Source organism: Bacillus sp. NTK074B (assembly GCF_017303375.1).
Lineage (GTDB): Bacteria > Bacillota > Bacilli > Bacillales > Bacillaceae_B > Rossellomorea.
The window spans coordinates 517,940-633,282 of record NZ_JAFKOH010000001.1; the positions used below are offsets into that span (position 1 = coordinate 517,940).

Annotated in this window: 109 protein-coding genes, 2 tRNA genes, 1 other RNA gene and 3 other annotated features (2 of these 115 running past the window's edge); of the genes, 12 read left to right on the forward strand and 100 right to left on the reverse strand. The window is 44.0% G+C overall.

Annotated elements, in window-relative coordinates; translation table 11 throughout:
* The 5 genes from JI667_RS02795 to cymR all read right to left on the reverse strand — a co-directional run.
* Window positions 1–91 carry the 5' end (the start) of an ATP-dependent RecD-like DNA helicase gene (locus tag JI667_RS02795; protein WP_206850200.1) on the reverse strand. Its footprint begins 2,306 nt before the window's first position, so only the first 91 of its 2,397 coding nucleotides appear in the window; it begins with the start codon at window positions 89–91; the stop codon falls past the left edge of the window.
* A gap of 17 nt (window positions 92–108) precedes the next feature.
* The gene (locus JI667_RS02800; RefSeq protein ID WP_206850209.1) at window positions 109–780 is read right to left on the reverse strand and encodes a tetratricopeptide repeat protein; all 672 of its coding nucleotides are present in this window, start codon (window positions 778–780) and stop codon (window positions 109–111) included.
* A gap of 159 nt (window positions 781–939) precedes the next feature.
* Window positions 940–2,055, reverse strand: a complete 1,116-nt coding sequence (gene mnmA, locus JI667_RS02805) for a tRNA 2-thiouridine(34) synthase MnmA (RefSeq protein ID WP_206850211.1) — start codon at window positions 2,053–2,055, stop codon at window positions 940–942.
* A gap of 49 nt (window positions 2,056–2,104) precedes the next feature.
* Window positions 2,105–3,247 (reverse strand): cysteine desulfurase family protein, encoded by a 1,143-nt coding sequence (locus JI667_RS02810; protein ID WP_206850213.1) that lies wholly within the window; start codon window positions 3,245–3,247, stop codon window positions 2,105–2,107.
* Window positions 3,248–3,260: 13 nt separating this feature from the next.
* Window positions 3,261–3,680, reverse strand: a complete 420-nt coding sequence (gene cymR, locus JI667_RS02815) for a cysteine metabolism transcriptional regulator CymR (RefSeq protein WP_044339554.1) — start codon at window positions 3,678–3,680, stop codon at window positions 3,261–3,263.
* Between the two features lie 200 nt (window positions 3,681–3,880).
* Between cymR and JI667_RS02820 the strand changes: the two genes are divergently transcribed.
* Both JI667_RS02820 and JI667_RS02825 read left to right on the forward strand, forming a co-directional pair.
* Window positions 3,881–5,152: a replication-associated recombination protein A gene (locus JI667_RS02820; protein ID WP_206850529.1), complete on the forward strand. Its 1,272-nt coding sequence runs from the start codon at window positions 3,881–3,883 to the stop codon at window positions 5,150–5,152.
* Window positions 5,153–5,649: 497 nt separating this feature from the next.
* Entirely contained in the window at window positions 5,650–6,369 is a 720-nt protein-coding gene (locus JI667_RS02825; RefSeq protein ID WP_206850215.1) for a protein-glutamine gamma-glutamyltransferase, read from the forward strand.
* 68 nt (window positions 6,370–6,437) lie between these two features.
* Here the strand turns inward: JI667_RS02825 and JI667_RS02830 are convergent, their stop codons facing one another.
* The 10 genes from JI667_RS02830 to JI667_RS02875 all read right to left on the reverse strand — a co-directional run bounded on the left by JI667_RS02830 (window position 6,438) and on the right by JI667_RS02875 (window position 15,224).
* Window positions 6,438–7,388, reverse strand: coding sequence for an ABC transporter permease (locus tag JI667_RS02830; RefSeq protein ID WP_206850217.1), 951 nt, complete (start codon window positions 7,386–7,388; stop codon window positions 6,438–6,440).
* Complete coding sequence (locus JI667_RS02835) at window positions 7,381–8,298, reverse strand: ABC transporter ATP-binding protein (RefSeq protein WP_206850530.1); 918 nt, start codon at window positions 8,296–8,298, stop codon at window positions 7,381–7,383. The genes JI667_RS02830 and JI667_RS02835 overlap by 8 nt, the downstream gene beginning before the upstream one ends.
* Complete coding sequence (locus JI667_RS02840; RefSeq protein WP_206850218.1) at window positions 8,298–9,008, reverse strand: ABC transporter ATP-binding protein; 711 nt, start codon at window positions 9,006–9,008, stop codon at window positions 8,298–8,300. The genes JI667_RS02835 and JI667_RS02840 overlap by 1 nt, the downstream gene beginning before the upstream one ends.
* A 2-nt stretch (window positions 9,009–9,010) precedes the next feature.
* A complete protein-coding gene (locus JI667_RS02845; RefSeq protein ID WP_206850221.1) occupies window positions 9,011–9,385 on the reverse strand; it encodes a GntR family transcriptional regulator in 375 nt (124 codons plus the stop codon).
* A gap of 2 nt (window positions 9,386–9,387) precedes the next feature.
* Complete coding sequence (locus JI667_RS02850; RefSeq protein WP_206850223.1) at window positions 9,388–10,167, reverse strand: hypothetical protein; 780 nt, start codon at window positions 10,165–10,167, stop codon at window positions 9,388–9,390.
* A 215-nt stretch (window positions 10,168–10,382) separates the two neighbouring features.
* Entirely contained in the window at window positions 10,383–11,147 is a 765-nt protein-coding gene (locus JI667_RS02855) for a tRNA threonylcarbamoyladenosine dehydratase (RefSeq protein ID WP_206850225.1), read from the reverse strand.
* A gap of 200 nt (window positions 11,148–11,347) precedes the next feature.
* A non-coding RNA gene (ssrS, locus tag JI667_RS02860) (6S RNA) lies at window positions 11,348–11,537 on the reverse strand.
* 70 nt (window positions 11,538–11,607) lie between these two features.
* Window positions 11,608–13,374, reverse strand: coding sequence for an aspartate--tRNA ligase (gene aspS / locus JI667_RS02865; RefSeq protein WP_206850535.1), 1,767 nt, complete (start codon window positions 13,372–13,374; stop codon window positions 11,608–11,610).
* A 31-nt stretch (window positions 13,375–13,405) separates the two neighbouring features.
* Entirely contained in the window at window positions 13,406–14,680 is a 1,275-nt protein-coding gene (gene hisS / locus JI667_RS02870; RefSeq protein WP_206850226.1) for a histidine--tRNA ligase, read from the reverse strand.
* A gap of 69 nt (window positions 14,681–14,749) precedes the next feature.
* Window positions 14,750–14,980, reverse strand: a binding site (T-box leader).
* 67 nt (window positions 14,981–15,047) lie between these two features.
* Entirely contained in the window at window positions 15,048–15,224 is a 177-nt protein-coding gene (locus JI667_RS02875) for an RNA polymerase subunit sigma-70 (protein WP_098353229.1), read from the reverse strand.
* A 254-nt stretch (window positions 15,225–15,478) separates the two neighbouring features.
* Here JI667_RS02875 and JI667_RS02880 point away from each other — a divergent pair, with 254 nt between their 5' ends.
* Window positions 15,479–17,194: an SH3 domain-containing protein gene (locus JI667_RS02880; RefSeq protein ID WP_206850227.1), complete on the forward strand. Its 1,716-nt coding sequence runs from the start codon at window positions 15,479–15,481 to the stop codon at window positions 17,192–17,194.
* Window positions 17,195–17,255: 61 nt separating this feature from the next.
* Here the strand turns inward: JI667_RS02880 and dtd are convergent, their stop codons facing one another.
* From dtd to JI667_RS02920, 8 genes are all read right to left on the reverse strand, one after another.
* Window positions 17,256–17,699, reverse strand: coding sequence for a D-aminoacyl-tRNA deacylase (gene dtd / locus JI667_RS02885; RefSeq protein ID WP_206850229.1), 444 nt, complete (start codon window positions 17,697–17,699; stop codon window positions 17,256–17,258).
* A gap of 13 nt (window positions 17,700–17,712) precedes the next feature.
* The gene (locus JI667_RS02890) at window positions 17,713–19,902 is read right to left on the reverse strand and encodes a RelA/SpoT family protein (protein ID WP_206850231.1); all 2,190 of its coding nucleotides are present in this window, start codon (window positions 19,900–19,902) and stop codon (window positions 17,713–17,715) included.
* Window positions 19,903–20,377: 475 nt separating this feature from the next.
* Entirely contained in the window at window positions 20,378–20,890 is a 513-nt protein-coding gene (locus tag JI667_RS02895; protein WP_206850233.1) for an adenine phosphoribosyltransferase, read from the reverse strand.
* Window positions 20,881–23,244: a single-stranded-DNA-specific exonuclease RecJ gene (recJ, locus tag JI667_RS02900; RefSeq protein ID WP_206850235.1), complete on the reverse strand. Its 2,364-nt coding sequence runs from the start codon at window positions 23,242–23,244 to the stop codon at window positions 20,881–20,883. Before recJ ends, JI667_RS02895 begins: the two co-directional genes overlap by 10 nt.
* A gap of 284 nt (window positions 23,245–23,528) precedes the next feature.
* Window positions 23,529–23,864 (reverse strand): LapA family protein, encoded by a 336-nt coding sequence (locus tag JI667_RS02905; RefSeq protein WP_206850237.1) that lies wholly within the window; start codon window positions 23,862–23,864, stop codon window positions 23,529–23,531.
* A 14-nt stretch (window positions 23,865–23,878) separates the two neighbouring features.
* Window positions 23,879–24,805, reverse strand: coding sequence for a cation diffusion facilitator family transporter (locus JI667_RS02910; protein ID WP_206850239.1), 927 nt, complete (start codon window positions 24,803–24,805; stop codon window positions 23,879–23,881).
* A gap of 104 nt (window positions 24,806–24,909) precedes the next feature.
* Entirely contained in the window at window positions 24,910–27,174 is a 2,265-nt protein-coding gene (secDF, locus tag JI667_RS02915) for a protein translocase subunit SecDF (RefSeq protein WP_206850241.1), read from the reverse strand.
* Window positions 27,175–27,302: 128 nt separating this feature from the next.
* Window positions 27,303–27,623, reverse strand: coding sequence for a post-transcriptional regulator (locus JI667_RS02920; protein WP_206850242.1), 321 nt, complete (start codon window positions 27,621–27,623; stop codon window positions 27,303–27,305).
* A 125-nt stretch (window positions 27,624–27,748) separates the two neighbouring features.
* On the opposite strand from JI667_RS02920, the gene spoVB reads away from it, so the two are divergent.
* Entirely contained in the window at window positions 27,749–29,299 is a 1,551-nt protein-coding gene (gene spoVB / locus JI667_RS02925; RefSeq protein WP_206850246.1) for a stage V sporulation protein B, read from the forward strand.
* Between the two features lie 49 nt (window positions 29,300–29,348).
* Here the strand turns inward: spoVB and JI667_RS02930 are convergent, their stop codons facing one another.
* Together JI667_RS02930 and JI667_RS02935 are read right to left on the reverse strand one after the other, a co-directional pair.
* Window positions 29,349–30,020, reverse strand: coding sequence for a DUF421 domain-containing protein (locus tag JI667_RS02930; protein ID WP_206850247.1), 672 nt, complete (start codon window positions 30,018–30,020; stop codon window positions 29,349–29,351).
* A gap of 42 nt (window positions 30,021–30,062) precedes the next feature.
* Window positions 30,063–31,358, reverse strand: coding sequence for an ArsB/NhaD family transporter (locus tag JI667_RS02935; RefSeq protein WP_206850250.1), 1,296 nt, complete (start codon window positions 31,356–31,358; stop codon window positions 30,063–30,065).
* A 162-nt stretch (window positions 31,359–31,520) separates the two neighbouring features.
* Here JI667_RS02935 and JI667_RS02940 point away from each other — a divergent pair, with 162 nt between their 5' ends.
* Window positions 31,521–31,892: a TIGR04086 family membrane protein gene (locus JI667_RS02940; protein ID WP_206850252.1), complete on the forward strand. Its 372-nt coding sequence runs from the start codon at window positions 31,521–31,523 to the stop codon at window positions 31,890–31,892.
* A 58-nt stretch (window positions 31,893–31,950) separates the two neighbouring features.
* On the opposite strand, the gene yajC is transcribed toward JI667_RS02940, so the two are convergent.
* The 13 genes from yajC to nadB all read right to left on the reverse strand — a co-directional run bounded on the left by yajC (window position 31,951) and on the right by nadB (window position 44,287).
* The gene (gene yajC / locus JI667_RS02945; protein ID WP_206850269.1) at window positions 31,951–32,220 is read right to left on the reverse strand and encodes a preprotein translocase subunit YajC; all 270 of its coding nucleotides are present in this window, start codon (window positions 32,218–32,220) and stop codon (window positions 31,951–31,953) included.
* 41 nt (window positions 32,221–32,261) lie between these two features.
* Complete coding sequence (tgt, locus tag JI667_RS02950; protein WP_244668167.1) at window positions 32,262–33,401, reverse strand: tRNA guanosine(34) transglycosylase Tgt; 1,140 nt, start codon at window positions 33,399–33,401, stop codon at window positions 32,262–32,264.
* 52 nt (window positions 33,402–33,453) lie between these two features.
* Window positions 33,454–34,479 (reverse strand): tRNA preQ1(34) S-adenosylmethionine ribosyltransferase-isomerase QueA, encoded by a 1,026-nt coding sequence (gene queA / locus JI667_RS02955; RefSeq protein ID WP_206850540.1) that lies wholly within the window; start codon window positions 34,477–34,479, stop codon window positions 33,454–33,456.
* Between the two features lie 39 nt (window positions 34,480–34,518).
* Entirely contained in the window at window positions 34,519–34,725 is a 207-nt protein-coding gene (locus JI667_RS02960) for a DUF2905 domain-containing protein (RefSeq protein ID WP_206850279.1), read from the reverse strand.
* Window positions 34,722–35,723: a Holliday junction branch migration DNA helicase RuvB gene (gene ruvB / locus JI667_RS02965; protein WP_206850283.1), complete on the reverse strand. Its 1,002-nt coding sequence runs from the start codon at window positions 35,721–35,723 to the stop codon at window positions 34,722–34,724. The genes JI667_RS02960 and ruvB overlap by 4 nt, the downstream gene beginning before the upstream one ends.
* Window positions 35,724–35,747: 24 nt before the next feature.
* A complete protein-coding gene (gene ruvA, locus JI667_RS02970) occupies window positions 35,748–36,359 on the reverse strand; it encodes a Holliday junction branch migration protein RuvA (RefSeq protein ID WP_206850284.1) in 612 nt (203 codons plus the stop codon).
* A 211-nt stretch (window positions 36,360–36,570) separates the two neighbouring features.
* Window positions 36,571–37,119 (reverse strand): BofC C-terminal domain-containing protein, encoded by a 549-nt coding sequence (locus JI667_RS02975; RefSeq protein ID WP_206850286.1) that lies wholly within the window; start codon window positions 37,117–37,119, stop codon window positions 36,571–36,573.
* Between the two features lie 164 nt (window positions 37,120–37,283).
* Entirely contained in the window at window positions 37,284–38,021 is a 738-nt protein-coding gene (locus JI667_RS02980; protein WP_206850289.1) for a YhcN/YlaJ family sporulation lipoprotein, read from the reverse strand.
* Window positions 38,022–38,124: 103 nt separating this feature from the next.
* Window positions 38,125–38,994, reverse strand: a complete 870-nt coding sequence (locus tag JI667_RS02985) for a phosphotransferase (protein WP_206850303.1) — start codon at window positions 38,992–38,994, stop codon at window positions 38,125–38,127.
* 106 nt (window positions 38,995–39,100) lie between these two features.
* Window positions 39,101–40,615 (reverse strand): SafA/ExsA family spore coat assembly protein, encoded by a 1,515-nt coding sequence (gene safA / locus JI667_RS02990; RefSeq protein ID WP_368077875.1) that lies wholly within the window; start codon window positions 40,613–40,615, stop codon window positions 39,101–39,103.
* 159 nt (window positions 40,616–40,774) lie between these two features.
* Complete coding sequence (nadA, locus tag JI667_RS02995; RefSeq protein ID WP_206850315.1) at window positions 40,775–41,881, reverse strand: quinolinate synthase NadA; 1,107 nt, start codon at window positions 41,879–41,881, stop codon at window positions 40,775–40,777.
* Window positions 41,882–41,883: 2 nt separating this feature from the next.
* Window positions 41,884–42,729, reverse strand: coding sequence for a carboxylating nicotinate-nucleotide diphosphorylase (nadC, locus tag JI667_RS03000; RefSeq protein WP_206850317.1), 846 nt, complete (start codon window positions 42,727–42,729; stop codon window positions 41,884–41,886).
* Window positions 42,698–44,287 carry an L-aspartate oxidase gene (gene nadB / locus JI667_RS03005; protein WP_206850318.1) on the reverse strand — a complete coding sequence of 530 codons (1,590 nt, stop codon included), beginning with the start codon at window positions 44,285–44,287 and terminating at the stop codon, window positions 42,698–42,700. Before nadB ends, nadC begins: the two co-directional genes overlap by 32 nt.
* A gap of 120 nt (window positions 44,288–44,407) precedes the next feature.
* On the opposite strand from nadB, the gene JI667_RS03010 reads away from it, so the two are divergent.
* Together JI667_RS03010 and JI667_RS03015 are read left to right on the forward strand one after the other, a co-directional pair.
* Complete coding sequence (locus tag JI667_RS03010; RefSeq protein WP_206850319.1) at window positions 44,408–45,553, forward strand: IscS subfamily cysteine desulfurase; 1,146 nt, start codon at window positions 44,408–44,410, stop codon at window positions 45,551–45,553.
* A gap of 48 nt (window positions 45,554–45,601) precedes the next feature.
* Window positions 45,602–46,147, forward strand: a complete 546-nt coding sequence (locus tag JI667_RS03015; protein ID WP_206850321.1) for a transcription repressor NadR — start codon at window positions 45,602–45,604, stop codon at window positions 46,145–46,147.
* 56 nt (window positions 46,148–46,203) lie between these two features.
* Here JI667_RS03015 and pheA read toward each other — a convergent pair whose 3' ends face one another.
* From pheA to JI667_RS03165, 30 genes are all read right to left on the reverse strand, one after another.
* Complete coding sequence (gene pheA, locus JI667_RS03020; protein ID WP_206850322.1) at window positions 46,204–47,055, reverse strand: prephenate dehydratase; 852 nt, start codon at window positions 47,053–47,055, stop codon at window positions 46,204–46,206.
* A gap of 296 nt (window positions 47,056–47,351) precedes the next feature.
* Window positions 47,352–47,807 (reverse strand): ACT domain-containing protein, encoded by a 456-nt coding sequence (locus JI667_RS03025; protein ID WP_044339521.1) that lies wholly within the window; start codon window positions 47,805–47,807, stop codon window positions 47,352–47,354.
* Between the two features lie 135 nt (window positions 47,808–47,942).
* Entirely contained in the window at window positions 47,943–49,229 is a 1,287-nt protein-coding gene (gene obgE / locus JI667_RS03030; RefSeq protein WP_206850324.1) for a GTPase ObgE, read from the reverse strand.
* A 32-nt stretch (window positions 49,230–49,261) separates the two neighbouring features.
* Entirely contained in the window at window positions 49,262–49,795 is a 534-nt protein-coding gene (locus tag JI667_RS03035; RefSeq protein WP_206850326.1) for a Spo0B C-terminal domain-containing protein, read from the reverse strand.
* 256 nt (window positions 49,796–50,051) lie between these two features.
* Window positions 50,052–50,342: a 50S ribosomal protein L27 gene (gene rpmA / locus JI667_RS03040; RefSeq protein WP_044339518.1), complete on the reverse strand. Its 291-nt coding sequence runs from the start codon at window positions 50,340–50,342 to the stop codon at window positions 50,052–50,054.
* A gap of 12 nt (window positions 50,343–50,354) precedes the next feature.
* A complete protein-coding gene (locus JI667_RS03045; protein ID WP_206850329.1) occupies window positions 50,355–50,690 on the reverse strand; it encodes a ribosomal-processing cysteine protease Prp in 336 nt (111 codons plus the stop codon).
* A gap of 11 nt (window positions 50,691–50,701) precedes the next feature.
* Entirely contained in the window at window positions 50,702–51,010 is a 309-nt protein-coding gene (rplU, locus tag JI667_RS03050) for a 50S ribosomal protein L21 (RefSeq protein ID WP_034757222.1), read from the reverse strand.
* Window positions 51,011–51,022: 12 nt separating this feature from the next.
* Window positions 51,023–51,102, reverse strand: a sequence feature (ribosomal protein L21 leader region).
* 67 nt (window positions 51,103–51,169) lie between these two features.
* Window positions 51,170–52,603, reverse strand: coding sequence for an Rne/Rng family ribonuclease (locus JI667_RS03055; protein ID WP_244668185.1), 1,434 nt, complete (start codon window positions 52,601–52,603; stop codon window positions 51,170–51,172).
* A 105-nt stretch (window positions 52,604–52,708) separates the two neighbouring features.
* The gene (locus tag JI667_RS03060; protein ID WP_206850334.1) at window positions 52,709–53,575 is read right to left on the reverse strand and encodes a M50 family metallopeptidase; all 867 of its coding nucleotides are present in this window, start codon (window positions 53,573–53,575) and stop codon (window positions 52,709–52,711) included.
* Window positions 53,568–54,344 carry a peptidoglycan DD-metalloendopeptidase family protein gene (locus JI667_RS03065; protein WP_206850335.1) on the reverse strand — a complete coding sequence of 259 codons (777 nt, stop codon included), beginning with the start codon at window positions 54,342–54,344 and terminating at the stop codon, window positions 53,568–53,570. The genes JI667_RS03060 and JI667_RS03065 overlap by 8 nt, the downstream gene beginning before the upstream one ends.
* A gap of 233 nt (window positions 54,345–54,577) precedes the next feature.
* On the reverse strand, window positions 54,578–55,381 hold the full coding sequence (gene minD, locus JI667_RS03070) for a septum site-determining protein MinD (protein ID WP_206850337.1): 804 nt from the start codon (window positions 55,379–55,381) through the stop codon (window positions 54,578–54,580).
* A 1-nt stretch (window position 55,382) separates the two neighbouring features.
* Window positions 55,383–56,063, reverse strand: coding sequence for a septum site-determining protein MinC (gene minC / locus JI667_RS03075; RefSeq protein ID WP_206850339.1), 681 nt, complete (start codon window positions 56,061–56,063; stop codon window positions 55,383–55,385).
* 83 nt (window positions 56,064–56,146) lie between these two features.
* Window positions 56,147–56,668, reverse strand: coding sequence for a rod shape-determining protein MreD (gene mreD / locus JI667_RS03080; RefSeq protein ID WP_206850341.1), 522 nt, complete (start codon window positions 56,666–56,668; stop codon window positions 56,147–56,149).
* Window positions 56,665–57,543 (reverse strand): rod shape-determining protein MreC, encoded by an 879-nt coding sequence (gene mreC / locus JI667_RS03085; protein ID WP_206850342.1) that lies wholly within the window; start codon window positions 57,541–57,543, stop codon window positions 56,665–56,667. The genes mreD and mreC overlap by 4 nt, the downstream gene beginning before the upstream one ends.
* Before the next feature lie 163 nt (window positions 57,544–57,706).
* Entirely contained in the window at window positions 57,707–58,714 is a 1,008-nt protein-coding gene (locus JI667_RS03090) for a rod shape-determining protein (RefSeq protein ID WP_060670864.1), read from the reverse strand.
* A 257-nt stretch (window positions 58,715–58,971) separates the two neighbouring features.
* On the reverse strand, window positions 58,972–59,682 hold the full coding sequence (radC, locus tag JI667_RS03095) for a RadC family protein (RefSeq protein WP_280515456.1): 711 nt from the start codon (window positions 59,680–59,682) through the stop codon (window positions 58,972–58,974).
* A gap of 29 nt (window positions 59,683–59,711) precedes the next feature.
* Window positions 59,712–60,284, reverse strand: a complete 573-nt coding sequence (locus JI667_RS03100) for a Maf family protein (protein WP_206850344.1) — start codon at window positions 60,282–60,284, stop codon at window positions 59,712–59,714.
* A 167-nt stretch (window positions 60,285–60,451) separates the two neighbouring features.
* Entirely contained in the window at window positions 60,452–61,429 is a 978-nt protein-coding gene (locus JI667_RS03105) for a hypothetical protein (RefSeq protein WP_206850346.1), read from the reverse strand.
* A gap of 100 nt (window positions 61,430–61,529) precedes the next feature.
* Window positions 61,530–61,970: a type II secretion system protein gene (locus JI667_RS03110; protein ID WP_206850348.1), complete on the reverse strand. Its 441-nt coding sequence runs from the start codon at window positions 61,968–61,970 to the stop codon at window positions 61,530–61,532.
* 11 nt (window positions 61,971–61,981) lie between these two features.
* Entirely contained in the window at window positions 61,982–62,761 is a 780-nt protein-coding gene (locus JI667_RS03115) for a hypothetical protein (protein ID WP_206850350.1), read from the reverse strand.
* Window positions 62,758–63,381 (reverse strand): pilus assembly protein PilN, encoded by a 624-nt coding sequence (locus JI667_RS03120; protein ID WP_206850352.1) that lies wholly within the window; start codon window positions 63,379–63,381, stop codon window positions 62,758–62,760. Before JI667_RS03120 ends, JI667_RS03115 begins: the two co-directional genes overlap by 4 nt.
* A complete protein-coding gene (gene pilM, locus JI667_RS03125; RefSeq protein WP_206850353.1) occupies window positions 63,381–64,343 on the reverse strand; it encodes a type IV pilus biogenesis protein PilM in 963 nt (320 codons plus the stop codon). The genes JI667_RS03120 and pilM overlap by 1 nt, the downstream gene beginning before the upstream one ends.
* 15 nt (window positions 64,344–64,358) lie before the next feature.
* The gene (locus tag JI667_RS03130) at window positions 64,359–65,105 is read right to left on the reverse strand and encodes a prepilin peptidase (protein WP_206850355.1); all 747 of its coding nucleotides are present in this window, start codon (window positions 65,103–65,105) and stop codon (window positions 64,359–64,361) included.
* A 7-nt stretch (window positions 65,106–65,112) separates the two neighbouring features.
* Window positions 65,113–65,589: a prepilin-type N-terminal cleavage/methylation domain-containing protein gene (locus JI667_RS03135; RefSeq protein WP_206850357.1), complete on the reverse strand. Its 477-nt coding sequence runs from the start codon at window positions 65,587–65,589 to the stop codon at window positions 65,113–65,115.
* Window positions 65,590–65,699: 110 nt separating this feature from the next.
* Window positions 65,700–66,911, reverse strand: a complete 1,212-nt coding sequence (locus tag JI667_RS03140) for a type II secretion system F family protein (protein WP_206850359.1) — start codon at window positions 66,909–66,911, stop codon at window positions 65,700–65,702.
* Entirely contained in the window at window positions 66,912–67,955 is a 1,044-nt protein-coding gene (locus JI667_RS03145; protein ID WP_206850361.1) for a type IV pilus twitching motility protein PilT, read from the reverse strand. It lies immediately after the preceding gene.
* Window positions 67,956–67,964: 9 nt separating this feature from the next.
* Window positions 67,965–69,623 (reverse strand): GspE/PulE family protein, encoded by a 1,659-nt coding sequence (locus JI667_RS03150; RefSeq protein ID WP_206850369.1) that lies wholly within the window; start codon window positions 69,621–69,623, stop codon window positions 67,965–67,967.
* Between the two features lie 21 nt (window positions 69,624–69,644).
* Window positions 69,645–71,030, reverse strand: a complete 1,386-nt coding sequence (locus tag JI667_RS03155; protein WP_206850378.1) for a VanW family protein — start codon at window positions 71,028–71,030, stop codon at window positions 69,645–69,647.
* Window positions 71,031–71,055: 25 nt separating this feature from the next.
* On the reverse strand, window positions 71,056–71,784 hold the full coding sequence (locus tag JI667_RS03160) for a PRC-barrel domain-containing protein (protein ID WP_206850388.1): 729 nt from the start codon (window positions 71,782–71,784) through the stop codon (window positions 71,056–71,058).
* 23 nt (window positions 71,785–71,807) lie between these two features.
* Window positions 71,808–72,995, reverse strand: a complete 1,188-nt coding sequence (locus JI667_RS03165; protein WP_206850390.1) for a hypothetical protein — start codon at window positions 72,993–72,995, stop codon at window positions 71,808–71,810.
* Window positions 72,996–73,109: 114 nt separating this feature from the next.
* Here JI667_RS03165 and JI667_RS03170 point away from each other — a divergent pair, with 114 nt between their 5' ends.
* The 3 genes from JI667_RS03170 to JI667_RS03180 are packed head-to-tail and all read left to right on the forward strand — an operon-like array spanning window position 73,110 to window position 76,056.
* Window positions 73,110–73,640 carry a type IV pilus modification PilV family protein gene (locus JI667_RS03170; RefSeq protein WP_206850391.1) on the forward strand — a complete coding sequence of 177 codons (531 nt, stop codon included), beginning with the start codon at window positions 73,110–73,112 and terminating at the stop codon, window positions 73,638–73,640.
* Complete coding sequence (locus JI667_RS03175; RefSeq protein ID WP_206850393.1) at window positions 73,582–74,169, forward strand: PilW family protein; 588 nt, start codon at window positions 73,582–73,584, stop codon at window positions 74,167–74,169. Before JI667_RS03170 ends, JI667_RS03175 begins: the two co-directional genes overlap by 59 nt.
* 15 nt (window positions 74,170–74,184) lie before the next feature.
* Entirely contained in the window at window positions 74,185–76,056 is a 1,872-nt protein-coding gene (locus JI667_RS03180) for a hypothetical protein (RefSeq protein ID WP_206850395.1), read from the forward strand.
* Window positions 76,057–76,096: 40 nt separating this feature from the next.
* Here the strand turns inward: JI667_RS03180 and JI667_RS03185 are convergent, their stop codons facing one another.
* The 4 genes from JI667_RS03185 to JI667_RS03200 all read right to left on the reverse strand — a co-directional run bounded on the left by JI667_RS03185 (window position 76,097) and on the right by JI667_RS03200 (window position 85,029).
* Window positions 76,097–78,982 (reverse strand): vWA domain-containing protein, encoded by a 2,886-nt coding sequence (locus JI667_RS03185; protein ID WP_206850397.1) that lies wholly within the window; start codon window positions 78,980–78,982, stop codon window positions 76,097–76,099.
* A gap of 131 nt (window positions 78,983–79,113) precedes the next feature.
* Window positions 79,114–80,826, reverse strand: coding sequence for a diguanylate cyclase (locus JI667_RS03190; RefSeq protein WP_206850402.1), 1,713 nt, complete (start codon window positions 80,824–80,826; stop codon window positions 79,114–79,116).
* A gap of 108 nt (window positions 80,827–80,934) precedes the next feature.
* The gene (locus tag JI667_RS03195; protein WP_414635218.1) at window positions 80,935–82,257 is read right to left on the reverse strand and encodes a bifunctional folylpolyglutamate synthase/dihydrofolate synthase; all 1,323 of its coding nucleotides are present in this window, start codon (window positions 82,255–82,257) and stop codon (window positions 80,935–80,937) included.
* A gap of 120 nt (window positions 82,258–82,377) precedes the next feature.
* On the reverse strand, window positions 82,378–85,029 hold the full coding sequence (locus JI667_RS03200; RefSeq protein WP_206850405.1) for a valine--tRNA ligase: 2,652 nt from the start codon (window positions 85,027–85,029) through the stop codon (window positions 82,378–82,380).
* 65 nt (window positions 85,030–85,094) lie between these two features.
* Window positions 85,095–85,322, reverse strand: a binding site (T-box leader).
* Between the two features lie 164 nt (window positions 85,323–85,486).
* On the opposite strand from JI667_RS03200, the gene JI667_RS03205 reads away from it, so the two are divergent.
* Window positions 85,487–85,675, forward strand: a complete 189-nt coding sequence (locus JI667_RS03205; protein ID WP_034760497.1) for a hypothetical protein — start codon at window positions 85,487–85,489, stop codon at window positions 85,673–85,675.
* A gap of 37 nt (window positions 85,676–85,712) precedes the next feature.
* Here the strand turns inward: JI667_RS03205 and ysxE are convergent, their stop codons facing one another.
* The 8 genes from ysxE to hemA all read right to left on the reverse strand — a co-directional run bounded on the left by ysxE (window position 85,713) and on the right by hemA (window position 94,497).
* On the reverse strand, window positions 85,713–86,741 hold the full coding sequence (ysxE, locus tag JI667_RS03210) for a spore coat protein YsxE (RefSeq protein ID WP_206850407.1): 1,029 nt from the start codon (window positions 86,739–86,741) through the stop codon (window positions 85,713–85,715).
* A gap of 131 nt (window positions 86,742–86,872) precedes the next feature.
* Window positions 86,873–88,078 (reverse strand): stage VI sporulation protein D, encoded by a 1,206-nt coding sequence (spoVID, locus tag JI667_RS03215; protein ID WP_206850409.1) that lies wholly within the window; start codon window positions 88,076–88,078, stop codon window positions 86,873–86,875.
* A 134-nt stretch (window positions 88,079–88,212) separates the two neighbouring features.
* Window positions 88,213–89,505, reverse strand: coding sequence for a glutamate-1-semialdehyde 2,1-aminomutase (gene hemL / locus JI667_RS03220; protein ID WP_206850411.1), 1,293 nt, complete (start codon window positions 89,503–89,505; stop codon window positions 88,213–88,215).
* 56 nt (window positions 89,506–89,561) lie between these two features.
* Window positions 89,562–90,536, reverse strand: coding sequence for a porphobilinogen synthase (gene hemB / locus JI667_RS03225; protein ID WP_206850413.1), 975 nt, complete (start codon window positions 90,534–90,536; stop codon window positions 89,562–89,564).
* 27 nt (window positions 90,537–90,563) lie between these two features.
* Window positions 90,564–91,346: a uroporphyrinogen-III synthase gene (locus tag JI667_RS03230; RefSeq protein WP_206850414.1), complete on the reverse strand. Its 783-nt coding sequence runs from the start codon at window positions 91,344–91,346 to the stop codon at window positions 90,564–90,566.
* Window positions 91,346–92,278, reverse strand: coding sequence for a hydroxymethylbilane synthase (gene hemC / locus JI667_RS03235; protein ID WP_206850415.1), 933 nt, complete (start codon window positions 92,276–92,278; stop codon window positions 91,346–91,348). The genes JI667_RS03230 and hemC overlap by 1 nt, the downstream gene beginning before the upstream one ends.
* A 17-nt stretch (window positions 92,279–92,295) precedes the next feature.
* Window positions 92,296–93,129, reverse strand: coding sequence for a cytochrome C assembly family protein (locus JI667_RS03240; RefSeq protein ID WP_206850420.1), 834 nt, complete (start codon window positions 93,127–93,129; stop codon window positions 92,296–92,298).
* A 15-nt stretch (window positions 93,130–93,144) separates the two neighbouring features.
* Window positions 93,145–94,497, reverse strand: a complete 1,353-nt coding sequence (gene hemA / locus JI667_RS03245; protein ID WP_206850422.1) for a glutamyl-tRNA reductase — start codon at window positions 94,495–94,497, stop codon at window positions 93,145–93,147.
* Between the two features lie 391 nt (window positions 94,498–94,888).
* On the opposite strand from hemA, the gene JI667_RS03250 reads away from it, so the two are divergent.
* Complete coding sequence (locus JI667_RS03250) at window positions 94,889–95,374, forward strand: LiaI-LiaF-like domain-containing protein (protein ID WP_206850424.1); 486 nt, start codon at window positions 94,889–94,891, stop codon at window positions 95,372–95,374.
* 46 nt (window positions 95,375–95,420) lie between these two features.
* On the opposite strand, the gene JI667_RS03255 is transcribed toward JI667_RS03250, so the two are convergent.
* From JI667_RS03255 to JI667_RS03350, 20 genes are all read right to left on the reverse strand, one after another.
* Window positions 95,421–96,143 (reverse strand): amino acid ABC transporter ATP-binding protein, encoded by a 723-nt coding sequence (locus tag JI667_RS03255; protein ID WP_206850542.1) that lies wholly within the window; start codon window positions 96,141–96,143, stop codon window positions 95,421–95,423.
* A 34-nt stretch (window positions 96,144–96,177) separates the two neighbouring features.
* Entirely contained in the window at window positions 96,178–96,825 is a 648-nt protein-coding gene (locus JI667_RS03260; RefSeq protein WP_206850425.1) for an amino acid ABC transporter permease, read from the reverse strand.
* An 85-nt stretch (window positions 96,826–96,910) separates the two neighbouring features.
* A complete protein-coding gene (locus JI667_RS03265; RefSeq protein ID WP_206850426.1) occupies window positions 96,911–97,693 on the reverse strand; it encodes a transporter substrate-binding domain-containing protein in 783 nt (260 codons plus the stop codon).
* Window positions 97,694–98,025: 332 nt separating this feature from the next.
* Complete coding sequence (yihA, locus tag JI667_RS03270; protein WP_098354662.1) at window positions 98,026–98,610, reverse strand: ribosome biogenesis GTP-binding protein YihA/YsxC; 585 nt, start codon at window positions 98,608–98,610, stop codon at window positions 98,026–98,028.
* Window positions 98,607–100,931 carry an endopeptidase La gene (gene lon / locus JI667_RS03275; RefSeq protein WP_206850427.1) on the reverse strand — a complete coding sequence of 775 codons (2,325 nt, stop codon included), beginning with the start codon at window positions 100,929–100,931 and terminating at the stop codon, window positions 98,607–98,609. The genes yihA and lon overlap by 4 nt, the downstream gene beginning before the upstream one ends.
* Before the next feature lie 171 nt (window positions 100,932–101,102).
* Entirely contained in the window at window positions 101,103–102,761 is a 1,659-nt protein-coding gene (gene lonB, locus JI667_RS03280; protein ID WP_206850428.1) for an ATP-dependent protease LonB, read from the reverse strand.
* Window positions 102,762–103,128: 367 nt separating this feature from the next.
* Window positions 103,129–104,400: an ATP-dependent protease ATP-binding subunit ClpX gene (gene clpX / locus JI667_RS03285; protein WP_206850429.1), complete on the reverse strand. Its 1,272-nt coding sequence runs from the start codon at window positions 104,398–104,400 to the stop codon at window positions 103,129–103,131.
* A 636-nt stretch (window positions 104,401–105,036) separates the two neighbouring features.
* Window positions 105,037–106,323, reverse strand: coding sequence for a trigger factor (tig, locus tag JI667_RS03290; RefSeq protein ID WP_206850430.1), 1,287 nt, complete (start codon window positions 106,321–106,323; stop codon window positions 105,037–105,039).
* A 161-nt stretch (window positions 106,324–106,484) separates the two neighbouring features.
* The gene (locus JI667_RS03295) at window positions 106,485–107,483 is read right to left on the reverse strand and encodes a tetratricopeptide repeat protein (protein ID WP_206850432.1); all 999 of its coding nucleotides are present in this window, start codon (window positions 107,481–107,483) and stop codon (window positions 106,485–106,487) included.
* Window positions 107,484–107,592: 109 nt separating this feature from the next.
* Window positions 107,593–107,669, reverse strand: a tRNA-Arg gene (locus JI667_RS03300).
* Between the two features lie 119 nt (window positions 107,670–107,788).
* Window positions 107,789–107,865: transfer RNA gene (locus JI667_RS03305), tRNA-Arg, on the reverse strand.
* A gap of 166 nt (window positions 107,866–108,031) precedes the next feature.
* Entirely contained in the window at window positions 108,032–108,541 is a 510-nt protein-coding gene (locus JI667_RS03310; RefSeq protein WP_206850434.1) for a metallophosphoesterase family protein, read from the reverse strand.
* Between the two features lie 12 nt (window positions 108,542–108,553).
* Window positions 108,554–109,150 (reverse strand): XTP/dITP diphosphatase, encoded by a 597-nt coding sequence (locus JI667_RS03315; protein WP_206850441.1) that lies wholly within the window; start codon window positions 109,148–109,150, stop codon window positions 108,554–108,556.
* A gap of 14 nt (window positions 109,151–109,164) precedes the next feature.
* The gene (rph, locus tag JI667_RS03320; protein WP_206850442.1) at window positions 109,165–109,902 is read right to left on the reverse strand and encodes a ribonuclease PH; all 738 of its coding nucleotides are present in this window, start codon (window positions 109,900–109,902) and stop codon (window positions 109,165–109,167) included.
* Window positions 109,903–110,021: 119 nt separating this feature from the next.
* Complete coding sequence (locus JI667_RS03325; RefSeq protein WP_206850443.1) at window positions 110,022–111,098, reverse strand: GerMN domain-containing protein; 1,077 nt, start codon at window positions 111,096–111,098, stop codon at window positions 110,022–110,024.
* Between the two features lie 293 nt (window positions 111,099–111,391).
* Window positions 111,392–112,192: a glutamate racemase gene (racE, locus tag JI667_RS03330; protein ID WP_206850444.1), complete on the reverse strand. Its 801-nt coding sequence runs from the start codon at window positions 112,190–112,192 to the stop codon at window positions 111,392–111,394.
* 9 nt (window positions 112,193–112,201) lie between these two features.
* Window positions 112,202–112,663: a MarR family winged helix-turn-helix transcriptional regulator gene (locus JI667_RS03335; RefSeq protein ID WP_206850543.1), complete on the reverse strand. Its 462-nt coding sequence runs from the start codon at window positions 112,661–112,663 to the stop codon at window positions 112,202–112,204.
* Between the two features lie 263 nt (window positions 112,664–112,926).
* Complete coding sequence (locus JI667_RS03340; RefSeq protein ID WP_032087424.1) at window positions 112,927–113,151, reverse strand: helix-turn-helix domain-containing protein; 225 nt, start codon at window positions 113,149–113,151, stop codon at window positions 112,927–112,929.
* Between the two features lie 145 nt (window positions 113,152–113,296).
* Window positions 113,297–113,767, reverse strand: a complete 471-nt coding sequence (locus JI667_RS03345) for an acyl-CoA thioesterase (protein ID WP_206850445.1) — start codon at window positions 113,765–113,767, stop codon at window positions 113,297–113,299.
* Window positions 113,768–114,143: 376 nt separating this feature from the next.
* Window positions 114,144–115,343 carry the 3' portion of a bifunctional metallophosphatase/5'-nucleotidase gene (locus tag JI667_RS03350; RefSeq protein WP_206850446.1) on the reverse strand. Its footprint extends 417 nt past the window's final position, so 1,200 of the gene's 1,617 nt are visible here — the last part of the coding sequence; the start codon falls outside the window, past its right edge — the gene reads right to left on this strand; its stop codon occupies window positions 114,144–114,146.

Consider the following 115,343-nt stretch of genomic DNA (forward strand, 5'->3'; position numbering starts at 1 on the left):
TTTCTTCATTATGAAAAATGGTGACAAGATGCCTTCCTTTAATATAGATTTCTTCCTCACCAAACAGCTTTAAAGAATCTTGCTGGCTCAAGGCAGTGAACCCCCTAACTATTCACTTTGTTCATTTTGAAGCTTTTCGATCATCTTAATGCCATAGCCTGCTAGCATATGATCCGGTTGCACTTCGATTGCTTTATTGAAATACTTCAGTGCCGTGTCTGCATCATCCTTGTGACCTGCATAGGCAACCCCTAAGTTGTAGTAAGCATCTGCGTGCTCGGGATCAGCATCCACTACTGTGGTCAATTGATTGATCGCCTCTTCATATGCTTCCACTTTGGCAAGACAAAGTCCCAATTGGAAACGCGCCTCTACGTCTTCTTCATTCAGTTCCACACTTCGCTGTAAGTACGGCAGAGCCAGTCTCGGCTGTTCTAATTGAAACAGGCTGATTCCCAGCATAAAGTAGACGTCGGCATTCTCCATCCCTTTATTAATCGCCTTTTCGAATTGATCCTTTGCTTCGTCAAAATGATTCTCATTGAAATACAGATTACCAAGGGAGTAATAAGCAGCTCCTGCATTCTCATCGATGGAAATCGCACGTTCAAAAAACTTTTTCGCTTTTTCGTTGTCGCCAACCGACATTAGTACATTGCCAAAATTGATATATCCGACCGGATCCTTTGGGCTTTCTTCAATGGCTTCTGTAAATAGTTTTACCGCCTCTTCTACTTTACCTTCTTGCAATAACTCGATTCCTTTTAAATTCTTGTCCAATGTAAACACCTCTATATAGTCTATTAGTTATGTATATACTCCCACTTATCGTTACTAGTATAACATAAGGGACACTCCACAATGGAATACATCCATGATGAAAAAAAGGACTGGGAGATAAGAGATAGGGCATCTCTTCTTCTCAGTCCTTTTTTAGCATTAACCTACGTATGTCAGTTTCTTCTCATCTTTGAAGATCGTATCGATCGTTCCTCCACCCAGGCACTCATCACCGTTGTAGAAAACAACTGCCTGACCTGGTGTGACCGCTCGGATCGGTTCATCAAAAATAACTTTCACCTTACCGTCTTCAAGCGGCACCACCGTGACTTTATTGTCATCCTGACGATAACGGAATTTTGCCGTACAAGTAAATTCAGAAGGTTTATCCCCGTTCGTTGTCCAGTGAACATCCGTCGCAAGGATGGAATCTGAATACAGGGCAGGATGCTCAAAGCTTTGTCCAACGTAAAGGACGTTTCTTTCGAGGTCCTTCCCGATGGCAAACCACGGGTCACCTGCTCCCCCTATGCCAAGACCATGCCGTTGACCGATGGTATAGTACATGAGGCCGTCGTGCTTGCCAATTATTTTTCCATCTAACGTTTCCATCTTACCGGGTTGTGCCGGAAGATAATTACTCAAGAAATCTTTGAAATTACGTTCGCCAATGAAGCAAATGCCCGTACTGTCCTTCTTTGTGGCAGTAGCAAGACCGGCTTCCTTCGCGATTTCACGCACCTTTTTCTTGTCAATGCCCCCAAGCGGAAACATCACTTTCTCAAGCTGATCCTGCCCCAGCTGATTGAGGAAGTACGTTTGGTCCTTATTGTTATCGACCCCGCGCAGCATCTTGTACTCACCGTCGCGGTACTCAACCTGGGCATAGTGACCGGTTGCCAGATAGTCCGCACCTAATTTCAGTGCATGCTCAAGGAATGCCTTGAACTTGATTTCTTTGTTACACATCACATCCGGATTCGGTGTTCTTCCGGCTTTATATTCATCCAGGAAATAGGTGAACACTTTATCCCAGTATTGTTTCTCAAAATTCACAGCGTAGTAAGGAATCCCGATTTGGTTACAAACACGTATGACATCGTTGTAGTCTTCCGTTGCGGTGCATACTCCGTTTTCATCCGTATCATCCCAGTTTTTCATGAAAATCCCGATGACTTCATAGCCCTGCTCTTTTAGTAATAATGCCGCTACAGAAGAATCCACCCCGCCGGACATCCCAACGACCACTCTTGTATCCTTAGGTTCTTTTTTCACTAACGCCACCTCCTTGTTTCCATTCAATCGCCTGAATTAGACGACCATCTTATGTTGTCAATCTCTTCACGATGCTTGCCACTTCATGGGCCGCCCACTCAATCTGTTCCTCCGTATTCCCAAGACCAAAGCTGAAGCGGATGGAGTTCCTTGATTTCTCAGACTGTTTCCCATACATCGCCACAAGGACATGGGAAGGTTCTATAGATCCAGCCGTACAAGCGGAACCGCTTGAAACAGCGATACCTGACATATCTAAATTCATCAGCATGGATTCAACATCCGTACCGGGAAAGCTTAAGTTTAGCACATGGGGTAATCCATGCTCAAGGGATCCGTTCTCTTTGAATTCAACCCCTTCATCAGCCAATGTACCTTTTAATAGACCTTTTAGTCCAAATAGCAGGGCATGCTTCTTCTCAATTGAATTCCGGGCCAATTCCACTGCTTTACCCAGTCCGACGATGGCAGGGACGTTTTCAGTTCCTGCACGGCGCTTTCTTTCCTGTTCACCGCCGTATAACCCCGGCTTTAGATCCACACGTTTATGGGCATAAAGGAAACCGATCCCTTTAGGCCCGTTGATCTTATGCCCTGAAACGGATAGCAGGTCGACTCCAAGTTTTTTTACATCGATTTTAGTCAAACCGAAAGCTTGTACAGCATCCGTATGAAAGTAGGCCTGATGATCCTTTACTATCTCACCTATTTCCATAATAGGCTGAAGTGTTCCCACTTCATTATTCCCGAACATGATGGTTACCAGGATCGTATCGTCACGAAGCTCCTTTTGAAGGTCCTTAAGCCTTATCCTTCCTGAATGGTCCACCGGCAGATAAGTGACTTCAAACCCCTTCGATTCGAGAAATTCACACGCATGCAAAACTGCATGATGCTCGGTTTGTGCAGTAATGATGTGCTTCCCTTTTTCCATATTTGCTTCCGCGGTACCGATGATCGCTAAATTATCCGCTTCGGTACCACCACTTGTGAAAATGATTTCATTGTATTCTGCATGGATGCTCTCTGCTATGATGGTTCGTGCATGATCCACAAGGTGACGTGATGCACGGCCAAATGAATGAATGCTCGATGGATTACCAAAGGTCTCCTTCATCACTGTTGTCATTTCCTCAATCACGTCAGGATGCATGGGCGACGTTGCAGCATGATCCAGATACACTCTTTCCATTTATCGTTACCTCCTAGATATAGAACATGTATGCATCGGATTCCCCGTCATCCGAGTGACTCGCCAGATCTTCTATCGTTGTATTATCAAGCACTTCTTTGACCGCATCACGGATACGGATCCATAACTCACGTTTTGCCGGTTCTTCATCCTCGATTCCTTCCACCGGACTGATGGGTCCTTCAAGGATCCGGATAATATCACCTGCCGTAATTTCTGAAGGTTCATGGCCTAAGACATAACCACCATAAGCCCCCCTGATACTCCTGACAAGACCGCCGTTCCGGAGAGGAGCGACCAGCTGTTCAAGATAATGTTCCGACAGTTCATGTTGCTGTGCGATTGTTTTCAGTGAAGTTGGCCCTTCACCATGGCGTTTTGCGAGTTCAATCATAATCGTTAGTCCGTATCGGCCTTTAGTTGATATCTTCATATACAGCACCTCTACTATATTTAATAACGTCCATTTCAGACGTCTATTTCTTCTGCATTGACTTTTGTTATTATAGCATATCCGCCCTCACACTGTGAAAGGGGCGGCTCCACCTTCCATCCACATTATTTCCTTAATGGAATCACCTGTGATAAAGTGAATGTAACTAGAACGTCAGTTTGGAGAGATGATTCATGTCCATAAAACCACTTGCCTTCAAGATGAGACCAAGGACCATCGAGGAAATCATCGGGCAGCAGCATTTAGTCGGAGAAGGGAAAATCATCGACCGGATGGTAAAGGCAAAACAGCTTTCCTCCATGATCCTGTACGGACCGCCAGGCATCGGTAAGACTTCCATTGCGAGCGCCATCGCTGGGAGTACAAAATACCGCTTCAAAACACTGAACGCCGTCACGAATAATAAAAAAGATATTCAGATCGTGGCAGAAGAAGCAAAAATGTCCGGCAAGGTCATCCTTTTATTAGATGAGGTCCATCGCTTGGATAAAGGGAAGCAGGATTTTCTCCTTCCTTATTTAGAGAACGGGATGATTACGTTGATCGGTGCCACAACGAGCAACCCCTATCACGCCATCAATCCCGCAATCAGAAGCAGATGCCAGATTTTCGAATTAAAGCCTCTTTCAATCGAAGAAATGAGAGTTGCCCTGATCCGTGCAATCGAAGATAAAGAAAGGGGGTTGGGAGAGTATTCACTCGATGTAACGGACGAAGCCATCGATCATTTTGCCAGCAGCAGCTTCGGTGATGTAAGAAGCTCGCTGAACGCTTTGGAACTGGCTGTGCTTTCAACCTCACCGGATGAAGACGGGGTGATTCATATTGATGTCTCCATTGCAGAAGAATGCCTTCAGAAGAAAAGCTTTTCACACGATAAGGACGGCGACGCCCATTATGATGTCGTGAGTGCGTTTCAGAAATCAATCCGCGGGAGTGATGTGAATGCGGCACTTCACTACCTCGGAAGACTTGTTGAAGCCGGGGATCTGCCGAGCATCGCACGGAGACTTCTCGTGATTGCCTATGAAGATATCGGACTTGCCAACCCCCAAGCAGGACCAAGGACACTGGCGGCAGTGGAAACCGCTGAGAAAATCGGATTCCCGGAAGCAAGGATTCCGTTGGCAAACGCAATCATCGAACTTTGTCTTTCACCCAAGTCAAACTCAGCGATCACCGCAATCGACCTTGCCCTTTCAGATATTCGGAAAGGTAAGAGTGGCGAGGTACCGGACCACTTGAAAGATGCCCATTATCAAGGTGCCAAAGAACTTGGCCGAGGGATTGAGTACAAGTATCCACACAGCTACGAATCAGGATGGGTCCCTCAAACGTATCTGCCTGACAAACTAAAAAATGCTCAATACTACTCCCCTAAATCAACAGGGAAATTCGAACAGGCAATCGCTCAGGTGTATGAGAAAATTAAAAAGCAGATGAAAACCTAAAGCGGAGGCGGCTGGGTCAGAGGCGACAAGCATAAGATGAACCTGCCGGAAAGGCGATCTTTGCCTTTTTGGCAGGTTTGACTTATGACCTCGAGCCTCTAGCCGCCGGAGCTGGATGAACCTAAAGCGGAGGCGGCTGGGTCAGAGGCGACAAGCATAAGATGAGCCACCGGAAGGCGTTTTTGCCTTTTTGGTGGCTCGTTTTTTTATTTAGGAAGAAATGTTACTCCAATCATAGAGGTCATACTCATGTTTGGCTAACTTTGTGCTGGGAATCGTGCGGGATATAGATTTTTCATGCGAGATATTAAGTTATCATGCGAGATTTCAAATAATCGTGCTGACCTGTCGTTTTGGTCGGCTCACTGTCAATTCTGATAGTCCACACTTGATATAAACTTTTAGCAATTGTCTGCAGAAATCACTTTTTCCCCAGTATGAATACCATATCCATTCAACCAAACATACATTAATAAAAAAGCCCGGAGGTGTATGGATTGATCATCATAGAGAATGAATCAACACCCAAGGAGATACCAAACCTGACATCTGTTCAGAAACGCATTTTCACTTCCTTAAAAGAAAGCCCAACTGAGTATCGATATCTCAATCTGGGAGAGCTTAAATATGAATTGAAAGTGAGAGAGCGTATTATTGCCAATGCCATAAACATGAATGATGGTGATGCCACTTTTTCTGCTTTCGAACATTCGAAATTCAACCCCATTTACTGGATCAAGACTCCTTATGGCTACAAGCTGAGAGAATCGAAGCTTCCGTCAGATGCCATTGAAGATGTTTTTACAAACAGCTCTGCTTACAGTTTCGAATGTGTCACAAGCATCGTTTTGATTTATTACAAATCGATTCTGGATACGATCAACACTCCCTTTTTCAACAGGCTATATTCATCACTCCTTGTGTGGGGACACAACTATGACGACGATCTGCCGATGGTCACATACGAAGGGCTTGATTATATCCCCGGGGATGTCTATTACTTCTTTAACCCTGATTTTGAAGATCCGATCTGGATGGGTGAAAACTCTGTTTTTATCAAAGACGACCAGTACTTCGGTCACGGTGTCGGTCTCATGACCCACGACGAAATGATTGAGGCACTGAATACGCTTCGGAAAAAGGGGGCAACGAAATCCGCCTACCTCCTTGAACAGGTCACCCGCCTGAAGTTTTCTGATTTGTACCGGTACACATAAAGAGGGACGGACTATGATAAGTCCGTCCCTCTTTGTATAATTCTTTCTGTTTGTCCAACTCTGTTTTTCTATGCTGCTACATCTCTCTTATTAAAGACGATGAAAGCGAGCAGTTGGAAAATAAGGAAATAGATGATGAGCATGGTAATGGAAAAGCCCATGGTCATACTATCCACAAGTGGAGGAGTGAAACCTGTGTATTGAGTCAGGTCTGTGTTGGCGAACAGGCTGTATTTCGCCCAGTCGAATTTCAGGGCGAGCAGGTTTGTGGCATTTCCTCCGACGAATAAAAGGAATAATGAAATCCCGATGGCCAGTGAGCTGCTTCTGAACACAGCCGAAATCATGAAGGCCATTGTAGCCATCATCACCACGTCGATGGTTTTTAATAAATAAGTTTTAATCAAATAACCGACGATACTCTGCTCGACAACCTTTCCATCTACAAACGCCAGGTGTGTGGCTTGATCTGTTCCGCCGAACAATATGATCCCAAGCAGAAGTGAAACAACAAATAATACCAGAAGTAGGCTGATACCGTATAAAATGACGGTAAGGTATTTGGATAGAAGTATTTTGGTCCTGGAAATCGGACGAATGAGCAATAGTTTGATGGTACCCCAGCTGAATTCACTCGCAACGATTCCCGCTGCCACGATGATGGCAAATAATCCAACAACCAGTACGTTGAAAGCATTCGTTTCAACGAATGTCCATGCTGTTTCTTTTACTTTCGGCTCGATATTTTTTTCAATACGGTATTCATTGATGGCAATTCTTCGTTCAGTGTCTTTCTTGATGAATTTATTCAGGTTTGGACTCTCCGCTAACATCTGCTTATCAGACTCCACCTGCGCGGTAAGCTCCTGTTTCCAGTTGTCCATTTCCTTCGCTTTTGTATCACTATACTTGGTGAATGCGCCTGTCACTCCAATAATAAGAATCAACAGTCCAAGCATCACATACGTTCCGACCCGCTTGAAGATTTTGGTCCACTCATTTCTAATAAGACTAAGCATGCACGACCTCTCCTGTAATTTCGAGGAATCTGTCTTCCAATGTCTTGGCTACCGGCATCACGCTGTATATAGGTACATCGGCTCCTACAAGTTCCTTGACCACTTCCGGCACTTGTTCTTTGGTAAGGGCAACCTGCACCTGAGACCCTTGGGCTTCGTACTTGATGCCTGGATCATACGTGTTTAGAACTGTTTTAAATTTATCCACATCATTGATTTCAAAGTGATATACCTGTTCAGATCCTTCTACAAAGTCCCTTACTTGCTGCACATCAACAAGCTTTCCAGATTGAATGATCCCGATCCGGTCACACATCATTTCCATTTCGGATAAAAGATGACTCGATACGATCACTGCCATGCCCTCTTCCTCGGCGAGCTTTCTGATATACGCTCGAATTTCACGGATTCCCGCTGGATCCAGACCGTTTGTCGGTTCATCAAGAATAAGCAGCTTCGGTTTATGAAGGAGACATTGGGCAAGACCGAGACGCTGTCTCATTCCTAGAGAGTACGTTTTCACCTTATCATTGATTCTGTCCGTCAGGCCGACCAGTTCGATGACTTTTTTCATTCGTTCATCGGTAATTCCTTTTTGCATGCGGGCGAAGTGCTTTAAGTTCTGATACCCTGACATGAACTTATAAAGCTCAGGATTTTCGACAATTGCCCCTACGTCCTTGATCGCACCTTCAAAGTCTTTCTTGATGCTCTTCCCGGAAATCAGGACATCTCCTTTTGAACTATTCATCAATCCTACAATCATACGGATGGTCGTCGTTTTCCCCGCTCCATTTGGTCCAAGGAAGCCGAATACCTCCCCTTCATAAACGTCAAATGTTAAATGATCAATGATCGTCTTGCCTTTGATGACTTTGGTTACATCCTTTAATTCCACAACCGTCTTCATCATTTCATCTTCCCTTCTGATTTTGTCATCTTCTTCAACCACCGCAGGACCGATAAGCCTTCTGATTCTCTCAGCTCTTCTACTTGGCAATGGCCTTTTATGTCTCCATCCAAAATGATAATCGCTTCATCCAGGATTGCTTCGATTTCGTCAATTTCATGAGTGGCAATGATGACGGTTTGATTTCCGAAATCAATATAGGATAAGAGACCTTTTACGATCGTATCCCTCACCATTGGATCAAGACCCGAGAACGGTTCATCAAGAAGGAGCACTTCCGTGTTCCGGGACAATGCTAACACGAGCTTCAGTCTGCCCCTCTTCCCTTTGGATAAATGCTTGATCTTCTTCCCACTGTCCAGTTCCATGAATGCAACCAGTTCCTTCGCTCTCCCTGGATCGAAATCAGGAAATTGAGAGGCGTAAAATCGGAGCATCCCCTCAACGGTGAAAGCTTCATAAAACATATCCAATTCTGTCAAATAGGCGACTTCACTGGCAACTTTCCGGGTGACGGGTTTCCCGTTCAAGGTGACTGATCCTGCGTTTGGCAGTACAAGCCCCGCAACCATCTTTAATGTGGTGGATTTCCCGCTTCCGTTCGGACCAAGAAGACCATAGATCTTCCCTTTTTCAAATTGAAAGGAAGTATCATTCAATGCCGTTTCATTTCCGTATTTTTTGGTGACACCTTCAAATTTCACAACCATCTCTATTCCTCCCCTCTTTGACCAAGGTACTTCTCAACACCTTGGATCATCTGCTCTTTTGTCAGACCCAGTTCTTTCATATTTCGAATGAAAGACTCGATCACTTCCCTCTGGACCTTTTCATTCAGTACGGCCAGTACTTCTTCCCTTTCCGTCACAAATGTACCCTGTCCTCTCCTTGTCTCCACAATGTCCATCCTTTCCAACTCACTGTATGTCCTTTGAACCGTATTCGGATTCACTCCGGATTGAACGGCCATTTCCCGGACAGAAGGCAGTTTATCACCCGGAGATAATTCCTTCCTGACGATTTCACGAATGATGCGATCGGCTATTTGAATGTATATCGGCTTGGAGGCTGTATATTCTTCTGTCATAGCTACACCTCAACCTTGCGATCCAGCAATCTGCAGGAAATGATAAATACAATGACCACGATCATTCCTTCAAACAAGAAGGGCAGGATCGGCAATGGAATCATATCCAGATTAAAACCGGCATTCGTCTCATTCGCATTCACCGAAAAAAAGAAGCCCGAACTTACCTTTACGGTGAATTTTTCAAAGAAAAGCTTCTCCACCCAATCGATGCTCATCAGGAAGGCCACGAGACTTTGATACAAAATAATGAACCCTGCAATGAAGAGCCACCGTATATGCTTAATGGAAGGATACTTTGAGAGGGAATGATAGAATGTCCACAGGAATATCCCCCAGCCTGAAAAGTAAAGGCCACCTATTGTCACTCCCAGATTAAACAGGATCCCCTCTTTTATCGGCCAATAGGAAAATAGGGAGTCATCGGGATAAAGGAACATCATCAAAACGCCCAATGCATCCACCAATAATAGTGACAATGTGGAATAAAGAAAAGCGATGATCACCTTCGGAAATAAAAGCATAAACCCGCTGTGGGGACTGTGGAGCCATAGCTGTGTCTTTCCTTCCAAGCGAAGCATGGAATATACCATCCCTGGAAGAAAGGCAAAGTGAAACACTCCCATCATGATTAGAAATAATTGAGTTACACCCGGTTCGTGGATATAGTTTCCAATCACCAAACCAATGATAAAGATCAATAAAATGATGGCAATCCAACCATAAAACCAAATACTCGAGGTTTTAAAGTCTTTCCAGAGAAGACCTTTAAATGCATTCATGGTTACACTCCTCCGTAACGTGATTTAGTGTTCTAGTTAGATAGTACACTATGACGCATCTGGAGGTCAATCCTTTTTTACCCATTAATAGGATTATTTATACTATGTAAAAAAGTTGACCAGGCCAAGTCTGGTTCAGGTACAACTTCACCGCCAGTCATTGGGGGCGTAAATAACAAAAGGACCGAACCCTCACCGGGATTCGGTCCTTACGATTATTTATCTTTAACCCTTTTGATTTCGATGTCTTTCAACAGCTGGTTCATCACATGACTTGCTGCAATCAGACCAGCTACTGAAGGAACGAATGCATTGGAAGAGGGTGGAAGCTGGGCTTTACGGATCTTTGCGTCATCCTTCCCTACTTCCTTCCTTATCTCTTCACGGATGACGATGGGACTCTCATCAGAGAATACAACCGTCACACCTTTTTTGATCCCTTCTTTTTTCAGGCGTGTACGGATCACTTTTGCAATTGGATCTGTATGGGTCTTGCTGATATCAGCAATTTTGAATCGGGTCGGATCGGTTTTATTTGCCGCTCCCATGCTCGCAATTAAAGGAATGTCCCGTTTCAGACACTCCTTCATCAAATGAATTTTATAGGAAATCGTATCAGAAGCATCTATCACATAATCCAACCCTTGATTGAAGAACTCCTCATACGTTTCTTCTGTATAGAACATCTTTAGGGCAATGACTTCACATTCCGGATTGATATCCATTATGCGGTCTCTCATCAGATCGACCTTTGGCTGACCCACTGTCGAGAGAAGTGCATGGACTTGACGATTTACGTTTGTAATATCCACATCATCTTTATCCACTAGTACAAGACGGCCTACACCTGACCGGGCTAAAGCTTCAGCTGCAAAGGAACCTACTCCCCCGATACCAAGTACTGCCACCGTACTATTTTTAAGGGTTTGAAGACCTTCCTTACCGATCGCTAGTTCGTTTCGTGAAAACTGGTGTAGCAAAATAATCAACTCCATTATAAGTATTCAACTAGGTTTATACTGAATTAGAATAAAGGAAAGGGGGCAGAAAATCAATATGAAATGATGTCCTTCTCTTTCATTTACCCCATTTAAAGTAGATTTAGTCCCAACAAAAAAGCCAGGCGCCTATGAGCCTGACTTTTCATTCTATGAGATCTTCATTAACATATCATGATTGGACGAGTCCCAATCGTGCCGTCGCCATCATTTCCTTCGTTTTGAACCCGCTCTCGGCAGGTGGGTGCTTTATCCCACTATTTGTTAGTCCCCGGCACGGGGCATGAACGCCTAGCAGAAACATCAAGCTCCCAAAGTTTGAAGTGTTCGGTCAAAACTGTTAGGTAAAAACGTCGCACACATCAGGACTCGTTTGTGATTGTCTAAATAATATCATATCACCATGAGTATTTCAACGAAGGGCCACCGGTATTTACTTACATTATTCTACATCGAGCGACAAAGATAATTCTTTTAATTGTGCTTCACTTACTCCCCCTGGAGCGTCAGTGAGTACACAGCTTGCGCTCGCCGTTTTCGGGAAGGCAATCGTATCGCGAAGATTCGTGCGTCCGGACAAAAGCATCACCAACCGGTCAAGTCCCAAGGCAATTCCACCGTGTGGAGGCGTTCCGTATTCAAAAGCCTCTAATAAGAAACCGAATTGCTCTTCCGCCTCTTCCTTGGAGAATCCAAGTACTTTGAACATTTTCTCCTGAATGTCACGCTCATAAATCCGGAGTGATCCTCCCCCAAGTTCGTATCCATTCAGTACCAGGTCATATGCTTCTGCACGAACCGCTGCCGGGTCTGTTTCGAAGAGTTGTATGTCTTCCTTCACAGGCATCGTGAACGGATGATGGGCAGCGTAGTAACGGTTCTCACCTTCATCAAACTCAAGAAGCGGCCAGTCTGTCACCCACAGGAAGTTGAATTTCGTTTCATCGATCAGCTTCAATTCTTTTCCTAATTTCAAGCGAAGGGCACCAAGGGCATCGGCCACGACAGATTTCTTATCAGCAACGAATAGTAGTAAGTCTCCTGCTTCTGCATCTGCTGACGTTGAAATTGCCGACGCATCTTCTTCCGTCACAAATTTCGAGATCGGTCCTTTCAAGCCTTCTTCTTCTACTTTCAACCAGGCTAATCCCTTTGCCCCATAACGGGAAACAAATTCTGTCAATCCATCAATATCTTTACGGGAATACTGGGATGCCCCGCCTTTGACATTGATCAGTTTCACCTGACCACCGTTCGCGACTGCCCCTGCGAAAACTTTGAAACCTGATTCCTTCACGATTTCTGATACATTGATCAGTTCCATCCCGAAACGGGTGTCCGGTTTGTCTGATCCATAACGGCTCATGGCATCGTCATACGTCATTCTTGGGATTGGTAATGAAACGTTGACTTCTTTTACATCGCTCATCAGCTTTTTCATCATGTCTTCCACAAGTGAGATGATTTCTTCTTTATCCATAAAGCTCATTTCCATATCGATCTGAGTGAATTCAGGTTGACGATCCGCACGAAGGTCTTCATCACGGAAGCAGCGGGCGATTTGATAATAACGGTCGAAGCCGGACACCATCAAGAGCTGCTTGAAGATTTGCGGTGACTGAGGCAGCGCATAAAATTCACCTTTATGAACGCGGCTCGGAACCAGATAATCACGCGCCCCTTCAGGCGTACTTTTGGTTAAGATCGGTGTTTCCACATCCAAAAACCCGTTATTGTTCAAGAAATTCCGGAAAGAAGTCGTGACATTGTGACGCATCTTGAACGTTTCCATCATCGCCGGACGTCGAAGATCCACATAACGATATTTCAATCGGACGTCTTCTGACACTTCCATTTGATCATCGATCATGAATGGTGGCGTTTTGGCTTCATTGATGATTTCGACCTCATCTGCATGGATTTCCACCTTACCTGTCTTCAGGTTAGGATTCACCGTTCCTTCTCCCCTTGCCACAACCGTACCAGTCACACTGAGGACATATTCATTACGGATTTTTTCCGCAAGAGCGAGTGCCTCCCCTGATAAATCGGGATTGAACACGACCTGGACGATTCCCTCCCTGTCACGAAGGTCGATGAAGATAAGTCCTCCCAAGTCCCTTCTTTTTTGTACCCATCCTTTGATCGTGATTTTTTCACCGATGTACGATTCTGTTATGTCTCCACAATACGCCGTTCTTTTTGTCATCATATTCTCCTCCTTGTCGAATCAACCGTTTCTATTTACCGAGCTTGCTTTTCATTTTGTCAACAAAGTGATCAAGGCTGACTTCTTCCTGCTCACCTGTAGACATATCTTTCACATTGATTTTATTCTCCTGTAGCTCGTTGTCACCGATCACAGCTACATATTTTGCTTCATACCGGTCAGCTGCCTTGAATTGCCCTTTTACCTTGCGATCCAGATAATCTTTCTCTGAAGAAATTCCGGCCGATCTTAAATCGTGAAGGAGCTTTACGGAATGATTCTTAGCTTCATCCCCGAGAGATACGATAAAGCATTCGACCCCATGCTCAATTGGGAGCTCCAGCCCTTCTGCTTCCAATGCGGAAAGGAGCCTTTCGATACTAAAGGCAAATCCGATTCCGGGTGTTTCAGGACCGCCGATCATTTCGACGAGGCCGTTGTAGCGTCCACCTCCGCATAGCGTCGTAATCGCTCCAAACCCTTCTGCATCACTCATGATTTCGAATGCCGTGTGGTTATAGTAGTCCAGTCCCCGAACAAGGGTCGGATCGACGACAAACTGAACGTCCATATCTGAAAGGTGAGTTTGTACTTTTTCAAAATAATGCTTTGATTCGTCATTCAAGTAAGCAAGGATCGATGGTGCCGTAGACATCAGTTCGTGGTCACGGTCCTTCTTACAATCAAGGATTCGCAATGGATTCTTCTCTAATCGATTCTGACAATCCCCGCAGAATTCATCGATTCTCGGTTTGAAATGATTGATCAGTGCCTCTCTGTGTGCATGTCTGCTTCCGGCATCCCCAAGACTGTTGATGACTAGCTTTAACTTCGACAGACCCAATTTCTTATATATCCCCATTGCGAGTGATATCACTTCAGCATCGATTGCGGGATCTTCACTTCCGAGAGCCTCGACACCAAACTGAACAAATTGACGGTACCTGCCGGCTTGTGGCCGCTCATAACGGAACATAGGTCCCGAATAGAAGAGCTTCGTCGGCTGATTCGGGTGCCCGAACATTTTATTCCCTACAAAGGAACGGACGACAGATGCGGTGCCTTCAGGGCGGAGCGCCAGGCTTCTTCCTCCGCGGTCCTCGAACATATACATTTCTTTTTGGACGATGTCCGTTGTATCCCCCACTCCACGTGTAAATAATTCACTTGCCTCGAAAATAGGGGTGCGGATTTCTTTATACTGATAGTTGTAGCAAAGGGTCTTTGCCACTTCCTCTACATACTGCCATTTTTCCACTTCACCGGGCAGAATGTCCTGTGTACCTCTTGGAATCTGAATGGACAAGGTGATTTCCTCCTTCTATCGTGAACGAATATATGTAAATAAAAAAAGCCCTCGTCCCTTGTATCATATACAAGGGACGAGAGCTGTTATTCCCGTGGTGCCACCCTAATTGAAGTCTAATAAGACTTCCACTTAGCCAGTTAACGCCTGGTACGTTCTTCTCCTACTAACCATACGTTTTCAGAGAGAAACCTCCTGAGTGTTCATTCACTAAGTCACATTGTAGAAATGCTCTCAGCCAAGGCATTTCCTCTCTTTACACGTGGGGTGTTAGCTACTATGCTCGATCAACGGTTTTTAATGTTATTTTATTTCTATAATGATACGGTTGCCTTAAGTCCATGTCAAGAGGTTAAAGAAAATTTCATCAGGATCTCTCCATTTTCTTTTTTAACAGCTTGACTTCCCGTAAAGACAATCCGAATTCGGAAGCAAGCTCCACGTTCAGGGCATCTTTCTCTCGTTCTAAAAACTGATGAAAATCAACTCCAAACAACTGGTTGTCACCATTTGCGTTCATGAATCCTTTTTCACTTGACCTCATGTCTAACTCTTCCTTTCAAAAAAACATTCCTACTGTTATCATTTCCAATTACCTATTTTTTTTTCGTTTTAGAGGAATTTAATTTTTTTTATCGTAATAGAACCATAAGGATTTTTGAAAGTAAGAAATAAATTCCATTTTTCTCAAGAGTAATGCAAGTGGCGTTCAACAACTGAGGGGGCAAATCCGATATTACTATAGGGGGTGCTTGAATCATACTGGAGGTGAAGAAGATTAAGAAAGTATGGGCATCAATGTTGATTATACTCTTGATGTTCCCTTTTCAGCCTGGTGGGGACAATGTACATGCCGAAAGCGGTAAGGTCACGATCAGTGTGTCGACCTTGAATGTCCGGACCGGGCCTGGACTGAGCTTCTCTGTTCTGACAAAGGTACATAGAGGAGAAGAGTACAAGATAGTAGACACACAGAAGGATTGGTATAAAGTAAAGACGAATAGCGGGGAAGGCTGGGTGGCCGACTGGCTGGTCTCAGTTGAATCTGCCGTTTCAGAAGGCTTTTCGCCACATGAAGGCCGTGTCAACACCGATGGACTTCGGGTCCGAAGTGGCCCCAGCACTTCAGATGGGGTTGTGACGGTATTACAAAGTGGCGATGCGGTTACCGTAACAGATCACGACGGGGATTGGCTTCTCGTTGAATCAGGAAGCACCGAGGGATGGGTCCATCGTCAGTACGTATCGGATACGACTTCCACCCCGTCCAAAAAAAGCGAAGACAAACAAGGAATCATCACAGATAACGCCTTGAATGTCCGAAATTCCCCTTCTCTTCAAAGTTCCGTACTCGGTGTACTGAACAAGGGTGATATGGTCGAGGTATCCGGCAGTGTTTCCGGCTGGTATGAGATTGTATTCGGTAACGAAAAAGCCTGGATCAGTGAGTCGTATGTAGAATTTTCTGCTGACGGAGGTGAATCAGGTGCCGATGAAGAAGTCACATCAACCCCTGAAGACTTAGTCGGCATCATCACGGTTCATGGTTTGAACGTCCGGGATGAAACTTCCTTGAACGGAAAGGTCGTCGGTAAAGTGGCCAAGGGGGAGAAATACAAATTACTGAAAGAAAAGAACAATTGGTATCAAATCAAGCTCTCCAATGGGGAAAAGGGTTGGATCGCCGGCTGGTATGTTCAAAAAACGGTGACGGCCGCTGCCCACGAGAATAACAGCTCGAATGAAAACATTACAGTTTTATACAATGGAACGAACATCCGGAGCGATGCCAATACCGGGTCAAGCGTCATCAAGCGGGCCTCAACTGGAGAGTCGTTTCCCGTCACAAGTAAGAATGGGGACTGGTATGAAGTAGAGTTAGCAGACGGCAGTACCGGATTTGTAGCCGGCTGGGTCGTATCAATCCGCTCTGCCGCAGGTGAAAATACCACTCCCTCCCGAAATAAAAGTGGCGGTCTTCAAGATAAAGTGATCGTAATTGATCCTGGCCACGGCGGAAGAGACAGTGGAACCACTGGGGCCAGCGGAACACTGGAGAAGCTCTTGACGATGAAAACCGGTGAACTCCTTGCTGAAAGATTGAAAAGCGCTGGAGCAAAAGTCATTATGACAAGAAAAACAGATGAATATTTATCTTTACCTTCAAGGGTATCATTATCTCATTATTATCAGGCAGATGCCTTTATCAGTATTCACTTTGACAGCATATTGGACTCATCCATCGCCGGTCATACCACCTATTACTATCAGGATCAGCAGAAGGAACTGGCAGAGGATATTCACGGAAGCCTTTCAGACCGTTTACCTACCCTCGACCGCGGTGTCCGCATAGGGGACTATCATGTCATCCGTGAAAACAACCGACCAGCTGTCCTGTTGGAATTAGGTTTCCTCAGTAATCCTACTGAAGAAGCCAATGTGAATACTCACTATTTTCAGGATCTGGCAGCTACGGCCATCTACCATGGATTGGGTGATTATTTTTCAGAATAATGATCTTGAAAAGTACCAATAAAAAAAGCTGGTCCCGTATGCGTTCGGGATCAGCCTTTTTTTATGATTTACTTTCGATCAATAGAGTAACAGGACCATCATTGGTAAGATTTACATCCATCATCGCTCCAAAGACGCCTGTTTCAACCTTCATACCTTTATTTTCAAGTAACGTATTGAAATAGTCATAGATCACTTCTGCATGGTCAGGCCTGGCTGCATTCATGAAATTCGGTCGTCTGCCTTTACGGACGTCGCCATACAAGGTGAATTGGGAAATAGAGAGAATCTCTCCCCCCACATCCAACAGTGAATGGTTCATCTTACCCTCTTCATCTTCAAAGATGCGAAGGTTCACAACCTTATCCGCAATGTAACGGGCATCCTCTTCCGTATCCTCATGGGTGATCCCTACCAGGAGGACAGCTCCTGAACGGATTTCTCCCTTTACTTCTCCATCAACAGTGACAGAGGCTTCTTTACTTCTTTGCAATACAGCTCTCATAAAGAAATCTCCTTTAGTTCATGATTCGTCTTACGGCATAAATATCTGAAATCTGTTTGATTCTCTCTACCACTTTGTGCAAATGGGAAATGTTTTGAATCGAAATCGACATATTGATGGTGGCCACTTTGTTCCGATCCGATTTCCCACTTACTGCTGATATATTTGTCTTCGTTTCATTCACCGCCTGAAGGACTTCATTCAGAAGGCCCCTGCGATCATAACCGGAAATTTCAATATCAACATTGTATTCTTTGCGATCATTCCCATCGCTTTCCCACGATACAGGAATAAGACGCTGCTCTACTTCATCTGCCATGACGTTTGTACAATCAGCCCGGTGCACAGACACACCCCGGCCTTTTGTAATAAAGCCGACGATTTCATCCCCCGGAACCGGACTGCAGCAGCGGGATAAACGGATGAGGAGATTATCGATGCCCTCCACCTGTACCCCTGCATCTTTTTTGCGCTTGACAGGCTGAGCATTCAATTCCTTCATCGTTTCTTCCAGGCTGTCTTCCTGTTCACGCTGCTTCCGGTGTTTCTCTGTTAAACGGTTGGCGATTTGTGCGGCTGTGATACCGTTATAACCAACCGCTGCATACATATCATCCTCGTTGGAGAAATTGAATTTCTCGGATACCCGTTTGATATTTTCGGGATTCAGGATTTCCTTCACATCAAAATCCTGATTCTTGATTTCTTTTTCGACCAGCTCACGGCCTTTTTCAATATTTTCTTCCCTGCGCTGCTTCTTGAAGAACTGCTTGATTTTGTTCTTTGCCTGGGAGGTCTGGGCAAGTTTCAGCCAATCCTGGCTCGGGCCGTAAGAGTGTTTGGACGTGAGAATCTCGATGATATCCCCCGTCTTCAACTTATAATCAAGGGTGACCATTTTCCCGTTGACCTTGGCACCGATCGTTTTATTTCCGATTTCCGAGTGGATCCGGTAGGAAAAGTCGATAGGAACGGATCCCGAGGGCAGCTCTAAAACGTCACCTTTAGGCGTGAACACAAAGACCATATCGGAAAAAAGATCGATTTTAAGAGACTCCATGAATTCTTCCGCATTGGCTGATTCATTCTGGAATTCCAATATCTCCCTGAACCATGAAAGCTTCTTCTCGAAGGAAACAGGTTCGTTGGCTTCTTTTCCTTCTTTATAGGCCCAATGTGCCGCTACCCCGTATTCAGCGATCTGGTGCATCTCAAGAGTCCTGATCTGCACTTCAAGGGGGTCTCCCTTGGGACCGATGACCGTCGTATGAAGAGATTGATACATATTCGGTTTCGGCATGGCGATATAATCCTTAAATCTGCCGGGCATGGGCTTCCAGCACGTATGGACAATACCGAGTACGGCGTAACAATCCTTGATGCTGTCTACAACGACACGAACGGCGAGCAAATCATATATTTCATTGAATTGTTTGTTTTGAAGGGCCATTTTCCGATAGATGCTGTAAATATGCTTTGGGCGTCCTGATATTTCGGCCACGATTTTCACGTCGCCTAACTTATCCTTTACCTCATTGACGACTTCTTCCAGGTACTCTTCTCGCTCTGCACGTTTTTTCTTCATCAGATTGACAATCCGATAATACTGTTGCGGATTCAAATACCTCAGCGACGTATCTTCTAGTTCCCACTTAATCTTTGAAATCCCCAGACGGTGAGCCAATGGAGCAAAGATTTCAAGGGTTTCATTGGCAATTCTACGCTGCTTCTCTTGTGGTAAATGCTTCAATGTCCTCATATTATGAAGGCGGTCTGCCAATTTAATGAGGATGACCCGGATATCCTGAGCCATTGCCACAAACATTTTCCGGTGATTTTCAGCCTGCTGCTCTTCATGAGACTTGTATTTAATCTTTCCGAGCTTTGTCACCCCATCTACGAGCATGGCCACTTCCGCATTGAACGCTTCCTCAATTTCACCAAGAGAAATACCCGTATCCTCCACTACATCATGAAGAAACCCGGCAGCGACGGTGGCTGGATCCATTTCGAGATCCGCAAGTATCCCCGCTACCTGGATGGGATGGATGATGTAAGGTTCACCAGACTTGCGATATTGCTCACTATGAGCGTCCCTTGCGTACTCATATGCCATCTGGACCATTTCTACATGCTCATCGTTTAAGTATGCTCTTGTCTTATCAATAACCTGTTCAGGGGTTAGTACTTGATCTTTCGCCATGATCAAAATCACCTTTGTATTTAAATTTAGTTCATTATTGTTCGATTTTAATGATTGTTACTATTATCAAAAAAAAAAGAGGTTCTGTAAAGTGTTTAAAGAAAATTTCTCAGAAACCATCTAATTTCGTCGAGAATTGTCGATTATATAGATGATTTATCATTCAAAGGCTGTTTAAATGAATATTGTTGCTTTTTGATGGAGCGGGTGGCGGCTGTTTTCCGCACCAACCAACCTTCTAGCATAATGTTAAATCTATAAACAAATAAATTTTCATATTCAATCTAACAAAGCATTTTAATGTCTGACGTGTTCAATTAAAGCTATCACTTATGTTTAATCAGTATCAGAATATCTACATTCTTTTCCATATGATTCAAATTAAAAAAATAAGGGCTGACATGTAAACCCGATGTCAGTCCCTTATTTCAGTATATCACAAATTGTATATGTTTATTAGATTTGAGAAATCAAATTAGTATTGCATTAAGGTCATGATGTCATAATTGTCCAGCTTGTCGCGGCCGTCTAGGTATGTTAATTCGATTAAGAATGCTGTACCCGCTACGATTCCACCCAGTTCTTCTACAAGCTTGATCGTTGCTTCAATGGTTCCACCTGTAGCAAGTAAGTCATCCGTGATGAGTACACGCTGGCCGGGCTTGATGGCATCTTTATGGATGGTTAAAGCATCTTTACCATACTCAAGGCCATATTCCTTCTGAATCGTTTCACGAGGTAATTTACCAGGTTTACGAACTGGAGCAAAGCCTACACCCAACGCGTATGCAACTGGGCAGCCGATGATGAAGCCACGGGCTTCCGGTCCAACGACCAGGTCGATTTCCTTTTCTTTTGCATATTCGACGATTTGATCTGTCGCATATCTATATGCATCACCGTTATCCATTAAGGTCGTGATGTCTTTAAATTTAATTCCTTCTTTAGGCCAGTCCTCAACGATTGTAACATATTGTTTTAAGTCCATGCTTTTACTTCCTCCTCAATTGTAACAGACTCTTCCATCCTTTCATTAAACCAAGTCTTCAACTCTTGATAGGAAGAATATAACAATTCGTTTTCAAGCTCGTATTGTTGTTGTTTCTTCTGATATGTTCGAGATTCTGAAAGATCTTTCTTGGTTTTCTCAGGATTGAGAGAAATAAATCCATTCACTATTGTAACAAACTTCAAATCAAAAAACACCTGTGACATGAAATCGATTGTTTCTTTTGACCACCCTTTGTACTTGGCAAGATCATCCCCATGTTTATTCAGGTCAAATGATCCCCGTTTGGACAAAAATCCATAATACCATTTGAAATGGTCACGGGTCGGCATCGTACTGAAGAAATGATCTTCCTCTTGGAAGAAATGAGCATAAATACGATGTGGCTGCCCCTTTTTCAAAAGGTCTTCAAGTAATGGCTTGGAAGTCGGCAGATCCAAAAGCACAAGACTTGCTTTGTTCATGGAGACACCTTCCAGGCTCGAATGATCCTCCAATACCAACACTTCATCTTTCGAGAGATTCAGTTTGTCCAACGTGGATTGATGAAAACAAACCATCATCTTATCTTTTTCAGGGATGAGGGCGTTCCACTTATGGACTTGTTTAATGCCCCGCACATCGAATAACTGCCAATGTTCAATTTTCACATCATGCAGGAATACCTGTGGTTTCTTTCGGTTATTCCATTCATTTATGGATAATTCACCAATCACAGATGCGTTCGAAAACGGTGTCATATGGTCTGCCAGTTCCCCGAGTCCAAAGCCTACACCATCCAATTGAATACTATTGTCTTCAAGGACCAGTTTCAAATGATTCTGTTGTGAACCGATTTTTTTATAATGTCCGATACTTACGTTATCAAGGATCCACTTTGGTTTCGGATTTTTCATTCCGAAAGGTGCCAAAAGCTGAAGCTTTTCAATGGACTCCACTGAAATTTCATCCATGGTGACCGTAGCATCAAGCTGGGTGACCGGGATGAAGTCCTCTGGGGAAAGGTCTGTCTCTGCCAGTTCATTCAACCGGTTCCTCAGTTGATCCACATCGTTTAATTGCAGGGTCATCCCCGCAGCCATGGGATGGCCTCCAAAGTGGGGAAGAATATCCCGACAGGTGGAAAGATTCTTGAATAAATCAAATCCGACGATGCTTCTCGCCGATCCCTTTGCCGTACCCTTTTCAGAATCGTAGCTGAGCACAATGGTCGGTCGATAAAACTTATCCACCAGGCGCGATGCAACGATCCCTACGACTCCTGGATTCCAGCCCTCTTTCCCGATGATGAGAACAGAGTTATCCCTCAGAGGAAAGTCGTTCTCAACCATCTCTACAGCTTCCTCAGTCATTTGCGCGACAATGGCCTGCCTCTCCTTATTCAAGCCGTCGATTTCCTCAGCAAGAGCCTTTGCTTCCTCCGTATCCTCTGTAAGCATAAGATCGACAGCGGGATCCGCATCCCCTAAACGACCGACGGCATTGATTCTGGGAGCAATCATGAATCCGACTGTCTCTTCTGTTATCTCATGTTGATGGGCATTGGCAATTTTGCATAACGCTTTAATGCCCAAACGGTTTGAGATTCTCAGCTGGGCAAGTCCTCTTTTAGCGAGAATACGGTTCTCTCCTCTCAGAGGGACGAGATCGGCAATGGTTCCAATTGCTGCAAGATCCAATAGATGGGTCGGTAATTCACCGTATAAGGCATGGGCCAGCTTGAAAGCGACTCCCACTCCTGCAAGTTCCCCAAACGGATAGGAAGTTCCTTCGACTTTCGGATGAAGAAGAGCATATGTTTCAGGTAATTCCGGTCCAGGCTCATGGTGATCCGTGATGATCAGGTCTATTCCGAGTTCTTTAGCCAATCTCGCTTCATTTACAGCAGAAATTCCCGTATCGACTGTAATGATAAGCGAGAAGTCCTCATCCTTTGCCCAGCGGAATGCCCTTTCGTTCGGACCATACCCCTCACTGAACCTGTTTGGGATATAAAACTCCACCTCAGCCCCAAGATCTCTAAGAACCGTCATCATAACCGACGTCGAGCTGACCCCGTCAGCATCATAGTCACCGTAAACAAGAATCCTTTCTCCGTTTTGGATGGCTTTGTGAATGCGTTCCGTTGCTTTCTTCATATCCTCAAATAAAAATGGATCGTGAAATGAGTCGTCTGTATCAAATAAAAAATTCCGGGCTTCTTCAACATCTTCCAAGTCCCGGTTCAACAATAATTTTGCCACAAGCAAGGGTATTTTAAGTTCATTTGCAAGTTCTTCTATTTTTTGTTCGTCTGATTCTGTCAATATCCAACGAGTTTTTGAATGTAACATACGTTCACCCCTCAACCTTACTCATTATACAAAAGTGAAGGAGTTGTTTCAATGTTAATGACATGCTGGTAAAAAGAAGGGATGGAGGATGTGGGAACATGGATTTGGAATATCCATGGGAAAGAATTCATTCTTTTTCCACAATAAACCAGCACTTTATGCAGAAAAGCCTGCGTGAAATATCACTTAAATTCAGTTAAACGAGATATTCATCCCAGACAGAACCAGCACCAAACGCCTTACCAAAACAAAAAAAGCCCGGTGACAACAGCCACCAAGCTCATTCATTCCCCCACGTCCCCTACTGAGTCCGGAGCGCGTTTTTTTAATGGGATATCTTCGGTCTTTTCTTTATGCATTCCTTCTGCCTGTTCTCTCAATAACATATTTTCCTTTTCAAGGGATTTGACCTTCCGCTGGATGACGAAAAGCCGAAACAGTCCAACGGAACCTATAATGATCCCGCCCATGAAGACAGATCCAAGTATAACTAATATAAGAGGCCAGTCTGACTCACCGAATAAATAATTGACGGTGACGGGGTCGACGTTGATGACAGCGAAAACCGAAACCACCAGCGCAAAGAAAATACCCAATAATAAAGTCCATTGAAATTTCATGAGAATCCCTCCCTTTAACTTAAGTCTATTTGATCATCACTTTCTTCAGAAGCAGGATTGAATGGATTGATATGAATGAATACATCATTTACATTCGATTCTTCCAATAGCTTCTCTTTCACTCTCTTCCCTACACGGTGCCCCTCTTCTACCGTCATGAAAGGATCAACGCTGATCTTCAAATCAATGATGACGTAGTGCCCGTGCTCCCTTGCATGAAGCTCGTTGATTTCTTTCACTTCAGGGACGGCTTCCACAATCTTTCTAAACGGCACGATGTCTTCCTCGTGCATGACGTGATCGAGTGTTGTATGTATCGATTCCGCCCCTAAATGCCAAGCCATCCTAAGGACGAGGAGGGAAACGAATATTCCCGCGACGGGATCTGCATAGACCAGCCAGCCGACATCGAACTTCCCCCCAAGGATGGAAGCTGAAATCCCTACGAGGGCGGCAATGGATGAAAACACATCCGAACGATGCTCATATGCATTAACGATTAAAGCATCACTCTTTATTCTTTTACCCAACCGATATTTATATTGAAACATCGCTTCCTTCACGACAATGGAGACAATGACAGCATAAATCGCAATGGCTGTTGGAGGACTAAGGGGATGAAAAAAGGATTCAATCGATGACTTCCCGATTTCAATCCCTACCAGGAACAATAGGACAGCCACGATGATCGCAGCGATGGACTCTGCTTTACCATGACCATAAGGATGATCCTGATCAGGAGGCTGCTTGGCGGCACGTAAACCGATAAATACGGCAAGGGACCCGGCAACATCCGATGCAGAATGGACCGCATCTGCAATGAGGGCTCTACTATTCCCCATTATTCCGGCAGCCCACTTTATAACCGCCAACAAAATATTGCCCACCACACCAATCATGGCGGCAAATTCCGCTTTCTTAAAACGATCCTCATGGTTCATATATGACGCCTCCCTTATAACTCCTATTATTGTAACCCAATGCCTTGAAAATACAAAAAAAGAATAGGTCCGGGAAGTTACACCCCCCGGACCTGCTCTTCATTTTATACCTGTGGTTCATCCGACCACGTTTTCTTTTCTCTAACGGTTTTGATGGTTCCTTTTTTCTTCAATTCTTTTTTCTTCATCACGAGCCATACCTGGGAGGCGATGAAAACGGAAGAATAGGTACCGGATATCAACCCGACCAATAAAGCAATGGAGAAGTTACGGATGGACTCACTTCCGAAGATCATGAGTGCAAGGACCGTAAATACAACCGTAAGGACGGTGTTAACTGAACGTCCCATGGTTTGCCTGATACTCTGGTTCACCACTTCTTCAATGTCTTGATCCGTCTTCAGTCTACGCTTCTTGTGCAGGTTTTCCCTGAGCCTGTCGAAGGTGACGATCGTATCATTGATCGAATACCCGACAATCGTCAGGACGGCTGCGATGAATGTGATATCCACTTCAAGCCTTGTGAGACTGAAGAACGCGATGATAAAGAATGCATCATGCAGGAGGGCAAGGATTGCACCCACTGCCATTCTCCATTCAAAACGGATCGTGACATAAATGATGATTCCGACAGAAGCGATTGCCAAAGCAATCATGGCGTTTCGTGCAAGCTCTTTCCCAATTACGGGAGAAACGGTGCTGATACTGGGTTCAGCTCCGTAAAGCTTGTTGAAGTGGTTCTTTAGTGTCGCGATATCATCCTTATTCAGGTCATCCGTATAGCGGACGACTGCTATATTATCTTTATCTCCGGAGATGACGACATCATCAGAAGGAAGTTTAATCTCCTTGAGTTCGTCCTGAACCTGTTCGGTCTTCAGGCTTTGATCAGCCAGGATTTCCATCCGTGATCCACTGACAAAGTCAATTCCGAGATTCAATCTGAAAATAGCCAGGATGATGATACCTGCCGTAATGAGGACCGCTGACAGGGTAAAGAATTTCTTTCGCTGTGCTGCAAAATCAAAGCGATCAAAACGGGTAGGGAGATCCAGTGTATCGAAGTTCTCAGAGAGATCCTTGATTTCAGATTTTTTGACACCGAACCAGCCCGGCTTTTTATTAAAGATACGGCTGTTCACCCAAAGGCCGAGTAACAGACGTGATCCCCATACCGCCGTAATGAAGCTTGTCAGGATACTGACAATCAGCATCGTTGCGAACCCTTTGACGGAACTTGTCCCATAGAAGAAGAGAACGGCCGCTGCCAGGATGGTCGTTACGTTGGCATCCAGAATCGTTAAGAAGGACGATTTATTACCAGCCTGGAACGCAGAACGTATCGGCTTCCCGACCCGCATCTCCTCTTTGATCCGTTCATAGGTGATGATATTCGCATCGACGGCCATCCCCACACCTAGGATAAGGGCTGCGATTCCCGGGAGGGTCAGGACCCCGTTCATCATATCGAAAATTAACAGTATCAAGTAAATATAAATTGAAAGGGTGATTGTTGCGATCAGTCCCGGGAAACGGTAGTACGCAATCATAAATAAGAAGATGATCGCAATCCCGATGATCCCTGCGGTCACTGTCTTATCCAGTGCCTGCTGACCGAATTGTGCTCCCACGGATGTTGAATATTTCTCATCCAACTTAACCGGCAGTGCCCCTGCATTTAAAAGGGACGCAAGATTCTGGGCACGCTCAACGGTGAAGTTCCCTTCGATGATGACTTCATCCGAGTTGATCGGCTTACTCACCGCCGGGTCAGAGATGAATTTCGGATCCTTTTTTCCTGCTTCAGCTTTGTAAGAATCTTTTCCTTCCTCGAAATCAAGCCAGATGACCAGCTGATTCTGAGGATACATAGCTGAAATTTCCTTCGTCAACTCATAGAATTTCGAGCGGTCTTTCAATTTTAATGAAACGATTGGATTATTCTTGTCATCAAACGTTTGTTTTGCAGATCCAGACGCAAGATCCGAACCGTCCAGGCGGACTTTATCGTTTACGTCACGGAACGTCAGATTGGCTTGAGTGGAGAGGATCTCCCTTGCTTCGTTCTGATCCTCCACCCCGGCGAGTTGAACACGGATACGGTTCCCGTCTTCGATTTGGATGTTGGGTTCACTTACACCCAATACGTTGATACGCTTATCCAATGCATCGGCTGTATTGGCGACGGTTTCCTTCGTGATTTCCTCACCTTTTTTGATCGGCAGGACTTCGTAAAGAACTTCAAACCCGCCCTGCAGGTCCAATCCCAGTTTGATGTTATCAACTATACTCTTCGTTGTTCCTCCCATAGTACCTGCAAGCAATACCACAAGTATAAAGAAAGAAATTATTCGGCCACGCTTTACCATTATGTATAGATCCTCCTTGCCGTTTTAAAAACCATACAAACGATGTGCTTAAAAAGTAATATAATTCCTGAAGTCGTCAACATTCTCATTATCTATGAGAAAGAAAAGAGTGTCAATTTCTTTTCGGACTATTTTCCATTCTTATTCGGGCGAAGCAGCTCATTCAATTCATCTTCATTCACTTCCGCAAACCAATTGGGAGACCGGTATGCTTCGATGGTTTCAAAGCTCATATACTCTCCAGGCTTGACCGTTAACACATCACTCACCAATTGAAAGAATTTCACATCCACCTCGGGCTTCTTCCATTTTTTCTTCGTTAAGTATGCCCATAGGCGGTCAGTGTCAGCCTTTCCGTAGCCAAATACTTCGAATTCTTCTACTTTGCTAACAAGCGCTGGTACTAATGATTCATAATAACGGTCATAAGGATGCTGATTGTTCTTCATTCCCCGTTCACCCCATCTGGGCTATATTTAGCCGGAATTGTTCACTACTTGTCATGCTTTGTCCACCCTTGTGCATATACATCATTGTATACGATTATACCAATTTTGAGAAGGCAGGGAATTTTATGTCAAAATTTCTGAAAGGCACCATGATCTTAATGATGGCCGCCTTTATTACTAGAATATTAGGGTTCGTCAATCGGATCGTCGTTGCCAGATTCATCGGGGAAGAAGGCGTCGGCCTTTTTATGATGGCATTCCCAACCCTCATACTCGTCATCACCATCACCCAGCTGGGACTTCCTGTCGCGATCTCGAAAAATGTAGCGGAAGCGGAATCAAAGGGTGACATCCGGAAGGTAAAAAAAATATTGGTGGTCTCTTTATCCCTTACCCTGGGATTATCCCTTATCTTCACTCCGGCTCTCATTCTCCTTGCTCCATACTTAACAGACGTATTGTTCACTGATGACAGGATTTATTATCCTTTGGTCGCCATCGCTCCAATCATTCCCATCGTAGCGGTCTCATCCGTTATAAGGGGGTATTTCCAGGGCCGTCAGAATATGAAACCGTCTGCTTATTCCCAGGTCATTGAGCAAGTCGTCCGGATTACGTTGATTGCCATTTTGACCAAGACTTTCCTGCCTTACGGGATTGAATATGCAGCAGCCGCTGCCATGGCGGCATCTGTAATGGGAGAACTCGCTTCCCTCCTCTACCTGTTTGCAAGCTTCAAGGTGAAAAAGAAGTTCAAGATCAGGCGCAACTTCTTCACTTCGATCCGGAATGGGCGGGAAACGTTCAATGAACTCATGAGTGTTGCCCTCCCTGCCACGGGGAGCAGGATGATCGGGTCGATTGCCTGGTTTTTTGAACCGATTGTGGTAGCCAACAGTCTTGCCCTTGCTGGAGTGGCAGCGGGAATGGCCACAAAGCAGTATGGTTCACTGACAGGATACGCCCTCCCCCTTTTGTTTCTCCCATCTTTCGTAACCTTGTCATTATCTCAATCTCTTGTGCCGGCCATTAGCGAAGCCAATTCTCAAAATAACTTCAATTTAATCGAGCACAGACTTCAGCAGGCCCTTAGATTCTGTTTGATTACGGGCGGAATATCCGTCGTCATCCTCTACATTTATGCGAAGCCCCTCATGCAGGTCATGTACGGAAATGAAAACGGGGCAGGCTTTCTTATGATTATGGCACCCTTCTTTTTATTCTATTATTATCAGGGGCCCTTACAGGCCGTTTTGCAGGCATTGAACCTGGCCAGGGCCGCGATGATCAACAGCCTCATTGGCGCGGTGGTCAAGACCGGCGTCATTTTTCTCCTGGCATCACAGCCCGCTTTCGGGATCAACGGGGCAGCTCTAGGAATCGTGACGGGATTCATGCTCGTGACCCTGCTTCATTTCATGACGATCTTAAAATATATCCCGATGACGATTTACGCAAGAGATTATGTGAAGACGGTCATTGTCCTTGTGGTAACCGGAATTTGGGGACACTACTCTTATCTTCACCTGTTTGATGACGAGTCTGCAGTATTCCGACTGCTATTTGGGGTTATGACTTCCACTATTTTGTACACCGTGCTCTCCATCGGCCTGAAACTCATCGAGAAAAACGACCTTGCCAGGATCCCGTTTATTAAAAGATTCATCACTCCTTAGTCTCTCCCATAAAAAATACTCCTTAACCAATGTTTAGGAGTATTTTTTATTACTGGTTTTTTTCATCGATATAAAATTGTCCGTTTTGAAAGCTGCAAAAAGAAATTTCCTGAATGTTTTTAAATCCCCGTTCCCTCAATTCCTTCCTCAGCCAAAAGGATGTTTTGCCGATCATATCCAGATGGGTGGTTTGAACCTGTCCATCCAGGATCAAGGGCAGGGTCAGGGAGTGAGGAGTCTTTTTATCCTTCTTTAACACCGACAATTTCCCCGAAGGTTCTAATATGGCGAATTCAACATCGGCCATGTTAAAGATATCCTTTTCCCTTAATTGTAGTAGTAAATCATCGTAATTATAACGCTGTTTCTTCATGGCTTTGTCATCGATTTTCCCATTATGAATAATGACGGAAGGCTTTCCGTCCAATAACTCCCGAAAGGATTTAGAGCGCAGGGAAAACCACGCAAACATGATTTGTACGAGGACGATGACTCCCATTGGAAGGACCGTATGAATGATCGGATCATCGGGCTGTTCGATGGCCATGACCGCCATTTCCGCTATCATCATGAAAACGACCAGATCCAGTATGCTTAATTCACCAATTTCCCTCTTCCCCATAATCCGGAATATGAATATGATTAAAAAATAAAGAAAAAGAGTGCGTGCAATGATGATCAAGTATTCCTCCACTGCTTTTCCCTCCCCTGTACATGTCATTATGTAGTATCGACAGAAGGACAAAATAAATCGAAGGAATATTTATCCACCAAGAAATGGTCGAATGTATTTAAAATATACGTAGAGGGAGGAAACCGCAAGGGAAATGATGGTGATGGGAACACCGATAAGCAAATATTGATAAAATTTGATATGTACATTTTCCTTCGATGCAAGCCCTGCGATAACCAGGTTAGAAGATGATCCAAGAAGCGTCCCATTTCCACCGAGACAAGCTCCGAGTGCCAATGACCACCATAGCGGATCCATATTGACCATGCCGAACTCACCGAATTCCTGGATGACCGGAATCATGGCCGCCACAAATGGGATATTATCGACCACTGCAGAAAGTAAGCCGGTTCCCCACAGGATCACAAACGCTGTTTTCTTCATATCCCCATCCGTTGCCCGCAGTATTTCACGTGCGATTTCATCAATGAATCCAGCCTCTTCAATCCCCCCTACAAGCAGGAACAGGCCCATAAAGAAAAAGAGCGTGCCCCATTCCACCTCTCTGAGGATCGATTCAGGCGGGTGAATTTTCTCCAGAAGCAGCATAAGCAGGACAGCCCCCGCCATGGATACTGTGGTTACATCAAGATGAAAAACCGGATACACCGAAAAACCGATCAGAACCAATGCCAGAACAAAAATCGATTGGATCAATCCACTATTCTTTTTTAAATAATCGGCAGGATCAATGCCCTTAAGCAACAGCTTCCTGTCCTCTTTCACATGAAGTACTTCCCTGTATAGGATGCACATGATCAAGAGTGTCACACCATAGACCATTAAAACGACAGGCAACAGATTTTCAAGAAAGGCATTGAACGTAAAGTGCTTCACTGCCTGGCCGATCATCATATTAGGGGGATCACCAATCAGCGTTGCCGTCCCGCCAATGTTACAGGAGAGGATCGTCATGATCAGAAAAGGGATTGGCGGTAGTTCAAGAAGCCTGGTCAGTTTAAAGAGGATCGGTACCAGCAGCATGGCAATCGTAACGTTGGCCAAAAAAGCCGAACCCACTGCGGCGAGAGAAGAAAACACGATAAGGAGCGAGAGCCCATTTCCGTTTACCCATTTGGCGACCTTAATGGCAATAAACTCGAATACTCCCGTTTTGCTGGTGATGGTCACAATCAGCATCATGGAAAACAAAAGAGTAATGGTTTTCCAATCAATGTAGGTGAATAGCGCCTTTTCAATCGGGAAAGCGCCTATCAGAAGCATGGCGACCCCACCGGCCATGGCAGCGAGGACGCGATTCCATTTTTCAGTCATTAAAAGAATATAAACAATAACGAATACACTCAATACAATCATCGGAGACATGGTCACTCACCCCTTATCCTAAAAGGAAGTTTCATACTAGTCTATGAGGCTTGACCACTGAAAATTTCTAGTCTTTTTTACCACGGACCAGAATATGCTTGTACTAATACGGAATAAAATTATCCAGATAGAAGGGAGAGGACCGTCATCGAAGCAAAAAAAATGGGTGGTGCCGTCCTTTATGGAACGACTGCCATATTTGTCATAGCGATTGTTGCAAGCTTATTATTCTCATTGCTCCTCAGGTTCACTAATCTTACTGAAACCTCCATCACGCTATTTGTCACCATCCTATCGTTCCTATCACTCTTTGTTGGTGGATTTATGTCAGGTGGCAAGGGAAAAACAAAGGGATGGGTACTGGGAGGGTCAACAGGTCTCATTTACACGTTTGTCGTCTTCTTATTTCAATACCTCGGTTATGACAGCCTGTTTTCAATGGAACAGCTCATCTATCACGGCTGCTACATCCTCACAGCCATGATGGGAGGAATACTTGGTGTGAATATGAGTGGTGGCACAAGAGAAGATTAACACAAAAAAAAGGTCCCTCTCAAAGTGCCGTGGCACAATGAAGAGGAACCTTTTTTTATTAAACCTGTTCAGCTCTAACGACTTCCCTGATCGCATTACGATCATATGTAAGACGGCTGCCGTCACCACAAAGGATGACTATTTTACCTTCTTCGATGGCATCGATGGATCCGTGTAAACCGCCAATCGTGATAATTCTATCACCCTTCGCAAGCTCATTTTGCATTTTCGAGATCGCTTTTTGACGCTTTTGCTGAGGACGGATCAGTAAAAAGTAAAACAGTACGAACATTAAAATCAAAGGTAGAATTGTTCCTAAACTTCCCATTCTTATTCCCCTCCTTTCAAAAATTCATTTATAGCATGCTTTTAGAAGTTTTTCGCATCAGGACGGTTGAAGCCGTACTGCTCGAAAAATTCTTCCCTAAAGTCTCCTAGACGATCTTCACGAATCGCTTGTCTGACTTGCTCCATCAATTTTAACAGAAAATGAAGATTATGATAAGTCGTAAGGCGAATTCCGAACGTTTCGTCACATTTGATCAAATGGCGGATATACGCTCGGCTATAATTTTTACACGTATAGCAGTCGCAATTCTCGTCAATCGGTCTGAAATCCCTTGCAAATTTAGCATTTTTCACAACCAGACGCCCTTCACTTGTCATGAGGGTCCCATTACGGGCAATACGGGTTGGAAGGACGCAATCGAACATATCGATTCCTCGCATGGAACCATCGATCAGTGAATCCGGAGATCCAACCCCCATCAGGTAACGGGGTTTGTCCGCCGGAAGATGGGGAGTCGTGAAATCAAGTACACGGTTCATGACGTCCTTAGGCTCTCCGACAGACAGTCCGCCGACGGCATAGCCCGGGAAGTCCATGGATACAAGATCACGGGCACTTTGCTTACGTAGTTCTTCATATTCCCCTCCCTGTACGATTCCGAACAACCCTTGATCCTGCGGTCGCTGATGAGCTTCCAGACAGCGCTCTGCCCAGCGTGAGGTACGCTCTACCGAACTCTTCATATAGTCATATTCAGCAGGGTATGGTGGACATTCATCGAATGCCATCATGATATCCGAGCCCAATGCATTCTGAATCTCCATCGCTTTCTCAGGACTGAGGAAAAGTTTGTCCCCATTCAGATGATGACGGAAATGGACTCCTTCCTCTTCAATCTGGCGAAGCTTGCTTAAGCTGAACACTTGGAATCCGCCTGAATCGGTCAGGATGGCACGGTCCCAGTTCATGAATTTATGAAGGCCGCCTGCTTCTCTAATAATTTCATGGCCAGGACGCAACCACAGGTGATAGGTATTACTAAGGATGATGCCGGACTCCATGGACTTCAGATCCTCAGGGGACATCGTTTTCACCGTGGCCATTGTCCCTACAGGCATGAAGGCAGGGGTTTCAAAAGAACCGTGGGGTGTATGGACCCGGCCCAGTCTTGCACCGGTTTGTTTACATGTTTTAATCAATTCGTATTTTATTGCAGTCAACTTGGGAATTCTCCTTCCAATTTCCATTGGGGTTTTCTTAATACTTCACTCATTATTTAATCAGCATAGCATCGCCGAAGCTGAAGAAGCGATACTTCTCTCTAACGGCCGTTTCATAGGCGTGCATCACGTTTTCCTGTCCGGCAAACGCACTGACCAGCATGATCAGGGTCGATTTCGGCAGATGGAAATTTGTGATCAGACCATCGATCCCTTTAAACTCGTATCCGGGATAGATGAATATATTCGTCCATCCACTCTCTTCCACGAACGTGCCGTGCTTAGAAGCAATGGTCTCAAGTGTCCTGGTGGATGTCGTACCGACTGTAACGATGCGCCCTCCATTTGCTCTTACTTCATTTAAAAGGCGGGCTGTCCCCTCGGAAACCTGATAAAACTCTGAATGCATGTCATGTTCCTCGATGGTGTCCACAGATACCGGTCTGAACGTTCCAAGTCCAACATGCAAGGTGATGAATGCGATGTGAACACCTTTATCCCTCAGCTCATCCAACAGTTCCTCCGTGAAGTGAAGACCCGCAGTCGGAGCAGCAGCTGAACCTCTCTCTTTGGCAAACACGGTTTGGTAGCGGTCCTGTTCTTCCAGGCGTTCCCTGATATATGGAGGCAAAGGCATTTCCCCCAATTCATCCAGCACCTCATAAAAAATCCCGTCATATTTAAATTCAAGAATTCTACCGCCATGTTCTTTCAGATCGACACAGGTTGCTTTTAACTTCCCGTCACCGAACACGATCTCCGTTCCGACACGGATCCGTTTAGCCGGCTTCACCAGTGTTTCCCACTGATCCCCATCTTCCTGTTTTAAGAGGAGTACTTCTATATTCGCACCTGTATCTTCTTTTTGCCCAAAAAGACGCGCCGGCAGTACCCGTGTATCATTGAGGACGAGGCAGTCCCCTTCTTCCAGGTAATCGGTAATCTGTTTAAAACGGATATGATCCATGGAACCGGCTTCTTTATCCAACACCATCAATCTACTCTCGGAACGGTTCTCAAGAGGGGTCTGGGCAATCAGTTCTTCAGGTAAATAAAAATCAAAATCTTCTACTTTCACCATTTTTCACCTAGCTTATGTAAATCTCACTTATGAGTCCTATTTGAATTTCCCGATTAAATAAAAGACAACGGAAAGTATAACACTTACCAGAATAGAAGTCATAAGTGGAAAATAAAATGTTGTGTTTTCTTTTTTGATGATAATATCACCAGGGAGCTTCCCTAATTTAATGAATTGCATGAGGAAACCAATCACCAGTATGACCCCACCGATAATCATGACTAATTTGGGCAATCCAGTCAATTGTCCGGCACCTCCATTTTAAAATGGTCATATACGAGATGTGTGACGATCCTTCCCCTCGGCGTCCTTTGGATGAACCCAATCTGTAATAGGTACGGCTCATACACATCTTCAATCGTGTGGGACTCCTCCCCGATGCTTGCAGCTATGGTATCAAGCCCCACAGGTCCTCCCCTGAAGCGTTCAATGATGCCTTTAAGAAGCTTATGGTCGATGTGATCAAGGCCCAGCTTATCGACCTGAAGAAGTTCCAGGGCTTCTCTTGAAAGGGAGGTGGTAATATCACCATTCCCTTTCACCTGAGCAAAATCCCTTACCCTTCTGAGCAATCGATTCGCGATACGGGGTGTCCCTCTTGATCTCCTGGCCAATTCTTCTGAAGCCGCCGCTTCGATCTTCGTGTTCAGAATGGCAGCGGTCCTCTGTACGATTTCGTTCAGCTGCTCTTCATTATAATATTCCAATCGGCATAAAACACCAAATCGATCTCGAAGGGGAGCAGACAAGGCGCCGGCACGGGTCGTCGCCCCCACCAGTGTGAAAGGAGGAAGATCCAAACGGACAGACCGTGCACTGGGACCATTCCCGATGACGATATCCAGACAAAAGTCTTCCATGGCCGGATAAAGAACCTCTTCAATGGCCCTTGGCAGCCGGTGAATCTCATCGATGAACAATACATCACCCGGCTCAAGTGCCGTAAGTACCGCTGCCAGGTCTCCCGGTCTCTCGATGGCAGGTCCTGAAGTGGTACGCAGATTTACTCCCATCTCATTGGCTATGACAGCGGCAAGGGTGGTCTTACCCAACCCGGGTGGACCGTAAAGCAGGACATGATCGAGGGTTTCCTCCCGCATCTTTGCCGCTTCGATGAAAACCTCCAGGTTATGCTTCACCTTATCTTGCCCTATATATTGTTTTATTGTCTGAGGACGCAAGGAATATTCAAAGGAATCTTCATTTACTTCTGATTCGCCTGATACGATTCTGTCTTCCATTTAGGCTTCCTCCTTTCTTTGGCATTATTTCAATAACAGTTGAAGGGCTTTCCTGATGATTTCGTCTGACGAATGCCCTTCCCCTTTCAGTTTTGGAGTGATTTTCTTTATCTCACGTTCAGAGTAGCCGAGGGCTTTAAGGGCAAGGACCGCTTCATCAAAGGCTTCGTCCTTCCCAATTGATACTGCTGTTTCCTCATGATTCGAAAATAGACTAGGGAAATAATCAGGCACAACATCCTGAAGCTTTCCTTTTAAATCCAAGATCATCTGACGGGCAGTCTTCTTCCCGACACCCGGGAACTTCGTCAGGAAGCTTTCATTCTCTTCCTCTATGGCTGTGATCACCTGCTGAGGGGCGCCTGAAGCCAAAATCGCCAAAGCACCCTTCGGACCAATCCCTGAAACATTTAATAGTTTCATAAAGAGCAGCTTCTCTTCAATGGCAAGAAACCCGTAAAGGGCAATAAGATCTTCCCTCACATGCTGATATGTAAAAATCTGAATCTCTTGATTTTGATATTTTGAATAAACAAAAGGATTCGCTGTATACAATTGATACCCGATCCCATTATTCTCCACCACTACGTATTCGGGACCGACTTGACTGACCGTCCCTTTTATAAACTCATACATTCCATACTCTCCCCGTTTACATCTCACTGTTTCTTCTCTCATCCATCATCCAATGGACATATAAAATCTATTGTATCATATCACTATTTAAAGGGATGGGAAAGAGAGATCAAAGAGAAACACTTGTTCTAATTTTAACAAATACCGTTATTCTTCGGCAGGGGAAATTCAGCAATAAAAAAACCAGTGGTAAACGCACTGGTTTTCATACTTATTTAGGAACGGAATAGGCCTTAAATTGTTCGAGCACCTCTTCATACTCATGCTTCGACTTGATGGGTATGCCTTTAACAAGATCATCATGGCGTTTACTCTCCAGCTTCTCTACATCTATCTGAAAGAACGACTGAATAATCTCCGCCTGTCCAGGTTTGCCGTTGAATATTGACAGTACGCCATTATCCGATATGCCGAAGTATCCATTGGTTTTTAAAAGCGGCGAAATATCATCCACTTTTTTCTGGAAAACGATTTGTTCTTCCGTCATATCCATCAGCTGCCAGTCATCATACGCAGCCCAAAAGTCTTCCATGCTCCAAATCGTTTCCTGGAGGATTTCTTCACTCACTTCACCATCCAGGTATACTCTCTCCAGTATAACCGTGACCGTATGGGCAGATGCGACCTCAGCAGGCGTTTCGTTCAGTGTCTCCAGGGAACTGCCATCAGCAGCCTGCTTTTCCTCCGTATAAAAAAACGTGAAATAAAATGCACCAAATAACAACACCACCATAAACACGATTCGAACCTTCATCGTCATCGTGATCACCTCGAACTTGATTTATGTAAATCTCTATCCACTAGTCTTGCCAAAGCCTGTTAAGAATATCCAGACTCTTTTAAACTTTTTAGGGATCGACCTGCCTGATTTTCACACAAAAAAGGACTGCTTAAAGAGAAGTTTCTTTAAGCAGTCCACTTTCATTATCGGCTCATGCGGTCCTTTATTGATCGGAACATATCATGAATGTCAAAGTTGATCGCTTCCCTTGGACCACCGTCACGTAAATCATTATCAATGTTTCTTACCCGACTGAATGTTCCCTCATCTGTCACCACAGAAACCGTTCTTCCATGGAGATAAGGCTGTACTGCTTCTTTCACGCGGGCTTTTGTTTCCTCCGCTTTACTATGGTCTTCCACTTCTATGGCTATGAGGACATCCGAACCATAGGCGACGGCACGAACATCACTGACATTCTTGACATTGCCTGTTACGTCCCCTATCTTCTCAGCCAGATCGCCTTCATATGCTGTATAATACGATCTTCTTGCATCACGCGTATTATCATCAAGATGACCGTGATAATTGGCATCCCCGTGACTTGCTCGGCCATCCCTTGCTAAGAAATTCTCATCATAATTGGCAAGGGGCCGTGAAGGATTCTTTGGATTTCCGTTCTCATCCCTCACTTGGAGGAACTGGCGCTTCTTCTGACGGATATCCTGTCCCTCTTTACCAACAGAATGATCATACATTTCAGTGAGAGGTCCGTCCCTCTCGTCCCGGTTGTCTCCCCCGTGTCCATCGTTGGAGTAGAAGCCGAGTGGCTCGTAGGAGTCTGAATAGCGGTCTTGAGCTTTTTCTTCCCCACTATTACATGCAGCAAGACCCAGAGTCATGACGGCTGTTAACGGTACCATGAATAATCGTTTATTCAATGGTGATTCCTCCTTCAACCCGATACTTTGAGCATACTATCTGCTCACCATTAGGTTGTGGAAGGAGGTATCAAATCATTCGGACAATGTTTGGAGACATCCCCTACAATTGGCTATTGATTCTCTTCACCTCTCCATGGAGCTCCTGATTGAATTGCATCCTCATATGGAATTGTTGTAAAGTCAAATCTGTTAAATATCCCCAGACATTCTGTTTATAATATTGATCTTCCCTGATAAATCGATTCCATTCCCTGAACACGTCAGATGGATACATCAATCCGATATAGAAAATCAGAGTATCACGATAGGATTCAAATGGCGTCATCTTCCTGATTTCACTCAGCGACCAATTTAAATAAGGAGAAATCCTGTTGCAAAATTGAAGATCATCTGTTATGGCCGTAGAACGGGACATAAGATCAAAATCAATCAAGTACACCATTCCGTTTTTCCCTCTCAAGAAATTATGATGCGCCACATCTCCATGAGTGATGCAGTCACTATATTCATGTACACCGATGGATTTCAGTTCTTTTAATGCCCATCTGCCCCATTCTAAATAAGTATACAAATAATAAGGCTGAATGAATGCCTGTAAGTAGGGAAGATTATGTTGAAACTGTAACATCCGCTTTTTCCATTTTTTCAGCCATCGGTACTGTGGGATCTCTTCTATCCAAGAATCCCTGATTGTTTTGGAAATAGCATGGAATTTCTTCAGTACCATCAAAGTGTCTTCCCGGTCTTTTGGCTGATCATAACTGATTGGACCAGACGTTTCCAACCATGGCGTGATTCCGATTGGCATTCCTTCAAATAATAAAATTTCTTTATCGTGAATAGGATGAAACGGGAGGACATGAAAGAACTGTTCCCGTATCAGGGTCGATATCAACCGTTCCTGCAGCAAGAATTTCAATTGGTTGGGAAAACGTTTCACAAACCATTTTATACCATGGCTTTTCAGCATCCACTTTCCTTCTTTTATACTTTTCAAAGATGCACCGGGATCCTTTAATTTATATTGCAAAAAAGAAAGGAGACGATGTGAATAATCGTCCCCCCGTGCGAGCATATTATCCCTCAAAATCATCGTCATTGTAATTCGGCATGCTAAATGCTCTTGGACCGAACATTCCCGGTGATCCCATCTGCATTCCCTGACCTTGAGGTCCCATTGGCATTCCCTGACCCTGTGGCCACATAGGCATTCCCTGACCCGGCATCCCTTGCATTCCTGGCATTCCTTGACCCGGCATTCCCTGGTTCATCATTCCTGGACCGAATCCTTGATATGGTTGCATTCCCTGGTGCATCTGTTGTGGCATCATTGGTTGATGCATCATTGGACCATATTGAGGACCGCCACAACCACAATCACCCTGGTCGCTTGCTCCCATTACATTGGATGGCTGACCCATCGGCATCTGGGCGCCCATCACTCCACTAGGCATACCCATCGGCATTTGATAACCGCTTGGAGATTCTTCATACATAGCTCCCTGTACCTGGCCTCCTGGTCCCATCGGATAACCGCCTGGCATTCCACCGCCATGGAATCCAGGTCCAGGCATCACAGGGGATACAGGATAACAGTTACCTGGATATGGCATATATGGCGCCTGCTGCTGCGGCATTTGAACAGAAGGGTAGTTCTCATCAGATGCACCCATTACGCCAGTTGGCTGACCCATCGGCTGCTGCATGGGCATTTGCATTGGTTGCTGCATTGGTTGCTGCATTGGTTGCTGCATCGGCATTTGCATCGGCATCTGGGCATGTGGCATATAAGGCATGACTGAAGAAGATTCTTCTTCATATCCCATTTGTGGCATCATCGGCATGTTCTGCATTCCAGGCATCATTTGTGCACCTTGTACCTGACCGCCTGGTCCCATTGGCATTCCTTGACCCATCGGCATTCCATATCCTGCTCCTGGGTGCATACCATGCGGTGGACAGAATCCTGACCCTGGCATGACAGGTGATACAGGTACACAATTATTCGGGTTATTATACATAGGCTGGGTATTCACTCCTTGTGGTTGTGATGGCATTTGTAAGCTTTCTTCCTCTTGAACACCTTTTACGGCCTCTTGCTTTGGCTTTGGCTGTTCTTTCGCTTTAGGGAGTACATTGGTAGGTTTAGGCGGCGTTTTGGGTTTTGGCATTGGTTTTGCCTGCTGCTTTGGTTGCTGCACTTGCATATTTGCCATGTTCATCATGTAATAGTTGTTAATATCAATCTCCGGGACAACGGGTTGAGGCATTTTTGGTGTAAATGGCTTTTGTACCTCTTTAGGCATTTCTTTCTTTGCTTCTTGAACCGGCATGGCCATGGGCTTCTGTTCTTTGAAAGGATGCTCAGTTTTTGGCATCTCCTTCATCGGCATTTCCTTGGAACCGTATTTGATCTGTGTCTCTTTTTTTACGGTTCCTCCCCCAGTCGGCACTTTAATTTTCATGCCGGGCATGATCATATCAGGGTTTGAAAGCTGGGCATTCATTTGTTTTAATTCTTCGAAATTCACGCCATACTTCTTGGCGATTTTCCAAAGAGTATCCCCTTTTTGAACAATATGGATTTTCACTCTGTTTCCCTCCTCAGGCATAAGTCTATATATCCTATGAAAAGATAGGCAAATTGCTAATCATCTACATAAAAACTTATGAGATATCAAAAAAAAATATACCGTCCCTGGGTAGGGTACGGTATATTTCAGCTTGTTCCATATAGTTTTTTTAATGCTTTAAGCACGGGCCAGCATGCGTTCCAAAGCATATATCGCATTTTTTGATACATGTTCATCCACTTTGATGATATTTTCAGGTTTTCCTTCCATCATTTTTTCCAATGACCAAAGGAGATGGGGTAAATCGATTCGGTTCATCGTTAAGCAAGGGCACATAAATGGGTTCAGTGAAACAATTTTTTTATCGGGGTGCTGATTGATCAATCTTTTGACAAGATTCATTTCCGTCCCGACAGCAAAGGCCGATCCAGGTGAAGCCTGTTCAATCGTTTCTATGATATACTTCGTGCTCCCATTCAGATCGGATTGTTCGACTACTTCACGTCGGCATTCCGGATGGACGATGATTTTCATGTCCGGGTGATGAGCCCGAATATCTTCAATATTCTTTTCGGTGAAATTCTCATGCACCGAGCAGTGACCCTTCCAGAGGATCACTTTTACCCTTTCAACGTCCCCATCATACATAAGCGCGTTTTGAATCGGGTCCCAGACGGCCATCTCATGTAAGTGGACTCCAAGGTCGGCAGCCGTATTACGGCCTAAATGCTGATCAGGCAAGAAAAGGATGCGCTGCTTCTCCGACAGTGCCCATTTCACCATTTTATGGGCATTGGATGACGTTACAGTGGCTCCTCCATTCTTCCCTACAAAGCTCTTGATCGCTGCCGTAGAATTCACATAGGTAAGGGGAAGGATACTGTCTCCGAATACTTCCAACAGCTTCTGCCATGCTCTTTCAGTCTGGTAAATATCCGCCATATCCGCCATGGAACATCCCGCCCTCATGTCAGGCAAGATGACAGCCTGATGATCATCCGTTAAAATATCGGCCGTTTCAGCCATAAAATGCACACCACAAAACACGATATACTCCGCTTCCTTATTTTCGGCGGATATTTGGGCAAGCTGAAGGGAATCTCCCACAGCATCGGCAAATTGAATCACTTCGTCTTTTTGATAATGATGTCCGGGTATGAAAAGCTTCTTTCCCATTTGCAGTTTGATTTCCCTGACTCGGCTTTCCATCTCTTTTGTAGAAAGGCGAGTAATCGACTCAGGTAAAACGCCAGTTTCTTTCGTTAATTCATCCAGCAACCCCATGTTCAAACCCCTTTCCCTATTTCTGCTTTTGCACTGATATCAAGTGACCTCACGGAATGCGTCAAATAACCGAGGGAGATATATTGAACCCCTGTTTCCGCATAAGCCCTTAAATTATCCCTTGTAATCCCCCCGGAGGCTTCCGTCACAATATGAGATGGTACAAAGGGAACCCAATCCCTGATTGTGTCCGGGCTGCAATTATCAAACATGATGACATCAGCTCCGCTTTCAATTGCTTCCATCAACTGCTCTTTCGTTTCGATTTCCACTTCTACTTTCACCATATGACCGATTTGATTTTTCACCTGCTTTACGGCCTCTTTGATGGAGCCTGCGAAGGAAATATGATTATCCTTGAGCATCACGGCATCATAGAGACCATACCGGTGATTGAAGCCACCACCGGTTCTGACGGAATACTTCTCAAGCATCCGCAGTCCCGGGGTTGTTTTCCTCGTATCACAAAGCCGTACCCCTGTGCCCTTAACCAGTTCGACGGCACGATGCGTTTCTGTGGCGATTCCGCTCATGCGCTGAATCAAATTCAGAATCACTCTTTCCCCTTGCAGTAAATCCCCCATGGGGCCAGTAATATCAGCAATCCTCTGTCCTTCTTCCACATAATCCCCATCTTCCACATACAACTGAACCTGAATCGAAGGATCAAACAAAGAAAACCCGATTTCCACAACATCCCTGCCGCAAAATACCCCCTTCCCTTTCATAAAAAGGGAGAAGGAACCTTCATGACTACTACTAAACAGTATCTCAGAAGACAGATCGCCATCTCCAAGATCTTCTTGGTAAAACCTTTCAAGCATAGATTTTAGTTTCATTTTGTTCATGATATTCCACCCTCAATCGACCTTCATTGTTTTGGAGAATGATTTTTCGTTTGAACCATTCATCGTTATCCTCCTTAGGGAAATCCGCCCGGATGTGTCCTCCCCTGCTTTCCGTCCGTAATAATGCTGACTCTGTGATCAATATGCTGACGATCCACATGAAGTACGTCTGAATTTCTTCTCGTGAATTAAAATCCAGGTGCTCTTGAAATGTAAGGGGCTGTTCTTTTAACCATTTCAAATGGGTGAACAAACCATCCTCATTTCGAATGATTCCCACACCATTCATCATTCCTTTTCTAATATCACCCGTGTGAAAAGGAACGTTCAGAGATGTTCCCTCTTTCATTTCATCAACAGGGGAAGGGGGATGAGTGAATCTTCCCACTCCCTTTTCAAGTAAGAATTCCCCAAGGCGATCACCGTACACCAATCCTTCCAGTAATGAATTACTTGCCAGTCGATTAGCCCCGTGAAGACCGGTGCACGCAACCTCTCCAATGGCATAGAGCCCGGGGACATTTGTCCGTCCTGTATCATCCGTCACAATGCCTCCCATGATAAAATGACATCCGGGAGAAACGGGGATCATCCCGGCCTCGATTGAAATATGGTGTTTTAAGCATAGGTCAGAAATGGAAGGGAATTTCAAGCGGAAATCTTTTATTCTTCTAATATCCAAGTACACATTTCTTCCCATCTGACGTTCTTTGTGAATGCACTCAGCAACAACGTGCCGGGGAGCAAGTTCCAAAAGGGGATCGACTCCCTCCATGATCCTTTTCCCCTCATTGTTCACGAGAAGGGCTCCTTCTCCTCTTACCGCTTCTGAGATGAGACCGCATGTTTTCCCGTTCAGCCAAAGGAGGGTCGGGTGAAATTGAATAAATTCCATATCTGATAGCTTAGCACCTGAAAGAAAGGCAAGCGCCATCCCATCCCCAGTAACGGCAGGATGATTGGAGGTAGAGAGATAGATACCGCCGATCCCTCCAGTGGCGAGAACCACATGGGGAGCATCGTAATAACGGATACTATCATCCTGATCCTTCGTTTTCACCCCACAGCAATGGCCCCTGTCATCTTTGACAAGCTCGTAAACCATTTCTCCTTCAACGAATTCGACCTTTTCACTTGAAAGGGATCTCAAGAGATATTCCAGTAAGTATTTCCCTGTCTGATCTCCACCGCTGTGAAGAATGCGGTGTTCACTGTGAGCACCCTCCATTCCAAGAGAAAGGCTTCCATTCTCTTTTCGATCAAAGGGGGCACCATCTTTCACAAGTGATTCCACCATTCTTTTACCATCTTCTATGAGTCGCTTTACGCCATCTTCATCCTGATGATAGCGTCCTGCTTCCAATGTATCTTTAAAATGAGCATGGACAGAATCCTTCAACCCTAAAGGTGCCGCAATGCCGCCTTGAGCGAGGTACGAGTTGCCACTTTTGATCTTATCCTTTGTGATAATCATCACATAAAACTGTTCTTGAAGCCGGCGTGCCAATTGCAGTGCGGCAATGCCACTTCCAATGATGATAATATCGGCTTTTCCCATAAAAAACCCTCCTGATTGTTTACAGGTGTCTTGACACATATATTTACACATATTTAAACTAATGACAAGAGTTTTTTACAAGACTCATATATTCAGACAATTTCATTAAAGGCGGGTTACATGATGAATTATTTTGATTATGCTGCTTCAACTCCTGTTGATGCTGAGAGTTTACGTATATATCAAACAGTAAGTGAAGAGTTTTGGGGTAATCCGAGCAGCCTTCACGATATCGGGGGAAAAGCACAGAATCTCCTTTCAAAGTGCAGGGGGAATTTAGCAACCATGCTCAGTATTCCGGCAAAAGGAATCTACTTCACTTCCGGAGGGACGGAAGGAAATCATCTGGCTCTCGTCACCCTGGCTCTAAGTAGACGGACGAAAGGAAAACACATCATCATCGGGGGAGCGGAGCATTCATCCCTGCATTCTTCTGCAGGTTTCCTTAAGAATCTCGGCTTTACAGTGACGAAGATTCCTTTGGGTTCTCAAGGGTTGATCGATCTGGAGCGATTAGAAGCATCCCTTTCCGACGAAACGACCGTCGTGAGCATCGGCCACATCAACGGAGAAATTGGCACGATTCAGCCGCTCCATGCCATAAAGGAGCTACTGAACCGCCGGCACATCCTCCTTCACAGCGATATGGTTCAATCGTTCGGGAAAATAGACCTTACGGATTTCACTTCCATAGTCGACAGTTTTACCATTTCATCTCATAAAATCTACGGTCCCAAAGGAGTCGGTGCACTGTATATCAACCCGGCCCTCGACGTCTCTCCCATGATACCGGGACAGACCCATGAGGATGGGTTCAGGGGCGGTACGGTAAACCTTCCGGGAATAGCGGGATTTGTGACGGCTGCCGGCCGTTGCCTTGAGTCCTTTGCAACACCTCATTACCAAGAATTGAGAACGGCTTTTTTAACACAACTAAATGATCGATTGGATGGTCTCTATACCCTTTATGAAGGTCCCCTGCATGCTCAACTGCCCCATGTCATCGGCCTAAGTATTCACGGTATCGAGGGTCAGTGGCTCATGCTTGAATGCAACAGGCGAGGCATGTGTATATCCACCGGCAGTGCTTGTGCTGCAGAATCACAGGATATGTCTAAAACACTTCAGAGCATGGGTGTCAGTCAAAGAGCAGGGAAAGAATTTATCCGGATTTCATTTGGAAGGGATACAAGGACAGAACAGGCAGTGGCACTCGCGCACCTATTATCTGATATCCACGCCGCCCATAGGTCAGCCTTAACTTGAAGAGCCGGTTGTGGTATGATTTCCTATATCAATTGGACGGAGGAGATAATGTTGGCAGGAAAAAAAATTCTCGGGGAAGAAAGAAGACAGGTGATCCTCGATAAGCTTATCACGGAGCAGGCACCGATCACGGGTGGTGATCTCGCCAAGGAAACCAATGTCAGCCGACAGGTGATCGTAAGTGACATTACACTGCTGAAGGCTAAAGGTGAACCCATTATAGCCACCAGTCAGGGCTATTTGTATATGCCTGCTTCAAATAAGAATTCCTTGATAGAAAGGACCGTTGCCTGCAAGCATTCACCAGACCGATCGGAAGAGGAACTCTTCTTACTTGTCGATCACGGGGTCACCGTCAAAGATGTCAGAATCGAACACGGGGTATACGGAGACCTGACCGCTTCCATTATGGTATCCAACCGTATGGAAGTCGAACAATTCATGAAGAAGATTGAAGACACAGGTGCATCCTTTCTATCCGAACTGACCGATGGGGTTCATTTACACACATTAATGGCCCAAACGGAACAGACCCTTGATAAAGCAGAACAAGCACTTGAGGAAGCTGGGTTTTTGATTCAGAGTGAACATTGACATCGTTGAGGGGATAACAAGAAAAGGCAGGGTCCATTAGGATTCTGCCTTTTCTTTCAATTATCCAGCAAATAAGAAGAATATGTACCGATCATTTTCACCTTGCAGCCGAGAGCCTCCATTTCACTGATCGCTCCGGGAAGTAGGACATCATCCATTTCATGAGCCACATCAATTAAGAAGAAATAGTCCCCCAATCCTGTTTTCAGCGGTCTTGATTCAATTTTACTCAAGTTCAACTGCCTCCAGGCAAAGGTGGATAATACCTGATGGAGCGCCCCTGACCGGTCTTTGGGAAGTGTCACCATCAAAGTCGTCTTCTCTATGCTCTTCTCGTGGGGAATAGACAAAGGTTCAGCCATTTTATGTAATACGATGAACCTGGTATGGTTATAGGCAAGATCATGGATGCTTTCGTGCAGGATGTTTAATCCATATTTCTCTGCTGCCAGCTCATTTCCGATGGCACCGAGGAAAGAGTTTGGATTCTCGCTCACAAATTTGGCCGCCGCAGCCGTACTTGTCGTCTGTTCCAGGGGAACCCCGCGGAAATGTTTATGTAAAAATTTATGGCACTGTGCAAGCGCATGGGAATGGGAGAGGACTTTATCGATTGAATCTTCACTGTTACTCCATGCCGGGTGTATCATCAAATGTTGCTGAATCGCGGACGTCAGTTCTGCTACAATCGCCAGATCCGCCTCGTGGAACAAATAATCCACGGTTATATGTACCGATCCTTCCAAAGCATTCTCTAAAGGTACGACGGCATATTCCACTTCACCCTCGATCACCGCTTCAATGCAATCGGGTATCGTCACATAAGAAACGGTTTCTTCTTCCGGAAAGGCTTTCTTGACCGCTAAGTCTGTAAAGGAAGCTTGTGGTCCCAAGTATGCAATTTTCATTCTGATCTTCCTCTCGCTCATTTGAAATTTATTGAACATTCTAACACGGATAGGTGGAAAGGGGAAGGATTTCTTACAAACAGGCTGTTTTTGTAAACATTGTTGCTTTTGGATGTAGCGAGTGGAGGTGAGCTCCTCGGCTGTTTTGCTGAGGAGGCTCTGCCGAACGTCCGTGGTAAGCGGGACTGTTCCCTTCACCCTCCTGCACCACACCCTACATGACAGAGCGTTCGCACATCTTCGTCTGTATATAAATAGCAGCAGTCTTTAGAAAACAGCCTATAAAAAAAGAAGCGTCAGGCTCCGGAACCCAACACTTCCACCTTCTCCACAAATTCTAATCTTCTTAGCTTTGAGAGTAAGTCTTCCAATCCGATCGTAAGGTCTGTCACGTTCAATGAGAGAGTCACATTGGCTCTCCCCTGCAACGGGATCGTCTGATGGATCGTTAGTATATTACAACCATGCTTGGCTGTTTCACTTAATAAATGAGAAAGTGTCCCTGACCGGTCCTCCAAATGAAAGAACAGTGTGATGATCCGTTCCTTTACGACCGTGTGAAAAGGAAATACGGTATCCCGGTACTTGTAAAAGGCGCTTCGGCTCAAATCGACCCGGTGGACCGCTTCCCATACTGAATCCGCCTTGCCCCTTTCGATCAATTCTTTTGCATCCAGGGTTTTCTTCATCGCTTCCGGAAGCACGTCTTCACGTACCAAGTAAAACTTGCCTTCTTGAAATTTTTTCCCCAATGACTATTCCTCCAATTATCTAGCTGTAGAGGTCAGAGGCAGCATGCCCCTTTAAAAACCGCTTGCGCTTTCTATTGTTGAGCAGGTAGCGGCAGCCGCCACCTGCTCTCTGTCTGAAATAGGTGAAGGATGAACTTAATCTACAAATTCGAACTCATATTTTATTAATCGGATCGTATCGCCATTTTTGGCACCACGTTCACGAAGGGCATCATCTACACCATAAGAACGAAGCTGTCTGGCGAAACGTCTTGCCGAGTCTTCACGGGAGAAGTCCGTCATTTTGAATAAGCGTTCAATTTTCGCACCTCCGACCACGAATGTACCATCAGGATCACGGGTGATCTCGAATTCTTTTTCTTCCTCTTCATGCTTGTAAAGAACCCGGTGGATCCCTGTCTCTTCTTCTTCATGGATCGGGAATTCAGAAGTGGTTTCCACTTTATCCGCAACGGCATACAACAGCTCAGAAAGACCCTGTCTTGTGACCGCTGAGATAGGGAATACAGGGTAATCTTCCTGCATCTTCTCTTTGAAGATTTCAAGATTCTCTTCTGCATCCGGCATGTCCATCTTATTCGCAACGATGATCTGCGGTCTCTCCGTTAACCGAAGATTGTACTGCTTAAGCTCTTCATTGATCGTCAGATAATCCTCGTATGGATCTCTTCCTTCCATTCCGCTCATATCAATGACATGTACGATGACGCGCGTACGTTCAATATGACGAAGGAACTGATGACCGAGCCCGACGCCTTCATGGGCACCTTGTATCAATCCGGGCAGATCGGCCATAACAAAGCTTCTTCCATCTCCCGTTTCAACCATCCCTAAATTCGGTACGATCGTTGTGAAATGGTACGAAGCAATCTTAGGCTTCGCTGCTGAAACAACAGAAAGCAGTGTGGATTTCCCGACGCTTGGGAATCCGACCAATCCAACATCAGCAAGAAGTTTTAATTCCATCACGATATAGCGCTCTTGACCCGGCTCACCCTTCTCTGAAAGCTCAGGAGCTGGATTGGCCGGAGTCGCGAAACGGGAATTCCCTCTTCCACCTCGGCCACCTTTCGTTATGACGGCACGTTGACCATGCTGTACAAGGTCAGCAATCGTTTCACCTGTATCGTCATCCTTCACGACTGTACCCGGTGGAACCTTGACAACCATATCCTCGGCATTGCGCCCATGCTGATTCTTACTCATCCCATGCTCACCACGCGGGGCTTTGAAATGACGTTGATAACGGAAATCCATTAACGTCCTTAAGCCTTCATCCACTTCGAAAATGACGTCTGCACCATGACCGCCATCCCCTCCTGCGGGACCACCTTTAGGTACATATTTCTCACGACGGAAGGCAACCATACCGTTTCCGCCGTCACCGCCCTTTGTATAAACCTTGACCTGATCTATAAACATACTTTCACTCCTAACTTATCCGTGCAGTCTCCTCATCGCGGGACTACATGAATAACAAGAACCTCTTCTTGAAGCTGTTCTATTTCTATATTTTCTCCGTTTGATTGTTGATTCTTAATCCAGTCATTTACCACGCTTGTACTCTTTAGTATACCTGTGAAATCAAATATAAAACGGGAATGTTCTTTTGTAATGTCCAGTAAGATGGATAATTGATTTTCTACATTGTTCATTACATTTGATTCAAGGAATGCCAGGAACTCCTTGCACCAGTTGTAAAGTCTTCTGTCGTCAAGTCCATGTGCCGACTCGATTTGAAGGACTTCAAAATCCAGCTTAATCAAATGTCTTGACCAATTATAGGTTAATATCCATTCTGCCAACCGTGGAAGCTTTAAATTCGATAGCTTCGACTCATTTTGTGCAACAAGGACCATTTCCTCGATCACCTGTTTCGCCCGCTCCACACGATCAAGATCCAGATTTCCTTTAATTAATTGCAAGTCATTCATCCAGTCGTGGCGGGCATGCCTTAACGCCTCGACTACGCCCCATTTTTCGCTCATAATCTAACTCCTATACTTTAAGTGCTACCAGTAAGTATATCAAAGATGGGAGTGGTGCGTATATTGTTTCTGTGAAATTGGTGAAGGTGAAGTGGATTGGTTAGTCGATAATATCCAATCAAGCCCATTCATCATCGTTTCTATTTTTAATCGGAACCGATCTTTCCCGTACATGTTTACCCTTAATCACCGATACATATGATAAAAATAAAACTCTAACCGAAAGTCGGTTAGAGTTTTCGTTAAAGATATGCGATTAAGCTTCATTCGCAACTGGGTATACGCTCACTTTTTTCTTGTCACGACCCATGCGTTCGAAACGAACAACACCGTCGGTTTTAGCGAAAAGTGTATCGTCGCCGCCACGGCCGACGTTTAGGCCTGGATAAATTTTCGTACCGCGTTGACGGTAAAGAATTGATCCACCAGTAACCATTTGACCGTCTGCACGCTTAGCACCAAGACGCTTTGAGATAGAGTCACGACCATTCTTAGTCGAACCTACTCCTTTTTTGGATGCAAAAAACTGAAGGTCTAATCTTAACATCTGTTCCACCTCCTACTTTTTGAAGGTTATTTTAATAAAATCACTATAGTCTCTTTCAATCGTTTGGAGGCTGATAAGCATGCCGTCAAGCAGCAGCTGAATCTTGTTCCCCGTTTCTTCCGGAAGGTCATCAGGGATGACGCAGCGAAGATATCCACCATCAGCGGATTGCTCGATGGCCGGTTCCACACCCGTTAACGCCATGATGGCATTAATACTGCCGAATGAAACAGCAGAAGCACCTGCACAAACAATGTCTTGCCCATTTTCGGCAAAATCAGCATGTCCATCCATGGAGAAAGAACGAATCCTTTTCCCGGGTGAACGCTCTACGTAAACGTTAATCATGATCTCACGCCTTACGCGTTGATTTCGTCAATGACAACTTTAGTGTAAGGTTGACGGTGACCTTGCTTACGACGGTAGTTCTTTTTCGCTTTGTATTTGAATACTACAAGCTTTTTCGCGCGGCCTTGTTTTTCAACTTTCGCTGTTACAGTAGCTCCATCCACTAAAGGACTTCCTACTTTCACATCGTCACCACCAACGAATAGAACTTTGTCAAAAGTTACCGTATCGCCTTGTTCAGCGTTTAGCTTTTCGATGTAGATTGCTTGACCAGCTTCCACACGGATTTGCTTACCACCTGTTTCGATAATTGCGTACATAATCGCACCTCCTTATAAACTCAGACTCGCCAATGACAGGTGTTGGATTGCTCCACACTTTTAGTACCTGTAATGAGCGGTTGTAGCACGGGTGCTACAATCAATAACATTAGAATCCTATCATATAAATCGACACACTGTCAATAACATTCATGAATTTCATATGATTTTCGTAATATGATAATAAGGATGATTGTGAGTAATCTTCTTAATGACGATTTTTTTATTCAGTGCTTTTTGTAATCGATGCAGATGGATGTCCTGTTTCCCTGAAAACACATCTGCCACTTCCCGGGTCGCTTCCACTTCAATTTGCGCAGCGTCCTTATCCGATTCCCACAACTCCCGTTCAAGCTGGAAGGCCAAGGACTCAGGGCCCATTACCCTCCCAGTACCATGGCATACCGTGCAGGGGCGGGTCAGGGAAGCAGAGAGGGGCAGACGTGTTCTCTTCCTGGTCAATTCGAGGATCCCAAGTTTAGTGAACCCGACGATGGTCGTGCGCTGTCGATCTGAGACCAGTGCTTCTGAAAGTGAGTCCATCACCTCCATGCGATGGCTCTCCTTCTTCATATCAATGAAATCAATCAGAATCATTCCACTCAAATTACGGATCGTCAGCTGTTTTGCCATTTCCTTTGCAGCTAGTTTATTCGTATACAGGATCGTGTCTTCTAAATTGTCTTTTCCCGTGAATTTCCCTGAATTGACATCCACTACCGTCATCGCTTCCGTCGATTCTATGACAAGAAATCCTCCGTTTTCTAGCCACGCGATTTTCTTCAATGCGGTGTCCCATGCAGAATGGACATTGTAATACTTAAAAATATTTTCTTGACCTTGATAAAGTTCGAAACCCCACTTTTCCCGGATCTCTTTCCCGCTCATTTCCTCTACTTGAAGCATGGTGTCATAATCATCAAAGACGATCTTGCCTCCCTCTCCCTTTTTCAAATGTTCATGGAGATCTTCGTAGAAGGTATCCTGCCTGGATAAGAGGGACGGACACTTTTCCCTCAGTGAAACTTTCTCCAGTCGTTCATAGTGGGATCGCAAGTGAAACAGTTCTTCCTGTAATACCGTTTCCTTTACACCAACCGCGTTGGTACGCATCACGATGCCTTCTTCCGGAGATTTCCATGCATTTCCTAATCGTCTTAAAACCCTCCGATTCTCATCATCGACTTTCTTTGATACGGCGACATAGTGGCCCTTTGGCATATATACCATATGTTCGCCTTTCATCTCGATGACCGCCGTCAACCTGGCACCTTTTGTCCCCATCTCATCCTTTGTGACCTGAACGATGATTCTTTGCCCTTCATGGACACATTTACTGATAGGAATCGGGTCAGTCCCCCCTTGGTACGCTTCCACATTTTGCGGGAGATCCTTTTCATGAAGATACCCATTCCTGCCCTGTCCAAAATCGACAAACGCCGCTCCAAGCCCCTTCTGGACCTTGTCGACTTTCGCCAGATAAATATTGCCCGTTACACTTTCTTCCCCTGGCGGATATGTATATAAACCGATTATTTCATTATGTAGTCGATGTACCCACCGTTTTTCCCTGCTTTTACTATGTACAATCATTTCTTCCACATCGGTACCCTCATTTCTATAATGGATGCCTGAACAACAGAAAAAAGGGTTGGATCCAACCCTTTTTTCCAGTATGCCCATACTATATAGTGTTCGTCAATAAAGGTAAAGGAGATCCTTCGTTTTCGCAGAAGTCATCTTTTCAGCGAAGAAAGCGTGGAGAAGTTCATTTTCATCAAGCTTCCCCACTTCGATTCCTTTTTCAAATACAACCAGAGGATGCTTGACCCCGCGTTGAAACCGTTCCACCACCGTAATGATGGAATCGTCACCTTCAATCGGCAGTGGCCGTAATTGAACAAATTGATGGCTTTTGCCGTAATAACGCTCCAGCAAAAACTTCATGAACGCATACCGCCTCTGTTTCCAGTCCACCCAAAGGGAAAAGTACAGGAATGAAAGGACAATCCACAAATTCAGATGTAGGGGAGCGGTTACCAGAACAATCAAGTGGAAAAGAAGCAATAAACCAAACGAAAAGAGGAGCGTGTATTCATACGCCCTCAAATAATTAAACTTCTTGGCAAGCAGCAGGGAGACCATCTTCCCGCCATCCAAAGGCCAAATGGGAAGGAGATTAAACAATAACACCATCATATTCAATTGAAAGAATAGAGTAAATGAATCCTGGCTGATGACCCCAATCGAAAGGAGACCATATCCCAGGGCAATGAGCCAAATGTGCTGAAGGGGCCCTGCCGCCACCACCCAGAACTCTTCCTTTAATGAACGGTTTCCATGCTCATCCATCTCCGCCACTCCGCCAAAAGGCAACAGGGCGATCTTTTTTACTCTCCAGGAAAAGGATTGCGCCATCAATCCGTGTCCCAATTCATGGACGGTGATAATGACGAGCAGGAGGATCAGTTCAAAAAAGTGGGCCGTTAAGATGGCAATCCCGATCACAAGCCACAGCAATGGGTGCACGTAAAACTTTTTCAATAGTGAAATGATCTTAGTCAAATGACATCACCTGTATCGGGTCGATGAACTCATCACCCATTTTAATGGCAAAATAAAACTCTCCCGTTGCATCATTCTGACTGCTTGAGGAAACTTTCCCTACAAGCGAGCCCTTTTCAATTTTTTCATACTGCTTCACGTCGACCGATTCCAGATTTCCATACCAGGATTCTGATCGATCTGCATGCTGAATGACCACCGTATTTCCAAGTTCATCCTTCTTTCCTGCAAAAATGATCAAACCTCCCTTCATGGCCGTCACATCTTCACCGAGGACGGTTTGAAGCATGATGCCCTGCCCATTTGTCTTAAAATTCTCTACGACTTTCCCTGACGCAGGACGGGCGTACTCAGCGCTTTTCGTAGAGGCAGACTCCTTGTCCGTGTTACTCACAGGCAATAAAGCAAGGGGTTTGCCGAACTGATCTTCATACCAGGTGGAAATGGCGGCGAATTGGAATTCTGTATCCATCGTTTTCGTGACGTAAGACTTCGCTTCATAGAAGACCGGTGAAGGGCTTTTAAACATGATGGCTGTGATAAGGACCATGATCCCCGCCCCAAGAATTTTCAGCATAAAAGTTTCTTTCTTAAAAAGGGGGTGCATGCCTTCCGGAGATGGTCCTCCTTCAAAGCTTGTCTGACGCTCCATACCATAACGTTCTTCATCCGTAGGAAGAAAATAAGATGAATGTTCAGAAGAACCTGCATTCCCCATTTTTTTCCGTTTGGCTATTTGTTTACGTATTTCATCCGCTCGATTCCCCATGTACACCATTCCTTTTTATAAGGTATTATTTTATAACCATTGATCTCTTCACTCTGATCAAGAGCGGCTGGGTCTATTCCTGATGATGGGCTTAGGGGTGCAAAGATCCACACCATGATTCAATTCACATGTTTTGCTACAATGTATGACTTGTCTCAGGATAATATACATGGGGAAAATAAAAAAAGCCCCGGTAAAACGCAGCATGCGTCCTACCGGAACCGGGATAAGCTCTAGGCTTTTACACCGAATAATTTTTTGATTTTCATAAAGACACCGGTTCTTTCATCTTCCAGGGATTGAAGAGGAACGGATTCACCGAGGATCCGTCTCGCAATGTTCCGGTAAGAAATGGAGGCTTTACTGGTTGGATCAAGGGCGATCGGTTCACCTTTATTGGAAGATCTGATAACATTTTCGTCATCAGCGACAATCCCAAGAAGATCGATGGAGAGATGAGTCGTAATCTCGTCCACATCAAGCATTTCACCATTTTTCATCATATGGTTTCGGATACGGTTGATCACAAGCTTCGGCGGCTCGATATTCTCCTTTTCGAGTAAACCGATGATGCGGTCCGCATCGCGTACAGCCGATATTTCCGGGGTAGTGACGACAATTGCACGATCTGCGCCAGCCACGGCGTTCTTATATCCCTGTTCAATGCCTGCAGGGCAATCAATAATGATATAATCATAGTCTTGCTTTAAATCCAATACCAGTTTTTTCATCTGTTCAGGATTCACGGCAGACTTATCGCTCGTCTGTGCAGCCGGCAGCAGAAAGAGTTTGTCCTCGAAACGCTTGTCTTTCACCAGGGCTTGATGGATTTTACATCTGCCCTCCACCACGTCCACCAGGTCATAAATGATCCGATTTTCAAGTCCCATCACCACGTCCAGGTTTCTGAGGCCGATATCCGTATCAATCAAACAAACCTTTTTGCCTTGTAGAGCTAATGCTGTACCAACATTGGCAGAAGTAGTCGTCTTTCCTACTCCACCTTTACCTGAAGTAACAACTATGGCTTCACCCACATTAGCTTCCTCCTTTAAAACTCGTAATATTTGGTCTAAGATGCTTCAAAACTTGTAATCGATCGACAACGATCTGCCCGCTATCATCCACGTACGCACATTCCATTTCGCGGTCATCCTCTTCCTCCACCCGGTCAGGTGAACGGTTCAAGGAATCCGCGATCCGGAGCTGGGATGGAACCATCTTCGATGCCACGATGACCGCCTGTTGATTTCCATTGCAGCCGGCATGGGCAATCCCTTTCAATGAACCTAATATGTAAATATTCCCTCCTGCAAGGACTCTCCCCCCGGGATTGACATCTCCTACAATGAGGATGTCGCCTGCCACTTCCACGACCTGTCCCGAACGGATGACCCCTGTAAGGGTTTCGATATTTCGTTCATCTATAAGTTTTTCTGCGTCAGTCTTCGTTATGACATTGCTCCATACTTCATTTACTACTAAATTGCGTTTTTGTCTTACGATTTCCTTTAACTCTTCCACTTGATCTTCCGCTAAGTAACGATTGCCGGTTTGAATATTAACCGTCAAGAGGGGGGTTCCTTCTGTTTCCCGGTAATGGGCAGACAGTTTATCGTCCAATTCCTTCTTTAACTCGTGAAATGAGCATTGATCGTTGAGATGAAGAGTCAGGCCTTCTTTTGTTCCTTTTATCATCACATTGGGCTTCTTATTCATGTCGCAATTTTCACCTCAGTCGTCTTTAAATTCGACATAAGCAGTGTCATTTCCTCTTTTTATGAAAAAATTACTAATGGAATCTATTCATCCAACCACTCTTTCCGTTTCTTCAGAAGATAGTTTCTGAACGGGAAGGCAAGAATGATATAAAATAGGACATTCAATATCAATGTAGGCCATAAACGCCAATCTACAAATTGCATGAACGTCAGATCTGTCCTGTTGATAATCCGATTGATCTGATAGACCAAAAATTCTAAAACAGAGATATTCACTACGGAAATGATCCCTAATACAAAGAGGTTATTATGTAACACTTTCATCATCTGATGGGATAAAAAGATGACGAAAGGAAATAACACCAGATAAATCCCATTGATTTCAGTGTAATAAATATCAAATAGGAAGCCAAAGATAAGCCCATAAAGGAGCGCAGTCCTGTACTGATAAAACGCACAAATAAAGAACAGCACGATAATCAGGAAATGGGGGACGATCATTTTCTGATCAAACCACTCTTCACTGGGAAAAAGATGAACAAATAAACTCTCACTATAGAAGAAAAGCAGGGTCATTAAAGGAAGGAGGAGCCTGCTGATCATTGCTCTTCCTCCTCAACCGCATCATCTTCTGTCACACCCTGGATTTTACGATCGATGACCATGACGTGCTCTAAATGGTAGAAATCAGCAGCGGGCTTCACGTAAGCCGTTTGCGTCAATCCATATTGATCCGGTTTGATTTCCTTCACCTCACCGATGACCAATCCTTTAGGGAACACGCCCCCGAGGCCGGAGGTCATGACTTTGGAGCCTTTTTCAACCTTCATATCATTGGAAATCCGCTTTACCAGGATTTCCTCCTTCTTGCTGTCGTATCCTTCAATCCACCCGTTTATATCCTGCTCTTTGCTTTGAATCACTGAAGAAATCCGATTTTTTGTGTTGTTGGTCGAGATTAATTCAACCGTAGATGAAAATTCATTAACACTTTTAATCTTTCCGATCAGACCAGCAGAAGAAATCACGGCCATATCAGATTGAATCCCGTTGACTTCCCCTTTATCAATGGTAATGAGCTCCTGCCATTGATCAGGGTTCCTTGCAATGACTGTAGCCTGAATCGTATTATAAGCGCGAAGGTTTTCCTTCTTATCCAGCACTGCACGTAATTCATCGTTATCCTGTTTAAGGTCCTTCACCTTTGTTTCAAGTTTAATTAACTCATCTAAACGCGTTTTCAATTTTTCATTTTCTGTGTATGTATTTTGAAGATCTTGAACATTATCAACAACTCCGGCTACATAATTGACAGGTTTTGAAACCAACGACTGTCCGAATCCTACCATATCTTTCACAAACTGCTCTGGCCAGCTGATACTATCCCGGTCACGCAAAGAAAATCCGATTAATCCCACTAGGACAATGACACTGACGAGCAGAATGATCAAACGTTTATTCAGGAAGAATTGTGGCATGATGTACACCTCAACCTTTTCTCATTCTAGTAAATACTATATCAAAATTCGTTTATTTTTGATATCATTCGTCAAAATATTCATGGTTCTTCGAAAAAAGATGGGGCCGGCCTTAAGGCTGCACCTGCAACCTTAAGGAGACGTCCCCCCTTGCTATCAATCATTATTTTCCTCGAGTTTTGAATAAATGGATGTGGTCAAGGGCTTTCCCTGTCCCGATGGCTACACAATCCAGTGGTTCTTCGGCAATAAGCACCGGCATCTTCGTTTCATCACTGATCACCTTGTCCAGGTTGCGAAGAAGCGCTCCGCCCCCTGTCAGTACGATCCCTCTATCCATGATGTCCGCTGCAAGTTCCGGCGGGGTCTTCTCAAGCGTGCTCTTCACAGCATCCACAATGGTGTAGACGGTGTCATGAAGGGCAGAGGCAATTTCCACAGCCGTTACTTCAATGGTTTTCGGCAACCCTGTCAGAAGGTCACGACCACGGATCTCCATCGCTTCAATACCTTCAGAATCCCCGGCAGACCCGACTTCCATCTTAATGGTTTCCGCCGTACGGTCCCCGATCATCAGGTTATACGTCTTGCGGATATAGTTGATGATGGCGTCATCCATCTCATCCCCGGCAACCCGGATCGACTGACTTGTCACGATTCCGCCTAAAGAGATGATTGCTACTTCCGTCGTTCCGCCACCAATGTCCACAACCATGCTTCCCGTCGGTTCCCAAACTGGAAGGTTTGCTCCGATCGCCGCTGCGAAAGGCTCCTCGATCGTATAGGCATCTCGCGCCCCGGCTTGTCTTGTGGCATCGATGACAGCCCTTTCTTCCACGCCTGTAATGCCTGAAGGTACACAGATCATGACATATGGCTTTCGGGAAAACGCTCCTTTATTCCTGGTCGCCTGCTTTATGTAGTACTTCATCATCGTGGCAGTCGTTTCGTAATCTGCAATGACTCCATCTTTCATCGGGCGAAGCGCCACTACATTCCCCGGCGTACGGCCGATCATATTTTTCGCATCATTTCCCACGGCAACAATCTGCTTATTATCTGTCTGAAGTGCAACAACAGAAGGTTCGCGAACAACAATCCCCTTGCCTTTCACGTATACCAATGTGTTAGCAGTTCCTAAATCAATCCCTAAATCTTTCGTTCCAAACATGGATGGTATCTCCCTTTCTAATACAAATTGGCTGGTTTTTACATCGTTTTATGTGTTTTCATAGGAGAGTTGTCCAATCACTCTCTCTATCTTCGTAATTTTCGTCACAATAATTGTTCGTTCACGCATAACGAAAAGACTCATTCCCTTGTAGAATGACTCTCTTATTTCAGTAAGCTCACGTTATATTGAATCACCATATTGTTTGTAAAAATCATAAGCTTTATTATATCGTAACCAGGAAAAAAATCATAGTGTCATAAATACCCTTTTTCCTTTAAGCTGATAAACTTCTTCTCCCCTATTATAAGGTGATCGAGTATGTCAATACCAATGATTCGACCACATTCCACTAATCTTTTTGTCACTTCTATGTCTTCCCTGCTCGGGGTGGGATCCCCTGATGGATGATTATGAATGCAAATGATGGAGGCAGCGGATCGGCGGAAGGCTTCTTTAAAGACTTCCCTCGGGTGTACGATGGAGGCATTGAGGCTTCCGATAAAGATGGTTTGCTTGTGGAGAACTTGATTCTTCGTATTGAGGTATAAACAGACAAAATGCTCCTGGGCCAAAAATCTCATGTCATTCATGACATAATTGGCACCATCTTCAGGGGAACGGATCGAATATCTGTCATCAAAGGCGAGATTGCTGATGCGTCTGCCAAATTCAACGGCAGCCATGATCTGGACCGCCTTGGCAAGACCGATGCCTTTCGTTTTCGTAATCTCTTCCAGTGAGGCATCCTTTAATAGATTCAATCCATCAAATTGATTTAGTAGCCGGTTGGATAGTTGAAGAACAGACTCGGACTTTGTTCCCGTCCGGAGTAAAATAGCGAGCAGCTCCTGATTGGACAAACTCGCGGCTCCACTTTGGATCATTCTTTCCCTGGGCCTCTCATCCTGCGGGAAATCCCGGATCATCAGCCGGTTTTCTTCCTGTTGGGGTACGGTTTTTACCATTGGTTCCTCCTTTTCTTACGAGAAAGGAGTCAGTCTGATTGAAGATAGCCCATGTCAAGCAGTGCACGGTTCACACGAGAGATCGGCAGGCCGACAACGGAGAAATAATCGCCTTTGATATGTTTGACGAATTTTGCCCCGATTCCCTGGATCCCGTACGAACCCGCTTTATCGAATGGTTCTTCAGATGCAATATAGTCTTCGATCTCTTTAGAGGTCAACTCCCAAAACGTAACATCCGTTTTTTCATAAAAGAGTTTCTTCACCTCACCGTGTACGATTGCGACACCTGTGTAAACCTCATGGTCCGTTCCGGAAAGCATGCGAAGCATCTCTTTCGCTTCTTCTTTTGACTCAGGCTTCCCGAGGATCTTCCCATCCTTTGTGACGACAGTGTCTGAACCGATGACATAATGAGTGGGATATTGCTTTGATACTTCCTTGGCTTTTTTCTGTGCAAGATACATCACGACTTCATGGGGGGATAAATCTGCTGAGAAACTTTCATTCACATGAGAGCTAATAACTGAAAAAGAGAGTTGAATTTGTTCGAGAAGTTCTTTTCGACGGGGAGATTGTGAAGCGAGTATGAGGTTGGACAAACCATACCAATCCTTTCAGAGTGAAAATTGGGAGATACAAGAATATACTACCAAAACCCGCCACGGTAAACAAGTAAAAAGAGAGCGTATTATGAACCTGAACAGTTCAGGTCCATAATACACTCTCACTATATTATTTCCTAGAAAATAGTCTAAATCGGTCGAAATTATAATCCGCCATAAAGTTGAAGATAAGATAATAATTCCTCTTGAATTTTTTGTGCGTCTTCAGGTGACTTCATAGCAGCTGCCAGATTCCCGGCATCCACTAAGGATTTCTTCATTGAGACAATGGATTTCTGACCTACCTTGATGCCTTCCAATTCCTTAATGTCTGTTTGAATCGTTTTTAGCGTTTTATCATCAGGAGTTCCTCCGACCATCCCACTGCTGCTTGCCTGCGCGATTGTGCTAAAGAGGGCATTCCCTTTCTCAAGAAATGTTTTCTCTTCTTTAGAGGCGTTTATTCCCTTCGATCCCAGAACAAAATCCTTGGCGTACACATCCACTCCGTCATCCTTCAATTTAGTACCAAGTGTTTTGGCCGTTTCCAGATCTCCCGACACCCCCAGCAATAAAAAGAATTGCCCATCTTTATCCACACTTGCACTAGGAAGTCCTTTTGACGTCAAACTATCTTTCATAGCATTCATGGATTCCTCTGTCGAAAACACCCCGCCCTGCAAAATGGAAGTGGAAAAATCCTTTAATTCGACAGCTGCAACAGACTGTTGACCGTCCGTTTTCCCTGCCGTGGTGTCTTCCTGAAACGTAGAAGCTGGTGCAGCAGGCCCATCTGTCGTCGTGATCACTTTGAGCGTCCCGAAACCAAGGACCGCTCCCACAACGATCGCCCCAATCAAGGACATGATCAGGTTTACAGAGTCCTTAAAAGGGTTAGTGAACGATTTTTTCTTTTTTTTACTTCCCGTCACGTAATTGATTTTTTTATATTCCTGTGGAGGCTCGGCTTCTTCATCTGGAAGGATCCAATCAAATCCGTCATCCTTCGCCTCTTCACCCGCAGCCGTTTCCGACTCCCCCATTTTCCAATCGTACACAAGAAGATCTTCATCGAACTTCGTTTTTTCTCCATTGATTTTAATAGAAATCTTTTTGTCATTTTTTTCACGATTTCCCATCATCGCCACCCTCCTTCATCTATTTTTTTCCATGCTATCACATCCCATAAAAAAAAGAACAAGACTTTTGTCGTCTTGTCCTAAGAGGTTTTCGTCAAATTTTTCAGTTTTTCTTCAGGGACCCGATTGATAGAGTAGAAAAAGGGATTTCTTCCTTTTCCCCATCCTCACTTGTACATAGATTATATTGGTCACCAAGGAGGCATATCGATTGCACACTCTCACCATCTGCCAGAACATAGGAGTCATCATTCGGTATCATGACGGCTTTGGAATGGGGATCGAGTATCGGTTCCATGAGCTTGGCTTCGACCAATTCTTTATAGGTTATCTTGTTGATTGGACGTTCATGAAGCATGGCATCTTTTGCATAATATTCAGCAGAGCTTTTCATTGTTAGTGCGTTTGCCACAAATGCCTGCTGTCTGGATTTTTCAATGATATTATTGATCGCCAACATGGCGATGACGGCGATGATTCCGAGTATGACGATCACCGCCAACAGTTCAACAAGTGTGTATCCTCTTTCACTTTCAGTCATCATTCATCAGACCTTTAATTGGTATCTTGTTCATCAGACTTTTGTTCAGGAAACTGCTGAAAAGGGTTCTTCTTCTTTGATGGGACCGGTGCATCAAGCTTTGGCAGTTCCTTTTCAAGCTCTACTAAACCGGGCAAATAAAAAGCGGAAACGACGATTTTTAATTGAATATTTTCGACAGCTTCTTCGTATTGCTGTAATTCGGCAGGCCCGCTGAAGGCAATCTGCTCCACTTCTACAATACGATGCAACTCTTCCAGTTTCTTGATGAACTCTTCTATTTCAAAATAGCTCTTCGCTTCGACAGACATGGTGGCAGTCAATTTTTGCAGACCGGGAGGTAGCACCTGTGCAGGTGGAGGTACGACCTCAGGGTCGTCTGTCGATGGGGTTGCGTCCACTTCTGAAGCAGTCTCACTGTCAGTCGCTTCGGCTCCCCCTGTTACAGGCAGCGCCACCACCGCTCCTTCTGAAAATTCAATGCTTGTTATCAGAGTGTCGGAGACGATTTCGGCCTTTTCAAGGTCGATAAGGAGCTGCTGTGTCAAAGGTTTTACCGGAACCTTTTGTTGCAGGGAACTCGAGTTTTCAAAAGAGTCCTGTTTGATGGAAGCAATTTTGGAATCCAGTACTTCTATCAGCTTGGATTCTGCTTGGATTTCAGTTTGCAGATTTTCTTTTTGACTTTTGACCGGCAAATAGAAAAACCAGACGCACCCAAAGATCAGGCATAGCATGAATACAATGGATATGCTAATCATCAGCCATTCTTTCTTATCGAATTGAATGTTCACTCCGAATCTCCCCCTTGCTCATCGGAACTTTCTTCTGTTTCGATCTTTTTAATGGCTTCTCTATTCAGGATGACTTCATATTGGCCTATGTATCTTGGTAATACAGATTCGGTATTGACTGCCAGATTTTCATCTTCAGTAACGGCTTCAGTGGCAATGGATGATAGTTTGGCATCCCCGATGTACTTCGATTCCTTCAGATGTGTTAAATAATAGGCGGCTTCACTGCTTGTATCAAATTGAATGGAAACTTGTATACTTCCGTCCTCTGCGTACGTGAATTCTTTCATGAATCCCCGCTCAGGAAGCAGCTCCACAAGATGATCCAAGACTGGGACGGTATCGATGGGATAGTTTTCTGCCCAGCCCACGGCACTTTCCAGCTGCACCCAGGCATCCGAAGACTCAAAATCCGAGATGCTTTGTTCTTTTTCAGCTCTTACCTGCTTGGTTCCCTGTAACTCCGTCGTAAGGGCATCTACATCTTTACCGATATTGCCGGTGAGGATAAATAAAACGATTAGCCCAAGAATTCCAAGGAGTATCACTCCGGTAACCACATACAGCCACTGTCGGCTCCTTTTTTCGCTTTGAGGTAATAAATTGATATCGACGAGCACTATATCACCTCTTTTAATCCCAAACCAATGGCGAGGAGGAATTCACTCGATAATTCTTCATTGGAGTGGGCGTCACGCGCTACTGAGGGTACTTGGATGATGTCCATGTCAAACCGGTTTGACAATAAGGTATGGATGTCTCCTACCAGGGGATGGTCACCGGCAACGTACACCTTATTGACTGTCGATTCATCATTGGTAAGAGTATAACGGTAAAAACTGATGACTTTGTCTATTTCTTTCATAACGTCATCGAAAGGAATCGGTTGGAAATCATTGTGGTCAGCTTTCTCTTCGAGTACCTCGCGACCCTCACCTAAACTGATCGGCCTGAAAAACACAGGCTGGTGATCATGGAAAATGGAAACCGTGACATTAGATTGATTGAAGTAGAGAAGCATTTCATGGCTTCCTCGTTGAGTCATATCCAATGAATGGATGTAGCGGTAAAAGGCAAGTGGGCTAATATCAGCCACGACAGGCTTTAAATGGGCACTGATCAGCATCTGCCGATATTCCATGACAATATCTTCAGGTGCCGCCACAAGGATGATTTCTTTCTTCTCTCCCTTATTTCCGACGACCACAACATCAAACACGGGATTCTCAAAAGGGAGATGGATACTCGTCCCAATTTCAAGGAACAAGTAACTCTTCACCTCATCGTCTTCTATATCAGAGGAAATACTCATCTTCCGGATGATCATCTGAGTGTTCGGAACGACGAACTGGACTTCCCTCTTTTTTAATCCCCAATCAAGGACGCACTCCTCCAGCAAGGCCTGAAACGCTTCTTTTTCGATGATTTTACCATCGGAGATCATCCCGTCTGCTATCCGTTTCTCTCCAAATTGGTGGATATGTAAAGGAGACACCGATTTCAATTCGACAAAACGAATCCATTGATCACTGATGACGATATTGATTTTATTTTTATTCTTATTGAAAAGACGTGATAACATCGTGAATGACCCCTTTTAGCTGTATAAAGAAAAATACCAATACAGGATTGGCTGATGGAAGAAATATGCTGCGAGCGTGCCGAGTACAATATAAGGTCCAAATGCAATGGGTTGTCCTTTTTTGAAGATTCCAAGAAGCAGTCCTGTTATGCCGGCCACAGCTCCAAAGAGTGTGGCGAGGAAAAAGGAAAGCATCATCACCTTGACCCCCACAACGAAGCCGATGACAGCGAATAGTTTAATATCACCGCCGCCCATTCCTCCTTTGCTGATAATGGCAATCAGGAGAAGCAGACAAAAGCCTGTGAGTGCACCCGCTATGCTGTCCCACCAGGGGTTTAGCGGAATGAATATGCGTTCGATGATAAACAGTACTGAAAAAAACAACAGCACTTTATCGGGGATGACCATGTATTTCAAGTCACTGACCGTAATGATCATGAACATGGAAACAAGGGTGAGAGCGACAATCAGCTCAGGCTGTAAGCCGAACACGGTATAAGATAGTAAGAATAGTAGTCCCGTTGATAATTCCATTAACGGATAAAGAGGAGAAATGCGCCCTTTACACTGAGCGCATTTTCCTCCTTGAAAGATATAAGACACTACCGGGATCAGTTCCCTGGCCGTCAGCGTATGCTGGCAGTAAGGGCAGGCTGATCTTGGTTTGACGATTGATTTTTTGAGCGGTATCCTGAGGCCGACTACGTTGTAGAAGGAGCCTAGGAGGAGACCGTAGAGTAATATAAAAAAAATATTCATTCCTTAATTATAGTGTTACGTTTGCTCTTGTCGCAGTATCAGGATTCTTATTGTCTAAATAAGTTTTTGTAGTCGCTGTTCCAGGACCAATCAGAGTAACTTTATAGGTTAGATTACCGGTAGTTGCGTTTTTTGTAATTGTAACGATACTTGAAGTGCTATTATAGCCAGAATTATCTGATGGATTTTCAAAGTCCTCAAGATACCCATTAGAGATGAGAGTTGACATGCTAATAGTACCTGATTTTCCATCAGTAACAGTTGTATCAAAATTCACTTCGTTTGCTGTAACAGCCATTCTTGCCGCACTCACCATCTGCTGAGCATTCGCGATATGAGCATCCTTCTTCGAGTTATTAATCAATCCTCCAATACTAGGAATCGCAATTGCAGCAATAATCCCTAAAATTACAACTACAGCCAGTAACTCAATAAGCGTCAATCCACGTTCATTTTTCAATCTTTGACCCATTTTCTTTAACATGGTAATTCCTCCTGTTTATTTATCTATTACTAAAATATAGTAATCTAGTACTAGTATACAACAATCGTCCGACAATAAAATCAAATTTTTTGTAAAATAGTAATTGTTTTCTAATAGTTCTGAACACTATTGAAGATTTCGAACATGGGAACGAGAATCGACGTGACGATCGTACCGACGAGACCGGCCAGCATGACGATCATTAGTGGCTCGATCAATGATTTCAGACGATCTGTTGCACTTTCCACTTCCTTTTCATAGAAGTCCGCTACCTTGGCAAGCATCGAGTCCAGGGACCCCGTCTCTTCCCCGATGGCAATCATCTGTGTCACGAGCGGAGGGAAAGCCCAATGCCGTTTCATCGGCTCTGTAAGGGAAGTCCCTTTTTCCAATGACCTTCTGGATTCGCCAATCACACGGGCAACCACTTCATTCTCCACGACTTTCTCTACGATGGCCAGTGCCTGCAATATCGGGACCGAGCTTGAGAATAAAGAGCTTAACGTCCTCGTCATTCTGGCCAGAACCGCTTTCTGCAGCATCTTCCCGAAAATCGGTATCCGGAGGACGGCATAATCCAAATAATACTTCGTTTTCTTATCCTTCCTTAAAACAGCAAGTATGATGGCAATGAAGACAAAGAACAAAATAACGACGTACCAGAACTTTTGCATGAATTCACTTGATGCAATGACAAACTGTGTGATGGCGGGAAGTTCGCCGCCGAAATCGTTGAGCATATTAACAAATGTCGGAACGACGGCAGCGAGAAGGAAGATCACGACCCCGATTGCGATGACGCCGACGACCATTGGGTAAGCAAGGGCCGATATGATTTTCTGTTTTGTGATGTGCTGTTTTTCATAATGAGTCGCAAGACCCTCCAACGTCTCATCCAGACTTCCAGACGCTTCACCGGCCTTCAGCATATTGATCAGGAGGGGCTCGAACATTTTCTTATGTTTGGAGAATGCTTCAGACAACGGATTTCCGTCCCTGAGCTCATCCTCGATTTCCTTCAATGCTTTACCAAGTGCCTTACTCTCGGTCTGTTCACCTAGAATATGAGTGGCATCCACCACCGTTACCCCGGCTTGGAGGAGTGTGGCAAACTGCCTTAGAAAGATAACAAGATGCTGGAGTTTCACCGGGTTTCCGATTGTGATATCTTTCGTCATGAGCGTTTCCGGCATCTCAAGGATGTCAATGACCCTGATTTCCTGTTTCTTCAATTGAAGGAGGGCATCCTTCTTGGTAGATGCCGTTATGACTCCCGATTTCTTCCCTTTTGTATCTCGACCTGTATACTTAAAACGTCCCATCTATTGAGGAATCTCCTCTCTGCTGTAAGGAAACGCCATTTCCTTTGAAATGAGGCCACTTTCATACAGCTTCATTACACTGTCGCTCATGATATGCATGCCTGACGTTTTGGACGTCTGCATGACATTCTGGATTTGATGTACCTTCTCAGAACGGATCAGATTGGCGATAGCCGCATTATTCATCAGGAGTTCTGTCGCTGCCCGTCTCCCTTTTTTGTCCACCGTTGCAAATAATCGTTGAGAAAGGATCCCGACTAGCACCGATGCCAACTGGACGCGGATTTGCGATTGCTGTTCCGGTGGGAAGACGTCCACGATCCTCTCGATGGTGGCAGGTGCACTCGAGGTGTGGAGGGTGGCAAGTACCAGGTGTCCCGTTTCAGCTGCGGTGATGGCCGTGTGAATCGTCTCCAGATCCCGCATCTCCCCAACAAGAATAATATCCGGATCCTGTCGCAAGGCACTTCTCAATCCTTTTGAAAATGATCTCGTATCAAATCCGACTTCCCTCTGATCGATGATGGATGCCCTGTGCTTATGGAGATATTCAATGGGGTCTTCCAGTGTTATAATATGCTTCCTCATTTTAGAATTCATATAATCCACGATGGATGCGAGTGTCGTAGACTTCCCACTCCCCGTTGGCCCCGTCACCAGGAACAGTCCTTGTGGTTTCTCTGCGATCGTCTTTAAAGCATGGGGAAGAAATAATTCTTCCATCGTCGGAATGGATGTCGGTATGACACGGATTGCTAAAGAAACACAGGACCGCTGTTTAAAGGCATTCACCCTGAATCTTGATACACCTGGAATACCATAGGAGAAATCCAGTTCTCCGGTTTCTTCAAATATGGGATACATCATATCGGATATGATTGCCTTGGCCATCATGGCTGTATTTTCAGGTGATAAGTGTTCTTTACCAAACCTTTTCAGGTCCCCATGTATGCGAAAGATGGGAGGAGATCCCACTGTAAGATGGATATCGGATGCTCCCAGCTCATAAGCAGACTTCAAAAGATAATCAACTTTTTCTTTCAATACCTTCACCTACTCAATCGCTACTCGTAATACTTCCTCGGTCGTGGTCAAACCCTGTTTCACTTTCAGTAGACCATCATCGACCAAGAAAATGGTTTTATTTCGAACGGCATGCTCCCTTAACTTTGAAAAAGATTCGTTATTCAGGATGACCTTTTTCATTTCATCATTCATCACCAGAACTTCATGGATGGCGATCCGACCTTTGTAACCTGTCATGTTACAAGAAGAGCATCCTCTTCCTCTCGTGATGGTCTCGATCTTCATCCCTCTTTTAGCGAAGATTTCCTCTTCCCGTTTGGTCGCCGGCATCACTTCTTTACAGTCTCGGCACACCTTACGAATCAAACGCTGAGCTACGACCCCACTCAAGGAAGAAGCAACTAAAAACGGCTCCACCCCCATATCCAGTAGCCTTGTGACTGTACTGATTGAATCATTGGTATGAATGGTGCTTAAAACGAGGTGTCCAGTTAACGAAGCCCGGATGGATACCTCAACCGTCTCCTTGTCCCGGATTTCCCCGACCATGATGATATTCGGATCTTGTCGCAGAATGGCCCGGAGACCCTTTGCGAAAGTCAAACCGACATTTTGATTCACACCGATCTGATTGATCCCTTCCAACTGATACTCAACGGGGTCCTCGATTGTAATGATGTTCACTTCTTCACTATTAAGATGATTGAGTGCAGCATACAAAGTGGAAGATTTTCCTGATCCCGTTGGTCCCGTGATGAGCACGATACCTGTCGGCTGTTGGATCATTTTCAAGAATCGCTGGTGATTCACCTTGTTGAAGCCAAGCTTTGCGAGGTCATTCAGGCTCGAACCCAAATCCAGGATCCTTAGAACAATTTTCTCTCCATAGACCGTCGGCAACGTCGACACACGCAAGTCTATTGGATGAAAATCAATATTCACTTTAATCCGCCCGTCCTGTGGGACCCTGAATTCGGTAATATCAAGATTGGCCATGATTTTAAGCCTGGCAATCAACATGCTTTGCATGTGCTTGGGGAGATTTCTTTCCGTTCTCAGAATACCGTCAACCCTGTAACGGATGACGACTTTCGTTTCCTGCGGGTCGATATGTATGTCACTTGCTTTTTGTGTTACCGCATTGGAGAGGATACCGTTTACTAATCGAACGATGGGTGAATCGGCATCCACCACCGTTTCCTCTTCCACTTTATTTTGATTCCTATTATCCTGAAAAAGATCTTCAAATCCATCCTCTAAGTCATAAAACTTATTGATGACTTTCAGAATATCATCCTTCGTCGCAATGGCTGTCTCGATTTGAAAGCCTGTCGCTAAGCGAAGATCTTCTATGGCGTAAAAGTCCAAAGGATCACTCATGGCAACGAAGAGTTTATCTCCTTCTTTTTTGAGGGGGATCATCAGGTTCCTTTTGGCCGATTCTTTCGGAATCAAGTGGAATAGGTTCGTTTCAAAGGGATAACGATATAAGCTGACATGGGGGATACCCAATTGAAATTCCAACACTTCAATTAACTGCTGTTCCGTGATATATCCTCTTTGCAACAGTGCATCGCCAAGCTTCTGACCTTTTGCCTTGTCCTTCAACGTATCCTGTAATTGTGATTCGGATAGGATTCCTGCATCTACCAGAAGGTCTCCTAACCTCTTTTTTATCGTGGCCACCTTATCACCCGCTTTTATGGCTTATTTAAAATCCTTTTTCTTTTGTGTCTTATTTGATTCCTTAGAACTTGAATCTGTTTCAGCTTCTTCACTATTCTTACTTTCCGGACTGTTGCCTTCGTCTCCATGATCCACAGAGGACGAATCCTGATCTTCAGTACCCGTGGAAGAAGTGTTCTCACTTCCTTCACCGCCCTGAGTTTCCACCTCGTTCTCAGCGTTTGGCACATTATCATATGTTCCACTTGGGTTTTCCTGCATTTCCTGAAGCGGGTATATCATCACCTTGTGTTGTGGTGCATAAAAATCTTCATTGATCAGTTCTTCTGCTAGAATTTCCCCTGATGTACTCAATTTTTGCTTATACACCCTGATCAGGATCCCGTCTTTCCCTTCTTGTTGAATATCGACGCTACCCTTTTCAACAAACGGACTGAACTGCTTGATCACACGTGGAGGAAATGTCTCTTTATCCGATAAGCGAACATTGTAAGAATTCGGGAAAGGGATTCCCTGTAACAGTGCTTTTAGCCGATTACCTTGTATAGCCAGCTTCAGCTCATACTCTGTTGAGTTGGGATTGGTGATGACAAAATCCTGGTTATTCATCGGATTGAATTTCGCTTCAAAGCCCAGGGTGGCATACCCCGGAAGCTCCTTGCTTATATTTCGTTCAATGATGGAGAAATTGGAATGTAAGGTGATCTGATAGAGTAATGACGCTACCGGACTTAAATCTGCCTGAGATTCGACTACAAATCCTTCTGCTTCCAGAAAGTCAGCGAAAGAAAACTGAGAATTCGGTTCAATGAGAATGGAGGGGTGATGGTCAATAAAGTTCTTGATAGTTGGAGTAACCTCTAATTCATTCGAAACTGCCTCAAAAATGACTTGTGTTGATTCATTCCTGGATAAATAATCGAAAATGCTGATCGATTCACCTTGGTTAAGGCTTCCTGCCAGAGATAGGGTATATTCCTTTAAAGAAGTAAGGTTCACCTCATCTTCATTGTAGTCTGGGAATTGGTCGGATAAAAAAGAATCCAACGCTTTTTCATCCATCGTAACAATCAAACTCGTATTCTCATTATCCTCCAGTTTATCTATACTTTCTTCCAGATGGAATTGAAAGAGGGAAGGATCAAGCCTGACACTCTCCCCATCAAACTCAATCATGATCTTTTGATTACCCCTCCACTCCTCAATTTTTTCATCGAGTTTAGCCAGGGCTTCTTCTTTGTTTGCTCCACCCAGATGAATCGAGGCAAGAGCCGCATGTTTCGATAAATGGAGTGACTTCACAAAGAACGTTTCATAAGCAAAAACGCCTAGATGAGAAAAACCATATAGAAAAAACGTGGAACAGAATAAAACGGCCATTAACCTGACAAGCAGACCTTTTTTCACATCAGGCGCTCCTTCCTGCTACTTCTTACTTTATATTCATCGTTAAATCTACAAACACAGATGGTCCGGCATCTTGAGCTGCTTTAATATCTGACTCCGTCAATGAGGAGCCTTTGGCAATCAACAAATTTCCCTCAAGATTATAGATATCTTCTGTCACTCTTTTACCGGTCAATAATTCAGTCTGTTTCGACTTGATCGTTTGTAATCCATGTTGTTGAGTCTGAATGGTTTCAACCTCTTCTTCATAAACCGGTTCCATTTGCTCAACCGTACCTTTAAAATATTCTGCAGCGTCTTCGTTTACGATGATGATATCCTTTCCGAAGGTCAGTACGTGCTCTGTACCAAGGAAATATGTACTATCATGTGCATGCAACTCTAATGATACGATGGCTCCTGTTTCATCATCTACATAAAATTCGTGAATATTGCCTATCATTTGACCTTTGCGGGTCATCACACGCGTATCATTAATTTTAATCTTTTTGTTTACGAGCTGATTGGCAATCGGGATTTCATTCAAGTCGATGACTGCATTCTCATTTTCTACCGTGACGGCATACTCTCCAATTCCTACTACCTTCTTGAAAGGAATCGCTTTAACACTCACTTGCCAATCTTCATGCTCGATGGTCAAAAAGTCCACTGAACCCTTCTCAGGATTTATAACAAGGGATTTCACTCTCCCTATTTCACTTCCATCATTAATACTGATAATCGGTAAAGCCTTCATTTCTGCACTTTTCTTCATGTCATCTCACCTATTCTATCAATTTAAATTTGTGTTTTTTCCCACGCAAATTCCTTGGTTTGTTCTATGTCCATTTTGATGTAAGGAAACTCTTTGAATCTTTCTTCAATTCCTTTTATGAAAACTTCCAAGTCCTCGTACTGCTCTGTTGAAATGTAATGATCCATTAATATTCTGGCAAATGTATAGTAATCCTGATCATGTAAGCTGGGATGTAAGTAATGCTTGATCATATTTTCCATTTGATCTGTGGTTAACAGACTTTGAGAAAGAGAGATTTGTTCGATCATTGTCTTCATTACTTGTCTCATGATCCTGTGGCGCTTTGGAAGTTCATCCGTATCGGTATCATCTTCCTTAAGCGTGTGAATAAGATCAGTCTCAATATCCTCTATCGTGGACTCTATTTTCTCATTCGCTTCCTCACGTTCAGAAATGTGTTTATCTTCGTCCATTTCCACTAAATCGCTTTCTAAACCAGGTTGATCACCTACTTCAGAAATGTCTTCCTCGAATAGGTCTTCCTCTTCCTCTTCCTCTTCTAATTCCACCTCTGGTTCATTCCGCAAATCAGTATCATCGATTATACTTTCTATTTCACTTAAATCCTCATTAAAGACTTCATTTTCTATCACTTCTATTTCTTTAGTCATTTCCTTGGCATTCTCAATAAACCATTCACTCTCATCTTGGGGAGAAGGTATTGTGTCTGTTTCTGAATCGTTCATTTCTTCAACGGGAGCCTTTATAGGTTCAATCTCATCGATTGGTCGTTCATCTTCCGCAATCTCGAGTAGTTCTTCTTGATGGTCTATTGATTCTATTTGTTCTGGCACTTCTTCATCTGGAAGAAGGTCATTATCAGGCGAGTTTTCCAAGACTTGCTTATTATGTATATCAGGATGAGATGTTTGAGGTTGATAGCCGTCGTACTTCTCTTCCTCATACACTTCCGGTTCACTTCCTGCAGAAATCACCATCATTCCGCTGAAACGGTGGTCAATCATATAAGAAGCTCCCCCCAACAAAACCATTAACATGATTGCAATCGCCCACATCGGATATTGACTCGATGCAACGAGCCCAAGGAGTGTCAAACCAAATGATATACCGGCTATTAATAATTTCCCATGCTTGCTGATGCCTATCGGGACAAAATATAAAATGGGTAGCAATAAAATGAGTGCCAGCAACGAAAATAGGTAAATCATCTTATATTCAACTCCTTCCTGTGATATATTTCTTATGAATCAGACTTTTTTTAACAAGTTTCGACTACTAGATATTGTATAATAAAGTCAGGTAATTTGAAAGCAGGTGTTGGGGTGAAACATATAAAAATAGTAAAAAATAATAAAGGCTTGACTTTGATAGAACTTTTGGTTTCGATCACCATTCTCGGGATCGTCCTGCTAAGCTTCATGAATTTCTTTCTTCAATCAAGTACATATACAAATAGTAATCAAAAGAAGACCGTGGGAGTAAACGTAGCGAGAAATGTTCTCATGTTCATGGAAAAGCAGGATTTTCTGGAAATCAGAAATTTTTTTAACGAAGTGAACACTGGCCAGCATTCTTCCGAAGATGATTTTCTTGCATTATTTATCTGTAATGATAGCTATCATACTTTCTCCAACTCTGCCTCTGAATCAGAAATCACTCAGTCATGCCCAGAGAAAAAAAACGTGACCATCAACGGACTGAAGTATGAGGCCTCCATTTATTCAGAAGAAGTGTCATCACCTGAAGAAATAGATTCCTATATTCCAATTATAATCAAAGTGAGGTGGACAATAGATGATCGGGAATACAGTACGACATTGGATGGCAAAGTCAAAAGCGAAGATATCCGATAACAGGGGTGTCACCCTGATTGAATTATTGGTTACACTTACTATATCGGCCATACTTCTCCCTGTTACATATGGAGCTTTCATAACGGGTTATAAAGTTTACGAAAAAGTGTCAATTGATGCCCAATTGCGGGAGGATGCAGATTATGTCTCAGCCATGGTGATGAAAAATTTATATTCCTATCCTTTTGACAGAATAGAAGAATGTTCATCACCTAACGAAAGCTGCATCACATTTGTGAATGACAGTGAAAAAAACGTGACTCCCTACTCTGACAAATCATTCTATGAAGTAGAAGATGAAGAAGTCCTAAATGATCAACAGACACTCGAGCTTGTTCAAGTTGACGGAAAAGAGCAATGGAGATTCAACGGGGAGATCCTCGCTACCCCATCGGATTTTACCGGTTCAAAAATTTCTACCAGCTGCTCGTCCAATCTGTGTGAAAATGCCATTATCCAATTAACCTACAAGGTTAGCGATACCCGTTTTCATAAAACATTGCAATTAGATAGCAGCTTTGGCTTTTAAAAGGGAGGGAATCACATGTTACTCAATCAAAGAGGAAATACCCTGTTGACCGTTTTAATCACCTCACTGGTCATGGTCACGGTCGGAATGGCTATTATGAGCTCAACAATAGGAGGGGCCAAGCGAACGGAAGTAAGGGAAACGGATATTGATATTACATACGAGGGAATCAAAGCGGTTGAGGAGATTTCAGCGGAACTTGTTTCTCAGCTTCAGCCAACGAAATCTTTGAATATCAATCAATTGACGACAGGAAATATTAACACGAAAGTATCTGACTTCATAAGATCTGATATCATCCCAGCCTATCAATCTTCTGATACCATCAAATGTATTACAATCGTAGATGTGAGCAGCGATGCAGCGTCTAATTTACTGGGGGACAAATGCAAGAAGGCCAACGCTCTTCAATATCACACGTTTGGTTTGGATTTCCTCAACACGAACCTTACAAGGGTTTATGAGATCGTCGTAAACACCAAAAACCCGGATTCTGAGGAGGGGCAAGTTGAAAAAATCGTCCGTAAGCGGATCATTCTTTCTCCTATCCCAAGTTTCCTGAAATACACACTGGGAGCCAGGGAACTATTAGAATTAAACGGGTCACCTCATCTGGTGGGCAATGTATATGCTCAATCTCTAGACATCAGTGAGGATGCCAATTATCAGTTATCAAATCATAAGGATAAAAAAGTGGCGGCACCTTTCCCGTCCATCATCGGGGATATTTATACCAGTTACGACAAAGACAATTATGTAAAAATGAAATCCCTGGTGGACACGAATAGTTTTTACCCGTACGTATCATCACCTAACATAAAGCAGGATAGCCAATTTACCGACATTTCATTTGACCAAACGTATAATGATGAAGTCGGGAAAGTGTTAAACTCCCTGGATCTCTCTCTTAATAACAACTTGACTCAGGCAAATTTACGAAATACAATCACACGTAACTTTCTAACAGACGGTTCTATCTTCCTTCCACTGGTGAAGGGTATATTGGATGCCAATGTCAAAGGTGTCGTAAAGGCCGATAGAAGTATCACCGTAAAGAATCTCGTTCACGGGGGAGTAGACCTCATCGTCAAAGGAGATGTCAACATTCTGGCAGATTCAGCAATGAATATCGGAAATATCATCTCTACCGGAAATGTAACCATTTCAAATGTCTCAGGAAACATGTCGATTGGAAACATTATCGCTGCCGGTAAAGTATCAATCGAAGCAAATGCTCCCATCAACCTGAAAGGGAATATTGTCAGTTTCGATAATATGACGATTCAATCCCAGAACTCCATCTCAAGCATGGAAGGCAACGTCTTTTCCGGGAAGGACTTAACCATTCAAGGAGACGCAAATGATGAAGGTGAAGAAGATGATGAGATGGCATTTGATTCTGTCATCTATGCCAAGGGAAAGACCAGCATCTCAAACTTGAACATCTCAGGCCTAAAAGGCTCAGATACATCCGGACAGCTGATTTTACTTTCCAAAGGACAACTGTTGGTCACGAGGATGAATGAATTTCAATATTATACAGATGAAAGTGAAAAGAAAGATACTAACCTATTACCAGATCCATCTGAAAACATTAAACCATTACAAGCTTTCTTATATACGGATAGTGACGCAACATTATATGGAGTCGGTTCTCTTTTTTATGTGAATGGCGGCGTTTTTTCAAAGGGAAATCTGACTATAAATGCTGTTCGTGGAAAAGTCGATAATATGGATCGAATAGAAAATGACCTTTTTTCCAATCAGGAAGAAAAGCTATCCCGATTCATCGTTCATTATAATCGGGATGTCCTTCTCTCAAAGCTGGATGCCTTGCCAAAGGTAGAATCCCTCTCTCTCATCAGTGACGAAATCATCGTACAGTAAAAAAAGCGAGTCTATGAATTTTCATAGGCTCGCTTTTCCTTTACCATCTTCCATCAATGTTGCCATCTCCCGTATCGGGATTTTCGTCTTCTTCTGACACAACTTCGAAGATCGCCCTGGCTATAATATCCGGATTTTCGTCTGATGTCACTGTAATGGTTGTCACTCCACTATTCTCGGGAATTACTTTCCATTGTCCGTCTTCTTTCACAATATCCACGACACCATTTCCTGTATCCGTTACATTTTTGATGTTTTGGTTTGTCGCATTGGAAGGATTGAATATTAAATTTGAAACAATGTTAAAGTCGTCCCCCTCAAGAAGCAGCGTATACTTGGATTGATCAAAATCCATACTTTCGAGCTTTATCACCCTGGATTTTACGATGACCTGGATATATTTTTTGTACTTTCCATTTTTGGTCTCTACTACAACCACATCGATTCCGGGAGATAACCCGGTGATTTTATTCTCCTTGGACGAAATGGTTTGTGTATATACCGAGTTTAACAGTCGATCTTCACCAGGGGTAACGCTGACACGATAGTTATTATTTGGCTTTCCAAAAGGAAACACATCGATATCGAAGGTCTTCGTTTCCCCTACATATAATTCGATAACGGATGGAACACGTATTAAGTCGTCCCCTTCGATCCAGACGGTTTTTCCGATGATGTAATCATTGAGTGCAAATCCTCCGCTTGCTTTTACCTGGACTTCATTCTTACCGAACAAGTCAATTTTCTTCAACTCACTTACGTGAATGCTATTCCAGCTATCTATTGGTTCATCCTCATTCAAAATCCGGTATTGGTATGTCACGTCCTGACCGGGCACTCCGGTTGATACAATGAATTCTGCCTCGTTCGGAATGGAAGCTCCATCCTCCAAAATATTTTTAGTGACAGCATCTTTAACCGTTAAATCTGGAATGAATGACAACACGGAAGTGGATCCATCTTTATAGGTGATCGTTAGCTGGGTCGTACCTGCGCTTAATTCCTTTACAGCTTTATTCGGAAAACGGCTGCTTCCGCCTGCCTCAAGAACAGCGACAGTCGTTTCCCCCTGTCCCGATATCCTTACTTTTTTGATCACTCCATTAGAATAGCCGTCATACGCATATTCTTTTTGGCTATAATACTGCCTGGTCCTTACTTTTGCGCTTAGTTCACTTTGATCAGGATTCAAGTTACTGGTTACTTTTGTACCAAATCTGGAATCAATATAAGAAACCCTTGGCTGAGGCATCTTTACATTGTTGATGGCCCATACTGCCTTCATTTTCAAATTAGCGGAGAGTGAAGCTTGCGAGAATGTTCCCTTATCAAAGCCAATCTTTTGAGTCAATTTCATGACCGCCGTTCGTTGACCATCTACATTCTCAATGGAAACGTTGGTGCTATCTGCTATATCCACCCCTTCAGGTAAGGGCTGGTAAATGGTGATGTCACTTACATTCCCCTTAGCATTTGGGTTCACCAGCCCACCAAATCCCAGCTGATACTTTCCTGTAAATGTGTTTGTGTCTTTTCCTTGCTCTATCATTAAATTGTATAATTCCTGGTTATTCTTATTCAGTTCAAGCATTCCTGTCACGGATGCAGGTGCATCGTCCTTTACCTGTATGGTCACAGATTTGGTGTTTGTATATCTCCATGAAGTTTCTTCTGCTGATTTGTATTGTATTTTCAAGTTATTAAATGTGTAGGTACCCTTTGTCGTAAATTCAACCGGTAATGACAATGTAATCGGTGACGGCGCTCCTTGCCCCACTTCATAAACGGTGGAAAACGGCAAATACACAAAGTTATTGACCACTTTATACTGATTACGGTCAACCGTCACATTTGCCGGCAATGGCACAGCGACTTCCCCATCCAATTTGACAGAGTTTAATTTATTCGCCAGCTTTTCAAATGCATCTGAGACACTGCCTTCACCGGCTTTGATAAAACTACCAGAAGTTTGCCCGGCAAGCATTTGAAGATATCGGTCGTCCAGGTCCCCTTCACCGTATCCGAGTGTGTGCATGGTGATTTTAGCGTTATATATTTCCTTGGAGACTTCAAGACCTTTTTGTTTAATCAATGCTTGCATTTGCTGACTGTTCGTTTCTAAATCACCTGGATTGTACCACCCGGAATTAAATGAAGTACCGTCCATTGAGAAAGAAGAAGGAATATATAATGATTTCAACTTACTATTATCAGGTGAATATATTTTATGCAGCCATTTATTGTAATAGTATCTGTTTTGGAAGTCATATATCACTTGTTGATTGCTCTCAACAATTCCTGTTTCACTACAGGAAAAGAACCAACTGTACCTTGTACATACTTCTTTTTTGACCTTTTCCACTGCAGTCGCAATCATAGGCTGGCCGTCCGTTAAAAACACAATGTATTTTTCATTAGGGGAGTCTTTCAGCATATCTTTCGCGGCACGCAAGGGATCTGTATAATTTGTGCCTCCATTAGCGGTGGTATATAACATAGAAGTTTTGATGGCATCGAGGTCATTGCTTAATGGAAGAATCGTTTCAACTTCGGAAGAAAAGGTAATGAGGGAAAAACGGTCATTTCTTTGTTTATTCTTTTCAAAGAATTGGACGGCACTGGTCAGTCCATTTTTTGCATTTTGCAGCTTATTGTTCGTATTGTTCATTGAACCTGATTTATCAAACACAAAGACAACGTCAATCGGTGGACGGCTTGTCACTTTCACATCACCTGAAGGAATAATATTAAAGTCCAAGGACGCTTTCGCATTCCCCTCTACAGGTTTAACAATTACTTCTTGTGAAGGGGTTACATTAAAGTCTACTTTCAAGTTTTCATTTCCCACTGCGAAGACACTGCTTGAATGAAATAAGAATGCAATTATCAAGAACACGAGCAACAAAAGTTTTGGTTGAATTCTCATAATATCCCTCATTTTGGTATTCTGTAATACTTTCATTATATCAATTTCAAAAGTATTTTAATAGGACTTAATACTCAAATGGTACTCTTTTCATAAAAAAAGGATGCCCGGCATTATTAGACATCCTCTTCTCACTTCACATACTGCGCCACACGATTCCGTCCAGCCTGCTTCGCACCTGTATAAAGCGCACGGTCCGCATGTCGGATCAACGCCAAAGTATCGTCTGCATCTTCGGGAGCAGTCGATACACCAATGCTCGCCGTAATCCTTACCATCATCTGCTTGTTTGACTCATCCAGGCTGTCATGCAGTGTGAATGGCTGATTGGCAATCGTGCTCCTGACATACTCTGCGATGCGGAGTGCCTCTTCTCTTTCAGTGTCGGGAAGAAGGATCACAAATTCTTCTCCTCCGTATCTGGCAACCGTCCCTTTGGAATCGATCAGTGTGCGCAAACGGTCGGCCAGTTCGATCAGGATTTCATTACCGCTTTGATGACCATAGCTATCATTGATTACTTTGAAGTGATCAAGGTCAAGCATGATGAGTGACAGATTTCTTCTTTTTCCTTCCTCCAGATTGTTATATTCCATGGAAAGGAGATCTTCGAAGTAACGATAATTGTAAAGTCCTGTAAGAGCACATCGTTCACTGTTTTTCTTGGTCCGTTCGTGGTGCCTTGCATTTGCGATTGCTATCCCGAAATAAGAGCATAGGATATCGACGATCATCAGTTGAAATTTCTCATAGGCTTTCTTTTTTGAAGAAGCGAGAAGAAGGATGCCTCTCACCTTTTGGCTTCTGACGATGGGCACGCACAATACGCTTTCCACATCCTCGGGCATATAGCCTTCCGCAATATCGGTCCACTCAGAGCGGGAGGTATAGAGGACGGACTTCCCCGTCTCCCAAACCACACCGCTGATTCCCTGGTTTTTCATGAGTGGGCGCAGAGTATTGGATTTCATCTCTCCATTTTCAACACGCCTTAAAAGCACCAATTCTTCCTCATGACAATCAAGGATATAGGCGTACTCCACTGGAAGGGTCTCGATGATCTTCTCGATGAAAATATCAAGGACTTCATCTACCTTAAGGCTTTCTGTTAATTGATGACCGATCTCACCTGCTTTTTGAAGATACTCATTAATCTTTTCTGAAGAATTATAAAGTTTTAATATAATAGAGAGACTGACGAAGGGAACCCCAATCAGCAATGAGGCAATGGCACCCAGTTCAAATGTTAAATAATAGAGTGATAAAGACAGAGGAAACATGATCATATTCGCCGTGAAATCCCACACAAAATCCTTACTGTAAAAGCGGACGTCATTATTAGCCACATAATGATGGTACAGAAGGAGCAGAATCTGATTGATCATAATGGATACGACCTGATAGCAAAGGATCGGAATAATCAGCTGCCCCAGGTCCCGCTCAGCAATTTCCCCGCCAAGCATAAAGTAAATGAGACCACTGATGCATGAAACCAGAAAAAACATCAATGAATTCAAAGGGATTCTGTGCCAGTCGTTTTTCGTCACCCTTAGTCTTATGAGCAATGGGATGATGGAAAACTGCATGAGGACGATTTCAATGAATAGACCGTATTTCATGAAACCTACAAGAGTCACCCACTGGATGAAAAATATGGTTGCACCGTTTATTACGATGGGCATGAGGGGAATGAACGTGGCAAATGCCACTAATGTGATAAACTCCAACTCATTTCCTGCAATATTTTCAGGGGGATAGTATTGATATGTAAAATACAGGCCGGCAGGAACAACGGCAAGCCATGCCAGTAACAAGTACAGCTTTTTCTTTAACGGTAACGTCATATCTATCCCCCATAAGTGTCATTGAATTGAGTATAGTCTGATCATACTATACTAGTTAAATAGTCACAAGTTTAAGAATATTTTATCAAAGCAACCAGAGAAAGTCACTTACTTTTTTCTGTAATTTTCCAATAAAGGAAGTAATAAAGGTTTAACTTCAGATAAAAAGTAGAGAGACCCTGTTATGAAAAGAACGTCATCATCCTGCATGATGGCTAGTTTATCTTTGAGGTATGCCTTCCAATCATCCACTGCTATCTTATTAGGGTGTGATGATACCGCATAAAGCTCTTCAACGGATGCCACTCTCGGAAAGTCAAAGGTCGTAAATGCAATTGAATCCGCTGCATCTTCCAAATGATTGATCATCGGTTTTAATTCTTTATCATGAAGCGCAGAGAAGAGGACCGCTACGTTCTTATGAAGGAAGCGTTCTTTAATCGTCTTGACAAGAGCCGCCACTCCTTCTGGATTGTGGGCTCCATCGATATAAATATCAAGGGTATCCGACATAGCTTCCATTCTTCCGGGCCAGGTAGCCTTCTTCAATCCACGCCGGATGTTTTCGACACCTATTTTCATCTCACACGTTTTCTCGAGAAGCTCGACTACCATAATCGCAAGAGCAGCATTATTGATTTGATGGTTCCCGATCATCGAAATCTCGAACACATCATGTAGAAGAGGCGACTGATACTCAAACCTCTCCCCTTTATCCAAAAGGGCCGTTCGCTTTGCCGAGAAATCCTTATCTAGTTGAACTAGCTGACTTCCCATTTCGAGGGCTTTTTCATCTAAAACCTTTCTTGCTTCCGGTTGATGCACTCCCGAAATAACCGGTACCTTGTCCTTGATGATCCCCGCTTTTTCATAAGCGATATCTTCTATTCGGTTGCCAAGAAACTGCATATGATCCATTCCGATACTCGCAATCACTGAAATCAATGGAGTGATGACATTTGTTGAATCAAGTCGTCCTCCAAGCCCTACCTCATAGAGAACCAGATCGACGGGTTTCATTTCGGCAAAATAGTAAAAGCTCATGGCTGTTATGACTTCGAATTCGGATGGAGGCCCCCATTCGGAATTCTCCATTCTTTCAGCAACCGGCTTGATTTTTTCTACAAGAAACGTCAGGTCCTCATCACTTACAGGGGTTCCATTGATGCTGATGCGTTCGTTGAAACGTTCAAAATAAGGAGAAGTAAATGTTCCAACAGTGTATCCCGCTTCTTGTAACATATTTCTCAAGTAGGTGACGGTAGATCCTTTACCGTTTGTTCCACCGATATGCACCGTTTTCTGTCTTTGATGGGGGTTCCCAAGTTCCTTCAATAAGTGATTCATCCTCATCAAGCCCGGCTTGATTCCAAGTCTCAGTCTTGAGTGTATCCATTCGACTGCCGCTTCATAGTTCAACAATTGTTTCACTCCCACTCGGATGTCATTAGAAAAAGGGCCTTCATCAGGCCGGATGATCGGGGGAGATACCCATTTATCCATCAGACCTGAATCGATTGCCCTCTTTTTACCCTCTATTCAATGTAAACATTAAACTGATTTAAGCTCTTCGATTCTCGCTTTGACAGTCGCTTGTTTCTCTAGATAATCTTTTTCTTTCTCTTTTTCCTCATCGACTACTTTTTGAGGGGCTTTGCTTACAAACTTTTCATTGTTCAATTTACCTTGAACTCGGGAAACTTCTTTCGTCCACTTTTCAAGTTCTTTTTGTAGTCTGGCAATTTCTTCTTCAATATTGATCAGCCCTTCTAATGGAAGATATAGATCCACTCCCGTAACAACGGCCGTCATCGCTTTTTCCGGCGCTCCTAGATCTGTCCCCATCTCAAGCTTCTCAGGATTACAGAATTTCTCGATATACGATTGATTCTTTTCGATGATCGTCAGGGTATGGGCATCTTTCGCTTTCAGCATCAAGTTGATTTGCTTGCTCATTGGCGTATTCACTTCTGCACGAACATTTCGTACAGCGCGGATGATGTCAACCAGAAGCTTCATCTCTTCTGCCGCCGCATTATCAGTCATGTTATCATCAACCGTCGGCCATGCTGCAACCGTGATGGATTCGCCTTGATGCGGCAAGTTCTGCCATATTTCCTCGGTAATAAACGGCATGAATGGATGTAGAAGTCTCATCGTGTTGTCGAGTACATATGCCAGGATTGAGCGGGTCGTCTTTTTCGCCGCTTCGTCCTCGCCGTATAGAGGCAGCTTCGCCATTTCAATGTACCAGTCACAGAAGTCATCCCAGATGAAGTTGTAAAGTATGCGGCCCACTTCACCGAATTCATAACGATCTGCAAGTCGTGTAACCGTCTCGATCGTTTCATTCAAGCGTGTCAGGATCCATTTATCCGCAACGGACTTTTCACCTGATAAATCGATTTCATCGTATGTCATTCCATCCATATTCATCAGTGCAAATCGGGAGGCATTCCAGATCTTGTTCGCAAAGTTCCAAACACTTTCCACTTTCTCGAATGAGAAGCGCAGGTCCTGACCGGGTGAGCTTCCGGTTGTCAGGAAGTAGCGAAGGGAATCGGAACCGTATTTTTCGATGACGTCCATAGGGTCTACACCGTTCCCCAATGATTTACTCATCTTACGGCCATCGGCATCCCGAACCAAACCATGAATAAGAACATCTTTGAATGGGCGTTCCCCAGTAAACTCAAGTCCTTGGAAAATCATTCGCGACACCCAGAATCCGATAATATCGTATCCTGTTACCAGTGTATTGGTTGGGTAGTAACGCTTAAAGTCTTCTGCATCCAAGTCAGGCCAGCCCATCGTTGAGAACGGCCATAGAGCTGAACTGAACCAAGTGTCTAACACGTCGTCTTCTTGGGTCCAGTTTTCACCGTCTTTGGGTGCTTCTTTCCCTACATACATTTCTCCCGTTTCGTTGTGGTACCAGGCAGGGATTCTGTGTCCCCACCATAGTTGGCGGGAAATACACCAGTCACGTGTGTTTTCCATCCATCGCAAGTAGGACGTTTCAAAACGATCGGGAACAAAGTTAATTTTGTTTTCACCTTCTTGAAGTTTAACCGCTTCTTCCGCTAATGTATCCATCTTAACGAACCATTGGGTAGAAAGATAAGGCTCAACCACTGCCCCACTGCGCTCCGAATGCCCAACTGAATGCATATGCTCTTCAATCTTGAACAATACACCCGAGTCCTGTAGATCCTTCACGATTTGCTTACGGCAGTCAAAACGATCCATGCCGTTATACTTGTCAGCTTTCTCGTTCATTGTTCCATCTTCATTCATCACTAAGATGCGTTCAAGATTGTGACGGTTCCCGATTTCGAAGTCGTTCGGGTCATGGGCAGGGGTGATTTTCACCGCTCCGGAGCCGAATTCCATATCCACATAATCGTCACCGACGATCGGAATTTCACGTCCTACGATTGGAAGGGTAACCTTTTTCCCGATCAGGTGCTTGTAACGGTCGTCTTCCGGATGTACTGCTACTGCTGTATCCCCTAGCATCGTTTCCGGACGCGTTGTGGCGATTTCAATATGGCCACTTCCATCGGCAAGAGGATACCTCATATGATAGAATGCGCCTTGAACATCTTTATGGATAACCTCGATATCGGATAGTGCCGTCTTTGTTGCAGGATCCCAGTTGATGATATATTCCCCGCGGTAGATCAAGCCTTTATTATAGAGGTCGATGAATACCTTCTGAACCGCATCCGACAACCCTTCATCAAGTGTGAAGCGCTCACGGCTGTAATCAAGTCCCAGTCCTACTTTTGCCCACTGCTGGCGGATATGCTCGGCATATTCTTCTTTCCAATTCCACGTTTCTTTCACGAACTTCTCACGGCCCAGGTCATAGCGTGAGATTCCCTGGTTGCGCAGCTTTTCATCCACTTTCGCCTGTGTGGCAATACCTGCATGGTCCATTCCAGGCAGCCAAAGTACGTCGTAGCCCTGCATGCGTTTCATTCTGGTCAGGATATCCTGTAAGGCGGTGTCCCAGGCGTGACCAAGATGAAGCTTCCCCGTTACGTTCGGCGGAGGGATGACGATGGTGTAAGGCTCCTTCTCCTTATCGTTTGTCGCTTCAAAGTACTTGCCTTCGAGCCACCATTTATAACGTCCCTGTTCAATGGCATTTGGATCATATTTCGTTGGCATTGCTAGTTGTTGATCTTGAGTTTCCATGTAATTTCCTCCTCTATCATACTGTGAGTCATTTTCAAAAAAAATAAAAAAATCCCCCGTCCTGTGAAAAGGACGAAGGATTCCATTCGCGGTACCACCTTTTTTCTCAGGAGAAAGAAAACTCCTGAACTCTCGACGGAAATAACGGCTTTTAACCGGCTTCTACTACTCTCATTTCATAGAAACAGCTCTCCAGGCGACCTTCCATTGTCTTAACGTAGAAAATCTCTCACCAAACGATTTTCCTCTCTGAAAGTAAGGATCAATGTACTCTTCCTGTTCATTGCTTTTCGTGATTATTCATTTATTCATTATAGTATAGGAAAAGATAAACTTTCGTCAATCATTATTGGCCATTTTGTTAAAAAATATTCATTTCGCCTATACATAGGCACCATTCCATCCTGCATTCATAAGATAAAGTAGTGAATACACCCAGGAAAGTGAGTGGATGATGATGAAAAAAATCAACCAATACACCTTGCAGAAATGGATGGGGAATGCCCGTTTGATATGTAAGCAGTTCATCATTCCTTTTACCATCTTCCAAGGCATCCGCACCATATTGCTCCCAACCACTTTTGATGTTCTTCTGCTAACCCTGTTCATTGGTATCGGCCTTGCCATTTACTTTGATTGGATTTAAAGAACTGACGACCTGTGTGGATTCGTCAGCTCTTTTTTTATTCTGATTCAGCCGCCTGCTCCTGTTTCTGTTTCTCCATTTCATCCAGGCGCATGACAACATATTCGGTATTTTTCAGAAGCCAATAGTGACGCTGTAGTTTCTTCAGGGATTTACGTTCATTTCGTTTATCCTTCGGTGTGTGGAAATACTTTTCAACTACAGCAATGACGGAGCTGGGATACGCCAGGTAGCTCATGAAAAGGAGCCTCTCTTCATTACGTACGGTAAAATGCTGAAAGTATGTGGTAAGCCACTCAATACATTCCTCATAATACTTAGGGTAGGTTTTCAGCGTTCTCGACAAAAATGGCAGGAGATCATGAAAAGGCGAAGCCATCTTGGAATTTTCAAAGTTGACAAAATACCCCAAACCTCTTTCGTCAAACAGAAAGTGCTCCGTCGACACCTTCCCGTGTGTGATGACGGTCCTTACTTTTTCAAGCTCTTTGGTATCCTCATACCATTCATCCAGCATTTTACGAGAAAATTTCAACGCTTGTGAAGCATCCTTATAATACATACAAAAATGAAATTGAAAGGGGGACATGTACGTCGTCTTTTCACATGCTTCCACATACTCATCAAGGAATTGTTGCTCTTTTTCCCATCTGGACGTCAGCTGTTCGTAGTGGGATTCCCGCTCTTCTTTATCGATTTTCACTTCCTGGGAAGAAAGGGTGTGAAGTCTCGCCAATTCCCTGAACATCTTTTGGTGTTTTTCAAATTGATCTTCTCGTTCATAGTTTGAAAGCCAGGGCATGACATAGAATAAATCCCCTTCATTCCACACTGCATAGCGTCCATCCAGGGTGGGATAAATCGGAACGATCCGATTATAGCCTCTTTGAAACAGCAATTGTACATTCCTGACAAAGTCCACGCCGTTTTGGGCAGGAAGCTGTTTCACCGCTAATGTGCCTTTATTTGAAAATACTTTTGAAATTTTTCCAAAGCTTTCAACAAAATGGGGGTCAACCCCATATGGCTGCAAGACAGGTCTTAATCCCTCGAGCGTTTGTACCATTCCTCTCACCTTCTAAGATTACTTTTCTTAAAAAAAACGGACCAACTCCAATGATTTTGGTGTCAGCCCCATCGTTTTTCTATATCCACCTTCTCTTTCCTTCGACTCTCAGTTGAGAACGACCTATGCTTTTACCCCTTGAACACGAATTCACTGTTCGGGATATAAAGAACCTGCCCTGCATGAACATCCTGATTGGCCTCGAGCTGATTCACCCGTAATAACTGAGGAATAGTCAAATCATATTTCTCGGCAATATAATCCAGGTTCTCACCTTCCTGGACGATGCACACGCGAAGAGTCGCTCCTTTTTCCTCTTCTTTACGTGCAAAGAAATCCGTTAATGAAATGGATTCGTACTTCTTTTTGCCTTTAGTCTTTTTCTTTTCTTCCTCGCCTTCTTCCATCTCTGCTTCAACCCCGGAAGACGATGACGAGGACTCTTCTTCTTCCACTTCCTCCTTATATTTAGGAGCAGGCGGAGGTGCATAGGCGGCTTTAGGTTCTGCGTGCTGTTCTTCTGAAGATTCACTCAGCTCATGCTGGGGAAGCTCAAATACATTCTCTTTCCGGTAATCCACTTCTTCATAAGAAAGGGCAGGATTCGAATCGTACTGAATTTGTACAGGAATTTCATCCTCCAGTTCAGCAGGTGGTGTCCTTCCTTCCAGAATAAACGATTGGTACTCGTCGTCAGCCTCATCTTTTTCCGCTTCTTCTTCTGCTTCGACATAAGTGGTGATTGCTTCTTCATCATAGTTTTCGTATTCGTACACTTCTTCCCGATCTTCCTCTTCATCTGTTTCCACTTCTTCTGCTTCTGTTTCAGCGATGGCACTCGACCGGTAAAGAGGCTCGAATTCCTCTTCCCTTTCATATTCCGATTCAAATGGTGTATGTGCCTGCTGCTCTCCGTAAATTCCAGTGATGGTCAAATCTGCATTAAGCTTTAAGCAGGCATTTTCAGGCACGATATAGTCGAAAGACTCGACATACACATTGATATCGCCTAAATTGGCAATCCTGTTTTTCGGGATGGTTACATCCACCGGAAACCTGTGGACAAATTCATATTCACCCTTTTCCCGCTTTTCCACTGTCTGCACAAACTTACCGCTTGCTTCAAACTCGTCGTCCTCTTCTTCCCTCGGTGACGTTGGCAGATATTCTCCGGTCAGATCCAGACTACCCCTGATAAGTACATACTGCTCTTGCTCTTGTATCGTTATATGAGGATCTAAGGAGATAGATAGCAATTCTTCAACTTCCTGTCCTTTTTTGAACCAAATTGATTCTTCCAAAGAAAATCGTAAGCACGATTGTTGTTCTTGTGACAAAGAAAATTCCTCCTTTCAAGTTCCAAACAAAGAAATAGTAAACAATGCCATTATCACTTTATGAAATAGAAAGGAGGAATATGATAGGAAAACAAATAAAAACAGCCGATCCCCTGGAAGGATCGGCTGCCTCATTACTTCGTTGCAATCTTTTCAAACGCTTTTTCCGCTGCCTGAAGGGTCTTTTCGATATCTTCATCCGTATGGGCTGTGGATAAGAAGAGTCCTTCAAATTGAGAAGGAGGCAGGAACACCCCTTCATGGGCCATTTCACGGTAGTAATCGGCAAACATCTCAAGATTAGAAGACTTGGCACCTTCGTAGTTGGATACCTCTTCATTCGTGAAGAAAATACCGATCATGGATCCAGCACGATTGATCCTGTGAGGAATGTTGTGCTTTTCTGCCGCTTTCTTCAAGCCTTCCTCCAATAGATCTGCTTTACGTGAGAACTCTGTATAGGTTTCCGGAGTCAGCTGACTGAGTGTCTCATATCCAGCCGTCATGGCTAATGGATTCCCCGACAGGGTCCCAGCTTGATAAATCGGACCGCTTGGAGCGATTCTTTCCATGATTTCCGCTTTCCCGCCATATGCACCGACAGGAAGTCCCCCACCGATGACTTTCCCAAGACAGGTTAAGTCAGGAGTCACATTGTAAAAGCCTTGAGCACAGCCATAGCCGACACGGAAGCCGGTCATGACCTCATCAAAGATCAGAAGTGCACCATGGTTTTCCGTCACCTCACGCAGGCCTTCCAGGAAGCCGGGTTGCGGTGGTACGACACCCATATTTCCGGCAACAGGCTCGACAATTACACCGGCGATATCATCACCGAACTGCTCGAACGCATAGCGGATGCTTTCTAAATCATTATAAGGAACGGTGATCGTGTTCTTGGCCACTCCGTCCGGAACACCAGGGCTATCAGGTAAACCAAGGGTTGCCACTCCTGATCCGGCTTTGATCAATAAAGAATCCCCGTGTCCATGGTAACAGCCTTCGAATTTGATGATTTTATTTCTGCCTGTGTATCCACGGGCCAAACGGAGGGCACTCATCGTCGCTTCCGTACCGGAAGAAACCATTCGCACGACTTCGATACTTGGTACACGGTCAATGACAAGCTGAGCAAGCTTGTTTTCAATCTCTGTCGGAGCACCGAAGCTTGTTCCGTTTTCGGCTACTTTCTTAATGCTTTCCACAACACGATCGTTGCTGTGACCGAGAATCAGAGGTCCCCAGGAAAGCACATAGTCAATATACTCATTGCCATCTATATCGTAGATTTTCGACCCTTTTCCTCTTTCCATGAAGATCGGATCCATCTTGACGGATTTGAATGCACGGACCGGACTGTTCACCCCGCCCGGCATCAACTTTACTGCTTCTTTGAATGCTTGTTTTGATTTTTCATATGAACGCAATATGGTTTCCTCCTTTAGTGATCTTTTCAGTCATCCTTACAGAAACGTTCCACCAATTAGGATAACCAATTCGCTACGTCTTTTGCGAAGTACGTAATGATGAGGTCAGCTCCGGCACGTTTCATGCTTGTCAGTTTCTCCATCACGATTTCCTGCTCATTCACCCATCCGTTTTGCGCAGCTGCTTTCACCATGCTGTATTCCCCGCTTACGTTATAAGCGACAACGGGAGCATTGAATCGATCTTTCACTTCACGCATGATATCCAGATAAGAAAGGGCCGGTTTCACAATAAGGAAATCCGCTCCCTCTTCCATATCGGATTGAGCCTCTCTTAGTGCTTCCAAACGGTTCGCAGGATCCATTTGATACGTTCGTCGATCCCCGAATTGCGGAGTCGAATGGGCTGCATCGCGGAAAGGACCATAGAAGCTCGATGAATACTTCACTGCGTAGGACATGATCGGCACATCATGATATCCAGCTTCATCTAGACCGTGGCGGATGGCTGCGACAAATCCATCCATCATATTGGAAGGGGCAATGATATCCGCACCAGCTTCAGCCTGACTTACAGCTGTTTTGGCCAACAGATCAAGGGTCTGATCATTCAGTACCCTGCCATCCTTTACGATGCCACAATGACCATGGCTCGTATATTGACAAAGACACGTATCCGCTATGACAACAAGGTCAGGGTAGTGCTCTTTCACGAATCTTGTTGCCTCCTGGACGATTCCATGATCGTGGTAGGCTTGTTTCCCCATTTCATCCTTTTCAGCAGGTACTCCGAATAGAATGATCGATTTGATGCCTAACGAAACCACTTCATCCATCTCTGCTTTTAAATTATCCAGTGAAATATGATAAACACCCGGCATGGATGGAACGACATTCTTGATGTTTTCCCCTTCGACGACAAACAACGGATATATTAAATCTTCTTTTCTTAGATGAGTTTCTCTAACAAGGGCACGCATCGTTTCTGATTGACGCAGGCGGCGATGACGGTTAAATTGCAGGTCTTTCATAATTAAGGGCCTCCTAATGTTTTGTAACTAGAGGGAAGAGATGTAATCCTTCATCTCATTCACCATTTCATTTACAGTATAAACGCTTGGACAGATTTTTACATGCAATCCGTATTGTTCGGCGATATTTTTAGTAATGGGACCAATGCATGCAATGGGGATATCACGGATGCGGTCGTATAGTGAATAGTCACGGATGACCTTCATAAAGTGATGAACCGTCGATGAACTTGTAAAGGTGATCACATCCACTTGTTCGTTCTCGATGATTTCCTTCAATTGCATAATACTCTCAGGTGGAAGGACTGTTTCATACACGATCCATTCCTGACAGGAAACTCCCACTGAGGATAATTCAGATGCAATCACATTCCTTGCCAAATTTCCTTTCGGAATCAAGACACGTGCCTCAGGCTTCACCTTCAACATGAACTCTTCCGCGAAATCATCTCCAGTAAAATTCCCCGGAACAAAGGAAACCGGGATTCCATTTTTATGGCAGTAATGCTCTGTCTTGCTCCCGACAGCAGCGACTCTCCCTTTGTATAGGTCCAGAGAGATTCCCTGTCTCTTCAATGCCTCCATGAAAAACTTCACACCATTTTTACTGGTGAAAACAATCCAATCATATGTATGCAGGTGGCTAAGGAGTTCTTTCTCCCGTGGGTCTTTATGGGATTGAAAATGAAGAAGGGGAACCAAAATGGGTACCCCTCCCTCGCTCTTAATGAGGGCTCCTGTCTCACTGGATCCCTCATTACCACGAGTAATCAAAACCTTTACATGTTCTAAAGGCCTCTCACCCTTCATTATTGATCGAGCTCCTCTTTTACCTGATCAATCAAGGCTTTTGCCCCTTGCTTTGTTAAACTTTCAGCCACTTTTTCTCCTACTTCTTTCGGATCCTGGCCGGTCATGTATTCTTTGTAGATCGTGTTTCCATCAGGGGAAGCGACCAGTCCGGTCAAGGCGACGTCCCCATTTTCTTTAAGCTCGGCAAACCCTGCAATCGGAACCTGACAGCCACCTTCCATTTTATGAAGGAACGCTCTTTCAGCCGTAACGGTAGTCGTTGTTTCTTCACAGGCGAATTTCTCAAGAAGTTCCAATACCTCAGAATCATCGGCTCTGCACTCGATGGATAATGCACCTTGACCTACTGCCGGTAAGCAAAGGTCAGGATCCAGGAATTCCGTTACGACATCAGATGTCCATCCCATTCGTGATAGTCCCGCTGCTGCAAGGATGATCGCATCATAATCTTCGTTCTGAAGTTTGGAAAGACGCGTATCGATATTTCCGCGGATCCACTTGATTTCAAGGTCTGGACGGACAGACAGGATCTGTGCACCTCTTCTAAGACTGCTTGTTCCGATAATCGCTCCGCTTGGCAGATCTTTAAGGGCGACATGATTCTTGCTGATGAACGCATCGCGGTGATCTTCGCGAACCGGTATGCTTCCGATGGTCAGTCCTTCTGGTAGTACGGCCGGCATGTCCTTCATGCTGTGGACAGCCATATCGATTTCTTTATCCAGCATCGCCTGCTCGATTTCTTTTACGAATAAGCCTTTACCGCCGACCTTGGACAATGTGACGTCCAGGATCTGATCTCCCTTAGTGACAATCTCCTTCACTTCGAAATCGTAAGAAGGGTCCAATGCCTTCAGCTGATCGATGACCCAGTTGGTTTGGGTAAGGGCTAATTTACTTCGTCTAGATCCAACAATAATTTTTCTCATAATGACCTCCTGAAAACTTATGAATACCAGAAATGAAATGAAGACAACCGACTCCCTAAGAAAAAGTTGATCAAGATGATCAAGAAGGCTGCAACATTCAGATAAGCTAATGATTTACCAAAGACATTCTTTTTGATGCGAAGGTAAAGGTAACTGCTATATAAAATTAATAGAATAAATGAACCTATGATCTTGGGATCATACCATAGAAACTCCGGCAGCTTGATATAGGCCCATTGAAGTCCGAGTATCAGACTCAGGAGAAGCATGGCAACACCGATGGAGTTTGATATATAGGATATCTTCTCGAGCTTGGACAAATCGCTGATTCGCCATAACCTCTGTCCCCATTTTTTCTCTTTCAACAATTTAAACTGTAAGAGATAAAGGAGGGAAAACACAAAAGATAAACTAAAGGCCCCGTACGATAATATGGCCATCGTAATGTGGATCAACAATAATTCGGATACCATCTGTTCTGCCATCGCCTGGGATTCTACCTGGACTGGGGCAAATGTATGGATTGCCATGATGATGAAACCGAGTACATTTGTGAAGAACACAGTGAAATCCACTCTCAACAACCGGTTGATGACAAGGGACAGGGTGATGAGGACCCAGGCATAAAAATAGAGCCCCTCAAAGATGGTGAGGACCGGGAATCTGCCGGTATTCATCATGTATAGAAATAAAAAGATTGTTTGAAGGACCCAAACAATCGCAAGTAACCAGAAGGCAAACAGATTCGCCTTCCGGTTTTTGTTTAAGAAATCTATAAAATAAAAGAGAATACTAATAGCATACAGAACAATCATAAGTTCGTGCAGCCTAGTCATCGTTTGTTCAAACATCGACAATAACCTCACTTATGCTTGAAAAGAAGGTTGTGGTGTAAGCTTAAGTTCGCTCTCAGTCTTTTCGTTGGCTGCTTTCACTTGTTTCTGCTCTAGCACTTGTTGTTCAATGTTAAAAATGTTGATGAATAAATCCAATTTATCTTCAGCGTCCGGCATCCCTGCCAATTCCTTCGCCTGCAGGATCGGATCTTTTAGTAATTGATTGATGATGCTCTTCGTATGTTTATTCAACACCTTGCGTTCACGAGGAGTTAAATCAGGCATTTTACGTTCAATGCTTTCCATCGTTTCGGCCTGGATGGAAAGAGCCTTTTGTCTTAAAGCAGAAATGACAGGTACCACCCCAAGCATATTCAGCCATTCCTTGAAGGCTACAATTTCTGCTTCAATCAGGATTTCGATTTGCTCTGCCGCTTTCTTTCGTTCTGCCAGGTTTGCCTCTACGATGCCTTCCAAATCATCAATATCATATAGGAAAACACTTTCGAGTTGTCCGATCGCAGGATCTAAGTCCCTTGGTACGGCAATGTCCACCATAAATAATGGACGACCCTTTCGCATGCTTTCCACATGGGACATCATTTCCTTCGTAATGACAAAATCCTTTGCCCCTGTAGAACTGATCATAATATCAGCCTCTACCAGCGCACATTGAAGCTCCTGCATCGTTTTCGCATTTCCGCTGAAACGTTCAGCCAATGTTTGAGCTTTCTCATATGTGCGATTAATTACGGTCACCTTAGTGGCTCCACTGCCATGGAGGTTCTGGATGGCTAGTTCCCCCATTTTACCGGCTCCGAGAATGAGGACATGTTTTTTCTCAAGGCTGCCGAAGACTTTTTTAGCCAATTCAACGGCGGCGTAGCTGACCGATACAGCGTTCGAGCCAATCTCTGTTTCTGAATGCCCCTTCTTGGCAACGGTCACCGCCTGCTTAAACAGGTGATTAAACACCGTTCCGGTTGCTCCGGACTCCTGGGCATTCAGGAAGCTTGAACGAATCTGGCCAAGAATCTGGGTTTCACCAAGAACCATGGAATTCAAACCACAAGCAACCTTAAAAAGGTGTTCTACGGCTCCTTCTTGTTCATAAATGAACAGATAAGGCGTGAACTCCTCTTTATCTATATCAAACCATTGAGACAAAAAATCTTTAATATAATAACGACCTGTATGAAGCTGATCTACTACCGCATAAACTTCCGTTCGATTACAAGTAGAAACAATCACATTTTCAAGGATGCTTTTCTTTTCCTTTAATGTTTTCATAGCTGAAGGAAGATCAGTTTCATTGAAAGATAAACGTTCGCGAATCTCCACAGGGGCCGTTTTGTAATTTAAACCAACGACTATTGTATACATGCTATGCACTACACCCCCAAGTAAAATCATTACTTTTATTATAACATGTCCGAATAAGAGGCTGACCTTGAAATGTGAACAGAAATTGAAACCTAAATATGATACATTAAAAGGGTAGAAACGACTGCTTCTTACAGGACTTGCTTACCATTCATTTCATCATTACATTTAAGAAAGAGAAAGAAAAACGCTTGTAAGCATTTTCATTTCTTAAGAAATTATATATGTTTCGACATTACCTACTAATGTAGGGTACCAAAACAAGGCTAAAGAATCAAGTGATGGAAAGGTTTCTCACTATTTGTCGTCATTTAGGGATCCATCTTTTTATATTATGTATCTTCTTCCCTTAAAAACAACCATTCATTTCACTTTTATCAGGAGGAAAAGTATGAAACATCAACGGATATTCCCTGGAATCATTTTAATTGGTTTTGGAGCTTATTTTTATTTACAGCAAGCAAATATAGTATTGTTTCAGGAATTCTTCACATGGCCGACGCCGCTTATCATTGTGGGAGTTGCCTTTCTCGGTCAGGCATATGGAGCCAGGGACTACGAAGCCATCCTCCCAGGTACGATCCTTGTTGGATTCGGTTTACATTTTCACGTTGTCAATAAACTCGATATTTGGCCGGATCATATGGGGACATTTATTCTCATCATCGCCCTTGGTTTTCTTCTCAGATACCAGAAGACAAGGGCTGGGTTATTTCAAGGGGTGCTATTCTTGACCCTTTCTATCATTCTCCTATTCTATGATAAAGTGGTGCGTTGGTTGGGCTTTCTCGAGGGAAATGTAGGAACGGCCTGGGAATTCTGGCCGGTTGTCATCATCGGCATCGGTGTCTATCTGTTATTTGTAAGGAAAAAGTAGCCCATAGAAAAAGCCCGGATCAATGTCCGGGCTTCTTCTTGTTTTATTAGAGAACCGAGTCCAAAAACTCTTTCGTCCGCTGCTCCTTAGGGGAATGAAACAGCTCCTGAGGCGGCCCCACCTCAACGATCCGGCCATCGTGCATATAGACGACCCAATCGGCTACCTCCCGGGCAAACCCCATCTCATGGGTCACGACCACCATGGTCATCCCTTCAAGGGCAAGTTCCTTCATGGTCGAGAGAACTTCTCCGACCAATTCAGGATCCAGAGCCGATGTCGGTTCATCAAACAGCATGATATCCGGCTTCATTGCGAGGGCCCTTGCAATGGCCACACGTTGTTTCTGACCTCCTGAAAGCTTGGAAGGATACACATCCTCCTTATCACCAAGACCGACTTTCTTTAACAGCGCTTTTGCCTCTTTCTTTGCATCCGCTTTTGAGACACCTTTCACGTAAACCGGGGCTTCCATCACATTTTCCAAAACGGTTTTGTGGGGAAAGAGGTAGAAATGCTGGAATACCATTCCTACCTTCTGACGGATTTTATTCAAATCATGGGTATCCTGATTAATCTCATCTCCTTCGATGACAACCTTCCCATTATCCTTCAGCTCCAGGAAGTTAAGACAGCGGAGGAGCGTACTCTTCCCTGATCCACTGGCTCCAATGAGGCAAACAACATCACTTTCCCTTACGCTGATATCAATATCCTTCAGGACGTGCAAATCACCGAAGGATTTATTTAATTTCTCTACTTTAACCATTTCCTGACTCATTCTCATCCCTCCCGCATCATTCTTAATCACTGATAGACATACGTTTTTCAATTACATTGACGATTGTTGAGAATAGTAATACAAGAACCAGGTAATAGATCGCTACTACAAGCAGGTATGTCATATAATCAAAGTTATTCGATCCGAGTGTCGTCGCCACGCTGAACAATTCAAACATGCCGATGAAGGAAGCGAGGGACGAATCCTTCAAAGCAATGATGAATTGATTTCCGAGGGGCGGCAGGGCACGTCTGAATGCCTGTGGAAGGATGATCCTTCTCATCGACAACCCGAGAGACATCCCCAGGGAACGTCCCGCTTCCATTTGTCCTTTGTCGATGGATTGGATGGCTCCGCGGAAGATCTCCGCAATATACGCCCCGTTATGGAAAGCAAGCCCCATGACGACAGACCAGAAGCCTGAAATATTCAAGGAAGTCAAGCCGAAATAGAAGATGAAGATTTGAACAATCAAAGGTGTCCCCCGTACAACGAAAATGTATAAATCCGCGAGCAGGGACAATGGCTTGATTCCTGAAATCTTTAGAAAGGCAAAAAACAGACCGATCACGATCGCAATCAGGACCGAAACAAAGGTTAACTGGAATGTTAATAACATCCCTTTAAGAAAAACATCATATGTACCGGCAAAGGTTTCTAAAAAATGCATGGACTTCCCTCCGTTAAATCTACTCTCACTTTAAGACAAAAAGCGAATGCGCATAGAAGCACATTCGCTCTGTGTCATGCTGCTTTTACTCTTTCTCGGGGTCGGATGTGATGTCTGTATTGAAATATTTTTCGCTGATTTTCTTTAACGTACCGTCTTCTCTTAGGGTTTCAAGTGCTTTATTGATTTCTTTCAGAAGGTCTTCATTGTCTTTACTGACTGCGATCGCCTGCTCACTGCGACCGATCAGCTCGCGTGCTTCAATATCAAGACCTGAAGCAATCGCTTCTTTACCTGTGATGAAATCTGTGATGACAGCATCATGCTTCCCTTTATTTAACGCCTCAAGGGCCACAACGTCACTATCATATGCCTGAATCTTATCGGTTACTTCTTTTCCTGTGTCAGCATACGTAGATCCTTTGGAGACGGCAATTTCCTTGTCCTTCAAATCATCCAGTGTTTCCACATCGCTGTCTTTACGAACGAAAATCTGTGGTCCTGAATAATAATAGGGAGTTGAGAAATCCACTTCTTTCAAGCGATCTTCCGTGATCGTATGACTGGCTACCGCCGCATCGAAACGTCCGGATTTTACACCTTCTACAATCCCGGCAAATTTGAATTTCTTCTGTTCGGGTTCAAGTCCCATTTCTTTTGCTACTGCTTCTGCCACTTCAATATCGAAACCGGACATGGATCCATCACTATTCGTTACACTGAATGGCTTGAATTCACCTGAAGCTGCATAACCGAATTTGCCTTCCTCCACTAACTTCGCACCACTCTCAGTTGTAGCTTTGTCTCCGCAAGCGGATAGAAGAAGAGCAGCAATGACTAACAAGACTAGGCTTTTCCATTTCTTCACTGTCTAGAGTCCCCCTTATGTAGCTTGTAATATTTTTAATCTTTCATAATTTTATCAACAAAAGAGAAAATTCTCAAAATTCAAATATAGCTTCCAGAGCTTATAATTATCCATTTTAGTGGATGAAAGGAATGTAGCACGGTTATAGATACATATTCGTCTTCATCCTTTCATTTCCTTTCATATGCTTTAGATTCATAGGTCAATAAACCTTATACGGACTTCAGTATTCCATCTATTATACTACTTTCCAACTAATGATCACTGTCATCATTTAGTCATAAAAAAAGAACCGTTCTCCATATTTATCTGGAAAACGGTTCTTTTTTTAATTATTTATAATATGATTTGATCGCGTCCCAGGCTTTGTCTTTTCCAAGGCCTGTTTCGGATGAGAACATGATGAGGTCGTCTTCACTGTCCATGTTCAGTGTTTCTCTTGTGACTTTCAGGTGCTTCTGCCATTTTCCTTTCGGGATTTTATCCGCTTTGGTGGCAATGACGATGCATGGCAGCTCATGATGCTTGAGGAAGTCATACATCATGACATCATCATTCGTTGGTGCGTGACGCAGGTCAACGATCAGGATGACAGCGCGCAGCTGTTCACGGGAAGTGATATACGTTTCGATCATCTTGCCCCATGCTTCACGTTCTGTTTTTGATACTTTTGCAAATCCATAACCGGGAACATCCACGTAGTAGAGGGTTTCCTCTATTTTGTAGAAGTTCAGCGTCTGGGTTTTACCCGGTTTGGATGAAATCCTCGCCATGCTCTTGCGGCCGATCATTTTATTGATAAATGAAGATTTCCCTACGTTAGAGCGCCCTGCAAGGGCAAACTCGGGAAGAAAATCGCCAGGATATTGTTCAGGCCTGACTGCACTGATGACTAGCTCAACTTGATTTACTTTCACTTCTTTTCACCTACTAATGCTTTCTCTAAGACTTCATCAATGTGAGAGACAAGGATGAATGTTAATTCTTCCCTTACACTTTCAGGAATATCATCTATATCCTTTTCATTGTCTTTCGGAAGGATAATTGTTTTAATTCCGGCACGATGAGCACTTAATGTTTTTTCTTTCACCCCTCCGATCGGAAGGACTCTTCCTCTCAGGGTCATTTCACCCGTCATTCCCACTTCACGATTGACATATTTACCCGTCAAGGCAGATACGAGGGCAGTTGTGATCGTGATTCCTGCCGAAGGGCCATCTTTCGGTACGGCTCCTTCAGGAACGTGGATATGAATGTCATGTTTCTCGTGGAAATTCTCGTCAATGCCAAGGTCCTTCGCTTTGGAACGCACGTAACTGAAAGCTGTTTGTGCCGACTCCTTCATGACATCACCGAGTTTCCCTGTAAGGACAAGCTTCCCTTTACCCGGAGCGAGGGATACCTCTATTTGAAGGGTATCTCCGCCGACAGTGGTGTAGGCAAGTCCGGTTGATACTCCGATCTGGTTTTCCACTTCTGCCTGACCGTAACGAAATTTTTTCTTCCCAAGGAACTCTTCTATATTGCTTGACGTGATCACGACCCGCTTCTTATCACCTGAGACAATGATCTTAGCCGTTTTTCTGCACAGGGCAGCAAGCTGGCGCTCCAGGCTCCTTACACCTGCTTCCCTGGTGTAATAGCGGACGATATCAACAATCGCTTCGTCTCTCACTTGAAGCTTGGATTTGGTTAAGCCGTGATCTTTGATTTGTTTCTCCAGTAAATGATGCTTCGCAATATTTAACTTTTCAAGCTCTGTATAACCGGCAATCGTAATGATTTCCATTCTGTCCCGGAGTGGCCCGGGAATGGTGGATAAATCATTTGCGGTGGCGATGAACATGACTTTTGATAAGTCGTATGTCTCTTCAATGTAATGATCACTGAAGTTCGAATTCTGCTCGGGATCCAGCACCTCAAGCATGGCAGAGGATGGGTCTCCTCTGAAGTCTGAGGACATCTTATCGATTTCATCCAGGAGGAAAACAGGGTTGATGGTGCCTGCCTTTTTCATGCCCCTGATAATTCTTCCTGGCATGGCTCCAACATACGTCCGTCTGTGGCCCCTGATCTCTGATTCATCACGGACCCCACCAAGTGATATGCGGACAAAATTGCGTCCGAGTGATTCAGCAACGGAACGGGCCAGACTCGTTTTACCAACCCCGGGAGGTCCGGCGAGACAAAGGATCGGACCTTTAAGGGACTGGGTCAATTGTTGAACAGCCAGGTATTCAAGTACTCGTTCCTTTACCTTTTCAAGTCCGTAGTGATCCCGGTTTAATATCTGTTCAGACCGGTTGATGTCCAATTGATCTTCCGTTTCAGTGGACCACGGTAGGGAAACGAGCCATTCGATGTAGTTTCTAATCACCGAGCTTTCTGCAGAGCTGGAAGGCACTTTTTCATAGCGGGCAAGCTCCTTCAATGCCGTAAGTTCTACATCTTCAGGCATATCGGCTTGTTCGATCTTCAGGGTCAGGTCTTCAATTTCACCTGTTTTCCCTTCTTTATCCCCCAATTCTTTTTGGATGGCTTTCATTTGCTCGCGAAGATAGTATTCTTTTTGAGTTCGCTCCATGGAACGCTTAACTCGCTGACCGATTTTTTTCTCCAAGCTAAGCACTTCTTTTTCATTGTTGATCGTTTCGATTACCATTTGAAGTCGCTTCTTAATATCCAGTGTTTCCAGGACATTCTGCTTTTCCTTCATTTTCAGGGGCAGATGGGATGCCACGATGTCTGCAAGCCTGCCTGGTTCTTCAATATCTGAAACAGTCGAATACGTTTCAGCCGACACTTTTTTGGATAATTTTATGTATTGTTCGAAATAATTGAGTAATGTCCTCATCAAGGCGTCCGTTTCCGATTCTTTCCCTTCAGAATCATGGAATTCCTTCACCGTCACTTCATAGAAATCTTTTTGCTCAGTGAATGAAGTGATGGACGCCCGGTTCATCCCCTCAACCAACACCCTGATGGTCCCGTTTGGCAGTTTAAGCATTTGCTTAACCTTTGTCAATGTTCCCATTTCATAGAAATCTTCCTGCGTTGGCTCATCTATATTCATATCTCTTTGAGTCGTTAAGAAAATTAAGTGATCATCCATCATGGCTTTTTCTAAAGCTTGAACAGAGCGCTCACGTCCAACATCTAAATGTAAGACCATTGTTGGGTATACAAGTAAGCCTCTTAATGGAAGGAGGGGAACCGTTAAATTATTTTGTTTTGTCACATATAACACCTCCGAATTATGCTTCTCTAGTCTTTGTACAATTCTAACTTATTTACTAGGGAGTGTCTATTAAATAGGTATTTACAACTTTATTCAAGGCTGACTGCTCTTATTCCTGTTCTCCCCATTCAAAAACAGACCGATTCGGATAGACCCGAATCGGTCAACAGTCTATACACTTTTCTTATTTTGTTCGGATACAAGCTCGCCTTGCGGAATATGGTCTTTGAGCAGGGCAAGATCAAGTACTTCCTTGAGTTGTTTGACAGGAACCACTTCGATTCCGTCTATCTCACTTAACATCGCCTGTTGATTGTCGTATGGGATAATGGCCATGGTCGCCCCGGCCAGTTTCGCACCCTTCACCTTCGGATATACCCCTCCGACAGGCTTAACCGATCCGTGAATACTGATTTCACCTGTAACCGCAATCGTATGCTTGATCGGGATCCGATAAATGGCGGAATAGATCCCAAGAGCCATGGCAATACCAGCAGAAGGTCCATCAACCGGTACTCCTCCAGGGAAGTTCACGTGAATATCATATTGATCGGCAGGAACACCCATGGAACGAAGAACCGTGATGACATTTTCGATCGACCCTTTCGCCATACTCTTACGCCTGATCGATTTGCTTCGATCCCCGATGCTTTCTTCTTCCACAATCCCGGTTACATTGATCGTACCCTTATCACTTGCCGGTATGACATTTACTTCGATTTCAAGTAAAGATCCGGTATTTGGACCTGTCACGGCTAAGCCATTGACCAGGCCAATGGTTGCTTCTTCGTTGATTTTTTTCTGATAGCGGGGAGAAAGCTGGCTGGATTGAATGATCCACTCGAGCTCATGATCATAGATTTCTTTTCTGTTTTCTGTAATGGCGACTCCTGCAGCGATCTGAACCATATTAACCGCTTCCCGGCCATTACGTGCGTAAGACGCAAGGGTTTCAAGGCCCTTGCCACTGATTGTCATTTCTACTTTGTCCACTGCCCCAGCTGCTACTTTCTTCACTTCATCATGCTCTAACTCTCTAAAGAAAACTTCCATACACCTTGAACGGATGGCAGGCGGGAGCTCACTCGGAGTTCGGGTCGTTGCGCCAATCAGACGAAAATCAGCCGGAAGGCCATTTTTGAAAATATCATGAATATGAGTCGGGATTTGGTGATTTTCTTCATTGTAATAAGCACTCTCGAGGAACACCCTGCGATCTTCCAACACTTTCAAGAGCTTATTTAATTGAATGGGATGCAATTCCCCTATTTCGTCAATGAATAATACTCCTCCATGGGCATTTGTCACTGCCCCTTGCTTTGGCTGAGGGATGCCAGCCTGCCCCATGGCTCCCGCTCCTTGGTAAATCGGATCATGTACGGATCCTATCAGGGGATCCGCAATCCCACGTTCATCGAATCGTGCCGTTGTGGCATCCAATTCAACGAATACAGCAGATTGTTTAAAAGGGGACTTCATATTTTTCTTGGCTTCTTCCAGGACCAACCGGGCTGCTGCCGTTTTTCCGACACCCGGAGGTCCATAGATTATCACATGCTGAGGATTCGGACTGCATAATGCAGCCTTCAATGCTTTAATTCCATCCTCCTGCCCGACAATATCTTCAAAGCTTGCAGGTCGAACCTTCTCTGCAAGGGGTTCTGTCAATGAAATGGATCTCATTTTTCTGAGTTCTTCCATTTCTTTTTTTGATTCACGGTCAATGGAAACTTTTTGAGTTCGCTGGTTCTTTAACAGGTTCCAGAAGTACAATCCAATGATGATTCCGAAGAATAATTGGATGAATAAAGCGATGCTAGTAAAGCTCATTCGTCTCCCTCCAAGTAGATACAAGTTGTTATCGGTTAGTATCTCCTTGACCTTGTGGGAATAAACAAAAAAGTTCGGTGAATGGATGGGTCAAAAAGGGATAATAAATATATTCTGAACTTAGAATGTGCTGGTTGATTTCCGCTGCAGGTGCTCGCTTTCCCCATATAAGCTTCCAAAGACGATTTCGTCAACATCTCTTGCCTGCTTTTAAAGTACGATACAATGCGAGACATCCGTCTTTTCTTCCGCTCCAGCTAATGGCCACACTTGTTTTCTTCCCATCCAATTGTCCCATCTCCTCTTAATTCTTCATCCGTAAAAAAAGCCAAGAATGACGAATCATTCTTGGCTCTGCACTAAGCTATTAAGCTGATGTCTTTTCTTCGTTTGGATCGATCACTGTTCCATCTTCAAGCATCAAATGTGGAACAGCATCTTCCAGAATTGTCTCTTTCGTAATGATACATTTTTTAATATCATCACGTGAAGGAAGATCGAACATCACATCCAGCATCATCGTTTCGATGATGGAACGTAACCCACGGGCACCTGTTTTACGCTCGATGGCTTTTTTAGAGATTTCAAGCAGGGCATCTTCAGTGAACTCAAGCTCGACATCATCTAATTCAAGCATTTTTTGGTATTGTTTCACCAATGCATTTTTCGGCTTTGTCAGGATTTCAACAAGCGCTTCTTCATCAAGAGGCTCCAGGCTTGAAATAACTGGTAGACGACCGATGAATTCAGGAATCAGTCCAAATTTCAACAGATCTTCAGGAACAACTTTAGAAAGAAGGGATTTATCTTCTTTTACTTCGGCATTCTTAGGATCAGAACCGAATCCGATGACCTTTTGGCCCAAACGGCGCTTGATGATCTGCTCGATGCCGTCGAATGCTCCACCACAGATGAACAGGACATTGGACGTGTCAATCTGGATGAATTCCTGGTGAGGATGCTTACGTCCGCCTTGTGGTGGAACGCTTGCTACCGTACCTTCAAGGATTTTCAAGAGGGCTTGTTGCACCCCTTCACCTGAAACATCTCTTGTGATCGACGGATTCTCGGATTTCCTTGCTACTTTATCGATTTCATCGATGTAGATAATTCCCTTTTCAGCTTTTTCTACATCGTAATCAGCTGCCTGAATCAATTTCAATAGAATATTCTCTACGTCTTCCCCAACGTAACCTGCTTCAGTTAATGAAGTGGCATCCGCAATGGCGAAAGGAACGTTAAGAATACGAGCCAATGTTTGGGCAAGGAGGGTTTTACCGCTACCAGTTGGTCCAATCATGGCAATGTTACTCTTAGAAAGTTCTACATCATCGACTTTACTGCTGGAGTTGATCCGTTTGTAGTGGTTATAAACCGCTACTGCGAGTGATTTCTTCGCCTGATCCTGACCGATTACGTATTCGTCCAGTATTTCACGGATCTCACGTGGTTTCGGTACGTCTTTGAATTCTACTTCTTCTTCCGTACCCAGCTCTTCTTCTACGATTTCGGTGCAAAGCTCGATGCACTCATCACAAATATACACACCTGGTCCAGCGACTAGTTTACGAACTTGGTCTTGTGTTTTTCCGCAAAAAGAACATTTTAATTGCCCTTTTTCATCATTAAATTTAAACAATGATTTTCACCCCTTCGTTAAAACTTCATAAAATCGTGCTCTGTTTCATCAAACGAACGATTCCTTGCATCCCTATTACCTAAAGTTATGTACTGCATTTTATCATATTATATGTTCGTAAAGAAATTGATACGATTCTTAAGAATCATCTTATTATGTAATACGCATTTTAGCAAATATTTTACTTTGCTAATGTCTAGCTTGTCCAATTGAAGTCAGGTAATGTAAGGAATCTTATTATGTATGTTCCTGGTGAATGTAATGCAACCCCGTCTAATAAGCTTTTTCCAAAAATAGTGGTTCTTATTCTTGTTAGATGGATAAAGTTTCTTATTCTTTAGAGTATAATATTTCCGACGTTAATGCCAATAAAAAAAATGGATGTAGCACATTCTTTTGCTAGGTCAGGAAATTGGCGGTCCGAGCTTAGCATGGTGGTGATTTTGGCTCATTTATGCCATTTAACTCAAAAGCGATTGAGCAAACGAGTTTGCTCTTTCGCTTTTGAGTTAAATGGCTACTTTTCAGCTTTGCTAAAAAAGCGTGTGAAACCCTCGTTTCACACCCATGAGCCAAAATAGGATGCTTCATTGTACAAAACAAGGCACGAAGATTCGCGCCTTGTTTTTATTTTAATTATGCTGCGGTTTTGCTGTTTTCTACAAGGAATTCTACTGCTTTACGAACTTTCAGGTCAGCTTTAAGCGTGTCAAGACCACCTAGAGCTTGTTTGATGTTGTCAGCAGACATGTTGTATTGTTCAGCCATTTTGTTTACTTCTTCTTCTGCTTCTTCGTCTGTCACTTCAAGGTTTTCTGCTGCTGCAATTGCTTCAAGTGTCAGGTTTGTGCGAACGCGTTTACCAGCGTCTTCTGTCATTTGACCGCGAAGATCTTCTTCTGTTTGACCAGAGAATTGGAAGTAAAGGTCAAGGTTCATCCCTTGCATTTGAAGGCGTTGTTCGAATTCCTGCATCATGCGGTCTACTTCAGCTGTAACCATAACTTCTGGAATTTCAACTTCAGCATTGTCAGAAGCTTTATTTACAAGCGTTTCACGAACTGCTGTTTCAGCTTCGTTCTTTTTAGACTCTTGAAGGCGTTTTTCGATTTTTTCTTTCAATTCAGCAAGCGTTTCAACTTCTTCATCAGCGTCTTTTGCGAACTCATCGTCAAGAGCAGGAAGTTCTTTCGCTTTAATTTCGTGAACTTTCACTTTGAATGTAGCAGGCTTACCAGCAAGCTCAGCTGCATGGTACTCTTCAGGGAAGTTTACTTCAACTTCTTTCTCTTCACCTGATGCCACCCCGATTAATTGCTCTTCAAAACCTGGGATGAATTGGCCAGAACCTAATTCAAGTGAATAATTCTCAGCTTGGCCACCTTCGAATGCTTCACCGTCAACGAATCCTTCGAAATCCATTGTGACTGTGTCGCCTTCTTCAGCTTTTCCATCTTCTTTAACTGCAAGCTCAGCTTGTTTTTCTTGAAGTGAAGTTAGTTCAGCTTCAACGTCTTCAGCTGTTACTTCTGTTTCCATTTTTTCTACTTCAAGGCCTTTGTATTCGCCTAATTTCACTTCTGGTTTCACTTGTACTTTCGCAGTGAAGATTAAGTCTTTACCTTTTTCCATTTGCTCAACATCGATTTCTGGACGGTCGATTGGATCGATTCCAGTTTCTTCGATTGCTTTCGCATACGCTTCAGGTAAGATGAAATCTAATGCATCTTGGTAAAGTGATTCTACACCAAAACGTTTTTCGAACATACCGCGTGGCATTTTCCCTTTACGGAATCCTGGTACATTTACTTGTTTTACAACTTTTTTGAACGCCGCGTCCAATCCTTCGTTTACTTTCGCAGCCTCTACTTCAATTGTAAGTACTCCTTGGTTTCCTTCTTGCTTTTCCCATTTTGCAGACATACTGTTCCCTCCAACAATCTATGATTGATCTTAATTTTTTTTACGCATAGTAGTAGATAGTCCCGTGTGAATCTAGCACTATCATCGTAAATATATGAAATACTTTTACATTACAACCATTACATTATAACATACAGCCACTGTCTTTCAACAGAGAGCGTTTAAATATTGGGAGAGGAAATTTCCTCTAGTTCCTTCACTTTGGACAGAATCCCTTTAGATTGTGTATTTTCCAGCTGCTCCTCCAATTCTTCCTCAAGGATCGTATCCGCGAACATCCCTGCTGTATAATAGGCATAAACCGCTGCGATTTCTTTTGGGCCCCCTTCAAGTGTAAAAGGGTAAAGAAGGAAGGCATGCCGTTTCACCAGTTCCAACGCGTGCTGAAATAGAGTAGGGTTCATTTGTGCCAGAAGATCATCAAGGGCCTCTGTAACACCTTTAAAGAACTCAGATTCGAATACATCTGCCAATCTTGACGGATACACCTTTTCTTCCTTATCAAACTTCACCACGACTACTTGTTTATCCATTCCGTGCTCTCTTAAAACGTTTAAAATCATCGTTTGTAAAAACGGATGGGCATCAGGGTCCCTTAAAACCCTTTCCAACTGCTTTCGGAACGGTTGAATATTCCGATGAACGAGCTGTGCCACAATCAGCGTCTGCTCCTCCAGGCTCTTTCCAGTAAGGATTTGTTCCTCTTCAGGCTCTTCTTTTTCAGGGACTGTCGCTTTCCCGCTCACTACTTTTTCACTGAACTGAAGAAGCTTCCTGAAATGGTCTTCCTTTTCAAATGGAACTTCTTTTTCATCAAAAAGGGCATTGATCGTATCGATCACTTCCCTATGCTGATGTAGCTGAATGAGAATCATTAAATACATATCGACGACCTCGAAGTAGTCACCGATCCCTTCAAGGAGCATCTCTTTACATATGGATCCCGCTTCGTCATATTGCTTGCTTTCATAGAGGGATAATACGAGTGCTGTATTGATATCCGGGTTTTCCGGTTCGATTTCATAAGCTTGTGAGAGGAGTTCCGACGCTTCATACACCTCCCCCTGCTCAAGTGCCAGCACCCCTTTTTCCAGCAGCCGATCCTTCAATCCTGGAAACTGTACAATCTTTCCTTTTTCTTCTTGGTTTCCCTTATTCATAAAACGTACCTGCCTATACTGTTTAGTTGCCTTTAGTTTAGCATGATATCTATTGGATAACAAAAAAAGCCTACCTTCTCATAAGGTAAGCTTTGGTATGTAGGATTGATGGCGTCCCAGAAGAGATTCGAACTCCCGACCTACAGTTTAGGAAACTGTTGCTCTATCCTGCTGAGCTACTGGGACAAGATTGAACTGATATATGCTATCATGTATCGGATAAAAAAAGGGATACCCTCACAGTAACTGTGTCAGTATCCTTTGTTTGTCAAAACCCTGATGTCCAAGGTGGTATGTAATAGATATGGCGTCCCAGGAGAGATTCGAACTCCCGACCGACGCCTTAGAAGGGCGTTGCTCTATCCAGCTGAGCTACTGGGACGTGTGTTTTTCGTTATTTGTTTTTCAAGGACAATATTTATTATATTCACATAGCATCAATAAGTCAACGGTTTTTCATAAAAAGTTTTATTTTATTTTTCAAATCTTACTTATTGATGGTGAATAATAGATAAGAACCCGCCCTATACGGGTTCTCACACTATGTTTTACACTTTAAAAATTTGAGTCAATTCATCCAACACCACATGATCATGGGTCAGGAAAGTTACTTTTATTCCTTGCTCTTGGGTCTCCACCAGCGCGTAGGTACGCTCACTTCTCCCCCGTGGCAACAATATACTGCCAGGGTTTAAAAATAAGATGCCATTATTCAATTCTGCCCCGAGCGTATGGGAATGCCCAAAGAACACACATTGTGCCCCGACTTCTTCTGCCCGGTAACGGAGCTTCATCAATGACATTTTAATTCCATAGTGATGCCCGTGGGTCACCATGATGGAGTGACCTTCTATTTCCTCTACCAGATCATCCGGAAAACGAGCATCCATATCACAGTTCCCCCGAACGATAAGATATGATGATAATGCTGGATCATCGGCACTTAACTCGGAGTCACCACAGTGGATCATGGCATCGACGGCTGACTGATATTTCTCTGACAGCTCTACCAACTCTTCTTTTGATCCATGACTATCACTTACAACTAATAATCTCACGCAGCTCACCCTTTAAACTAAGTCTGAAATGATATTTCTTAGCTTTTCTAACGCATGACCTCGATGACTGATCCGGCTTTTTTCTTCTTGTGTTAACTCTGCCATGGTTTTATCGAGGGATGGAACGAAGAAAATGGGATCATAGCCGAAGCCGTTCGTCCCCCTTTTCTCGCGTAAAATCATTCCTTCACACGTCCCTGTCACCGTTTTCGTTTCCATGTCAGGACCTGCAATGGCGAGTACACAGTAAAAACGGGCCGTACGGTCGGACTCATCCACAGATTCCAATTCACCTAATACTTTCTCCATATTCGCTTCGTCGCTTTTTTCTTCACCGGCATACCGGGCAGAATAGACGCCTGGACGACCTTCAATGGCGTCGATGGAGAGTCCTGAATCATCGGCAATCACCAATGCTCCCAATTCCTCCGCTACAGTTTCTGCTTTCAATATCGCATTTTCCTCAAATGTTACGCCTGTTTCTTCTACATCATCAATATGGGGTAGGTCTAGTAATGTTTGTACCTCATATCCGTATGGCGCAAACATATGTTGAAATTCCTTTGCTTTCCCTTTGTTCTTCGTCGCTATGATCACACGTTTTGTCATCGGTTTCTCATCCTTTATTGAAATCTCGTTACTATTTCGCCTAATGATTGCTTCTGGATTTCGAATAGTTCTTGAATTCCATCTTGACCAAGCTTCAGTAATTGTTGTAATTGATCCATTGTAAAGGTGGCTTCTTCACCCGTTCCCTGAAGCTCAACAAATTCACCTTCGCCAGTCATGATGATGTTCATATCCACCAATGCACTGCTGTCTTCAACATAATTAAGGTCAAGAACCGCCCCATTATCTTCTAAGATGCCGACACTTGTGGCTGCAAGGAAGCTTTTCAACGGGAATTTAGAGATTTTTTTATTATCCTGAAGCTTTGCAAGGGCCAGTGCCATAGCTACAAAAGCGCCAGTAATGGATGCAGTTCTTGTTCCCCCATCCGCCTGGATGACATCGCAATCGATCCAGATCGTACGTTCTCCCAGCGCATCCAGATCCACCACTGCTCTCAGGGCTCGTCCAATCAGTCGTTGAATTTCCATCGTTCTTCCGGAAATTTTCCCCTTGGACGATTCACGGATATTCCTTGTATCAGTCGCTCTAGGAAGCATGGAATATTCTGCAGTGATCCATCCTTTCCCGCTATTTCTCATAAAAGGAGGGACTCTCTCTTCAATACTGGCATTACAAATGACTTTCGTTTCTCCTACCGTTATCAAAACTGAACCTTCCGGGTGCTTAACGAAATCTGTTTGAATGTCGATCGAACGCAATTGATCTTTTTCTCTGCCATCTGTTCTCATCTAATTTCCTCCTGTCAATTCATATATTATGTATAATATTCTAATCAAAAATAGAAGAGGCGGCAATCTGCCAACCTCTTTTCAAGTGATTCTATAATAGTATATCAAAAAATCGCTATTTAAAAACTAATTGCGTTGACATTTTCCGGTCTTGTCACTGGCTCAGTGACCTTTTCACCGTCTTTCGCCACCTTGGTTGCTTCACCGTTAACCAATACGGAGACGCCCTTAATGCCTTTCTGTTCGGTCAGCGAAAGAACAAGGGAATTCAGCATGTGCTCAGAGACGATTTTTTCTTCCAGGCTGCCGTAGACTGCTTCGTTAAAGTTCAGCGTAACCGTCCCATCCTCAAGCTTCGGATCATCCAATAGCTTCGCACCGGTAAAGTCACTTGCAAGAGAAGAGGAATATCCAGGTCCGTCAATCAACTCATTCACCACTGCCTTCACTTCATCTGCCGATTTTGAGCTGACGCGTTTTGTGACAGGGACATAATAGGTGTTGTCATCGGACTGCGCTACATAGTAAACCGTCAACGGCTTTGTGCTTGTCGGATCCACGACACCTGAGGTATCTACATTGATCCCTACTTTTCTCGTTAATCCCTTTTCATCGATCGGCGTACCATTTACCGGCATTTCCGTTAAAGGATACCCGTTTACACGAAGCTCGACTTTTTCAACCGAATCGAACTGAGTCAATGTCCATGTGACGGATTGAAGGATCTTTTGCTCATCTTCAGGCTGATAGTTATTAAATTCCGGAGAAAAGTCGGCAATCGCCTTACCGTCTTTAATATCCACCGTTACCTGCGTATCTGCCGGCAATACCGCCCTGAATCCATTTGGCAGGATGTTTTCTACCGGACCATTCTTCACGAGATATTCGAGTGCTTGTTTGGCCACGCTTTCCTGTCCGGGAAGAGGGATGGACTGGGAGACGACATAGCCGTTTTTATCGATTAAATAAAGCTCTGTCATGACGGTTTCAGCATTTGTTTCTTCCTTACTCACCTTTTTCTCTGAATCCTCACTTTTGGCTGTATCGACTTTCTCCCCTTCTTTCAAATAGGATAAGTCTTGAGGAGGATCGATTTTCTCCTTGTCGTCACCGAAACTGAGTAATCCACAACCTGAAAGATATACAGATGAAGCTAAAACCGTTATTGCTATTGACACCTTCGCTTTTTTTGCCATTGGGAAACCTCCTGAAAGACAGTTTGTACTAACATATATACGAGCCCCGTCCAAAAAATAGACCGAAACTTTTTCAAAATAAGTACAAACAAAAGCGGAGGCGGCTCGCACAGAGGCGACAAGCATAAGACGGGAAGACCGGAAAGGCGCCTTTTGCCTTTTTGGTCTTCCCGCCTTATGACCTCGAGCCTCTAGCCGCCGGAGCTGGACGACACAAAAGCGGAGGCGGCACCCAATCCCTTTCTCTCACTTTCAAACACCCCAAACAAAAAAAGCCACCCAATCACAAGACTCTACCCTTGTAATCGGATGGTTTCTGCTTTTACTTCCCCGATCGTCAGCCAATCGGAAGCAATCGTTGAAAATATCGCTGATGATCCTGTATTAAAAAATCGATGTTCTGGGTGCTGGACACCCCTGTACAGGAGGTTATAATAATCTAGAATCGTACTGACTTCCCGGGCCGTTTCGTCCCCTGAGCTGATTACACTGACATCGGGACCCATATATGCCTGTATCTTAGATTGTAATAGCGGATAATGGGTGCATCCCAAGATCAGCGTATCAATCCCGGAATTTCTAAGAGGTTGAAGGGTCTCCCCTACAATATCACTCGCCATGGAGCTGTCATATTCCCCACTTTCCACTAAAGGAACAAATTTAGGACATGCAAGTGGCGTGACGTCCAGGTTTCCGTGAAGGGAAAGAAGGGCTTTTACATAGGCGCCGCTATTGATCGTTCCCACCGTTCCAAGAACACCGATCTTCTTATTATAAGTATGCTTGATGGCAGCCCTCGCCCCCGGGTGGATGACACCGATCACAGGTATATCCAGGTGGGTCTGGATTTCATCCAGAACTACCGCCGTTGCTGTATTACAGGCAATGATCAGCATTTTAATGTCGTACTCCATAAGGTATTGAGTCATTTCCCACGTAAACGTCTTTACTTCTTGTGCTGATCTGGGTCCATATGGACAGCGAGCTGTGTCGCCGAGATAATAGATGGTCTCTTTCGGCAGCTGACGCATCACTTCTCTCGCGACGGTCAGGCCTCCCACCCCAGAATCAATGATGCCGATTGGTTGAATCACATTATTCCCTCACTCTGGTTTAATTTCTTGATGTAGTTTGGCTAAATTATCTTTTAATAATAGCACTTCCTTCTCAGAAAAGTCCGTTAAGACACTCTGAAGATAATTCTGCCTTTTATTGATCACTTCTTCAATAATTCTTTCGCCCTCTTTTAACATATGAATACGGACGACCCGTCGGTCATTCTCATCTTTAACACGTTCCACTAACTGGTTTTTTTCCATCCGGTCCACCAGGTCCGTCGTGGTGCTGCATGCGAGGTACATCTTATTCGATAGATCTCCTATCGTCATGTCCCCATATTCGAATAACCACTGCAACGCAACAAACTGTGGGGGTGTGATGGTATACTGACTTAAGATCTCTCTACCTTTTTGCTTGATGATCGACGATATGTATCGAAGGTCTTTCTCAATATCTGCAACTACTTGTAAATCTCCAATGGATTGGTCTTCTTTAGAATTCGTCATCATTTCTCTCCTTTTACATTCAGAAACCGGACAATTACTCCTTATGAAAAACGGGAACGCGTCAACCTTCCTGTTTTAGCTTCTCTATCGATTATGGGACAAGTTCATATGACCCTTACTAGCATTTTCGCCTTTTTCGGGGGAAAATTCAAGACAAGTTAGCAGGGAACAGAACTAAAAGAGACTGACTCTCATTCAAACATTAATAGGAATCATGTTTAGAAACCCGTTAATTGTTCTGCATCAGAATCAGTCCCTTACATTTAAAGCTTGAGTTCCCCCATGCGAAGAAGCTCTACAACAGCTTGAGATCGCCCCTTCACTCCAAGCTTTTGCATGGCGTTGGAAATATGATTTCGAACTGTCTTTTCGCTAATAAATAGATCACTAGCAATTTCTTTAGTTGTTTTGTCTTGAACTAACAGTTCGAATACTTCTTTTTCTCTTTTGGTGAGCAACGGTTTGTGTGTAAAATCATTGTCCTTCAATTATGGTAACCCTCCTTGCCTTCGCCAGCTTTAAACCGCGGGGATGGGTATTGTCGGTCGTCAGAATATCATATGTGAAGGTAGGGTTTAGAGTGACATAGAGAAGGAAGTTAAATGAAAAATAGGCAGCGGTTTCTTTTCCTTTCTAAACAGGGTTTGAGACAACCTTATCGCCATGCAGCTTAGCCTTCATCTCTTCCGTCCAAGGGACACCTTTTCCAGTTTGCTTGGATATTTGCACCATGGTTCCTCTACCAGTAAAGCAAATCTCATCTTCTTCATTCAGACCCATATAGTGAATATCCACTGAAGAATGACCAACACGATTTGCCTTCACATAGATCCTCAGCGTTTCGTCGAAGAATACTTGTTTTACAAAATCACATTGTAAATCTGCAACTACCGGAATGGTATCATTTTCGGGTTTAACCCAATTCTGCATAAATCCAATGTGTTTTAAATACTCAATCCTGGCTTCCTCGAAGTACGTGAAGGGCACCGTATTGTTCATATGCCCGAACATATCCGTCTCAGAAAACCGGACCTTTATATGGATGGAAAATGAAAATTCTTTTTGCCATGTTTCTATATCTTCAATGTATGTAAAATGTTTCAAATTGGCTCCTCCTTTTAGTAAACGAATTGGAAATGAAAAATGAATGATGATTCATTTTATTATACCCTTTTTCTGAAAAATATGAAACCTATAATCTAACCCTTAAACGAGGAACCAGTAATCTCAAGATAAGAGGAGATTTTCCGGTTAAGAGATGAAGAATAGAGCTTTGTTCTGGATATAAGCGGAGTTATTCCGATTAAGTAAAGTAAAATTAACGATTTTCACGTTTTTCGTGTAAATAGGCGGAATCTTTCCGTCTATTTAAGATATTTTCAGTTCTATTTGATCAATTAAGAGGAATTCCTCCGCTTATTGATCAAACTGGCTTTAGCCTCTATTAAACATGTACAAATAAAATTCTACTGTTCCCTTCTTATTCTATTCGGTTCACGATCCTTCCCTCCACTTCCGGGGAAACGGGGGAATGCCTGAAGAGATATTCACTCAACACCTCATATAGATTGAGGTGTAGCTCGGATATCCTGCCGTTTTCCTTCGCTTTTTTCAATACGGTATAACCATCCCCTCCACCTGCAAGGAATGCATTAACGGCCACCCGGTACATCTTGGAACGGTCAAGAGTAGCCCCTTGTATTTCCACGTCCGTTATTCTGTCACCTATAGGCTTAGAGGGATCAAACCGATATGTCATGCCCGATACTTGGAGGAACTGACCTGCTTCCCCGTCCAGATCCGCAACACTATGTTCCAATGCAAGAAGGATCTCCTCCCCCGTCATGTTCAATGTGACAAGGGTATTCCCAAAGGGCAACACTTCCAACACTTCCCCCATGGTAATGTTCCCTGCACTGATGGAACTCCTGATGCCGCCCCCGTTCTGAAATGCAATATCAGTCGGGGCATATTGATTTGCTTTTTCCAGCATGGCATCTGTTATGAGATTGCCTAGATTGGTCTCTTTTGTCCGAACGTCCCGACGATTTCCATTCAATGAAATGTTGGTTGAACCGACCTCCATGCCCTTTACCTTTTCAATGGGCTTGCGCAATTCCTCCAATCTCTTTTCTGCCCCAGGATCAGGAGGATACACGTCTTTCCCTTTTTGATCTTTGGCCAACACATCCAGCAGCTCACCATCCCACTCAGTCAATACCCCTCTTCCGGAGAACACAGCCGTTAACTTGCCAAGTGACTTCCCATACTCATCCGCCTGTACAATCAGTGTGGGTTCTGATTTTAAATTGTACACAAGCGGGGTTTCTAATCTTGTATGAGAATGTCCGCCGACTATAATATCGATTCCTTTCACCTTTTGAGCAAGAACTTTGTCTTGCCGCACCCCTAAATGAGACAGCAGGACGATGTGATTTACACCCATTGCCTGCAGTTTTGCAACCTCTTCAATCGCTTTCTTTTCGGCGTCCTGAAAGACTATCTTCTTATCCGGAGCAGAAAGGAAAGCCGTATCTTCGGTTGTGAGTCCGATGATGCCGATCTTGATCCCCTTTACTGTTTGAATGATAGAAGGATAAATCTTACCATTTTCCGCCTGTTCCGGAATTCCACTTTTCATGAAAGGGGCAAGATTAGGATCAAGCCGTACATCCACATT

Excerpts from the sequence above, each read along its gene's own strand:
- yajC (WP_206850269.1), bottom strand. The coding sequence starts at position 32,220 with ATGGGAAGTTTAGGAACAATTCTACCTTTGATTTTAATGTTCGTACTG.
- JI667_RS03250 (WP_206850424.1), top strand. The coding sequence starts at position 94,889 with ATGAAACATCAACGGATATTCCCTGGAATCATTTTAATTGGTTTTGGA.
- JI667_RS02910 (WP_206850239.1), bottom strand. The coding sequence starts at position 24,805 with ATGAACCATGAGGATCGTTTTAAGAAAGCGGAATTTGCCGCCATGATT.
- radC (WP_280515456.1), bottom strand. The coding sequence starts at position 59,682 with ATGGTAAAAACCGTACCCCAACAGGAAGAAAACCGGCTGATGATCCGG.
- hemA (WP_206850422.1), bottom strand. The coding sequence starts at position 94,497 with ATGTATACAATAGTCGTTGGTTTAAATTACAAAACGGCCCCTGTGGAG.
- recJ (WP_206850235.1), bottom strand. The coding sequence starts at position 23,244 with ATGTTACATTCAAAAACTCGTTGGATATTGACAGAATCAGACGAACAA.
- obgE (WP_206850324.1), bottom strand. The coding sequence starts at position 49,229 with ATGTTTATAGATCAGGTCAAGGTTTATACAAAGGGCGGTGACGGCGGA.
- JI667_RS02850 (WP_206850223.1), bottom strand. The coding sequence starts at position 10,167 with ATGAATGCATTTAAAGGTCTTCTCTGGAAAGACTTTAAAACCTCGAGT.
- JI667_RS02940 (WP_206850252.1), top strand. The coding sequence starts at position 31,521 with ATGGGTGGTGCCGTCCTTTATGGAACGACTGCCATATTTGTCATAGCG.
- JI667_RS02845 (WP_206850221.1), bottom strand. The coding sequence starts at position 9,385 with ATGACAGAAGAATATACAGCCTCCAAGCCGATATACATTCAAATAGCC.
- JI667_RS02880 (WP_206850227.1), top strand. The coding sequence starts at position 15,479 with ATGTTGATTATACTCTTGATGTTCCCTTTTCAGCCTGGTGGGGACAAT.
- rph (WP_206850442.1), bottom strand. The coding sequence starts at position 109,902 with ATGAGAACAGATGGCAGAGAAAAAGATCAATTGCGTTCGATCGACATT.
- JI667_RS02830 (WP_206850217.1), bottom strand. The coding sequence starts at position 7,388 with ATGCTTAGTCTTATTAGAAATGAGTGGACCAAAATCTTCAAGCGGGTC.
- JI667_RS02895 (WP_206850233.1), bottom strand. The coding sequence starts at position 20,890 with ATGGACTTAAAACAATATGTTACAATCGTTGAGGACTGGCCTAAAGAA.
- JI667_RS03175 (WP_206850393.1), top strand. The coding sequence starts at position 73,582 with ATGATCGGGAATACAGTACGACATTGGATGGCAAAGTCAAAAGCGAAG.
- minC (WP_206850339.1), bottom strand. The coding sequence starts at position 56,063 with ATGAATAAGAAGCCCAATGTGATGATAAAAGGAACAAAAGAAGGCCTG.
- rplU (WP_034757222.1), bottom strand. The coding sequence starts at position 51,010 with ATGTACGCAATTATCGAAACAGGTGGTAAGCAAATCCGTGTGGAAGCT.
- JI667_RS03045 (WP_206850329.1), bottom strand. The coding sequence starts at position 50,690 with ATGATTAACGTTTACGTAGAGCGTTCACCCGGGAAAAGGATTCGTTCT.
- aspS (WP_206850535.1), bottom strand. The coding sequence starts at position 13,374 with ATGACAAAAAGAACGGCGTATTGTGGAGACATAACAGAATCGTACATC.
- JI667_RS03205 (WP_034760497.1), top strand. The coding sequence starts at position 85,487 with ATGAAAAAAATCAACCAATACACCTTGCAGAAATGGATGGGGAATGCC.
- JI667_RS03110 (WP_206850348.1), bottom strand. The coding sequence starts at position 61,970 with ATGATGACTGAAAGTGAAAGAGGATACACACTTGTTGAACTGTTGGCG.
- JI667_RS02985 (WP_206850303.1), bottom strand. The coding sequence starts at position 38,994 with ATGCTGAAAAGCCATGGTATAAAATGGTTTGTGAAACGTTTTCCCAAC.
- JI667_RS03325 (WP_206850443.1), bottom strand. The coding sequence starts at position 111,098 with ATGGCAAAAAAAGCGAAGGTGTCAATAGCAATAACGGTTTTAGCTTCA.
- JI667_RS03140 (WP_206850359.1), bottom strand. The coding sequence starts at position 66,911 with ATGGGACGTTTTAAGTATACAGGTCGAGATACAAAAGGGAAGAAATCG.
- mreC (WP_206850342.1), bottom strand. The coding sequence starts at position 57,543 with ATGCCACAATTCTTCCTGAATAAACGTTTGATCATTCTGCTCGTCAGT.
- cymR (WP_044339554.1), bottom strand. The coding sequence starts at position 3,680 with ATGAAGATATCAACTAAAGGCCGATACGGACTAACGATTATGATTGAA.
- JI667_RS03015 (WP_206850321.1), top strand. The coding sequence starts at position 45,602 with ATGTTGGCAGGAAAAAAAATTCTCGGGGAAGAAAGAAGACAGGTGATC.
- mreD (WP_206850341.1), bottom strand. The coding sequence starts at position 56,668 with ATGATCAGCAGGCTCCTCCTTCCTTTAATGACCCTGCTTTTCTTCTAT.
- JI667_RS03160 (WP_206850388.1), bottom strand. The coding sequence starts at position 71,784 with ATGAAGAAAAGTGCAGAAATGAAGGCTTTACCGATTATCAGTATTAAT.
- ruvA (WP_206850284.1), bottom strand. The coding sequence starts at position 36,359 with ATGTATGAGTTTATAAAAGGGACGGTCAGTCAAGTCGGTCCCGAATAC.
- JI667_RS02875 (WP_098353229.1), bottom strand. The coding sequence starts at position 15,224 with ATGAGGTCAAGTGAAAAAGGATTCATGAACGCAAATGGTGACAACCAG.
- spoVB (WP_206850246.1), top strand. The coding sequence starts at position 27,749 with ATGTCAAAATTTCTGAAAGGCACCATGATCTTAATGATGGCCGCCTTT.
- nadB (WP_206850318.1), bottom strand. The coding sequence starts at position 44,287 with ATGGGAAAAGCCGATATTATCATCATTGGAAGTGGCATTGCCGCACTG.
- hemB (WP_206850413.1), bottom strand. The coding sequence starts at position 90,536 with ATGAAAGACCTGCAATTTAACCGTCATCGCCGCCTGCGTCAATCAGAA.
- JI667_RS02975 (WP_206850286.1), bottom strand. The coding sequence starts at position 37,119 with ATGACGATGAAGGTTCGAATCGTGTTTATGGTGGTGTTGTTATTTGGT.
- JI667_RS03090 (WP_060670864.1), bottom strand. The coding sequence starts at position 58,714 with ATGTTTGGAACGAAAGATTTAGGGATTGATTTAGGAACTGCTAACACA.
- JI667_RS02920 (WP_206850242.1), bottom strand. The coding sequence starts at position 27,623 with ATGAAGAACAATCAGCATCCTTATGACCGTTATTATGAATCATTAGTA.
- JI667_RS03255 (WP_206850542.1), bottom strand. The coding sequence starts at position 96,143 with ATGGTTAAAGTAGAGAAATTAAATAAATCCTTCGGTGATTTGCACGTC.
- ysxE (WP_206850407.1), bottom strand. The coding sequence starts at position 86,741 with ATGGTACAAACGCTCGAGGGATTAAGACCTGTCTTGCAGCCATATGGG.
- JI667_RS02840 (WP_206850218.1), bottom strand. The coding sequence starts at position 9,008 with ATGGTTGTGAAATTTGAAGGTGTCACCAAAAAATACGGAAATGAAACG.
- JI667_RS03165 (WP_206850390.1), bottom strand. The coding sequence starts at position 72,995 with ATGATTTACCTATTTTCGTTGCTGGCACTCATTTTATTGCTACCCATT.
- lonB (WP_206850428.1), bottom strand. The coding sequence starts at position 102,761 with ATGAGCTTTACTAGCATCGCTTTATTCATCCAATTATTCTTCGGAATC.
- JI667_RS03180 (WP_206850395.1), top strand. The coding sequence starts at position 74,185 with ATGTTACTCAATCAAAGAGGAAATACCCTGTTGACCGTTTTAATCACC.
- JI667_RS03065 (WP_206850335.1), bottom strand. The coding sequence starts at position 54,344 with ATGGGGAATCGAGCGGATGAAATACGTAAACAAATAGCCAAACGGAAA.
- pilM (WP_206850353.1), bottom strand. The coding sequence starts at position 64,343 with ATGTTATCACGTCTTTTCAATAAGAATAAAAATAAAATCAATATCGTC.
- JI667_RS03295 (WP_206850432.1), bottom strand. The coding sequence starts at position 107,483 with ATGAATAAGGGAAACCAAGAAGAAAAAGGAAAGATTGTACAGTTTCCA.
- JI667_RS03335 (WP_206850543.1), bottom strand. The coding sequence starts at position 112,663 with ATGACGAATTCTAAAGAAGACCAATCCATTGGAGATTTACAAGTAGTT.
- rpmA (WP_044339518.1), bottom strand. The coding sequence starts at position 50,342 with ATGTTAAGATTAGACCTTCAGTTTTTTGCATCCAAAAAAGGAGTAGGT.
- nadC (WP_206850317.1), bottom strand. The coding sequence starts at position 42,729 with ATGAACAAAATGAAACTAAAATCTATGCTTGAAAGGTTTTACCAAGAA.
- JI667_RS02930 (WP_206850247.1), bottom strand. The coding sequence starts at position 30,020 with ATGACATGTACAGGGGAGGGAAAAGCAGTGGAGGAATACTTGATCATC.
- JI667_RS03185 (WP_206850397.1), bottom strand. The coding sequence starts at position 78,982 with ATGAGAATTCAACCAAAACTTTTGTTGCTCGTGTTCTTGATAATTGCA.
- JI667_RS02935 (WP_206850250.1), bottom strand. The coding sequence starts at position 31,358 with ATGTCTCCGATGATTGTATTGAGTGTATTCGTTATTGTTTATATTCTT.
- JI667_RS03055 (WP_244668185.1), bottom strand. The coding sequence starts at position 52,603 with ATGATTGTACATAGTAAAAGCAGGGAAAAACGGTGGGTACATCGACTA.
- JI667_RS02905 (WP_206850237.1), bottom strand. The coding sequence starts at position 23,864 with ATGAAATTTCAATGGACTTTATTATTGGGTATTTTCTTTGCGCTGGTG.
- hemC (WP_206850415.1), bottom strand. The coding sequence starts at position 92,278 with ATGAGAAAAATTATTGTTGGATCTAGACGAAGTAAATTAGCCCTTACC.
- JI667_RS03315 (WP_206850441.1), bottom strand. The coding sequence starts at position 109,150 with ATGACAAAACGTGTGATCATAGCGACGAAGAACAAAGGGAAAGCAAAG.
- JI667_RS03130 (WP_206850355.1), bottom strand. The coding sequence starts at position 65,105 with ATGAATATTTTTTTTATATTACTCTACGGTCTCCTCCTAGGCTCCTTC.
- JI667_RS03200 (WP_206850405.1), bottom strand. The coding sequence starts at position 85,029 with ATGGAAACTCAAGATCAACAACTAGCAATGCCAACGAAATATGATCCA.
- tig (WP_206850430.1), bottom strand. The coding sequence starts at position 106,323 with ATGTCTGCAAAATGGGAAAAGCAAGAAGGAAACCAAGGAGTACTTACA.
- nadA (WP_206850315.1), bottom strand. The coding sequence starts at position 41,881 with ATGGGGTTGCTGGATGAATTAACGAAAGAAACTGGCGTTTTACCTGAG.
- JI667_RS03010 (WP_206850319.1), top strand. The coding sequence starts at position 44,408 with ATGATGAATTATTTTGATTATGCTGCTTCAACTCCTGTTGATGCTGAG.
- JI667_RS03190 (WP_206850402.1), bottom strand. The coding sequence starts at position 80,826 with ATGACGTTACCGTTAAAGAAAAAGCTGTACTTGTTACTGGCATGGCTT.
- JI667_RS03230 (WP_206850414.1), bottom strand. The coding sequence starts at position 91,346 with ATGAAGGGTGAGAGGCCTTTAGAACATGTAAAGGTTTTGATTACTCGT.
- JI667_RS03260 (WP_206850425.1), bottom strand. The coding sequence starts at position 96,825 with ATGCATTTTTTAGAAACCTTTGCCGGTACATATGATGTTTTTCTTAAA.
- JI667_RS02890 (WP_206850231.1), bottom strand. The coding sequence starts at position 19,902 with ATGGCGAAAGATCAAGTACTAACCCCTGAACAGGTTATTGATAAGACA.
- JI667_RS03240 (WP_206850420.1), bottom strand. The coding sequence starts at position 93,129 with ATGTTTGAACAAACGATGACTAGGCTGCACGAACTTATGATTGTTCTG.
- JI667_RS02810 (WP_206850213.1), bottom strand. The coding sequence starts at position 3,247 with ATGGAAAGAGTGTATCTGGATCATGCTGCAACGTCGCCCATGCATCCT.
- dtd (WP_206850229.1), bottom strand. The coding sequence starts at position 17,699 with ATGAGAGCTGTATTGCAAAGAAGTAAAGAAGCCTCTGTCACTGTTGAT.
- JI667_RS03035 (WP_206850326.1), bottom strand. The coding sequence starts at position 49,795 with ATGAGCGAAAAATGGGGCGTAGTCGAGGCGTTAAGGCATGCCCGCCAC.
- secDF (WP_206850241.1), bottom strand. The coding sequence starts at position 27,174 with ATGGTAAAGCGTGGCCGAATAATTTCTTTCTTTATACTTGTGGTATTG.
- ruvB (WP_206850283.1), bottom strand. The coding sequence starts at position 35,723 with ATGGAAGACAGAATCGTATCAGGCGAATCAGAAGTAAATGAAGATTCC.
- pheA (WP_206850322.1), bottom strand. The coding sequence starts at position 47,055 with ATGAAAATTGCATACTTGGGACCACAAGCTTCCTTTACAGACTTAGCG.
- JI667_RS03105 (WP_206850346.1), bottom strand. The coding sequence starts at position 61,429 with ATGATGGGAAATCGTGAAAAAAATGACAAAAAGATTTCTATTAAAATC.
- JI667_RS03135 (WP_206850357.1), bottom strand. The coding sequence starts at position 65,589 with ATGTTAAAGAAAATGGGTCAAAGATTGAAAAATGAACGTGGATTGACG.
- JI667_RS02835 (WP_206850530.1), bottom strand. The coding sequence starts at position 8,298 with ATGAAGACGGTTGTGGAATTAAAGGATGTAACCAAAGTCATCAAAGGC.